Origin of the sequence: Mycobacterium sp. E183, assembly GCF_001667735.1 — a bacterium.
In the GTDB taxonomy this organism is placed as follows: domain Bacteria; phylum Actinomycetota; class Actinomycetes; order Mycobacteriales; family Mycobacteriaceae; genus Mycobacterium.
Map to the genome: position 1 here is coordinate 1 of NZ_LZJN01000077.1, position 92,095 is coordinate 92,095.

Genomic DNA, 92,095 nt, shown 5'->3' on the forward strand with positions numbered 1-92,095 from the left:
TCGCCCCGCAGGTCCCGCGCGACTACGACCCCGGCTACACCGCGGCGTTCGAGCAGCAGCTCGCCGAGCACGCCGGCGAACTGGCGGCCGTCATCGTCGAACCGGTGGTGCAGGGCGCCGGCGGGATGCGCTTCCACGACCCCCGCTACCTGCGCGACCTGCGCGAGCTGTGCCGGCGGCACGACGTGCTGCTGATCTTCGACGAGATCGCCACCGGCTTCGGCCGCACCGGCGAGCTGTTCGCGGCCAACCACGCCGGGGTGAGCCCAGACATCATGTGCGTGGGCAAGGCTCTGACCGGCGGCTACGTCACCCTGGCCGCCACGCTGTGCAGCACCGACATCGCGCACACCATCAGCGCCGGCGAGGCCGGCGCGCTGATGCACGGGCCCACCTTCATGGCCAATGCGCTGGCCTGCGCGGTGTCGGTGGCCAGCGTCGAGCTGCTGCTAGACCAGGACTGGCGCGCGCGGGTCGGTGAGATCGCCGCCGGGCTGGCGGACGGGCTCGAGCCCGCCCGCGCGCTGCCCGGCGTCACCGACGTGCGGGTGTGCGGGGCGATCGGCGTCATCGAGTGCGCCCGCCCGGTCGACCTGGCCGTCGCCACCCCGGCGGCAATGGAGCGCGGCGTCTGGCTGCGCCCGTTCCGCAACCTGGTCTACGCGATGCCGCCCTACATCTGCCCGCCGGGCGAGATCGCCCAGATCACCTCGGCGATGGTCGAGGTCGCGCGCCTCGTTGGCTCTCGTAGTCTTTAGGGCGATGAAAACACCGATCGAGGTTTCCCCACTGGCCTGGCTGGAGGAGGTGGAGAAGCAGCGCCGCGAGGCGGGGCTGCGTCGCTCCTTGCGGCCCCGCCCGGCCGTCGCCACCGAGCTCGATCTGGCGTCCAACGACTATCTCGGCCTGTCCCAGCACCCCGACGTGATCGAGGGCGGCGTCGCCGCGCTGCGCATGTGGGGCGCCGGGGCCACCGGATCCCGGCTGGTCACCGGCGACACCGACCTGCATCAGCAATTCGAGTCCGAGCTCGCCGAGTACGTCGGCGCAACGGCGGCCCTGCTCTTCTCGTCCGGATACGCGGCCAACCTGGGCGCGGTCGTCGGCCTGTCGGGCCGGGGTTCGCTGCTGGTGTCCGACGCCCTCTCCCACGCGTCTTTGGTCGACGCCTGCCGGCTGTCGCGGGCCCGGGTGGTGGTGACGCCGCACCGCGACGTCGACGCCGTGGCGGCCGCCCTCGCCTCGCGCGACGAGGAGCGGGCCGTCGTGATCACCGAGTCGGTGTTCAGCGCCGACGGCGCGCTGGCGCCGCTGGGCGAGCTGCACGAGGCCTGTCGCCGGCAGGGCGCGCTGTTGATCGTCGACGAGGCCCACGGCCTGGGCGTGCGCGGTGGCGGGCGCGGGCTGCTGCACGAGCTCGGGCTGGCCGGCGCACCCGACGTGGTGGTGACCACGACGCTGTCGAAGGCGCTGGGCAGCCAGGGCGGCGTGGTGCTCGGACCGGCGGCGGTGCGGGCCCACCTGATCGACGCGGCGCGCACGTTCATCTTCGACACCGGCCTGGCGCCCGCCGCGGTGGGCGCCGCGCGCGCCGCGCTGGGCGTGCTGCGGGCCGAGCCGTGGCGGCCCGAGGCGGTGTTGCGGCACGCCCGCGCCCTCGCCGAGGCGTGCGACGTTCCCGACGCGCCCCACTCGGCGGTGGTGTCGGTGATCCTGGGCGACCCGGAGGTGGCGCTGGCCGCCGCGACCGCCTGCCTGGATGCCGGCGTGAAGGTGGGCTGCTTCCGGCCCCCGACGGTGCCCGCCGGGACGTCCCGGCTGCGGCTGACCGCGCGGGCGTCGCTGGACGCCGCCGAACTCGACATCGCCCGGCGGGTGCTGTCCGACGTCCTCGCCGTGACGCGCCCTTGACCGTCCTGGTCGTCACGGGCACGGGCACCGGGGTCGGCAAGACCGTCGTCACCGCCGCCCTGGCCTGCCAGGCCCGTCAGGCCGGCATCGACGTGGCGGTCTGCAAACCGGTCCAGACCGGCACCGACTCCGGCGACGACGACCTGGCCGAGGTCGCCCGGCTGTCCGGCGCGACCGAACTGGCCGCGCTCGCCCGCTACCCGCAACCGCTGGCGCCGGCCGCCGCGGCCGAGCTGGCCGGCGCGGCGCTGCCCACCGGCGACCAGGTGCTGCGGCTGATCACCGCCCTGGACCGCCCCGGGCGGCTGACGCTGGTGGAAGGGGCCGGCGGGCTGCTGGTCGAGCTCGCCGCCGCGGGGGTCACCCTGCGGGATCTGGCGGTGGCGCTGGGCGCCCCGGCGCTGGTCGCGGTCACCGCCGAGCTGGGCACCCTCAACCACACCGCGCTGACGCTGGAAGCGCTTGCCGCGCACAATGTTTCGTGTGCGGGGTTGGTCATCGGGAGCTGGCCGGCCAGCCCCGGGCCTGCGGAGACCTCGAACCGGGTCGCGCTGGACCGGCTGGGCCCGGTGCGGGCCGCGCTGCCCGCGGGCGCCGGGGCGATGGACGCCGCGCAGTTCGCGGACATGAGCGCGGCGGCGTTCGACCGCGACTGGGTCACCGCGCTGGTTCGCTGATGGTGCATTCCATCGAGCTGCTCTTCGACGGCGAGACCGAGGCCACGATCCGCGGGCTGTGGGACGCGCTGGCGGGCGCCGGGATTCCCAGCCAGGCCCCCGCCGGGCGACCGCACGTCACGCTCGCGGTGGCCGACCGCATCGCCGAGGAGGCCGACGCCGCGCTGCGGCCGCTCACCGGGCGGCTGCCGCTGGGCTGCGCCGTCGGCGCGTCGTTGCTGCTGGGGCGCTCCAATGCGATCCTGGCCCGGGTCGTCGTGCCGACGGCCGAATTGCTCGATTTCCACGCCGAGGTGCACCGGCTGTGCGGGAAGCACCTGGCCCCCGCGGCGGCGCCCACCAGCCTGCCGGGTCAGTGGACGCCCCACGTCACGCTGGCCCGACGTGTCGGCGGCCCGGCCCTGAGCCGCGCGCTGCGCATCGCTGGCCGGCTCACGCTGGTCGAGGGCAGCTTCGCCGCCCTGCGGCACTGGAACGGCGAGAAGAAGGTCGACTACCTGATCGGCTAGCCGCCGAACAGCAGGTACAGGCCGGTGAAGGTGTAGCCGACCATGACCAGCATCATCGTCAGCTGGCCGGTGAGCTGGTGGCCCCTGGGCAGCAGCCGCAGGGCCTTGTCGTGGGCCGCGACCACCGCGAGGATGTGGCCGGTCACCACGCACGCCACCTTGATCCCGGCCAGCACCGGCGGGTGGGTGGACAGCAGGTAGGCGACCTGCTGATGCGCCAGCCCCAGCACGTTCCAGCCGCGGCCGAAGGGGTCGGCCAGCGCGGACACCGCCTGCTGCCCGCGCTCGACGAGGTAGGTCAGGTAGTGGGCGAAGATGTAGCCCACCACGATCGGGATCAGGGAGTGCGCCAGCTGCCCGGGTAGGGCGCGGCGCCGCTCGCGGTCGACGCCGCCCGTCGCGCGGGCGGCGAGCGAAAACGTCACGGCCACAACCGAAATGAAGACTATGAGGCCCAGCGTCCGTAGCAGCGACGACGACGCCGCGGGCGCCAGGCCGATGCCGGGGGAGAGCCGATCGGCGAAGCCGCGCCACGTAGGCGACGACGAGAAACTGTCGAACGCCGTGGACCCGAGCAGCACCGCGAGCACCATGACCACGCCGGGGCGCACGGGCAGCGACGGCAGATGGTCGAGGGGGTTCCCGACGACGATGCGCCCGGTGTCGGGGTTGCGGCGAAACGGCGACAGGCGCGACACCGCCATGCTGTACACCCCGAACGGGTCGGCCCGGGCCAGCCAGCGCTGGCCGCACAACCAGGCGCCCGCCAGCATCGCCACGGCGTAGACGGCCAGCCACGCCCGCACCCACGGCAGCGACGCCGGGTTCGGGCTGGCCAGTTCCATCCAGACGAAGGCGAACAGGCCCAGCGCGGCGGGCCGGTAGCCCCAGCCGTCGGGATAGGCCAGCCGCGGTGAGTGCAGGCGCTCCGGCGTGCCGCGGCGCAGCAACAGATAGATCGTCCGCATCGGCGAAATCACCCGCCAGACCGGTCCGATCAGCAGCGACACCGCCACCAGCCCGACCCATAGCAGCACGTAGAACACGCCGAGCAGGGCGTTGGCCTCCGACCGCGGGCCCCACACCCCGGCCGCCACCGCCCAGGTCGCGAAGATCAGGCCGAGGGCGGCCGCCGTCCAGCGCGTCGCCCGCGCGTCGACGACGGCGGTCACCGCCGCCGGCAGCGGACGGCCCGGCTTGGCGGGATCGAACCGCGGCTTCCGCCACGCGAACGCGACCAGCGCGAAGGTGAACGTCAGCGCCCACGCCGCCCCGACCATCGCGTACATGTACGGCACCGGAAGGTCGCCGGATCCGCCGAGGCCGTGCGCGAGGACCGCGGTCGCGCCGCGGGCGCTCACGGTTGGACTTGGATGGTCGCGATCGTGCGGTCCAGATGGTGCAGCTCCACCTCGACGTTGCCGGGGACGTCGACGGCGAACTGGAAGGTTTGGTTGGGCGCCGCGGCGACCGGGAACTTGTGGTCGGGCGTCGAGTGGACGTGCAACTCGTCGGTGGCGTCACTGGTCACGTGCAGGGTGATCTGCTGGCGCACCTTGGCCTGCAGCGTGGCGTTGGTCGGGGTCACCTGTCCTTTGGCGATGGTGACGTCGACCGTCGGGCCGGCGGCAGGGGACTGGCTCTGCGAACCGCCGCACGCGATCAGCGCCCACGCCAAGGCCGCCACCCACGCCGCGGCCAGGGCGCTACGCATCCCCATCGGTCACGCCGCCTGGGGGGTGCCGGGCACGGTGTGCTTCTCCTCCTCGGGCCGCTTGGGCAGGGTGTCGTAGTTGTTGATCCGGCCGGCGCCCCAGGTCAGGGCGGTGATGACCATCAGCGTCAGGAACAGCACGACGATTCCGCCGGCGGTGAACAGCCAGGCCGGCGCGCTCTGGTCGCGCTCGCGCTGCAGGATCGTGACCTCCAGGACGAACGGCCGCGTACTCGTCGCGAGGGCGGGGACCTCGGGCGCCGGGATGGCGTCGTCGGCCGGCTCGTAGATCGGCACGGCCGTCATCGTGCGGCCGTCCTGGACCCGCAACAGCGTCTTCCAGTCACCCCACACCGGGACCGGCTGCGTGGACCGGTAGTGCCCCGGCCCGACCTTGGCGAGCTTGTCGATCATCAGGCCGCGGTCGTTCTGCATCCGCCCCTGCCAGGACAGGATCGTCAGCCAGTCCGGGTGGTCGCTGACCATGGTTGTCGGGGAGATCATCACATCGGCCGACACCATCCGCTGGCCTGCGGGGCTGGGCAGATCCGTCAGCGTGACCGTGGCGGTGTCCTTGCCCGGCACGAGGATGTGCAACCCGTTGGCCACCGCGCAACCGATCACGAGCACCGTCAGCGCGACGACGCCGATGGCGAGCCGGCGGCCCGGCAGGCGCTCGCCGGTGAGCACCATGCCGAACATCGCGCCGCACAACCCGGTCAGGACGGCCACCGGCACCGACATCGCCAGCGCCTCGCCCCACATGCTGGTCGGCCACGGGTAGTGGTAGACGGCCCCGATCCACAGCGATTCCAGCCAGAGCCCCACCGTGGCGACCCCGAGGCCCGAGACGGCGCCGAACACCAGCGGGCGCTTGATCAACGGCGTCAGCGCCACCAGCTCGACGATGAGGGCGGGACCCAGGTAGAGCGGGAACCAGTTGATCGGGGCGCCCAGGATGGGGCCGACGATCACCGCGACCGCGCCCCGCAGCGCGATGGCGAACACCGCCGCGATGATCGCGGCGCCGCGGCCCATCGTCAGGCGGGCGGCGACGGCGGCCAGTGCGGACGCCGCGGCGATCAGCATCGGCTGAAACACCAGCCGGAACTGCGGGACCCCGAAGTCGAACTCGATCTGGTAGACCGACAGGCCGATGAACAACCCGCCGAACGACAGGTACCGCAGGAACGAGATGAACGCGCCGTTGAATACCTCCCCGGCTTCGTGCGCCTCGCCCTCACGCTCCAGCATCAGCACCGAGAACAGCGAGAAACACGCCCCGCCGATCATCATCAAATGCGTTGGGCCCCAAAGGGTGACGTCTTGACCGAAGATCCGGTGCCAGATGTCGTCGAGCGGGAACCCGATCATCGCGTACATCCCGCAGCCGGCCATCAACAGTCCGCCGACCGGCGCATACCAGTTGCGCGTGATGCGCACCGCCGCGGGCCCCGGCTTGTCGAACGGCAGCACGACCGACACCGCGCCGCCGACGAAGATGCCGAACAGGCCGATGATGATGAAATAGTGCGCGGGGTTGGCCAACGGGCCGGGGTCGCGTCCGTTGCCGATGTGCCAGCTGACGTCCCAGATGAACCCGAACAGGGCGCAGATGATGAACGTCGTGAAGATCATGACCGGCAGCGCCACCCAGTTGGGCCGGTGGAACTTCTCGCCCAGCTTGTCGGCGACCCGGGTCAGCCACTGGATGCGATGGGTGCGATGGGCATAACCGATCCACAGCATGCCCGCGGCGATCACCACCGCCGCGACCGAGAGCCCGATCACCTGGTTGAGGCCGGCGCCGCGCGCCGGCGCCTCCGCAACGAAAACGAGTTCCGCCGATGTCATCGTCAAACCCTCCCAACAGCGCCCGACTGCCTGGCGAGCTGTGATCCAGCTCGCACGAAGCGGAATGCCCAAATCACGGGCCGGTCAATCACCGATTTTCGTCGTCGCGCTGCCCGGCGTCCTCGGACTCGTCGGGGGTCCGGCGGTCTTTGAGCGCGACGTAGAGGATCACGCCGACGACGATGATCGCCGGCAGGAACGCCGGGATCGCCAGCAGAATCATGTGGTGGGCCACATAGGTGACGTGTGGATCGGTCATGGTGGTGAGATACCCCGGGGGATGGCATGCACTGCGGCCGTTACCCTACTTTGAACACTTTTTATTGACAGCCGCCACGACCGTGGGGCAGGAGGCCGCGCGCGGCCAGCGACGATGCAGGGGAGTACTGGTGACTCAAGCGGCAACTCGACCGGCGACCGGCGCCAACGACGCGGACATTCTGGCGGTTGCCCGCGAACAGGTGCTCGAGCGCGGCGAGGGACTGGATCGCGAGCAGGTGTTGCGGGTGCTGCAGCTGCCGGACGACCGGCTCGACGACCTGCTGGAGCTGGCCCACGAGGTGCGAATGCGCTGGTGTGGCCCCGAGGTGGAGGTCGAGGGCATCATCAGCCTGAAGACCGGTGGCTGCCCCGAGGACTGCCATTTCTGTTCGCAGTCGGGGTTGTTCGCCTCGCCGGTGCGCAGCGCCCGGCTGGACATCCCGAGCCTGGTCGAGGCCGCCAAACAGACCGCCAAGTCCGGTGCCACCGAGTTCTGCATCGTGGCCGCCGTCCGCGGGCCCGACGAGCGGTTGATGACTCAGGTCGCGGCCGGCATCGAGGCGATCCGCAACGAGGTCGAGATCAACATCGCGTGCTCGCTGGGGATGCTGACCGCCGAGCAGGTCGATCAGCTGTCGCAGATGGGCGTGCACCGCTACAACCACAACCTCGAGACCGCCCGCTCGTTCTTCACCAACGTCGTGACCACCCACACCTGGGAGGAGCGCTGGCAGACCCTTTCGATGGTGCGCGACGCCGGCATGGAGGTGTGCTGCGGCGGCATCCTGGGCATGGGCGAGACGCTCGAGCAGCGCGCGGAGTTCGCCGCCGAGCTGGCCGAGCTGGGGCCCGACGAGGTCCCGCTGAACTTCCTCAACCCGCGGCCCGGCACGCCGTTCGGCGACCTGGAGGTGTTGCCGGTGGCCGAGGCGCTGAAGTCGGTGGCCGCCTTCCGGCTGGCCCTGCCGCGCGCGATGCTGCGGTTCGCCGGGGGGCGTGAGATCACCCTCGGTGACCTGGGCGCCAAGAAGGGCATCCTGGGCGGCATCAACGCCGTGATCGTCGGCAACTACCTGACCACGCTCGGCCGGCCGGCCGAAGCCGATCTGGAACTGCTCGACGATCTGCAGATGCCGATCAAGGCGCTCAACGCCACTTTGTAAGAGACTTGGAGACTGTGGTTCGGGATCTGGGCGCTCCGGTCAGCGCGGGCGTCTACAACGTCTACACGTTCCTGGGCTTTTAGCCGTGTTAGCTGCTTAAGTGACGTGACAAACCTGCTGGTCGTGGCTGTGAGCTGTGCAAGCCATTCAAGCTGGTGGAAGCTGTTCTGCGGACGCACTGCGGACGGAGCTACCGCATCACGCCGAAGTTAGGAGGGGGGTGCCGACCAGCGAATGGCAACCCGTGGACGAACTGTGTGAGCAGTGTCAGCAGCCCAAGTAGGGACAGGTGACCACAACCCCGAGCGCTAGTCCACCCGGTCGGTGCGCAACGACTGGCACACCCGTGCTTCACTTCCGAGTGCCCGTTGGGCCGGCTACGGCAATAGCAGCCAGCCCCGCCACCGGAGACCGTTGGTGGCGGGGCCGCTGGGAGAGGACATCAGGGTCGCATCGACGCTCGCGCCACGCAATTCACCCCTCCAGAATCAGTCGGTAGGCTCGACTCATGCCGTGGACAGTGATGGGACCGGGTGGTCCTTACCACGAAGAGGTCGAGCCCGAAGAGCTGGACGACGGGCGGCTTCACCTCTTCTCCGGTCCGACGCTTAACTCGGGCACGTGGCAAGTGTTCCCCGCTGGTGCCAATAGGCCGGAGATGCCTCGCGCGTCACTTCCGCCACGAAGGGATCGGCCCGAACGGAAGAACGCGGCCCGCGGTTGGGGTGAGGACAACCTCAAGTCCCCAAGGACGCGCGGGGGTCGCGCTTAAACCCACCCCCCGTGCCAACTGGAAGGCCCTTTTTTTCTATCTTCCTGTACGCGGTGCATCCCGAACTGCTGCGACCGGGTGATGATTGCCCGTTTAATTGCATCCTGGTTGACTCCGCGATGCCGCCACGCTTGCAACAGCTCGATTGTGTCCAGCAGCACCCGGCGGATCAGACCGATGCTGACCTGGACGTTCCCGACCGCTTCCTGAAACCGCTCGGCAGACATCTCCATCATCTCGGCGGTGAGTCTCATCTCCGGAGCTGCGCCCATGACGATTCCGCTCATCAGCGACATGTCTACGGCGTCGTTCACCGAGTTTCGCGGGGAGGGACGAGATCTCACCAAGTTGAACATTTCGGTCAGGGCCTTGGCCTGGACTGATGCTGCTTCTTCCGGGGTGCGCGGATTCGCGCGCAAAATCTCTTGGTCGATTGCGAAAAGGTGGTCAATCCAAAACGTGATGTCCTCCTGCCAACGATTCTGTCGCTCTTGACGTTTCGCGAACAGAAAGCCCAGGCCGACACCGCCAAGCGCCAGAAGGCCCCCGCCGACTGCCTGGATCAAGGTCATCCACAGCGTGAACCATTGGTCGGATGTCATGCCGCCGATCATCGCAACGGGTCGCGACAGCCGTCCGCAAAACACCGAACAATGGTTCCCCTACAGGCGTGTCCATCAACCGCGAGGAGGGCGCGAGCCAAACGATTCAGTCACCTCGGCTGCGTTGGGCTCTGCGGTCGTTGATGATTGTCAACGTTGCAAACAGCGCCAGCATGAGCACCGCCAAGATCACTAGGTGCGCGTGGCCAGTCGCTACCAGCACCGCTATCAATGCGGCCACCACGACGCCGGCCACGAGGTATGCCGTGACGCGGTAGTGCGGGCGCCAGCCGCCCCACAGCGCGAGCGCGAATGCGCCAGACAAGATCACGGCCACCAGAACCTCCACCATGTCACTTCCCCCCCGTCAGGCACTTCAAGAGGTTGCCCCCGGCGAGGACCGTGCCGAGACCACTGGCTCCCGCAACCACCAGTCCGGCGCCGGTTTCTGCGGTGAGCACCCCTGCACTGGTGACGACTACGCCGGAGGCAAATGTAGTTGTCCGTTGGATCCAGTCGTCGGTGCTGCAGTGGGTGCGGGCGTAGTCGATGTCGGCCACGTGCGCCTGCAGATCCGCAAGCTGACCCCTCAGATATGCCTGCCTAGGGTCGTTTTCAGGAAGCGACTGAACGAACTGCTGCAAATTGTCCACCAGTCCCTGGCCTGTCAGTTTGGCCGGATTACCACCGAGCAGCATCTGCTGCAGCGCGGGGCTCAAGCCAGCACCCGGCGGCGCTTTGCCATCGGGGGTGTCCCAGGGCGCAAACGGTGGAGGCTGGGAGCCGGGGTTCTGATCGAAGTCCACTAACTTGACTCCGCTGCCGTCATGGCCCGTTGAGAATACGACGTCATTCAGACCAGCGGTAGCGGCGGTGAGCTGGCCCGCGACCTTGCCGTCTGCGGCTTCAAGTTGTGCAGCGCGCGACCAAATTTCGGTGGCCAATTGTTCGGCTTGGGCTTGCCCTGCGGCTTGTTCTGCGGCGCTGCCGCCGTGGTCGTGGTACGAGACCGAAAGGTCTTCTCCGACATCGAATCCGGCGTGTTGGGCGTCTTCGATCGCGTGCAACGCCTGTTGCTTTGCGGAGCTTATGTCGCTCGCGCCGCTGCGGGCGATGCCGGCGGCTTTCCGTAGTTGGTCGGCTTTGCCCGTGACGACGGATAGATCGGCGCCGGTGCGTTGCCGCAATGCGTCGCCCCCGGCGCCGTGCCACGCGATCGACTGGGACTGGTTGCGCATGGTCAAGAAGCTGTCTTCCCAACGGTCGGCGGTCTGCGTCCAATAGCTCGCCGCGTCGGTTAGGTGCTGGGTGGACCATGACCGGATTTGGGACAGGGTGACGGCCACCTACACCACCCGAACCTGCGTTATGCCAGACATGTCGACGGCGTTCTTCGCTTCTTGGCTGGCATAGTGCGCGCCGGCTGTGGTGATCCCAGTCGCGGTCTGCTGAGTTCGCGCAGCGAGTGCTGCGCCAGCGGCGCCGATCATCGCGTCGATGGCGCTGACTGCTGCCGTGGTCGGTTGGAATGGCGGGCCTGGGGGCGGTGGCCCGGTCGCGGTGAGCTGAGCACCGAGCCCTTGCCACTGCGCCGCCGTTGCGGCGAGTTGCTCCAGGGGGACCTGCAGGCCGTCCGATCCCATCCTGCGATTTTAGGGCGGGCACCAGGCGGAACGCTATTCACCTGGTTAGGGGCAGAGGTCCTGCTGTGCGTAGGTCACCAGCGTGCCGGCTTCCGCATTGCTCGCTTGGTAGCCGCCGTGGGCCAGATGATCGATCAGCCAATTACGTGCGTCGTCATGGGTTGCGCCACCCCGTAGTTTGGCGCAGACGTCGTTCCCGACAGCGATGAGGCCCGAGTCCGGTATCTGCGGATGCGCCATGCCCGGCGCGTGAAGATCGGCCAGATATTGGTTGACATCGGCGTGGGCCGTGGGCGCCTGCATTGCTGATATCGCCACCGCAGCGGCGAAAACTCTGGACGATGTGCCGACGAGCTTCCTCACGTCACCGATCATGGTCCATCAGGCTAGTGGAGGAGAGGGATCGCCGTTATAGGAGTCGCACCGTCGCGGAGACTGATTGCGACGGAGGCGGCGTTGGCGAGGAGTCCAGGGTTCGCGACAAGCGGACATTCCCCCACCGCCAAAAGCGGGGAGCCGACCTGTGTGACGAACGGCCTAACAGGGGTGACTTCCGTCTCTACCGGAGGGCTTCGGTCAGATGGTCGCATGCCCTATGGGTCTTGCCATAGGAGCGACCTTTGCCGGGTACACCATACTCGGGCAGGTGGGTGCCGGAGGGATGGGCGAGGTCTACCTCGCACAGCACCCTCGACTACCGCGCAGCGAAGCGCTAAAGGTCTTGCGCAAGGACGTATCTGCTGAGGACGGCTACCGCCAACGATTCCTCAGAGAGGCAGACCTCGCGGCGGCGCTATGGCATCCGAACATCGTGCGCGTCAACGACCGAGGCGAGTTCGACGGACAGTTGTGGATCACGATGGACTTCGTTGACGGAACCGACGCAGCCACGCTGTTGAGGGACCGCTATCCGGTCGGCATGCCAGCAGATGACGTCGTCAAGATAATCGCAGCGATCGCCAGCGCGCTCGACTACGCGCATCAGCACGAATTACTCCACCGCGATGTTAAGCCGGCGAACATCTTCCTGACCAAGCCCCAGGATGGCGACCAGCGAATCCTTCTGGGCGATTTCGGAATCGCCCGAAACATCGGTGAGATCAGCGGCTTGACAGCCACGAACATGACTGTGGGCACTCTTTCCTATGCCGCACCAGAACAGTTAATGGGCGAACCGATCGACGGACGTGCGGATCAGTACGCACTAGCGGCCACCGCATACCACCTGCTGACGGGATCACCGCTGTTTCCTCAACCTAACCCGGCAGCTGTAATCAGCCACCACCTAACCGCGCCACCGCCGCCACTAGCGGACATGCGCCCGGCGCTCGCGCCGTTCGACCCGGTGCTTGCCGTAGCACTCGCAAAGGATCCTGCCGATCGATTTGCCCGGTGTACGGATTTCGCCCGCGCCCTCGCAGAGGCCGCGCAGTCAGCCGGCCACGTGACCGCCTCTGCGCCAACGGTGTCGGCACATCAGGTAGACGGATCGCCGAGAAGCTCAGCGGTGCCATCAGCTAAGCCTGGCGTCGGCCGGCAGAAGCGACGCAGGCAGGATCGCATCCTCCTCGCGGCGGCGACGGCGGCGGTTGCGATCATCACTATCGGCGCCGTCGGCTATATGTATTGGTCCAAGCCTCACGCACGTGTGGCCGCCGGAGCGCCGAAACCCACGCCCTCGACCGCGCCAGCCGCAAGTCGCCCTGCCTTCGACGGCACCTATCGGGTCGACTATGACTATTCGAAGCAAACCCAAAATGGCCTCTCCAGTCCTCTAACTCGCAGCGACAACACCAGTTGGTGGGCATTTCGTTCATCGTGCACTTCTACTGGATGCGTTGCCACAGCGGCGAAGTTGGACAACATCAACCATCAAGTACCGATGACACCCGCCACTACGGACGTTCTGCACTTCGCTGATAAGCACTGGGAGGACAGCACGCCTCTGCAGCAGCAAGTGCAGCATGACCAGTGCTTGAGTGCGGATGGAAAAGTCACAGCTGGCGCGGAGACGGCAATGATGGCGTGGATGTTCGAACCGCAGCTGGACGGCACTTTCAAGGGCATTCTTACGATCACTGTCTTAACGAATGAATGCGGTTTTGAAGGAACCGTCATCCAGACTCCCCTCGTGGCAACGCGTTTGGGTGATGTTCCACCCGGTGTCACCGTGGCGGATCCTGCAACGGTCATCCCTTCTACGCCGGATGGCATCCCGCCCCGGGTATTTGGCGGTCCGGTACTCGACGGCGCCTTTCGTCTCGACTATGACAACGCACACCAGACGATCAACGGCTTCCCGGTTTCCAATCCTTTCCCGAACCGGTCGGTCTGGTGGGCGTTTCATTCCGTGTGCACGGTGACGGCGTGCGTGGCCACTGGGGGCGAGCTGGCCGACACTAACCACCAGGAGCCCGCCGGTGTTTCCACCGTTCTTCGTTTCGTTGACCATCACTGGCAGGAGCCGGAATCCCTCCAACCACCGAAGCAGTGCACTGGAAGAAACGGCGCAGAAATTGGGACAGTTAGTTTCTTATTGGAGCCCCAGCCTGACGGCACCCTACGGGGGTTCGGAACCAGCACGGTTTTAACCAACGAATGCGGCAATCAGGGGAAGGTCTGGCGGTCGCCCGTCGTAGCGACGCGGATGGGCGATGTGCCGCCAAGCGTTAAGTTGGCCGATCCAGCGTTGTTTGTGGCCCCGCCTGCACCAACAGCGCCGCCTCGCAATGCGGGTGGGTGACCATCTGTTGGGAAAGATATATCGGCGTGTCGCCGGAATTTTCGTCAAACGGCGGATCGCAGCAGTCAGCCCCGCACCGGACACCGTGGCGCGGGGCTGACCGGGAGACTCGCACCATGCGAACGGCTGCGCAATTGACCCCATTCGTGTCCGTGCCAGCCACGAAAGCTCCTCTAGGTCGGCCGGCGTTTGAGCTTTGCGTCGCACTGCTCGCAGGCGAATACCGACTTGCTTTCTGGAACCGTCTGGACATGTTGGCACTTGTGGCATCGAACCTTGGTGGTCTTCCCACGAGGAACCATCAGCGCCTCGGGTCCGGGGATGAAGCGATGGCCACAGTGCTTACAGACCCTGGCTGCGGCGAGGACCGTTTCAGCGCAGTCTGGGCAATTCTTGGTTGGCGCTCGGACTGCCGGCGAGGTGTCTGGGGCGATCGGCGCGCTGCTGTTCACCGGGCGTGGTGGCAAGTCTGCCCATTCTCTGCCGTTCCAGAATCGCTGGCTGCCGCTTCCGTCAGGGTCGGGGTACCAGCCAGATGGCGGGAGAGCGGGAGCTTGAGTGCGCAGGAAAAGTTCGATGATGACACCGATTACGCCGAGCAAGCCACCTAGTAGGAGGCCTTCGGTCCAGTGACGATTTTTCGAATTTGCGATTGCCGCCCCGATGACCGCACAGAACAGCCACAGCAAGATTGCGGTTTGCAGATTCACTCGCACCCCTCGTTGGCAAGCGTACGACGGCAACTGGTTTCCGCCGCAAGGCAATTGGGAGCGTATGCGGTTGCCGGGTTACTCACATCGCAAACTGTGAAAATTTCTCGGCGGCGGCGCCGCCTTGCGCCGGGTCGCGTCCGGGGAGCCCCGCTTACGGATAACCCTTCGCGATGAGTGACCGCTTGGCCGCTTCGCAACCATACAAATAGTCTGGAGATACGATCAGCACTCCGCCGGGATGTTCGTAGCGGCTCACATCCCTCACCAAATAGGTCTGACAGAGTGACCCATTCTGGTTGGTTTGAAGCGAATTCGGGTCATTGCGGAGTGTCACATTGGTCCCGTGCTGGGTGACGTCGTCGTACAAGGCGACATAACCCAGCTTGCAACTCATTTCTGAATTTGGCTGCCCGAGGAGATTGCTCGCTTGGCACGCTTGCAACGCCGGCTCTGCATGTGCACGGGGGGTTGGAAATAGCAGGACCACTCCGATAAGCACGACTAAGCCACACAGCTCAGTCACCTCAGCCACAGATGACTCACATGGGCGAGAAGCTTGTCTCCTGTTCCGGTCGGCCCTCCGTGTTGTTGTCGCTGCGGCGGCACCGCTATTTGCCGACATCACTCGTCGGTGACCGGAATCGAACGGAAATGCTTAATGTGTTCCTCAAGTACGGTGGCCGGGTCGGTGCCAGGGCCGATCAACTCTGCCATCTCGCGGAGCAGCGTGCGGGTGAGCTGTTCGAATCCTGCGAGCAGGCCGTCGGTGCTGTATTCGGTTTCATAGTGGCGGATGCGTGCTTCTACTGCTCGGCGCTCGCCGAGTTCCTTCAGTCCTACGGTCTCGTAATGTGCCCTGACGATGTCGATGGCGGCGAGGACGTGGTCCCGAAGATGGCTTGGCCACGGGCGGCCGGTTGGGTCATTGCTCACGGCGCCAATCGTTCTTCACCACCCAGTGCGGCGCCGCTGGAAACAGGTGTTTTGTCAGGTATCTCCAAGGAATCCGGCGCCGTCCAGGAGCCGGCATTCCCTCTCCCAGCGCTGGTGCGTTGGTTGTGGCGCCGCACTCGCAGCAGCTCCACGCCGTGTGTGACCGCCGCGCCGACCGCAGCCGCATGGTTGGTAACCGACCAAGACCTCGCCGCCGCTGAGCTAGTGGCCTGTGGGGAGCGCCACGGCGGGAGAAGTCATCCACTGGTTGTCGGCGTTGAGGAATAGGAGCCGACGGCGGTGGAGACGATTTCAATGCGCCCGGCCGTGAAAGCCAAGCCCCTGTGCGACTGGTGCGCCGTTTGAGGATGATCAGTTTGGCATCAGTGGCCGTTATCTTGGGTCCAGATAAAACTGGATTTGCATGGTTTCCAGTGGCCCCCCTCGTTGACAAACCACCAGTCTTCGGTTTCCCCACCGTGAGACGTTGTGACGACGACTGCCGCGGAGGCCTCGTCACCAGCGCCACCGATGCGACTCACCGAGGTTTGGATGCGACCGTACCAGCCGATTTGCTTACTCAATATTGTCGCATCGGGTGCCCTGCCAGAACACCACAGCGATCTGATCGCCGTGACATCGGATCTGTTCCAGTTGTCGGTGAATGTTTGTACCACCGAGCTGATGTCAGCCTCGGCAGGGAAATTTCCGGCGGGAAATGGCCTGCGGGCGTATGGCCCGCCAGACGGCTGGGAGAGCGACGAATCGGCGTTGTTCCCTTGATGGTGGTCGCTGGAGGTCACCCAACTCCACCCTCCCCAAAGGACAGCGGCTGCGACGACTCCCACGACAATGAGCTTTCCGGCTGGGAAACCGGTGCTGCTGTCGACGACCGGTGTTACTCTTCCGCTGAAATTTGTACCGCAGCGAGGGCAAAACGTGGTGGAGCTCAGCTTGCAATTGCTGCATTTGAAAGATCGAGGTACCCACACACCGTAACGCGTGCTCTCGTCCTCAAACAGAACCTTCGCCTCGCCGCAGTTGCTGCAGGGGAATACTTCTGAAGAGATTGCGTGCCCGAAGCGCGGGCAAACCGCTGTCCACTTGCTGAATGACATGCGCGTTGTTCCTCGCAACACTCTGGGCCTGGGGGCTATGGCCGGTAACGTGCTAGGCGGAGCCTAACGGCCAGACGATTCGCACCGCTACCGATCTGCAAAAAGCGTTCTGAAGCCAAAACCCTTCTTAGTGGCTCCAGTAACCAGAGAAGGTCTAAACCAAGGCGGCAAGTGGTTGCTGCCGTAGTCTTTCTCCCGCGCCCGATCCGTGGCCTGATCCTGGTTGATCTTCTCGGCGGCGCGGTCGTCCCACCGCTGGTGGCGTTTGGAAATCTTCTCGTTGTATTCGGTGGCGTTGGTCACCGGGACGGAGATCACCGCCGGGCGAACAAGGAAACACCGCGAGGGTCATCGGCGAGTAGATCACCGGGGCCCGCCATTTGAATAATGGTGGGCGCCTTTTGTGTGTTTGACCTGCGCGGAATTTTTGTGGAAACGCCAGCGGACTGGCAATAATTTAGGCCAGTGCATTAGACAATCCACAGCCCTGTGAGTAACACGCCGGAATTAGATCTTCACTTCGTAATGGTAATGGCGTGGTTATCTACGACCATGTCCATCGCAAAAGGAAGCCCCAGAGCCTTCGCCCGGTCCGAGGTAGCCGTCAAAACCCGACTCCTCGGCGCGGATCACCCCGAAGTTGCCGAGGCCAGACAGAAGTATCGAGCCGTCAAGCTCATGGAGCACATCCAAAATGTGCTCCCGACATTGAGCCGGGAGCAGATCGAAAATATTACATCTCTTCTGCAGAAAGAGGACCAGGTCCTGAAATGAAAACTCGCCCGGCGGGGATACCGGGCGAGCGCCAAAGTGAAGTTTCTACACGCTTCACAAACGATCGCATCACCGGTTTCCCAGCCCTCAAATCATCGGCGCTGCATAACGACATCGAGTCCACGCAGCCGCCCCAAGACTTCGCCGCCGAACAGGCAGTGCTGGGCGGCATGCTGCTGAGCAAAGCCGCCATCGCCGACGTCGCGGAGCGGCTGCAGTCCGATGACTTCTACCGGCCCGCGCACCAGAACGTCTACGACGCGATCCTGGAGCTCGACGGCCGCGGTGAGCCCGCCGACGCAGTCACGGTGGCCGCGGAACTGGACCGCCGAGGCACGCTGCGCCGGACCGGCGGCGCGCCCTATCTCCACACCCTCATCTCGACCGTGCCCACCGCCGCCAACGCGGGCTACTACGCCGGCATCGTCGCCGAGAAGGCTCTGCTGCGCCGGTTGGTGGAGGCCGGGACGCGGGTGGTGCAGTACGGCTACGCAGGCGCCGAGGGCGCCGACGTCGCCGAGGTCGTCAACCGTGCGCAAGCCGAAATCCAAACGCTCGGGGACGGCCCCCGCGCAAAGTCTGGGGAGTTCCGGCTTGACGGCAAGAATCCGCCGGGCTGGCACGGGAGGCCCGGCGGGGCGTTCATCTTCGATCGCCCCGAAGGCATCCCGGCTTTGTGGGGCGAAGGCGATCAGGTGGTGTGGGCCAAGTCTGAGTCACTGATGATCGTCGCCCACCCCGGAGTCGGCAAGACCACTATGGCTGGGCTGGTACTGCGCGCCCAGCTCGGCCTGAGTGACGAAAAGGTGCTCGGCCTGCCGGTGCCCGAGGCGGAGTGCGACAAGATCCTCTACTTGGCGATGGACCGGCCCGCGCAGATAGCCCGATCCATGGCCAGGCAGTTCTCGGCTGACTACCGCGACGTTATCGATAAGCGCCTCATCATCCGCGATGGTCCACCGCCAGCCGACATGGCGAGGAACCCGGGGCTGCTGACCAAGATGGCCGAGTTCTACGGGGCCGGCATTGTCTACATCGACTCCTTGAAAGACGCCGCCCTCGGCTTGTCCGACGATGAGGTGTCGACCGGCTACAACAGCGCGCGCCAACATCTCCTCCACAACGGCGGCCAACTCCTGGAACTGCACCACCCGCGAAAATCCTGGGACGGCAACACCGACCCCACCCTCAACGACGTCTACGGCGGCATGTGGATCACCGCCGGCGCAGGGTCGGTCCTCATGGTGGGCGGCGTGGCCGGTGACCCGTTGGTGCGCGTCTTCCACCTCAAGCAGCCCGGCGCCGAAATCATGCCGTTCGATGTGGAGATCGACGAGTCGACCGGCGAGATGCGGGTCAACCACGACCAGACGGTCGATCCGTTGGCGCTCGCGCGTGAGGCCGGGCCGGAAGGGCTATCGGCGGCGACGCTCGCCAAGGCGATGTTCGGCCCGAAAGCCACGCCAGCTCAGGTTAAGAAGGCGTCCCGAATCCTCGCCCGGAAAGAGAAGGCCGGGCTGCTTACAAGCCAGGACGGTCAACGCGGCGGTGTCGGTGGCAGCCAGGCGAGGGTGTGGTTCGCGACATGAAACCGATGCTTTGTACCGTCCTTTGTAGCAAAGACGTTTTCAAAGACGCACTTTTTTTGAGCGAAGCAAAGACGCACCCAAAGACAGGCAAAGACGGTGCGACGAAAACCGCAGGTAGGAGCAAAGACGCACCCAAAGACGGTCCAAAGACGCACGGAGGTGGGGGGAGCAAAGACGTTTTCCCCCCTTCTTAAGAAGGGGGAAAACCGTCTTTGCCCCCTCCGCAGCCTCCAAAAGGCTCTGCCCGACAGAGCTAGTAGGCCGCTCACAGCTGCCTGAGAGCACCGGCGCGCTCGTGCTGTGTGTGTTCCCCACACGCCCCCACAACGTCGACCCCGCCGACCACGACCTGATCGAACAGTGGACACGAATGCCGCTGATCTTGTTGGGAGCGTTCCGATGAGAGACATGAAATGCACCGCATGCGAGCCCCGCCGCCTGTGCGGAAAGTGTTGGGAACGGCGGCAACGGATTATCGCTGACCGCGTCGCCCAGCTGGGGCAGAAGCGATGAGCCGCGCCGCCGCGTGGGAGCGCTGCCAGGTCCAAGGCTGCCGCGAGCCGCACAACGGCACCTCTGCGAGTTACATTGGGCACGGCACTTCGAGGACGGCCTGTGTCTGGTCGCCGGGTGCAAGACCCGCCCACGACACTTCCTCGACCTCGTCTGTTTGCGCCACGTCACCACGTGGCGCAAACCACCGGCGGCCAACGTCGCACCAGTCGCGTCGGCAGACCACGGGACGGCCAGCACGACCGGCGACGGCGCCCCGACCGCGACCGTGGCGAAACAAGGCCGCCCGCCCCAGCGGCGCCGATGCCGCATTGACGGCTGCGAACGACCCCATTACGGCCACGGCATGTGCCAGATGCACCTGCAACGCCAGCGCAAACATGGAGACCCCTCGATCGTCGAGGTGCTCCCCAACGGGGAAGTCATCCGCGAGAAACCAGGCCACCGACGGGTCGATACCAGCGAATCCCACGAAAATCCGCCGGATTTCGGCAGCGGGGGAGCGCCATGATCGCCGCCGAAGACACATGCGCCGTCGACGGGTGCGACCAACCGAGCGACGGCGCCGGCCTCTGCGAAACCCACTGGCGCCGTTGGGCGGCCCGCAAATGCCTCATATGCGAACGGCATCCGATCCACGGCCACGGGCTGTGCATGAAGCACTGGACACGCTGGCGCGACCACGGAACCCTCGAACCCCGGCCACGCCCCACCCGCGGGCGATGTGGCGCCGACACATGCACTAGCTCCCACTACGCCCACGGGCTGTGCTTCACCCATTACCAACGGCAGCGGCGGGCAGCCGCCAGAGCCGCCCAACGCAAAGCCCAACTGCGTCAACACCAAACGGAGGAATCCTGATGGCACTCACATCAGACGACTTAGTGCGGCTTGAGGATCTCAAGACGGCAGCCCAGAACTGTGTCGACCCGATCAGCGAACCCGTCGTCAAAGCGATCGGCGAAGAAATCCAAGCCGTCATCACCCGCGCGGAACTGCCGTAAACAGTGATAGCGGACGCTACGGCGTCGCAGTAGGATTCAGAATTTCGTCCAGCGAATAAGCGTGAGCGCGGATGTCGCCGCTAGCGGTGATCGACGCCTCGCAGCCGTACGCCTGGTAGCCCACGTAGCCCCCGAAACTGTTCTTCGCGTTGACCATTCCGCCCGCGGAGTACAGCTTGTCCCCGTTCTCCGGGTGGAACGTCACCTTGGGTGGCTCGTCGTAATGGGTGACCAGCCAGGCCCTCCAGTCGTCGCCGAACTTCGCGCTATCGGGGTCCTTCAGGTCTTGCTTGATAGCTTCTTGGCAAGTGTGGATGACACCTTGCTCGATCTCTCGTTCGCTGTATCTGGGTGTGGTGGTAGTCGTGGTGGCGCCCCATGCCGTGCTGCTTGACGACGTGCTGCTCGACTTGCTTGATCCACTGTTCTCGCCCGCGGAGCCGCAGGCCCTGCCAATGATGACCAATAGAACGATGAGGCCGGTCACCGCCAGGATCGCTTTCGTCGGCGAGGTCCCCGTTTTCGCAGGCGCCGGCGGTCGTAAGGGCGGCGCGAACTGACCCCAATTCGCGCCGTCGAAATACCTCTGCACGCCGGATCCTTCTGGATCGGGATACCAACCCGGCGCCGGTTTCGGCGGCGGTGGCCCAGACGACATCGTTCCCCCTCGTCACTGACGGCGAGATCAACTATCGGTGACGCTACCAGCGGAGATGCCCGCTCATCGGCGGTTTCGATGACTCTGCCAAGTGCGGTATGGGCGGGAACGCCACCGTCGGGACTTGTGCGGCTCGATGCTCTTGCCAGGCCAGCCGTCGCCGGGCTGGTTGCTAGTGCGCGGCTACGAGCGCGCGGCCTTCGTCTCCGCAGCCAGCGACGAAATCAGCGGGGGAGTCCACTCGGCTGATCTTGCCGCTCTTCAAATCGCTGTTCAGCACTCGCTGGCAGTATTGTCCCCAATCTGTGCTAGGGCTCAGTTGGACGTGGTACTGCTGAACCTGCTCGTCAATCGCCTGCTTACCTTGCCCATAAGATGGCGAATCAGGATCGGCCGCCGCGACAGGCGCGAACACGAAGGCGGCGGCACTCGCAAGCGCTGCCAAACCGAATCCGGGACGGTAACTCACGGTGAAAATCGTACCCCTTTCCCGCAGTTCGATGTTTTGTGCAAGCTGTGAGCTGCTTCAGAAAGTCCATGATCCGGCTGGTTGAAGCACGAACCCTCGGTTGAGTTGTGGGTCGATGCAGGCGGTGAGGCGGTCAGTGCCCACGAGGCAGGTGATGTCTGCTTTGGTGATCTTTTGGCCGACGTTGAGTAGCGGCGAGGTGATGATCGGGCACCCGGTGCCCTTCTGGAAGGTATAGGGGCCGAGGTCGGTCGGAAGCAATGTCGGCGATCCCACCGCCGAGCAGCCATCGCCGCCCACCGGGGCGTTCTCAGGCAACCCCGGAAGTGGTCCGTCACAGCTTGCGCTCACGTGATCACCCGGCTTGGCCGGATTGGGCAGGATGCATTGCAGTCCGTCGGGGGCGGCGAAATAGGCGGCGCCGCCCGCGCGGGCGGCCGAGGTATAGGGGCCGGGATCGACAGCTTGAAAAGCGTTGAGGTCGGGAAACTTTGGCGGTGCCGCCGTAGCGACGCCGGGAGTTGAGCGAGAACACCCGATCCCCAATACCGCGATGGCCACGGTTAAAGCCGCTATGGCCGCTCTGCTTAACACGCTGTCTCGCCTCCCTAATGTTGGACGCCGAAGCTGGTTGTCCAGGTATTCGGGTCATAGATCGGCCCTGGTGGCCACGTACTCACCCGCAGCTGCACCGTTTCGAGCCCCGTAGCTGGGTTAAGGGATGTGCCGATCACCGTCGGGCCGTAGACAGTTGGCAGTTGGTTCGGCGCGATTAATGTTTGGGGTGTGGCCCCCATCAGTCCTTGCGGGGTGGCCGCGGTGATGGCTTGCACCGGCCCGCCGTTGGTGGCGCCGACGAGCATGAATCCGCCGCCTTGCAGCGAAACGACTTGGCTTTCACGGTCGCCGGGCAGGCTGACATTGCCCACCCGCTGTAAGGAGTTGACCCACGCATTGGGTTTGGCCGGGTCGATCGGGCCCGACACCCACAGGCCGCGGTTGGTGTCGCCAACTTTGTTGCTGGTGTTCCCGATGATCACCATTTGTTTAGTAGCCGGGGCATAGACGCCGCTTGCTTGGTAAATGCCGGGGAGGTCACCGACTTTGACCGGATGGCTGGGGTCGGTGTAATCCCACACGCTGCCGTTGGTCGCGTACTCGTTGACCCCATCCTGGACGCTGCCGTCTGGGTGGCTGAAAAACGCGTACCTGTGGCCGTCAGGCCCGAGCGCTGTCCCGGTCGGCAAAGGCCGGGTGCCCGGCGGCCCCTGCGCCAATTCCGAAGCGGGACTGCGCGGGAAGCCATCTCTCGGATCACCGCCGAACGTGGGACCTTGCCCGTCCTGGAACTGATCCTGCAGGTCGTACGTATTTTGCTCGTGCTGGGGCGGCCCAGCGGGGCCGGTGATCCGGGGATCGGGAGCAGGGCCTTGCCCATCACCGAAACCGGCCGGCTTGAACTCGCCGACCAGCTGCGCGTCCTGCGGAGTCAGGTTTCCGTTGGCCTGCGCCTGACGCAGCGACCTCGTATACACATCACGGATCGAGTTCATCTGATTCAACGCGTCTCGGGTGTCATCGTCGGCGTCGGCGTGCGCGTCCCGGATCAAAGCCTCCAACTGGGCGCAACTTTTTGGGTCGAGTGGCCCTTGCAGATCCTTCTTCGCCGCGCCGATGAGCTTGTCCAGCAGCCGCAGCTGCCGCTCCAAAAGCGCAATCTCGGCGGCGCCCTCCTTCTGCGCCGCTGCCAACATGCCGGCGATGTTCTCCAAATCCCAACCGATCTTCGGCAGTTGCTCCGTCTGCAGGCCAAGGGTTTTCGTAAGCCGCTGAACCTCTGCGGAGCCGTTGATCGGATGATCGCCGTCCTGGTGATTCCAGGCCGCGTCGAAACGCTTACGGGCTTGCTCGAACGAATGCTCGGCCTCCGCGGAGCATCGGCCCGCGGCATGGAAGGCCTCCGCGAGCTGAGAAATCTGATACGGGCTGCCCGCTTGGAAGCTTTGGTTGACCGCCCACGGATCACCCCCGGCGGCACCGACAAGCTCCGTCAAGCTCAGATTCTCAAATTGCATCGCACCGTAAGCGGCTGTCACCAATCAACATCGCCGCCCCCTTCAGACTGGTGATTACACTAACCGCGCCTCCTCAAGCGTCAATTCAGCGATCCAAGGCGTATGTGCCGCTAGTACGTGACCGCGCGGGCCATAGCTCCTGCTGCGATCTGGGCCGGAGTCAGCCGTTCGACGCCCGACCTTGACGAGCGCGTCGCTTGCTGCGCAACCGGGTCAGGGCGAGGGCCTGAATGGAGACTTGCATTGCAACGATGAATGCGCTTCCGGCGACGCCAAACACGATGCCCTGCCAAAAGCTCTTTCCCGTATCGCTGTCGACAACGCTTTGATCTATGCCGTAGACCGGAGCTGGCAAAGAAATATCTTCTGCCGGAAGGTCGTAGAACCATGAGACGACGTCTTCGCTCGGAGCGATGCTGTCGTCCGAACGCTGGGGAGGGCTCCCATCAAGTTTTTCTTGGCCGGCATCCGGGCGCTGATTCCAGTTCAATCGCTCGGCGCGATGAAATGTAACCACGGTTCTTACACGAAGGGGGAACCTTAACTGGTGTTCTCGCGACTCTGGCCACCAGTAGCCGTCGGTAGTAAGGAGTTGAGGCTGACGAACTTTGGCACGACCGCCGGCGACGCCGAACGCCAATCCCTTTATTCCGGTGAAGTCGACCGTAATGCCGAACCCTTTTGCCCCGACGGGCAAGACGCCTTCAACAGTTCTGAAGCGGTTCGGCGTCCAGTCGATCGCGACGTTCGGATAGGGGCCAATGTCACCGCACTTAAGCGTGTCGGGGACAGATTGACAGCCCACGGACTTCGCCCCATCCGGAACTGCGACCGCCACCCTGACCTGCGTCGGTTCCTTCACTGGCCCTAAAAACTCAACCCACACACGCGTGCGGATCGTGCCCTTCGCCGGCTGGTCCGGCAAGCTCGGATGATCTGATTCGTAGGAGGGTGGGTCCGCGATGCCATCGAGCGGCATGTCGTGAGACTCCTCCCACTCAATGGAACGGGTACGGACGACTTGCCTATCGCTCCTTACCGTTTCCGGCGCGATTATTACGGGCTGCCCGGGCAACTGCACTTCGGATTGATCAGAAGGGCCGTGGCTTGCCCCGTACAAGGCCAACGTCAGGCACACTGCGGATAACGCAGCTATTTCCAGTACCTTCGGCCACAGCCGCTCACGCGTCGGCCGCTCCGGACACTGCACGATGACCACGGGTTCTCGCGATGCATTTCGTCCGACCCGATGCAAAAGAAGTAGCGCCGCCAACGACTCAAGGACGCTCAGTGTCCTTCTCCCCACCCCGCCCACCGAGGCATTATCACTTGTGAGCTGGCGCCTTGCGTGCGAAAGTCGGAACTTGTCCCGCCGACTTTTGCGGCAACAGCAGCTTCTACTCCAGGCTGGAAAGTCCGAATCGCCGCTGAGACCTTGATGCCCCGGGTCTGTGTAGAAGGCCGAATCCGGAGGACGGTCAGGAGCTTCTCGTGGAGGCGCAATTGCTTAGGATGTAAATAGCTCGGGGTCAGCCATGATTGCGGCCGGGGGCGCTGGTCCAACTCGTGTGGCGACGAACGGCACTTCGGTGGTTCTTCCTTCCTGCCCACACTCGTTGCTGATGACCTTGAGCCCCCAAGTGCCGCGCAGGGAGCCATCGGGTTGTGACGTCAACGTTTTGGTGTATCGGTTCGTCGGGTATTGCTCTGGGCCGGTGACACCGTTGCGGGTCACTGTGCACGTCGGGATCAGGAGTTCGGACGGGGCAGACTGCCACTGCCCGTTAGAGAAGTGAAGGACGTCAGAGACGCTCAGGGGAACGCTTATGTTGTTTTCGTCGAGCTGGGTGGCTGTGGCGACGCAACCAGTTGCTCCGCAGAACGATCGAAAGGCCCACCAGTCAGGGCGCCAGGGCTGGTCGGCGGGGGTGATCACGCCGTTAATTTTTTGATTAGCGCTATCGAAGTCATAGCGGTATAGGCCCTCAAGCGTGGGACCCTGCGCGGACGGCGCCGCCGGTGGTGGCGGCGAGAGCGAGCGCGGGTCGGCGACCTGGACGCCAGGGGAGACGTCGCCGGTGCGGGCGATGGCGACGGGTGCCTGTTTAACGGAACCTTGCATATAACACTCGTTGGTGAGCACGGTATTGGTCCACACTCCACGCAGCGAACCGTCCGGTTGTGGGCGCCAAGCCCACACGTTGGCTTCAGTGTCAGTGCCCGGGACTTTCTTGCCGTTGTTAATTCCACACTGCTCGTATTGCTGGCTCTCTCTGATCGGCAGTGAGAGCCATTGGCCGTCGAGGTAATGCAGCTCGACTGTGGCGCCGCTTTTGTCGGCGAGTGAGTGGTTGTTGAAGTCGAGCTTGGTGCCTGCAGCGCTGCACCCCGTCGATGTGCACACCGATCGAAATGCCCACCAGCTGCTGTCGATGCTGGCGGTCGGCGGCTGGCCAGGGGTCGGCGCCTGGGCGGGGGGCGCGGAAGCACTGGGGGCGCTGGGAGGAGGGCTTGGGGCGTCGGATTTTGGCGGCGCCGGTGCGCCGTTGAGCGTCTGCAGCTGCCAGCTGTAAGAGAGCTTGTACGTGCCATCGAGAATTGGCGGCGGCGCGGCCCGCGAGGGTCCCGGCGAGTGAGCGCCATGGGGCGTGTAGACGGCAAATGCTGCGACCGCAATGAGCGCGATCGCAACCCCTAAAGCCGCCCATCGCAACTTGTGGCGCCTCGGCATCCGACACGTCCGCGAGGAATCGACTCCGGTGGCCGGACCTCGGTCGCCCACCGACGCAGCGATAGTCCGTGCCGCTGCCGGCTGCTGATATGTGGCGGCGACGGCCTGGAACGCATCAGCGAAAGCCGAGCACGACTCGAATCGGGCGTCGGGAAGCTTCGATAAGGCGCGTTGAAGTATGGGGTCTAGGGCGGCCAAGTCGGGACGGTCGGGGCGATTGCAGGCATGGAGTAGGGCGCCCCAAGACTTTGATTATTGACTGACCTGGCGCGCGGTCACGTGTACCTTGCGCGCGCAGCCGCGAAGCTCAACGTCGCACACTTCCCACGCCAGCATGGATCTCTACGAGGCGGTGTGACCCGTTGGTAGGCCGGCCTTCGAACTGCGCCGACTGAGCCATTGATACGACTCAGCCGGGAGACTGGCGAGGTAAATGTTCGCCCTGGGCCAGGTCGTCCAGCCTGGCCGCGTTGAGAAAGTTCTCCCGCAGCGAACAAAGTTAGTTGCAATCTAACTTTTTGATGGAGTAAGGTGCGGAGAAATGCTCCATAGACAGTGAGATGGGACCTTGCAATGTGCCCCTTGGTAGACCTCGACCCCGACATCTTCGAGTACCTGCAGTCTCGGGCCAAGGCGTTCATCGACACGCCGAGCACGGTGCTGCGTCGCGAACTCGGCCTTCCCGACCCGCGTACGGCGTCGGTCGAAACACTGGCTTCCAACCCTCCGCTGACCCGCGCAATCTCAAACGGAACCCCGCCCAAGGCACAGAAAAGACAGAAAAAGCAGATCGTCGCGCGTAAGCGGACCCGAGCCGCCGCCGGGACACTTCTACCCGAAGACAGGTACCGCATCCCGTTGTTGCGTGCGCTGGTTGATGCCGGTGGGCAAGCGCCCTTTCGCGATGTCGCGGCGACCGTCCACCACCAACTCAAAGATGAGCTAAAGCCAGCCGACTTCGAGACGTTGGACTCCGGCGTGGAGCGGTGGCTCAACCGACTGCAATTTGTGCGTCTGGATCTCGTCAAGCGCGGCCTTCTAGAGGACGACATGCCACGAGGAGTCTGGGCCATCTCGGCAGCAGGGCGCAAGGCACTCGAAGAGGGTCACGTAAGCAGTGAGTAAGCGGAGCATCAAAGTGCCGGTAGCGGCGCCGGCTGTAAATTCCACGCAGAGGTCCAGGATCAGCAGCGAGCCGGTTACAAATTCAGAGGTGTTCTTGTGGGCGCTGTTCGAGTTGGGTGGCGACGAAGACTTCGTTGATGTTGAAGCGGTATATATCCGGGCATTCCAGCTCGCGCCCCTGCGATTGAGTTGGCGCACAAGGGAAGACCTGCCCGATCTAAAGAAGTGTTCCAAAGCTCTCCGGGATGCCGAAGCACGTAGACCTCCACTGCTGGTCAAGCGCGGCTCCGAAATGCGCCGGCTGACCGCCGAAGGACAGAAGTGGATCGAGGACAACTTCGACCGACTGGCTGACTCGTTGCGTTCGGACCAGAAGGTGCAAGCAACGCGGATGCGCGCACCTGCCCGGCTCATCACTGACGCCCTGCGAAGTTCGGCCCACAAGACTTGGGCGGAAAGCGGCGCGATAACCGACGAAAAGTGGCGGATCGCCGAGATGCTTCGGTGCTCTCCTGATAGCTCGCGCCAGATCTTTCGTGAACGTCTGGAAACGTTGCGCGCCGCCGCGTACGCCGCTGGGCGTGACGATGCCTTGAAGTTTCTGGACGCGCTACAACAAGAACGACCGGAGTGGTTTTAGGAGAGGTTGTATGGGCAAGAACCGGGTTATATACGGAGACCGGGCGTTCAATCAGGACGCCCAGGCGGCGATGAAGAGCGATATCGTCCGGGCTCTCATCGAGCTCATCACCAACGCTGACGATGCCTACGGACCAACCGCTGGAGGAAAGATCCGCGTGGAGGTTGAGCACCGACGGAAGTCGCCCTGGAAAGTCATTGTGCGCGACCGGGCCACCGGCATGCGAATGGACAAGATGCGCAAGGTATTCGGGCAACTCGGGGGCCGGACTTCTGGGTTTGAGTCTGGACACGCAGTGCGTGGCAACCTCGGCCGCGGCGCCAAAGATGTAGCAGCCTTCGGGCCAGTAACGTTCGAGAGCATATGCGAGAACTACTACTCGGAAATGGTGCTCGAAACCGATGGTACATACGACGATCCAGTGGAACGCCGCGTAACCGACGAGGATCGTAAACGGCTTGGTATACCCAGGGGCTCCGGCACCGTCGTGACGATCACTGTGGATTCGAGATTCACGTGCCCCCAACACGGCACGCTCGTCGACAAACTTTCGCGGCACTACCAACTGAGAGACATCAACTCAGATCCCCGGCGGGAACTGACACTCGTTGACCTCAACAGCGGTGACTCGGAAGCTATCCGCTACGGGCTTCCTTCGCTGGTCGAAGAGGTCGCCTGCGACGTCGCCGTACCAGGGTATGATGCCGTTGCCTCGCTTAGGATTTGGCGCCTGCCGGAACGAGCGGAGAATGCTAGTAATGATCCTCTGCGCCCGGAAGGCATCCTGATCAAGGGCAACCGGGCGGTCTATGAGAACACGTTGTTCTCTTTTGAATCGAACATCCATGGACACTGGTTCACCGGGTCACTTACATGCCCAATGATCGACGAATTGGCACGGTCCTACGACGACCGTGAAAGCAGGGATCAGCAACATACTGCTGAAAATCCGACGCCGATCATCACCAGAACCCGGGATGGGTTGGAACATGAGCACCCGTTTTACAAGTCTCTAGTAGAGTGCGTCGAGCCGCACTTGGCTCGCCTCGTAAAGGCCGAAGAGAAAAAGGCGAAAGAGACACCCGCAAACGAAAGCGCCCGGCTGCGAAAAGCATTCGATTCTCTCGGGCGGGACCTAGCCCAGCTGGTTGATGCCGACTTGCGCGAAGTCGACGAAGACGGGTTGGGGGGTGGGCCGGGAAGCGGCGGGTCCGAGCCTATCCGCATAATCCCCGAAAACCCGGTGCTGTATATCGGCGAAGATAAGACTTTGTCGGTAGTGGTGATGAAATCGGTTGGCGCCAACGAGTTCAGCGTCGAGGTCGATCCCGAAGGAGTCGTCCAAATCCTGGACACAAATCCCTTTGAGCTGAGGCAGCATCCCCGTCGTGATGACTGCCTGATCGGCCAGATACACATTCGGCCGCTAATTGAGGACGAGGAGACTTACCTCACTGTAACTTGCGGCGAAAGCGAAGCTGTCACTACCGTTTACGTCCGCCCGGAACGTGAGACTCCTGATCCGGTTCCTCCGTCCACGCTGGAGTTCGCAAAGAAAAGATATCAGCTTGCGCACATGCGCCGCCGTAATCTTGTCTTGCGCGCTCCAACGGAAATAATCAACCGTGCCGGCTCAAGTCGAGCCAGGGTGACATCCTCGGACCAGGGAGTGGTCGTTCTCGGCGCCGACGTAGAGCTTGACTTCGACGAAGAGCAACTGTGTTTCGTGGGGCGGGTCATGGTTGACCCCCGCGTGCTCGGCGCCAACGCTATTCTGACAGCGTCGCTTGGGGACGAAGTCGCCACCTGCGAAGTTGCCGTGAGGGAGCGGGAGGGAGGCGGTCCTTCACTGCAAATCAGAATTGTTGACGAAGTTGCAGGCCGCTACCGGGCCTACATGGATCGTGCTGATGACGTAACGGTAATCAAGATTCTCGGCGGCCACCCAGCGATTCGGCGGTACATCGGTCCCGGACCCGATTTCCCGAACCAAGACGACCCGGCAGCGCGGTCTGTTATTGCAGAGATTATCGCGGAGCAGGCAGCGCGCCTCGTGATGGAGAAGAAGCACAAGACGGCAGGCGAACTAGATGGCGCCGCGTTCTACGCCGACCACTTCTTTTACCTGGACAAGTACCTAGTTCGGTGTCATAAGGACCTCGTTGGCGACGTAGGCAACGGGGCGGCGAGAACTGCGGACCGCGCGATCTGATCGTCGCCCCGGTTAGCCGTTTCTAGACCTAGCAACGAGCGCCGACAAGCTGAGTGCCACCAGGCCCGACAGCGATTCTGGGCGCATAACCCCACGCCGGAGTCGTAGGGTGGAGGGGTCGTAGATCTAGGGAACGGCGGGTCTTTCTATCGGCATGCCGGAGGGACTGGTCGGCATCCACCTGAGCTATCCGCGCCAGTCACCGGCATGTCGATACCTCGTTACCGTTGCGTCGATCGTGAAAACTGTTGGCAGTCAAGAGTCCTAGAGGCTTCATTCGTCCTCAGTCACGCAAAACCGTCTGGCTACGCTGCGGCGGTGGTATTGGTCGCAGCCGCACGCAATCTCTATCATTGTTCATTCCGTGAGCGGGAAGCCAAATACGGTCGGATGCCAAGAGATGCAGTGGTGTGGCGGCTCCACCCCATGTCGGGGTCGAAGTAGAGTACTTCTTGTCCGGTTGTAACGATTAGCGCGTCGATCTCTGGAGGAAGGCGCAGCGGTGTCGGGATCGGGACGCCTGTGGTCTCGGACAGTGTGCGCAGCATGGCGGCCGCCGGACCGTCCATGCTCGCCACGAGGACGACTACACGCTTTCGCTTCTCATTAGCCAAGGACTTCCGAGCGTTCATCGAGTAACCCGAGTTGAGCCAGCTCTGAAGAAACTTGACGACATCGTCTTCGAGGTACGTCGTACGCGAGTGGCCGTGCGCCACAGAGAAGAAGATGCCGGGCCTCATGCCGGCAGCATTCGGTATCACGTTGCAGTGCGCTCCGGAACCCAACAGCCTTTTGATCTGGGGCCAGATGCGGTCGTCGCCGAATGCATCCGTGGCGCCACGTGCCTCTAAGTCAGCGAGCAGGGGAGTCAACGATTCGAGAAGTGAATCTGCACTCGGGGTCCAGGTCTTGCCATTGAAGACTCGATAGCGTCAGAGACATCGGCAAAGACCAGCCAGGTCTGGGTCAGTCCTTCGATTGGTCGGTGAGGGTACTCGCGGTGGGCGACATGGGCGGCGAAGAACTTTTGGAGCGCCGGGCTAGTCAGCTCTTTGACTTCCAGCGCGTGGCGCGAAGAGCGGAAATCGGGCTTGACTCCTGGGGTTTCCTGCTCGCACACGCGGATGAAATCTTCGTCTCCCAGGACCGCAGCAGCCGCGTCGCGGGCCTGTCGCTCGATCTCGTCGGACTTGCAGGCTGGATGTCCACAGCCCGTTTCCCGAGGATTGCGTGCGCTGTCACACATCTCAGCCGCCGCACGCTTCGACACCTGGCGGACAACCTGTGGGGCCATCACCTTCGTATGTGGCGAGGGAGATGGCAGTTGCGCAGTAAGCGATGGAGCGGCCGGTCTGTTGGGCGCAAATTTGTTGGTCGATCGGGGGTCCGCTGTTAGCCGAGCCGAGGGGGACAGGGTAGGGAACCGTCTCTGCGATGCGGGACCAGACATGGCCGTCGGTGTACTGGATGCGGGCGCAGTACACCGTCGCGCCGTCGGCGTCGACTGTTGGTGTGCTGTGTGGCCGGCAGCTGGACCCTACAACCGCCACTGGTAGTGAATGAGCGACTGAGGTCGTCGGCGCCGCAGCTGTTGTGGTGCTCGGGGAAGTCGTTATGGCGGATGAAGTCGGGGCCGGAAGCGTTGTCGTGGTCGAGAGTGCCGGAGCTGGAGCGGCGACAGGGGCCGAGGGCTGCTGGGCGGAGCGCTGCCGCCAGATTCGGTCCAGGATGACGCCGCTTAACAGTGCGAGCACCAGGATTGCAAGAACAAGCGCGGTGATCCGAATCGATTGTTGCTGTAGTGGTTTGACAGTTGCAGGACGCTTAACCGAGTCGTCTTTTGCTGACGGCATCAGCGCGGGTTTCGTAGGTGCAGAGTCATTCGCGGGCAGATCGGTGATCCCCACAATGTTGGCGCCGGCTAGTGCTCGAGCCATGTCTTGGCATCGCGCGAAGCGGGCGTGCAGATCTTTCGACAGCGCGCGTTGTAACGGCGCATCCAAAGAAGCTAGCCGTGGGTCGACGTCCGAAAGCAGGGGCGGGGCTGCATTGAGTTGGCGGCTAATAACCACGGCGGGGTTGGAGTGCTGAAACAGTTGCCGTCCGGTCAACAAGTGATAGGTGGTAGCCGCTAGGGCGTATTGGTCGGTGCGCCCATCGAGTTTTTCACCCATGAGCTGTTCTGGCGCGGCGTAGGCAACGGTGCCAACAGTCATATTGGTGGCGGTCAGACCGCTAATGTCTTCGACACTGCGTGCGATGCCGAAGTCGGCCAGCAGGGTTCGCTGCTCATCCTGGTCGTCATCGAGGTGGGTGAGCATGATGTTTCCCGGCTTGACGTCACGGTGGAGGAGGCCTTGTCTGTGGGCGTAGTCCAGCGCGCTAGCTATGGCGGTGACGATCCGTACGACCTGATTAATGGGCATTCCGTCCGGGTAACGGTTGGCGAGAAGTTGAGCCGCGTCGAGACCGTTGACGTAGTCCATCGAGATCCACAGTTGGCCGTCGCATTCACCGCGGTCGTGGACACTGACTATGTGCGGATGCCACAGTCTTGAGGCGAGGTCGGCCTCGCGATTGAAGCGGGCGCGGTAGTCGTGATCGGCGGAAACGTCGGCCGGCAACACCTTGAGGGCGTCACGGCGCGGGAGGCGGGGATGCTGAGCAAGATAGACCTCACCCATGCCCCCCGAACCCAGTAGTCGCAGGATCGTGTAGCCAGCGAAAACGGTCCCGCTCACCAACGGCAAGCTTCCAACCCCTCGCATGATCAAGTTCTGAATCCGTGACGTGTCCCGACACGCCGAGTCGGAGTCTATGCGGGTGCGCTTTACCACTACCACGAGTTGCGAAAATTCCCGCCTGGCCCGCGTACCTACGCCGGGCTGGTGACGTTGAGACCGATACCGGTTACTACTCGGAGGCGGCTTCTATCCTTTCTCACTTCCCCGCATCGGGGCAGTAGGTTTTGGTGGCTGCCGAGTAAAACCAGAAGAGTTCCGGCACCTGTACATCCGCAGAATCCTCGTACCACTTGCGCGTCCGCTGCCCGCTCGACAACTCATGGCAGATGTCATGCCCCTCAGCGATTGCCTGCTGGTCGGTCATAGTGAGTAGCGGGCTAGGCCTATGCCCGCCCACCAACTTCAGAAATTGCTCATCCTTTTGGGCGCCTGTCAGCGGCGGCCCCGGTAGCGACGACGGGCACGCCGACGCGCCGAACACAATGAACTGCGCAATCAGCACCGACATTGTTGGCCTTATTAGCATTGCGCCCTCGTTCTTGCTGCGTTCGTTTCCCTCCGTTGCGGCGATCGGGCTTCGGCGGGGGTTCTCATTTGTCCGATGGTCCGGATGGGTCTGCCGTCTGAAAAGGGCATATGGTCACCTTCCCGCCGATTCAGGAGCGGCAGGGACCTTAAGGCCGGCGCAGTCTTTCTCGCCGAAGCAGAGTTCTCCGGCGCAGCGTTGTCCGTCATGGACCAATTTCGGGCCCGCGGCGATAACCTCCGCTGATCTTCGGCAGTGCGGGATGCCCCTAGCCGATCGCCGACAGAGTGTCGCTGCTGCTGTTAGTGAGCTGGACGACTACCACACCTCGTCGGGTTCCGACGGCGATATGATCGTCGGCCATGAAGGCCAGCGAGGTGATCCATTCGCCCGTGTCAATGCTCTGAATCTGGTCACCGTCCCGCGACCAAACCCGAACCCAGCCGTCCGCGCCGCCTGACAAGAGCACGGGTGCGCCTTGGCGTTTCCCGACCGCGAGCGCGGCCAACCCGCGATGCTCGCCTTGCACCGCATGCGCGGCATCCAGACACCACAGCCCCCATCGACCATTCGAGTCACCAACGGCGAGTAGCCCCTGTCGGCCAGCGATCGCTCCAAGGTCGGCAGGGGAATCCACGCGCAACTCTTCGCCAATGCCGGTGGCGTCTAGCGGCCATACCGTGAGCCCGAGAGAAGTGTGGGCAACGATTAGTAGGTAATCATCCTTTTCAACGACGGCCAGATCTAGTTTCTTGTCGGCGTAACCGTGAACAACGAGCTCCCAGTGCAACATGTCATTAGTCGGCAGCCCACGCGCGGCCCGTGCCCTGTCGGCGGCAACCATGCTTGAGTCCTGTGTCGGGATCTCTTCGCCCGTCATAAGGTCCCACAGACGCACTCCATAGAAAGGCCGGCCCTCATCGAAGCCAAGCTGGACAGCCGTCGCCGCTACGGTCCGGCCATCTTGTTCGCCCACAGCCATGGCGTGGAGAGGAGCCGCTACATCGACCAGCGCCGGCCAGCGTTCTGCTGACTCGGCGTCGAATGCCTCGACAATCCCGTCGCGATATCCGACCGCGAAGTGAGGTCTTCCGGCCAGTATGCAGTTGGCCATTGCTTCGATCGGCTCGCGGCGTACCACCAAGGGTGGTTCCAAGGCCTCGCCTGAGCGCCAGAGCCACCGGTGGACCGACCCGTCAGAGGTCAGCACGGCGAGAACCTCAGAGGCGGATGCGATGGCTTCGACGTAGTGAACCTTTTGTCGCTCGGCAAGGTGGGAAATATCAGCGTGTGGGGACGAGGCCGCGAGGAGATCGTAGAGGTCCCACACGCGCAAAGTCCTGCCTCCGCTTAGGAGGATCACTCGCTCGTTCAGGACAACGGGACCCGCCCAGTGACCGGCGAACTCTATTTCAACGTAAGGACCGAGTGTTAGGGCAGGAACTGGTGTGAGGTTAATCGTGAGTGGCTCAAGGGTTTCGAAAAGAAGAGCTATTTCAGGCTCATCGCCTTCCCGCAACACTAGCAAATCGGAGAGCCACCCACTGTCTCTAGCGCCGACCAGCTTAACGGTCCCGTCTGCAGCAACCAGTTTGACCGCGAAACCCGAGCCTTTCTGAAACACCACGATGCAGCCGAGCGGGCTGCTCACCGCCTTGAGAAAGTTGGAAACTGAAGTTTTAGTCTCGACCTCGGCGTGCAAACTGAGTCCCGGTAGCGCCCACGCCCGTACTGGCTGCGTGTCGTGATCGCGGTAACCATTTTCGAACGTGTCCCCGGCGGATATAAGAAGCGACGTGCCGTCCAACACCGCTGCAGCCAAGTCGGTTACCCGCGCATGCGCCCTCGGCTCTTTGGCCAGGGCCTTGAGCGCCGGAAGCTGCCAGAGCACAACGGCACCGTCATCATCACCAGTGGCCGCCATCGACCCCCGGCCCACGATGACGGCGGCCCGCACCGCGCGACTGTGCTCGGACAAGTTGTGTGCCAAAATTTCCAGGTTAGGTAGTTCATGGAGACTGACCATTCCGTCGTCATGCCCCGCTAAAAGCATTGCGCGCCTGGCGACATGTCCGACAGCCACGCTATGAACGTTTCCTGGATGAGCCGCCAACCGGCGCCCCGAACCGATGTCCCACACCTCGATGCCGAAATCGCCTCCGGCTATAGCGAGGGCGCCCTGTTCGGTCGCCAGAGCAGTGAGGGCTCTCGCGGCGGATGGCAGCTCGCCGACTACACGGCTTGCGTTAGCGGGCCGCCACCATGCCCAAAGCGGTCGCCACGACGCGCTTGCTGCGAGAGCGCCCGCACGGAACGCAAGTTCGTCGGCACCGGATTGCAGCGCCGCGAGCGCCAGCTGCTTGGCTTTTTCATCGGGATTTCCAGACTGCAAGTGCTGCAGACACCGCAGAACCGCCGCCGCGTTGGCGCCCCGGCGCTGGATACCGCCCAGAGTGGCGGCCAGATATACGGGGTCGGCGGTCAGGATGATGTCTGCGCGGGTAAGCAGCTCATCCAGCATCCTGCCTGCCGCCGCGTGGTCGGCGAGGTGACGCCTCACGTACGTTTCGGGCTCGATTATGTCCCGGGCAGTCTCGGCTCGCGGAATTAGTGCTTCCAACCCGATGGCGGTTGCGCGGTGGGTTGTTGACGCGTCTGACGGGAGGTTTTCCAGTAGCGCAGTACGCACCGCTTCATGAAAAGGACGATAGACAGTGGCCCCGGTGTCATCGAGTTCTCGTATGAGGTAGCCACTAATGCGGTGCCCGAGTATCGCCGCGATATCCGCATCTCCGTAGGTTTTTCCCTCTTGACCCAGGGCCGTCGCGACCGTCGGCCAGACTCGCTGCCATGGCAATCCACGGCCGAACGACATCGCGGGCGCTCCCATCACAGCAAGTACTCGGGCGTGATCGGCGCTGTCGGGGAACGACCGTTGGAGCTCGGCCCTAATGACTTCCGCTAGTCCGTTGCCTACCCGCCGGCGCCATTCGGGATCGTGAGGATCCTGGATTGTGTCCCTGGAGGCTAGCTCGACGGCGACCACCCGTCCTAGAACAAACGACGTACCGCATAGATCAGCCAGGACTTCGGCTGTAGCCTGCGAAATCTCGCGGTTTGCAGCGTACGGCGAGGGTTTCTCGCTTCCAGACCGAGCAAGCAACTCGTCAATGTACTTGACGAGATCGCTCCTGTCCCAGAACGGGTAAGCGTCCGCACGTAATACCGATGCATGCAAGAGGCTGGCCGCAGAATCGGCGAGTGACACGTAGTCAACGCCTGGTTCACCGGAGGACCGGACGCCGAGAATGAGGTTGAGCTTTGTTCCGGCTCGAGTCACTAGGGGAAGGAGCGCTTTGGAAACTAGATCGTGGGGGTTCCGCGCCTCATCAACTGCATCGATCACGATGCAGGTCGGATTGTCAGAGTCTGTGAGAGTCTCTACAACTTCGTCAAGCTGTGCATCCTGACGTTGGGTAGGCAACTCCCACTGTTGATTTCGAGCCGGGTCGGATGGACACAACGCACCGTGCATCTGGTCGACGATCTGCCAGGAATCCCGGCCTGTCGCAAGTATGGCAACGTCCACGGCACCAACACCGGGACGGAATTCTCCTGGCAAATCGCCGATCTCGTTCGCATGGGCGCCAACGAATACGGGGTCAGACAGGGTCACCAACCTGCTAAGTACTGCGGACTTGCCGCAGCCGGCGTTGCCGGTGACCATCGTGACTGCGCCAACAGTGCTTCGGGTCGCCCTCACAAGCTCTGTCATCAGGCGCTCTCTCCCGCTGAAGAGCCATCCAGACTCGGCGCTGGTCTGAAGGCCGCGACTGCGTGGTTCCCAATGCGAGACGAGATCCTCCATACGGATGGCTAAGTCCCGGCGGCTTGATTCTGTCTCGACTGGAAGGTTGGACGCTGCGTCATACCTCGGGTTGGGTAAGCATGGGGACGGCGCGTCGGCGGGCAATGCGGTGAAGAGAACTACCGGCTGGTTTCTCTTACGAAGCTCCGTGCGCAGTAGCCGAAGTAGTTCCCAGGGGTTGAAATAGGGTTGTATGTCAGAACCATTTGCAGGGCTTTCCAGAAAAGCCTTCAAAGAATTTGCCAAAACTCCTAAAAACGCCTCCTTCGTTGGAGAGGTTGTCGCGAAGCCAAGCCAACCGTCTTTCAAGTCTTTGTCGAGACGGAACATGTCGCCAGTGATCGCGCCTGCGTAACAGGTATCGATGACGATTAACGCATGATCAACCTGAGTTTCGCGTATAAGACCGATCAGATTTTTCGTTTCGATCATTGTTGAGTTTTTCTTATCCTTCACGCTGCCGCGCAGCGCAAGCCAATGCGAGCCATCGATAACTTCGCCGTGGCCGACGACATATACAACAAGCACATCGCCAGCGGTGATCCGGTTTGTATCTACAAAATCATCGATGACGGTTCTCCTAGTTGGAGACTTCGCAAGCAACGGGTCTAGTAAGTCAAATCGCCGGTCGTCAAGCGCCTCGGCGGTGAGCCAGTTCGTCCAAACACTGGCACTATTCTCAACCGGTAAGTTGTTCCATTCGGAGCCCTCACCATAGTCACCGCTGGCAATGACAATCAGGTACCGGTTGCGGACGTCGAACCGATCTTCAGTCACGTTGACCCACGAGACGTCGCTTTCGCGATCACTTCGCCGGCGACGGGCTTATTGAGGTAGCGCTCGATCGAATGAGGTTCATCTCCGTTACCAACCGTCCAATCCTCCACCGCCGGCCAGAGTCGGTGCAGTGGACCGGCTCCCGCGACAGGGTCGGCAGGATCGAAGATGTTGGTCCATCGAACAACACCTGGTGCGTCAGTATCAGTCGCTATCTCAAGTTTTTTCCGCAGCCGTTTCACGACCGTCTTGATGCCGAGCGGAGAACCCACGGTGACCAAATTCGGCATGTGAAGCGAGTGAACAGCAATCGTTTCATAGGCAACCACCGAGCCTAAGGAATGCCCAAGGAGAACCTTGGTCTCCGGGGTGATCGCCCGTAGGACCTCTGCCTGCACTGCGTGCGCCAATTCGTCATCGTCGAGATAACGCTTCACTTGAACAAGCTGGGAGACAAACATCAGGACAAGTCCTGCGTCTATCCTCGTTTCCAGGAATCTCACGACCGGCTGAAGCAGCTTTGGCACCGCTCCGAAACCCATGGGCTCGCCTCGCTCGGGAAGGGCCGCAGCAGTCTCGGCAGCTGCCTCAGATAAAAATTCCGCGTCACTGCCTGTCATATTGCTCGCCAAGCTCTCGAAAGACGCCACCTTCGCAGACCCCATGGCTCGGCGACCTGACTCTGCCTCCGTCAGAAACAGATTGCCGTAGAACGCGAGTTTGAAAGACGGAACCCGAGGAGGAACCTCAGACTTCCGTCCCCAGATCTCGATCCCATTCTTGAGCCATGGCTTCCAATCCGGGCTGTTCGGCCCACGCTGTTCGTTGCCAATCCCGTGTACCCCGACAACCTCAGCCATCGCTTCCTCCAGACAAACCACGCCGCGGACCTAAGTGCCCAATTGCCAAGTTGACCACAGATAGCCGGCGGAAAGAATAGCGTCCATGCCGGAGGCAGAAAAGGCCGCACGGACCCGTCAGGGCACATATCGAACACGTCGGCGCGTACCGGGGCGGCTAAGCACAGAGAAGCTGCTAGCGCACCGTCGGCGTGGGTCCGGAAAGTGGCGACCAGGCTTGGTGCCGCGGTCGATCAACGCGATCGTCGCGGCCCACGTGCAGCGACCCTCACGGCTGCTGATTCGTAACCCAGGCAGTGTCGTCCCTCCCAAGATCGCGCGATTCGACGTCCGAGTCGGTGCTTGGACCGACCACCGGGCCGGGTGTCACGACGATGATGTCGCGGATCTCGCCTTCGGCCGGCGCGATCTGGTCACCCGATGTTGATGTAGGGCTGGTCGTGGCCGTCGATCGGCGAATCGTTCGGCGCCCAAGCGTTTTTAACGATCAAGATGCGTGAGAACGCGTCGTGGGGGGAGCTGCTCATCCGTTGTTATCTCCTAGACGTTGCGGCGGCCGGGCATCATGCGGTCGTGGAATGCGTTGTACGCGGCTGATTCGCTGGCCAGCGCGGCGAACGCGGCACTAACCGACAACGATTCGGTCTTGTTCTTGCCCGCGGCGCGGTCCTCCAAGAGTGCGGCCACCCCGGGCGCCACAGGCCGCTGACGCTTCTCCGCGAGCGGGCGCCGCTCATGGGTCTGCGTGATGCATGAGTGGTATAGCGTGCGGCAATCGTCGGAGCAGTAAAAGACCGCGGAGTCCTTGGCGTCGAAGTTACGTCGGCACCCGTCGCACTTGTGAATCATTGGGGTTCTCCTTACGCCTCGCCGCCGAGGAGCGACGCATGGTGGCCTGGGGATGAGCCAGCTTTTGCGGACCTCGACGGCGCCGCGGTCAGGTCACCGGCGCCGACGAGGTCATAGAGACGTGAACGGCTGATGCTCAGCTGGTACAGGGCCTCTTGTACCGAGACGAGCAGCCGTTGGGGACTGTCGTGGGCCTCCATTCGCGTCTTCCTCTGTCCGGTGATGTGTGTCCAGACATCAGAACAACAGGGGTTTGCCGTGCAACATCTGCATCGACACTCGGAGACGTCGGCCGCAGAACGGCAAACATGCTGCCGTAGTGGTTAATTCAGGCTGGACATGCCAGCCTGCTGTGAAGTGCTCTGCGCTGCAGGTTATTCGCTGCACGCACCAGCGAGAACTGTGTACAGTAACGGCAAATCCAGTGGAAGTGGAGAAGGTAGGTGGCCAGCCTGGGCGTTGGGGGGACCCGGGCCGGTCACCCGAGATAACAACCTGCGGCGGATTCATCGCCACATAGAGCCTGCGCTCAGGATGGGGCGCTGGCGTCCCGGACGACCGTCAGCGTGATCTTCTGGTTCATCGGGACCATGGTCCCCGCCGGTGGGGTCATGGCCGTGATCTTCCAGGAGTAGGAATCGCGGGCGGGGTCATTCATTGCGTCGTGGCCATCGGGCGCGGTCGCCGTGATGTTGTCGAAGCACTGCAGGATCGAGTCGTTGCTCAGGTGGGCCAGCGAGTAGCCCACGGTCGCGGGAAGCGGCATCGGCCAGTGCATCGACTTGCACATCTCGTCTCCGGTGGTGGCGCGAGCCGTTGGCGCCGAAGACATCATCACGGTAATCACCGCAAGAGCCGCGACCCTCATCGGTTTCCTTTCTCCGCGTTACCGCGCGACCGCCCAAGAAGGCGGTTCGACCGCCAATTCCCCGATCTTCCATGCGCAGCCCCGCCTCGCGCTACCCTCCCTGACTACCGGAAGCGCAGCATGGGGGGAGAGATGCCGCAGCGGACGAATGACTTCCAGACGATGGTCACGTTGATCACCACTTTGCTGCGCAAGGATCCGACCGTCGTTGTCACACCGTCGGCGATGCTGCCCGAGAAGATCACCGGCGCCCTGCGCGAGGTTGATATCTGCGTCGAAAGCGATGCGACAGGGCACAAAGTAGTCGTCGGGATCGAATGCCGAGCGTGGAAGGACCCGCAGTCGGTCGAGTGGGTTGAGGCCATGCGCGGGAAGCACCAGCACCTTCCCACCGACGTTCTCGTCCTCGTGTCAAAGAGCGGCTTTACGAAGAACGCGTTAAAGCTGGCGGAGTTCTACGGCATCAAGGCGATTACCCCCGGCGAGATGACCCCGGAGTTCGTGGGCAAAGTCGTCGGCGCCCTCAGCACCGGCTGGATCAAGGTAACGAGCGCCACTCCGCAGGGGATGCGGGTGTGGGCGCAGCGGCCCGACGGGGGCGTTGATGTTGTCGAGGCCTTCGACGAGACAGGGGCGTTGGGCATTCATGCGCCTGACGGGTCGCTGCTGTTCGATGCGAACGAGCTGATCAGGCGCACGATGCCCACTTTCGGCATGAGCAACCCCCAGTTCCGCGAAGCGATCGGCAACGCCCCGCCCGGAGAGCTGTCCTTTGAGTTCACCTTGGACGACCCGAGGCAGCTGGAGGATGGCCAGCACTATTTTCTGCTCTACAACGGGGCGCCCGTGGCGATAACCAAGCTGGCGATTCGGGGGATTCTGACGCTCGAAATTGCCGAGGCGCCCCTGACGCATGCGAGCTACGACGGCACCAATTTTTCGGCAGGTAAGGCGGTGTTCACCGATAAGGTGCTGCACGTCGTCGTCACCGAAACCGAGGAAGGCGTCACCCAGGTCGCCATGCACAGCGAGCCGGCCAATTAAAACTGCCGCCGGGACGCCGGATTTTTTCCTACTAGTCAGGGCGGGGGAGTCCAGCCAGGCCTTCGCCAGCAATCCGACGCTCCGACGCGGACTAACACCACGTCGCCAACCTGGATCTCCTGCTGCCCCGCCACGAGCTTATCGGCCAGGCCCTCGATCTCAGGCAGGTCGTCCTCGTACTCCTTGTGCCATGACGTCGCCGTCGCCGCGTCTGGTCGAACTTCACCAGGTGGCGGTTTGTGGCCGGGCAGATACTCGGATGCCAACGCGTCGCTGGCCTCTTCCTCTGTTGGGGGACGCCCCAACGCTTCCTGCAGTATCGGCCAATCGGTTTGGCTGGCGCGGACGTAGCGCATCACGCGGTCGACGTCGACCGACTCCTCCGGGCCTTCGACGACGCGGGCCGACATGTATGGCCCGGCGTAGGCGTAGTTTCCGAGGTGTTCGGGTTCGATGTCGACGTGGTTGTTGCCCTCGTAGCTTCCCGCCTCGTCGTCAGTGGTGATGTCGATTTGGTTGACCGTCCCACCTCGCCTCACCGCTGCGCGAGCGTGCCCGGCTTCGTGGTAAGCGGTGACCTCGCGCGCCATCACACCACGAGAATACCGGTCGTGTACGAGATGGTGGTCCGGCGCAGGCGCCGCTCCTCCGCGTTCATCGGGATCGTGACGGCCCTTTGCATTCCGTTCTCCCGGCACAAAGAGGTTAAGTCCGGGCGGTGAGTTTGACGCCGGCCAGGCCTCGCCTCCTTTACTCCTCGCCGTCGAGGCGGATGCGCCGGGCACGCCAAACTTCAGTCCCGGTGGCGGGAATCGCGTCCTCTAACGAAGCCAACACGATCAGCTGCCGGCCGATCGAACCCGCCGTGGCCGCCGACAACCTCAGCTCGAAGAACTGGCCGGGCCGAGCGACTGCTTCACGCCGGATACGGATTTCGTTACGGCGCCGCGATACCTTGACCCGGCCGCCCGCGCTGTCCCGGATTCCCGGATGCTGCATCATGCTCCGACCCGTATTCCCGGGGATCGGTGTCATTAGGCGTCGAGGCCTTGCGCGGCGAGGAATGCGACAACGTCGGAGCGTTTCCAGACGAGGCGGCGACCAATCTTTGCGGCGGGCAGTTTTCCTTCGTAATGCCAGAAGCGCCAGGTGGATTCGGGCAGGCGGTACTCGCGCTCTAGGTCGCTGGCGAACAACAGGTCAGCCACGCCTCACTTCCTCAATTAGGTAAGGTTGCTTATGTAGGTAGTGTGGCTGGCGTGGTTGTGTAAGTCAAGCAATCTGGGTAAAGTTCCTAATGTGGGTAGAACTCGGATTGTCAGCAACCAGTTTGGTGAGCGACTGCAGGCTGAGCGTGAGCGGCGCGGCTGGTCGCAAACCGCTATGGCGGAAAAACTTCGCGCACACGGGTTTTCCTGCCATCCGACGACTGTGGCCAAGCTGGAAGCCAACGAGCGGACGCTAGCGGCAGAAGAACTCGGCGCCTATGCCGATGTGTTTGGTTGCAGTGTCGACGCGTTGATGGGGCGGCGTGCAAGGCCGGCGGCCGACCGCGCCCTCGCGCTGCAGCGGCTCACCGAATCAACCATCGACGCTCATCAGTCGGTGCGCACGTCGGTGCGCCACCTCACCCAAGCACTAGGCGAGGTCGCAGAGGCGGACCGGGACGGCAAGCTCACCGATCTGGTGGCTGCCGTACAGACCGTATGTGGCGCCCTGGACAGCGTGGGCCAACAGTTTCCGCGGGTCGAGGGCCTGATCGCGGAAGCAGGCGGTGGGTCCGACACCTGGTGGGTGCAACCAGCGGACCCTAAACGGGCCGCCGAAGTCCGTCGCAAAGTGGCGCAGAAAGGGCAGAGGAAGGCATGACGACGCGTAGGACCCGCAGCGGAGTAGAGGATCGGTGGACGAAAACCGTCCGCGTGGACGGCAAGGCACAGACGGTGCCGTCCGCCAGCGCTGGCAAGGGTAAGCGGTACCGCGCACGCTACGTCGATGAGCGCGGGCGCGAACACGCGAAGGGATTCGACACCAAACGCGCCGCCCGGCTGTGGCTGGACAGTCAGGTGAGCACCATCGTCACCGGCACTCACGTTGCACCGCGTGACGCCGTCCTTACGGTGGCGCAGTGGTGCGAGCAGTGGATCAAGGGCTACGAGATCAACCGGCCCAACACCGTCCGTAACGCGCGTTTCCATGTCGCCTTGATCAATATGGCCTTCGGTGACCGGCTGCTTACCTCGATTCGGCCCAGCGAGGTCAAAAGCTGGGTAGCGCGGCTGCAGGCCGATGACATGTCGGCGTCATACGTCTACGCGGTGCACAGCCGGTTACGGCAGATCCTCGCCGACGCCGTCCACGACGGCGTTCTCGGCCGTAATCCGTGTAGTCGGCGGACATCGCCACCAAGAGGTAAACAGAAGTGCTACGTGGCAACCAGCGAGCAAGTCTGGGCGTTGCACGATGAAATGCCTGAGCACCTACAGGCCGCGGTGTTGCTCGGCGCCTTTGCCGGGTTGCGGATCGGTGAGGCGTGCGGGCTGCGGGTCACCGATGTCGATTTCACTCGTGGTGTGGTCCATCCGCGGTTGCAGTACGGCGATGCTCCGCTCAAAACAGACGGCAGCGTCGCGCCCATCCCGGTTCCACACGAACTCACGCTGATACTGTCGGCCGCTGTGGCGCGACACCCTTCGGACTGGATGGTTCCCCGGTCTATCAATGGCGGGGATAAAGCGTGCTCGCCGAACACGGTCGAGGACGCGATACGGGTAGCGCGCGCCAAGGTGCCGGGATTACCGGAGAAGTTTTGTTTCCATGATCTGCGCCACTATTTCGCTTCCCTGTTGATCGCCTCAGGAGCGGATATCAAGACGGTGCAGGCGCGGCTACGTCACGCCACCGCAGCCACCACACTGGACGTGTACGGGCACTTATGGCCGGACGCCGACGAGTCCACCAGGACAGCGGTGGGCGCAGCAATCGCCGCTCGGCGCAAAACTACTGCGGACGCACTGCGGACGGGCGGCGCTGGTGCCCGGAAAACCGTAGGTCAGGAGGTTAGCTGATGAGCGAACCGGTCTACAACGTCTACACCGGCGAGTTGGGGGGCACCGCGGTGCCGACAGCGGCGCAGTTGGGTCTGGAGCCGCCCCGGTTCTGCGCGGAATGCGGACGCCGGATGGTGGTGCAGGTCCGCCCCGACGGCTGGCGGGCGCGGTGCTCGCGGCACGGACAGGTCGACTCGGTCGACCTGGAGGCCCAGCGATGACCGAGCACGCGCACACCCCGGGAAGGTCACGGGCGCGCCGTATCGGCATCGCCGTCCTGACGCCGGTGGCGGCGGGTGTGCTGGTCGGCGCCCTGTGGGCGTGGATCGCCCCGCCGATCCACGCCGTGGTGGCCCTCACGCGCGCCGGTGAACGGGTCCACGACTATCTCGGCAACGAGTCGCAGCACTTCTTCGACGCGCCCTGCCTGATGCTGGGCCTGCTCACCGTGTCGGCGGTGGTGGCGCCGGCGCTGGCGTGGCAATGGCGCGCGCGCCGGGGGCCGGGCATGGTCGTCGCCTTGGCGACCGGCCTGGTTGCCGCGGCCGCGGTCGCGGCCGCCATCGGGGCGGCGCTTGTCCGAATCAGGTACGGAGCGTTGAACTTCGACGCGGTGCCGCTGCCCAAGGGCCCGTCCGTGGCCTACGTCATCCAGGCGCCCCCGGTCTTCTTCGCAAGCGATCCGCTGCGGATCGCGCTGACGCTGCTGTGGCCCGCCGCGATCGCCGCACTGGTCTATGCGGTGCTCGCGGCCGCCGACGCCCGCGACGATCTGGGGGCTACCCCGCCGCCCGACCGGCCTTCCGATGCGCTCCCGGTGGGAGCGGGCAGCGCCCCGGAAGCGCCCGGGTCATAGCGGGCGGCGGTGAATCCTGCGGCCGAGGATGACCTTGGCCGCGATCTTGGTGAGCCGCGCCATGCCGACGTAGGTCATCGGGTGGAACATCGTCGGCCAGGTGGTCCGGATCAGGTGCTCGGTCAGCGGCCGGCCGTCGAACCGGTCGGTGAGCCAGCGCAGCGTCATCGGCGCCGAGAGCGGATGCAGCAGCATGTGCTCGTTGAACGCGTCCCGGTGGTAGGTCACCTGGGCGCCGCCGGCCGAATAGGCGTCGGCGAGCACGTCGATGTCGTGCACGTCGATGAGGTAGTCGTGGACGGCCTGCACGATCAACACCGGCGGTGTCGGCACCGCGACACCCAGCTTGATGTTCTCGAACACGTGCGTGACCTCGGGCGTCGACAGGATGGCATCGAGCGGCTCGTCGAGGTAGTCGCCCATGTTCTTGCCGGCCATCTTCACGACCGCCTCCACCGTGGTCATCTTCTCCAGCGACTCGAGCAGGGCACGCCCCTCCTCGTTGCTGTGCTCCTTGATCACCCGGTCCAGCTCGGGGTAGATGTGGGCGAGGGCCGCCACCACCAGCGCAGGCAGGCCCGACAGGAAACTGCCGTTGAGCCGGCGGAAGGTGTTGCCGAGGTCGCCGACGGGCGATCCCAGCACCGCGCCGACGATGTTGAGTTCGGGCGCGTACTCGGCGCACACCTCGGCCGCCCAGGCGCTGGCCAGCCCGCCGCCGGAGTACCCCCACAGCCCGATCGGCGCCGAGGGCGAGAGCCCGAGGCGTTCCGCGCCCAGGGCGGCCCGAATGCCGTCCAGGACGCGATAGCCGGGTTCGTAGGGGGCGCCCCACAGGCCCCGCAGCCCCTCGTGGTCGGGCACGGACACGGCCCAGCCCTCGGCGACGGCCGCGGTGATCAGGAACAGTTCGAGCTGGCCGATCGAGCCGAGGGCCTTCGCCCGGCGCCGCAGCGCGTACGACGGGAAGCAGCGGGACGACACGGCGTCGATCGCGCACTGGTACGACAGCAGCGGGCACGGACGTTCCGGGGCCAGCTCGGCAGGGACGATCACGGTGGTCGCGGCGGCCTCGGGCTCGCCGTTCATGTCCATGGTCCGGTAGAGCAGCTGGGTGGCCTTGACGGGCTGCGGGATCAGCCCGAGAAAAGCCAGCTCGACGTCGCGCGAGCGCAGGACGGTGCCGGGTTCGGCGTGTTGGAAGCCGAGGGGCGGCTGGTAGAACGGGTCGTCCGAGGGCAGCAGCGGTCGCACCTTGCGCTGCAATTCCTCGTGCGGCGGCCGGGCGATCCACTCCGCCCCGCGCGTGCCTGCCAGATTGCCGAGCTCAGCCATTGAGGCTCCCTTCTAGGCCATCCGGCATTCTCGCGCACGAACGGCAGGTAACCAAAACGTAATCGCCGCACTGTGAGCGACTTCTTGGGTGGGCGATCCAGGTCATGCACGTCACTGGTACCCGGTTTGCGGCTGCGTCACCCGACGACGCTTCCCGTCAGCCTATCCGGGACGGCGTTCGGCGGCGTCAAACTGACCCGGCGGTCGCAGCGCGGCGAATTCGTCGGTGACGCGCAACTGAGAATCGGTGAAGTGGTACAGGGCCGCCGGCCGCCCGCCGCTGCGGCCGGACTGGGCGATGGTGCCGGTCTGGCTGATCACGCCGCGGCGGACCAGCACCCGTTGCAGGTTGGTCGCGTCGACCTGGTAACCCAGCGCGGCGCCGTAGATGTCGCGAAGCGTGGAGAGCGCGAATTCCCTTGGCGCCAAGGCGAATCCGAGGTTGGTGTAGGACAACTTGGCGATCAGCCGGGCGTGGGCGTGTGTCACCATCGGTCCGTGGTCGAAGGCCATCGGCGGCAGGCTGCTCACCGGGTGCCAACGGGTGTCCGGTGGCAGTTCCGGAGTGGCGGGGGAGGGCACCAGCCCCAGGAAGGTCGACGCGATGACGCGGGCGCCCGGCACCCGGTTGGGGTCGGAAAACACCGCCAGCTGCTCCAGGTGCGCCAGTTCCTTGAGGTCCACCTTCTCGGCCAGCTGTCGCAGGACGGAGGTGGTCATGTCCTCGTCGGTGCGCAGCCGCCCGCCGGGCAGCGACCAGGCGCCCCGCTGCGGATCCTTGGCGCGCTGCCACAACAGCACGTTCAGCTGCGGTTTCTCTGTTCGCGGCCCGTTGGTTACCCGGCGAACTTGAAACACCACCGCAAGCACCTCGTGTTCAGTGCTAGTATGGCCCATGTTTTCGATTATAAGTCGAAAACCTCCCGGGCTGAAAGGGGCCGCCGTGACGGTTATCAATCGCATGGACACGCTCGCTGAAGACATGATGGCCGACCTCACGAATTCGCCCGCCGGCTACGCCGGTGTCGAGGGAGACGAGCAATGGGCCGCCGAAATCCGCCGCCTGGCCAAGCTGCGCGGCGCCACCGTGCTCGCCCACAACTACCAGCTGCCCGCCATCCAGGACGTCGCCGACCACGTCGGCGATTCGCTGGCGCTCTCGCGGATCGCTGCCGAGGCTCCCGAGGACACCATCGTGTTCTGCGGCGTGCACTTCATGGCCGAGACCGCCAAGATCCTGAGCCCCGAGAAGACCGTACTCATCCCGGACCAGCGGGCCGGCTGCTCGCTGGCGGATTCCATCACCCCGGACGAACTGCGCGCCTGGAAGGACGAGCACCCCGGCGCCGTCGTCGTCTCCTACGTCAACACCACCGCAGCGGTGAAGGCGCTCACCGACATCTGCTGCACCTCGTCCAACGCCGTCGACGTGGTCGCATCCATCGACCCCGACCGCGAGGTGCTGTTCTGCCCGGACCAGTTCCTGGGTGCGCACGTCCGCCGGGTAACCGGCCGCACCAACCTGCACGTGTGGGCCGGTGAGTGCCACGTGCACGCCGGCATCAACGGCGACGAGCTCTCCGAGCAGGCCCGTGCGAACCCCGAGGCCGAGCTCTACGTGCACCCCGAATGCGGTTGCGCCACTTCGGCGTTGTACCTCGCGGGCGAGGGCGCCTTCCCGGCGGACCGGGTCAAGATCCTGTCCACCGGCGGCATGCTCGACGCGGCGCATCAAACGCACGCCCGCAAGGTGCTGGTCGCCACCGAGGTCGGCATGCTGCACCAATTGCGCCGGGCCGCACCGCAAGTCGACTTCCGCGCGGTCAACGACCGGGCCTCGTGCAAGTACATGAAGATGATCACGCCGGCGGCGCTGCTGCGCTGCCTGGTCGACGGGGCCGACGAAGTCGACGTCGACCCGGAGATCGCGGCGGCCGGCCGCCGCAGCGTGCAGCGAATGATCGAGATCGGCCAGCCGGGCGGTGGTGAATGATCGTCCGCCCGGCCTGGACGCACAGCGCTGACGTCGTCGTCATCGGCACCGGTGTCGCGGGATTGGCCGCGGCGCTGGCCGCCCACCGCGCCGGCCGCAGCGTCGTCGTGCTGAGCAAGGCCGACCAGGCGCGCGGGGTGACCGCGACCCACTACGCCCAGGGCGGCATCGCCGTGGTCCTGCCCGACAACGACGATTCCGTCGAGGCCCATGTCGCCGACACCGTGACCGCGGGCGCCGGCCTGTGCGATCCCGACGCGGTGACCTCGATCGTCGCCGACGGCTATCGTGCGGTGTCCGAATTGGTCGGCGCCGGAGCGCGATTCGACGAGGCGACGCCCGGCCGCTGGGACGTCACGCGCGAGGGCGGGCACTCCCGGCGGCGGATCGTGCACGCCGGCGGCGACGCCACCGGTGCCGAGGTGCAGCGAGCGCTCGACCACGCCGCCCGGCTGCTGGACATCCGCACCGGTCACGTCGGCCTGCGCGTGCTGCACGACGGAGCCGCGGTGACCGGCGTCTCCGTCGGCAACCCGGACGGCTACGGCATCATCCACGCGCCGGCGGTCATCCTGGCCTCCGGCGGGCTCGGGCACCTCTACGGCGCGACGACCAATCCGGACGGCTCCACCGGCGACGGCATCGCGCTGGCGTTGTGGGCCGGTGTCGCGGTCAGCGACCTGGAGTTCATCCAGTTCCACCCCACGATGCTGTACGCCGGCGCGGCAGGCGGCCGGCGGCCGCTGGTCACCGAGGCCATCCGCGGTGAGGGCGCCATACTGGTTGACCGGCAAGGCAATTCGGTCACCGCCGGCGTCCACCCGATGGGTGACCTGGCGCCGCGGGACGTCGTCGCCGCGGCCATCGACACGCGGCTGAAGGCCACCGGCGACCCGTGCGTCTTCCTCGACGCCCGCGGCATCGCCGGTTTCGCGGCCCGCTTCCCCACGGTGACCGCCGCGTGCCGGGCCGCCGGCATCGACCCCGTCCGCCAACCCATCCCGGTCGTGCCGGGGGCGCATTACAGCTGCGGCGGCGTCGTCACCGACGTGCACGGGCAGACCGAACTCCCGGGCCTGTTCGCCGCCGGCGAGGTGGCGCGCACCGGCATGCACGGGGCCAACCGGCTGGCGTCCAACAGCCTGCTGGAAGGCCTGGTGGTGGGGGGCCGAGCCGGCAGGGCCGCGGCCGCGCACGCGACGGCGGCGGGCCGCACCCGCGCGGTCGCACCCGAGCCCAGCGCCCACACCGCGCCCGAGCGCGCCGAACTGCAGGCCACGATGAGCCGCGACGCTTCGGTGGTGCGCGACGCCGCCGGGCTGACGCGGCTGTCGGACGCGCTGGCGGGTGCGCCGGCGCGCGTCATCGCCGGCCGCCGCGATTTCGAGGACGTGGCGCTGGCCGTCGCCGCCCGCGCGGTGACCGCGGCGGCCCTGGCCCGCAACGAGAGCCGGGGCTGCCATCACCGCGCGGAATACCCGGACCCCGCACCCGAACAGGGCCGCAGCAGCGTGCTGCGGCTGGCCGACGACCGGAACTCGGTACTGGTGGAGGCGCTGGCGGCGGTGGGCTGATGATGCTTCCCGACGAACGGAGTGCCGCACAGGACATCATTCGGCGCGCGCTGGAAGAGGACCTGCGCTACGGGCCCGACGTCACCACGCTCGCGACCGTGCCCGCCGGCGCGGTGGCCACGGCGTCGATGGTGCCCCGGCAGCCCGGCGTGATCGCGGGCGTGGAGGTCGCCCTGCTGGTCCTCGACGCCGTCCTCGCCGGCGGCTACGAGGTGGTGCACGCCGTCGAGGACGGCGCTCGGCTGCAGCCCGGCGAGCCGGTGCTGACCGTGCGCGCCGATACCCGCGGCCTGCTGACCGCCGAGCGGACCATGCTGAACCTGGTCTGTCACCTGTCGGGCATCGCCACCACGACGGCGGCGTGGGTCGAGGCCGTGGACGGCACCAAGGCCAAGATCCGCGACACCCGCAAGACGTTGCCGGGCCTGCGCGCGCTGCAGAAATACGCGGTGCGGGCCGGCGGGGGTGTCAACCACCGGCTGGGGCTGGGGGACGCGGCGCTCATCAAAGACAACCATGTGGTGGCCGCGGGATCGGTGGTCGGCGCGCTGCGGGCGGTGCGCGACGCCGCGCCCGACCTGCCGTGCGAGGTCGAGGTGGACTCCCTCGAACAGCTCGACGAGGTGCTCGCCGAAAAGCCCGAACTGGTGCTGCTGGACAACTTCCCGGTATGGCAGACGCAGATGGCCGTGCAGCGGCGCGACGCGCGCGCCCCCGCGGTGCTGCTCGAATCGTCCGGCGGGCTCAGCCTTCAGAACGCCGCCACGTACGCAGCGACCGGGGTGGACTACCTGGCCGTCGGCGCGCTGACACACTCGGTGCGCGCGCTCGACATCGGCCTGGACATGTAGGACTTACCGGCCGGTCATCCCCGCGCCAACGCGTCGGCGGCCGAGCGTGCCGAAAGAGCTTCGAGCACAGCACATTCCGCTTCATACACGGCGGCCTCGGCGAAATCGATGGTATCGAGCGCGTAGCCGATGGCCATGTTGGCGTAGGCGTCCATCTCCTTGGCTTCGTGCTGGGCATTCTTCTCGGCCAGGTCTTTGCGGATCTTGGCGACGTGAGACTTCCATTTCTCGGCGATTTCCCGCCAGTGCTTCGACGCGTCATCGTCAGCGGCTGAGGCCCGGTCTTGCAAATGGTCGGCGGCTTGGTCTGCCCTGTCGCGGGCGTGGGCCGCGTCCGCCTGGACCTGTTCACGGGCCTGCTGCGCCGCGGCACGCACCTTGTCGTTGGCCTCCCTGGCGGCGGTGGAGATTTTTTCGAACCGGGCGGTCAGGTCGTTGTCGGCCATGGGGAGATCCCTTCTGCTCAAGGGGTTGGTTGTGCACCTGTCATCGTCTCGCCGCGCCGCGCGCCGCCGTAGGGTCCTAAGTCCTTGCTCGCGAACGGATTTGACACCGGTGTCACAGTCTTCACATCCGCATCGTCAGCAGCGTCCGCGCGGCGGGCTTGGCGGCTTCCAGCGCGCCCGCGTCACCGGAGATCCGGGACAGGATCAGTGCGCCCTCGATCAGCGAGATCACCGCCAGCGCAACCTGTTCGGCCTTTGCCTCGGACCAGCCGTCGGAGCGCAGCCGCTGCTCGACCGCCGCGCACCAGCCCCTGAAGGCACGCGCCGACGCCTCGCGCACCAGTGGGCTCGCGTGCACCGACTCGGTCGCGATCGGTTCGATCGGGCAGCCGTCGCGCCGGTCGCCGGCCAACCCGGCCGCCAGCAGGTCGATCCAGCGGTCGACGATGTCGGCCGCGGGCCGGCCGGTCGCCAGGAATCGGCGCAGCAGCTGCTCGATGCCGGTGCCTTCGGCTTCGACGACCGCCGCGGCCAGTTGCTGCTTGCCCCGGGGGAAGTGGTGATACAGCGAACCGGGTTTGACGCCGGCCTCGTCGAGGATCTGGTTCAGCCCGGTCGCCGCGTAGCCCTGGCGGCGAAACAGCGTGGCGGCCGTCTCGACCAACGCGGCGCGGCTGCGGTCGGGTCTCGGCATGCTATTGACTTTACTTGAGTGATCACTCAAGAATGCAGAGATGAGGCAGCTGACGTACGAGGAAGCCGGGCGCTACGCGTGGCGCGAGGTGCCCGAACCGCAGATCACCGCGCCCGGGCAGGCGCTGGTGCGGCCGCTGGCGGTGGCGTGTTGCGACCTCGACGTCGCGGTGTGCAACGGGCGGCTGCCGTTGCCGCCGGGGTATGCGGTCGGGCACGAAGGGCTGGCCGAGGTCGTCGCCGTGGGCGACGACGTCACGGGCGTCCGGGTGGGCGACCGCGTCGTGGTGCCGTTTCAGATCAACTGCGGCGATTGCCGCGAATGCCGCCGCGGCGTGACCGGCTCGTGCAGCGCGGTGCCGTTCATGGCGGCCTACGGGATGGCGCCGATCGCCGGCCTGGACGGCGGCGGGTTCATGTCGGACCTGGTGCTGGTTCCGTACGCCGATGCGATGCTCATCCCGTTTCCGGACGCCGTCGACCCGGTTTCGATCGCGTCCCTGTCGGACAACATTCCCGACGGCTGGCGCACCGTCGGGCCGTTCGCTGCGGAGCTGGACACGCTCGATCCCGTCGATCGCCGCGTCCTGGTCCTCGGACGGCTGTCGATCGGCCTGTATTCCGCCGCGATCGCCGCGGCGCTCGGGGCCCACGTCGACTACGTCGACACCGACCCGCAGCGGCTGGCCGCCGCCGAGAAGCTCGGCGCGGTGGTCCATGATGCCGCCAAACCCGACAAGTCGTGGGGCGCTTACCCGGTCACCGTGCACACCACCAGCGATGCGACCCTGCTGGCGGCGACGCTGCGCGCCACCTGGCCGGACGGCGTGTGCACCGACACCGGGATCTACCCCGAATACAAAGTCGAGATGCCGTTGCTGCCGATGTACTCACGCGGCGTGCGGTTCGTCACCGGCCGCGTCAGCGCGCGCACGGTGATCCCGCGGGTGCTCGACCTGCTCGCGGGCGGCCTGGACGTGTCGCCGGCGGTCGACCGCGTCGTCGCGTGGGAAGACGCCCCCTCGGCCTGGCCGACGATGACCGGAAAGACCGTCTTCACCCGCGCGTAGCGCCGTCGGGCGTGCATTCCGGGCGTCGGGCGTGCGCCCAGGGCGGGCCCCGGCCGCGTGTCGCCGCCATGAGCGCACGCGCAAAGCCGTGCGCGCACGCCAGAAGCTGTCAACGCAAGAAAAAGCCGCGAACGCCGCCGCAACAGCGCGCCCGGGTCTCAGGCGATGTCGCCGACGAACACGCCGATCCGGCGCAGCTGCATCCGGGCCATCCGCGGCAGCCGTTCGGCGTCGGGACCCTCGGTGCCGGCCGGCAGGATGCGCGGGTTGGTGATGTGCACCACGCGGTTGCGGCCGAACTGAACGTCGGCCTCACCGGCCGCCAGCACGTTCTTGACCCAGTTCGTCTTGCCGTGGCCGAGCGCGATCGCCAGCACGTTGCCCTTGCGGTACGGGGTGATGATCGTCTCGTACGGGGTGCCGGAGGTGCGGCCGCGATGCTTGATGGTCGCGGTCCCGGGCAGAAAGCGGGCGATCGGCTTGACCGCGGGATTGAAATACTTGATCTGGAAGCGCTCGAACCAGGGCGGGAACACCATCGGGACGCCTGGAGCGTTATTGGGGTGATCCTTCGCGGACATGACGGCTCCCTGAGTCGTGTGGGCCTTTCACGGGCACTGTACCGGTCGGATAACAACTTGAGCTGCTCTGGGACAATGGAGGCAATGAGTACCGCTTCAGCACCCGTGATGGCCCGCATCGACCTGCGGGGCGTCGAACTGACGGCTGCCCGATTGCGGTCCGCGCTGCCACGCGGGGGCGCCGACGTGGAGAGCGTCGTGCCCAAGGTGCGGCCGATCGTGCAGGACGTGGCCGAGCGTGGCGCCGAGGCGGCGCTCGAGTACGGGGCGTCGTTCGACGGGGTGCGGCCCGCGGCCGTCCGGGTGCCCGGGGCCGCGCTGGAGGCGGCGCTGGCCGGCCTGGATCCCGACGTCGTCGAGGCCCTGCGGGTGATGATCGAACGCGCCCGCGCCGTGCACGCAGACCAGCGCCGCGCCGACGTCACGACCACCCTGGGCCCGGGCGCGACGGTCACCGAGCGGTGGGTCCCCGTCGAGCGGGTCGGCCTGTACGTGCCGGGCGGCAACGCGGTCTACCCGTCGAGCGTGGTGATGAACGTGGTGCCGGCGCAGACCGCCGGTGTCGGCTCGCTGGTGGTGGCCAGCCCGCCGCAGGCTCGCTACGACGGACTGCCGCACCCGACGATCCTCGCGGCCGCGCGCCTGCTCGGGGTCGACGAGGTGTGGGCCGTCGGCGGCGCGCAGGCGGTCGCGCTGCTGGCCTACGGCGGAACCGATATGGACGGCTCTGACCTCGCGCCGGTCGACATGATCACCGGGCCCGGCAACATCTACGTCACCGCCGCCAAGCGGCTGTGCCGCTCCCGGGTGGGCATCGACGCCGAGGCCGGGCCCACCGAGATCGCCATCCTCGCCGACCACACCGCCGACCCGACCCACGTGGCCGCCGACCTGATCAGCCAGGCCGAACACGACGAGATGGCGGGCAGCGTGCTGGTCACGCCCAGCGAGGACCTGGCCGCCGCGACCGCCGCCGAGGTGGCCGCGCAGCTGCGCACGACGGTGCACCGCGACCGGGTGGCCGCCGCGCTCGGTGGCCGCCAGTCGGCGATCATCCTGGTCGACGACCTGGACGCCGCCGTCCGGGTGGTCAACGCCTACGCCGCCGAGCACCTGGAGATCCAGACCGCCGACGCCCCGGCGGTGGCCGCCCGAATCCGTTCGGCCGGAGCCATTTTCGTGGGCCCCTACTCGCCGGTGAGCCTCGGCGACTACTGCGCCGGATCCAACCACGTGCTGCCGACCGCGGGCTCGGCCCGGCACTCCAGCGGACTGTCCGTTCAGACCTTCCTGCGGGGCATCCACGTGGTCGACTACACCGAGGCCGCGCTCAAGGACGTCTCCGGGCACGTGGTCACGTTGGCCAAGGCCGAAGACCTGCCGGCGCACGGCGAGGCGATCCGGCGGAGGTTCGAGCGATGACCGAACCGCGGGAGCCGACGCTCGACGACCTACCCCTGCGCGAGGACCTGCGTGGCAAATCGCCTTACGGCGCACCGCAATTGGCCGTCCCGGTGCGGCTGAACACCAACGAGAACCCGCACCCGCCCAGCCCGGCGCTGGTGGACGACGTGGTGCGGTCGGTGGCCGAGGCGGCCGCCGACCTGCATCGTTATCCCGATCGCGACGCGTCCGCCCTGCGCCGCGATCTGGCCGGCTACCTCACCATCCAGACCGGTGTGCCCGTCGGGCCCGAAAACGTCTGGGCGGCAAACGGATCCAACGAGATCCTGCAGCAGCTGCTGCAAGCGTTCGGCGGGCCGGGGCGCACCGCGATCGGGTTCGTCCCGTCCTACTCGATGCACCCGATCATCTCCGACGCCACCCGCACCGAGTGGCTGGAGGGCGTCCGCGCCGACGACTTCAGCCTCGACGTCGACGCGGCCGTGGCCGCGGTGACCGACCGCCGGCCTGACGTGGTGTTCATCGCGAGCCCCAACAACCCGTCCGGGCAGAGCGTTTCGCTGCCGGATCTGCGGCGCCTGCTCGACGCGGTGCCGGGCATCTTGATCGTCGACGAGGCCTACGGCGAGTTCTCCTCCGAGCCCAGCGCCGTCGGGCTGGTGCGCGAATATCCGACCAAGCTCGTCGTCACGCGCACCATGAGCAAGGCGTTCGCCTTCGCCGGCGGGCGGCTCGGCTACCTGGTCGCCACCCCCGCGGTGATCGACGCGATGCTGCTGGTTCGGTTGCCGTATCACCTCTCGTCCGTCACCCAGGCCGCGGCCCGCGCCGCGCTGCGCCACGCCGACGACACCCTGGGAAGTGTCGCCACGCTGATCGCCGAACGCGAACGCGTCACGAAAGCGTTGAGCGGCATGGGTTTTCGGGTGATTCCCAGCGACGCGAATTTCGTGCTGTTCGGGCAGTTCGCCGACGCCCCGGCCGCCTGGCGGCGCTACCTGGACGCCGGCGTGTTGATCCGCGACGTCGGGATTCCCGGCTACCTGCGCGCCACGACCGGGCTGGCCGAGGAGAACGACGCCTTCCTGCGGGCCAGCGCCCAGATCGCCGCCACCGAACTGGCACCAGCCACCCCAGTAGGAGCCCCGTGACCACCATTGCGACCCGGCGCGCGCGTATAGAGCGCCGCACCAAGGAATCCGACATCGTCATCGAACTCGACCTCGACGGCAGCGGCCAGGTCCACGTCGACACCGGTGTGCCGTTCTACGACCACATGCTGACGGCACTGGGCAGCCACGCCAGCTTCGACCTGACCGTGCGCACCAAGGGCGACGTGGAGATCGAGGGGCACCACACCATCGAGGACACCGCGATCGCGCTCGGACAGGCGCTGGGGCAGGCCCTCGGCGACAAGCGGGGTATCCGCCGGTTCGGCGACGCCTTCATCCCGATGGACGAGACGCTGGCCCACGCCGTCGTCGACGTGTCGGGCCGGCCCTACTTCGTGCACACCGGCGAGCCGGATCACCTGCTGCACACCACCATCGCCGGCAGCTCGGTGCCGTACCACACGGTGATCAACCGGCACGTGTTCGAGTCGCTCGCCATGAACGCCCGCATCGCGCTGCACGTACGCGTCCTGTACGGGCGCGACCCGCACCACATCACCGAAGCGCAATTCAAGGCGGTGGCCCGCGCGTTGCGCCAGGCCGTAGAGCCCGACCCCAGGGTGTCGGACGTGCCGTCCACCAAAGGTGTTCTGTGACAAAACCATCCGTCGTCGTCCTGGATTACGGCTCGGGCAACCTACGGTCGGCCCAGCGCGCGCTGCAGCGGGCGGGCGCGTCGGTCGAGGTGACCGCCGACGCCGACGCCGCGGCCGCCGCCGACGGGCTGGTGGTGCCCGGTGTCGGGGCCTTCGAGGCCTGCATGACCGGCCTGCGCAGGGTCAAGGGCGACCGCATCATCGCCGACCGGGTCGCCGCCGGGCATCCGGTGCTGGGGGTCTGCGTGGGCATGCAGATCTTGTTCGCCAGCGGCGTCGAATTCGGCGTCCAGACAACGGGTTGCGGCCAGTGGCCCGGGGAGGTCACCCGGCTGGACGCGCCGGTGATCCCGCACATGGGCTGGAACGTGGTCGACGCCGGGGGAGGGACGACCCTGTTCAAGGGGCTGGACGCGGACACCCGTTTCTACTTCGTGCACTCCTACGCCGCGCAGCGCTGGGAGGGCTCGCCCGAGGCCGTGCTGACCTGGGCCACCCACCGGGTGCCCTTCCTGGCCGCCGTCGAGCAAGGACCGCTGTCGGCCACCCAGTTTCACCCGGAAAAGAGTGGGGACGCGGGTGCGGCCGTGCTGCGCAACTGGATTGATGCTCTGTGAAGAACGGCTCGGGAGGGAATGTGTTGATCTTGTTGCCCGCGGTCGACGTGGTCGAGGGCCGCGCCGTGCGACTGGTGCAGGGCAAGGCGGGCAGTGAAACCGAGTACGGCTCGGCACTGGACGCGGCGCTGGGCTGGCAGCGTGACGGCGCGGAGTGGATCCACCTGGTCGACCTGGACGCGGCGTTCGGGCGCGGCTCCAACCGCGAACTGCTGGCCGAGGTGGTCGGCAAGCTCGACGTGCGGGTGGAGCTGTCCGGCGGCATTCGCGACGACGATTCGCTGGCCGCCGCGCTGGCCACCGGCTGCGCCCGGGTGAACCTGGGCACGGCGGCCCTGGAGAACCCCCAGTGGTGCGCGCGCGCGATCGCCGAGCACGGCGAGAAGGTCGCGGTCGGGCTGGACGTCCAGACCGTCGACGGGCAGCAACGGCTGCGCGGACGCGGCTGGGAGACCGACGGCGGCGACCTGTGGGAGGTCCTGGAACGCCTTGACGGCGAAGGCTGTTCGCGGTTCGTCGTCACCGACGTCACCAAGGACGGCACGCTGGGCGGCCCCAACCTCGACCTGCTGGCCGCCGTCGCCGGCCGCACCGACGCCCCGGTGATCGCCTCCGGCGGCGTGTCGAGCCTGGACGACCTGCGCGCGATCGCGACGCTGACCGACCGCGGGGTCGAGGGCGCGATCGTGGGCAAGGCCCTCTACGCCGGGCGGTTCACGCTGCCACAGGCCCTGGCCGCGGTAGCGGGGTAGCGCCGTGGCGGACCTGGACGCGTTGGTACGGACGGCCTCGGCGATCCTCGACGACGCCACCGAGCCGTTCCTGGCCGGCCACCGCGCCGATTCGGCGGTCCAGAAGAAGGGCAACGACTTCGCCACCGACGTCGACCTCGCGATCGAGCGGCAGGTGGTCGGCGCGCTGGAAGAGTCGACCGGCATCGGTGTGCACGGCGAGGAGTACGGCGGCGCCGACGTCGACTCGGAGTGGGTGTGGGTGCTGGACCCCGTCGACGGCACGTTCAACTATGCGGCAGGGTCGCCGATGGCGGGGATCCTGCTCGGCCTGCTGCACCACGGCGACCCGGTGGCGGGCCTGACCTGGCTGCCCTTCGTCGACCAGCGCTACACCGCGGTGGTCGGCGGTCCGCTGATGAAAAACGCTGTTGCGCAACCACCCCTGGCCGATATCGACCTGGCCGACGCCCTGATCGGTGCCGGCTCGTTCAGCGCCGACGCGCGGGGCCGGTTCCCGGGGCGGTATCGCATCGCCGTGCTGGAGAACCTGAGCCGGGTCTCGTCGCGGTTGCGCATGCACGGCTCCACCGGACTCGACCTCGCCTACGTCGCCGACGGGGTTCTCGGCGGCTCGATCAGTTTCGGCGGCCACGTGTGGGACCACGCCGCCGGGGTGGCGTTGGTGCGGGCGGCGGGCGGCGTCGTCACCGACGTCCACGGCGAACCGTGGACGCCCGCGTCGGATTCCGCGCTGGCCGCCGGGCCCCGCGCCCACGCCGAGATACTCGAGGTGTTGCGCAGCACCGGCCGGCCGGAGGACTTCTGAGATGTCTTCCGGTAATGGGCTTGCGGTGCGGGTGATTCCGTGCCTGGACGTCGACGCCGGGCGGGTGGTCAAGGGGGTCAACTTCGAAAACCTGCGCGACGCGGGCGATCCCGTCGAACTCGCCGCCGCCTACGACGCCGAAGGCGCCGACGAGCTCACCTTTCTCGACGTCACCGCCTCCTCGTCGGGTCGGGCCACGATGCTGGACGTGGTGCGCCGCACGGCCGAGCAGGTCTTCATCCCGCTGACCGTCGGCGGCGGCGTGCGCACGGTGGCCGACGTCGACGTCTTGCTGCGTGCCGGGGCCGACAAGGTTTCGATCAACACCGCCGCGATCGCCCGCCCCGACCTGTTGGAAGAAATGGCAAGGCAATTCGGTTCGCAATGCATCGTGCTGTCGGTCGACGCCCGCACGGTGCCCCCGGAGTCGGTGCCGACGCCGTCGGGCTGGGAGGTCACCACGCACGGCGGACGCCGCGGGACGGGGATCGACGCCGTCGAGTGGGCTTCGCGCGGCGCCGATCTGGGCGTCGGGGAGATCCTGCTGAACTCGATGGACGCCGACGGTACCAAGGCCGGGTTCGACCTGCCGATGCTGCGGGCGGTGCGCTCGGCGGTCACGGTGCCGGTGATCGCCAGCGGGGGTGCCGGGGCGGCCGAACACTTCGCGCCCGCCGTCGCCGCCGGTGCCGATGCGGTGCTGGCGGCCAGCGTCTTTCACTTCCGCGAGCTGACCATCGGCCAGGTGAAGGCCGCCATGGCCGCGGAAGGGATCACGGTGCGATGACGCTCGACCCGCAGATCGCCGCGCGGCTGAAGCGCAACGCCGAAGGCCTGATCGCCGCCGTCGCGCAGGAGCGCGGCACCGGGGACGTGCTGATGGTCGCCTGGATGGACGACGCGGCGCTGGCCCGCACCCTGGAAACCCGTGAGGCGACCTATTTTTCGCGGTCGCGCGGCGAGCAGTGGGTCAAGGGCGCGACGTCCGGCCACACCCAATACGTGTACTCGGTGCGGCTGGACTGCGACGGGGACACCGTGCTGCTGACGGTCGACCAGGTGGGCGGCGCCTGCCACACCGGCGACCACAGCTGCTTCGACGCCGACCTGCTGCTGCAACCGGAGTCGTAGGTTGATGCCCGGGCGGCGCGCCCCGGGTTGCTAAATCGCGGTGCGACGCTGCGCCCGGGCGGCGGCCAGGAAGTCGATCCAAGACACCACGTCGGAGTGCTGCCTGAGCAGGGTGCGTCGCTGGCGTTCCGTCATGCCGCCCCAAACGCCCCACTCGACCCGGTTGTCGAGCGCGTCGGCGCCGCACTCCAGGACCACTGGGCAGCGCCGGCAGATCGTCGCTGCCTTTCTCTGGGCGGCGCCGCGAACGAACAACCCGTCTGGGTCGCCGGTGCGGCAGAGCGCCTTGGAAACCCAGGCGTCGCGATCCTCGGTTCTCGCACTGCGGAGATGGTTTGGAATCGGACCATTGGTGCCACTTTCGGCGGTGATATGGATAGCAAACACCGCTCCCCCTTTTGCTCCGGCCGCGCTGAGAGCTCAGCGTTCGGATATGGCTGTATTGACTTCCGTCCGGCCGAGCCCGTGTGAAGCCGAGGCGAATGTTGCGACCGTATGAAACCCCGTCGCGCAAACGTAGGGGCTTTGGTCGCGGACGTCCGAGGACTTTCGGCTCAGGGTGTCGGGCATCGTCGTCGCACGGGCCGGGGGATCGGGACCGAGGTCCGAAGTCGCCGCGTCGCGAGCCGTGGATGAGAATGGCGGGCGATGTTGAGTCGGGTGTCGTGGACCGCGGTCGTGCCGCTGCTAGCCGTCGCCGTGCTGGCCGTGATCTGGGGCGAGAAGCTGGGCCCGATGCTGGTCGCGCTGGTGGCGGCGTTGCTCATCGGCTCCGTGCTGGCGGCGGTGCACCACGCGGAGGTTGTCGCGGCCCGGGCCGGTGAGCCGTTCGGCTCGCTGATCCTGGCGGCCGCGGTGACGGTGATCGAGGTGGCGCTCATCGTCTCGCTGATGGCGTCCGGGGGCAACGAGGCCGCGACGCTGGCCAGGGACACCGTCTTCGCCGCGGCGATGATCACCACCAACGGCATCGCGGGGCTGTCGCTGCTGCTCGGCTCCCGGCGCTACGGGGTGACGCTCTTCAACGCCGAGGGCAGCGGCGCCGCGTTGGCCACGGTCACCACGCTGGCGACGCTGAGCCTGGTGCTGCCGTCGTTCACCACCAGCCAGGTGGGCCGCGAATTCTCGCCGGGCCAGCTGGCGTTCGCGGCGGTCGCGTCGTTGCTGGTGTACCTGGTCTTCGTCTTCACGCAGACGGTGCGGCACCGCGACTTCTTCCTGCCGGTCGCGCAGAAGGGCCAGAAGAAGCGGCTCTTCGAGGACGAGAGCCATGCCGAGCCGCCGAGCCGCGGCGCCGCGCTGGGGAGCCTGGGGCTGCTGTTGGTCGCCCTCGTCGCGGTGGTCGGGCTGGCCGAGGAGGAGTCGCCGGCCGTCGAGCACGCGGTGACCGCGGTCGGCTTCCCGCAGTCGTTCGTCGGCGTGGTGATCGCCACGCTGGTGTTGCTGCCGGAGACCCTGGCGGCCGCGCGGGCCGCGCGGCAGGGCCGGATCCAGACCAGCCTGAACTTGGCGTACGGCTCGGCGATGGCCAGCATCGGGCTCACGATCCCGGTGATCGCGCTGGCGTCGATCTGGCTCAAGGGACCGCTGGTGCTCGGGCTGGGACCCATCCAGCTGGTGCTGCTGGCGCTGACCGTCGTGATCAGCATGCTGACGGTCGTTCCCGGGCGCGCCACCCGGCTGCAGGGCGAGCTGCATCTGGTGCTGCTCGCCGCCTACGTGTTCCTGGCGGTCAGCCCGTAGCCGCTGACCGGCCGCGCAGTGTCTCCAACGCCTTGTCGGCATGGGTGTCCATGCTGAACTCGCTCGAAATCACGTTGAGCACCGTGCGATCGGTGTCGATGACGAAGGTGGTTCGCTTGACCGGCATCAGCTTGCCGAGCAGGCCGCGCTTGACGCCGAACTGCGTGGCGACCGTGCCCTCGGTGTCCGACAGCAGCGGGTAGTCGAACTTCTGCATGTCGGCGAACTTGGCCTGCTTCTGCACCGGATCGGCGCTGATGCCCACCCGATTGGCGCCCACGGCCGCGAATTCCGCGGCCAGGTCCCGGAAGTGACAGGCCTCCTTGGTGCAGCCGGGCGTCATCGCGGCGGGGTAGAAGAACAGCACCACCGGCCCCCCGGACAGCAGCTCGCTGAGCCTGCGCGGCGCGCCCGTCTGATCGGGAAGTTCGAAGTCCTCGACCGTGTCACCAGTTTTCATGCCGCGAGCGTAACGCCACGGCGAGTTTTGGCCCCAGGGAAGCGCAGCCGACGCTACGCACGCGAGCCCCGGCGGCCCATCTGGGAGGATGGTTCGGTGCACGCCCACCTCGCCGAGACGACCTCACGAGAGGACTTTCGCCTGCTGGCGGCCGAGCACCGCGTGGTTCCCGTGACCCGCAAGGTGCTGGCCGACAGCGAGACACCACTGTCGGCCTACCGCAAACTGGCCGCCAATCGCCCCGGCACGTTCCTGCTGGAATCGGCCGAGCACGGCCGATCCTGGTCGCGCTGGTCCTTCATCGGTGCCGGTGCGCCGTCGGCGCTGACCGTCCGCGACGGCGAGGCGGTGTGGTTGGGCGCCGTGCCGCAGGACGCGCCCACCGGCGGCGACCCGCTGCACGCGCTGCGGGCCACGTGCGAGCTGCTGGCCACCGGCGCGCTGCCCGGGCTGCCGCCGCTGTCCGGCGGCATGGTCGGTCTGTTCGCCTACGACATGGTGCGGCGGCTGGAGCGGTTACCCGAGCTGGCGGTCGACGACCTGCACCTGCCGGACATGTTGCTGCTGCTGGCCACCGACGTGGCCGCGGTCGACCACCACGAGGGCACCATCACGCTGATCGCCAACGCGGTGAACTGGAACGGCACCGACGAGCGCGTCGACCAGGCCTACGACGACGCGGTCGCCCGGCTGGACGTGATGACCGCGGCGCTGGGTCAGCCGCTGCCGTCCACGGTCGCCACGTTCGACAGGCCCGAGCCACGGTATCGTTCGCAGCGCAGCGTCGAGGAATACGGCAAGATCGTCGACTACCTCGTCGAGCAGATCGCCGCCGGCGAGGCGTTCCAGGTTGTCCCCTCCCAGCGCTTCGAGATGGACACCGACGTCGATCCGATCGACGTGTACCGGATGCTGCGGGTCACCAATCCGAGCCCCTACATGTACCTGCTGCACGTCCCGGATGGCAGTGGCGGAACGGACTTTTCGGTCGTCGGCTCCAGCCCCGAGGCGCTGGTCACCGTGCACGACGGCTGGGCGACGACGCATCCGATCGCCGGAACCCGGTGGCGCGGGCAGACCGACGAAGAGGACCAGCTGCTGGAAAAGGAACTGCTCGCCGACGAGAAGGAGCGCGCCGAGCACCTGATGCTGGTCGACCTGGGGCGCAACGACCTTGGCCGCGTGTGCGCGCCGGGCACCGTGCGCGTCGAGGACTACAGCCACATCGAGCGCTACAGCCACGTCATGCACCTGGTGTCGACGGTGACCGGGATGCTCGCCGAGGGGCGGACCGCCCTGGACGCCGTGACGGCGTGCTTTCCGGCCGGCACGCTCTCGGGCGCGCCGAAGGTGCGGGCCATGGAGCTGATCGAAGAGGTGGAGAAGACGCGGCGCGGGCTCTACGGCGGTGTGGTCGGTTACCTCGACTTCGCCGGCAACGCCGATTTCGCGATCGCGATCCGGACCGCGTTGATGCGTGACGGCACGGCCTATGTTCAGGCCGGCGGCGGGGTGGTGGCCGACTCCAACGGCCCGTACGAGTACACCGAGGCCTCGAACAAGGCGCGCGCGGTGCTCAACGCGATCGCCGCCGCCGAGACCCTCACCGCCCCGGATGCCGACCACCATGGCTGAGGCGCCGCGGCGTGCGCGGCTGTCCGTCGGGGTGGCGCAGGCGTTGCTGGTGCTGTCCGCCGCGGCGTTATGGGCGGCGTCGCGGCTGCCGTGGGTGGTGATCCGGTCGTTCGACGGGCTGAGCCCGCCCCGCGAGGTGACGCTGTCCGGCGCGTCGTGGTCGACGGCGCTGCTGCCGTTGGCGGTGCTCATGCTGGCGACGGCCGTGGCGGCGATCGCGGTGCGCGGCTGGCCGCTGCGGGTGCTGGCGGGGCTACTGGCGCTGGCGAGCCTGGCGGTCGGATATCTCGGGGTCAGCCTGTGGGCCCTGCCGGACGTCGCCGTGCGCGGGGCCGACCTGGCGCATGTCGCCGTGATGTCGCTGGTGGGCAGCGAGCGGCGCTACCTCGGCGCGGGCATCGCAGTGGCCGCCGCCGCATGCACCCTTGTCGCGGCCGTCCTGTTGCTGCGGTCGGCCGGCGACGCCGGCGCGACCCGGTTGAGCGCGGAAAAGTACGCCGCGCCCGCGACGCGCCGCTCAAATGCGCTCCGCGACGACGCCGATGGCGCGATGCTGGAGAAGCCGGAGACGCCGGAAATGTCGGAGCGGATGATCTGGGACGCGCTTGACGAGGGCTGTGACCCGACGCGGGACCCGACCGATCGGCCGCGCGACTCGGACACCGAGGGTCGGTGACGGGCCGCGAGCCGAGGGCCGCTACCCTTCATTCACGTCGTCGCAATCGGCTCAGGGTTGTCAGGTTGGCCGCGGGGTGACGATGGGTAACGGCGCGAAGGGAAGCAACAGGCATGAGTCCGGCTACCGTGCTTGACTCCATCCTCGAGGGAGTCCGGGCCGACGTTGCGGCGCGCGAAGCCCTCATCAGCCTTTCCGAAATCAAAGCCGCCGCTGCCGCCGCGCCGCCGCCGCGCGATGTGATGGCCGCCCTGCGCGAGCCCGGCATCGGTGTCATCGCCGAGGTCAAGCGCGCCAGTCCGTCGGCGGGTTCCCTGGCGACCATTGCCGATCCGGCGAAGCTGGCCCGCGCGTACGAGGACGGTGGTGCCCGGATCATCAGCGTCTTGACCGAGGAGCGGCGCTTTCACGGATCGCTCGACGACCTGGACGCGGTTCGCGCGGCCGTCTCGATCCCGGTCTTGCGCAAAGACTTTGTCGTGCAGCCGTATCAGATCCACGAAGCCCGCGCGCACGGCGCCGACATGCTGCTGCTCATCGTTGCCGCGCTCGACCAGTCGGCGTTGGTGTCGATGTTGGACCGCACCGAATCACTCGGCATGACGGCCCTCGTCGAGGTGCACACCGAGGAGGAGGCCGACCGGGCGCTGAAGGCCGGGGCCAACGTAATCGGTGTCAACGCACGCGATCTCGCGACGCTGGAGGTCGACCGGGATTGCTTCGCGCGCATCGCTCCCGGGCTGCCGAGCAACGTGATCAGGATCGCCGAGTCCGGGGTCCGCGGCACCGGCGACCTGTTGGCGTACGCCGGAGCGGGTGCGGACGCCGTCTTGGTCGGCGAGGGTCTGGTCAAAAGCGGTGACCCGCGCGCCGCGGTCGCCGACCTGGTCACCGCGGGGACCCACCCGTCTTGTCCGAAACCGTCTCGCTAGTCGTCAAGTCACTTGAAGAGTCCCGGCGCTGAAACGTTGAACCTCATGAGCCGTCCCCGCGTAGAGCCTTGGTGATGGTCAATCTGTCCCGCCCGGACCTTCCCCTTCCGAGTGCAGCCGTCGCCGAACCCACCAGCCACGAACCCGATGCTGGTGGCCATTTCGGCGTGTATGGCGGCCGCTACGTGGCCGAGGCGTTGATGGCGGTGATCGAAGAGGTCACCGCCGCCTACGAGAAGGAACGCATCAACCCCGATTTCCTGGACACCCTGGACGACTTGCAGGCCAACTACGCCGGCCGGCCTTCGCCGCTGTACGAGGCCACCCGGCTGTCCGAGCATGCCGGATCGGCGCGCATCTTCCTAAAGCGAGAAGACTTGAACCACACCGGTTCTCACAAGATCAACAACGTCCTCGGTCAGGCGCTGCTGGCCAAGAGGATGGGCAAGAACCGGGTCATCGCCGAGACCGGGGCCGGGCAGCACGGCGTCGCCACGGCCACCGCGTGCGCCCTGCTGGGCCTGGAGTGCGTCATCTACATGGGCGCCGTGGACACCGCGCGCCAGGCGCTCAACGTGGCACGGATGCGACTGCTGGGCGCCGAGGTGGTGTCGGTGGAGAGCGGATCCAAGACGCTCAAAGACGCCATCAACGAGGCGTTCCGTGACTGGGTGACCAACGCCGACAACACCTACTACTGCTTCGGCACCGCCGCCGGGCCGCATCCTTTCCCCGCGATGGTGCGCGATTTCCAGCGGATCATCGGGTTGGAGGCGCGCGTGCAGATCCAGGCCCAGGCGGGCCGGTTGCCCGACGCCGTCGTGGCCTGCGTCGGCGGTGGATCCAACGCCATCGGCATCTTCCACCCGTTCATCGACGATCCGGGGGTGCGCCTGGTGGGCTTCGAGGCGGCCGGGGACGGCGTCGAGACCGGAAGGCACGCCGCGACTTTCGCCGGCGGTTCGCCGGGGGCCTTCCAGGGGTCGTTCTCCTACCTGCTGCAGGACGAGGACGGCCAGACCATCGAATCCCATTCGATCTCAGCGGGTCTCGACTATCCGGGCGTGGGCCCCGAGCACGCGTACCTCAAGGAGATCGGGCGCGCGGAATATCGGCCGATCACCGACGCGGAGGCGATGGACGCATTCGCGCTGCTGTGCCGCTCCGAGGGCATCATCCCGGCCATCGAATCGGCCCACGCGGTCGCCGGCGCGGTCAAGCTGGGCCTCGAATTGGGGCAGGGCTCGATCATCGTGGTGAACCTGTCGGGCCGCGGTGACAAGGATGTCGAGACCGCCGCGAAATGGTTCGGCCTGATGGGGCCCGGCGAGCGATGAGCGTTCAGCAGAGGCATGCCAGCAGGCTGGGGCCGGTCTTCGACATGTGCCGCCAGGAGAATCGCGCGGCCCTGATCGGCTACCTGCCCACCGGCTATCCAGATGTGCCGGGCTCGGTGGACGGAATGCTCGCCCTGGTCGAATCCGGTTGCGACATCATCGAAGTCGGCGTGCCCTACTCGGACCCCGGCATGGACGGGCCGACCATCGCCCGCGCCACCGAGGCCGCGCTGCAGGGCGGGGTGCGGGTCCGGGACACGCTTGCCGCGGTCGAGGCGATCAGTGCGGCCGGCGGCCGCGCGGTGGTGATGACCTATTGGAATCCCGTGGTGCGCTACGGGGTCGACGCGTTCGCGCGTGACCTCGCGGCGGCCGGCGGGCACGGCTTGATCACTCCTGACCTCATCCCCGACGAAGCCGGGCAGTGGCTGACGGCAGCTGAGGAGCATCGGTTGGACCGCATTTTTCTTGTCGCGCCGTCGTCGACGCCGGAACGGTTGGCCATGACCGTCGACGCGTCACGCGGATTCGTCTACGCCGCTTCCACGATGGGCGTCACCGGGGCGCGTGACGCGGTGTCGCAGGCCGCGCCCGAGTTGGTGCAGCGCGTGAAGGCGGTGTCGGACATACCCGTCGGCGTCGGCCTCGGGGTGCGGTCGCGCGAGCAGGCCGCCCAAATCGGCAGCTACGCCGACGGCGTGATCGTCGGTTCGGCGCTGGTGTCGGCGCTCGGTGCGGGTGGCCTGCCCGCGCTGCGGGAACTGACCGAGGAACTGGCCGCCGGCGTCCGGCAGAAGGCGTCCGCCCGATGACGACGTTGCCGACGTACTTTCCCAGCCCGCCGCAGGGTGTCTGGCACCTTGGGCCCCTGCCCATTCGCGCGTACGCGCTGTTCATCATCACCGGGATCGTGGTGGCGCTGTTGATCGGCGACCGCCGCTGGGAGGCCCGCGGCGGACAGCGCGGCGTCATCTATGACATCGCGTTGTGGGTGGTGCCGTTCGGGCTGGTGGGCGGGCGGCTCTATCACCTGGCCACCGACTGGCGGACCTATTGGGGGCCGGGCGGCGCCGGGTTGGGTGCCGCGGTGCGCATTTGGGACGGCGGGCTGGGCATCTGGGGCGCGGTGGCGCTCGGCTGTGTGGGCGGGTGGATCGGGTGCCGGCGGCACGGCATTCCGCTGCCCGCCTTCGCCGACGCGGTGGCCCCGGGACTCGTCCTGGCGCAGGCCATCGGCCGGCTGGGCAACTATTTCAACCAGGAGCTCTACGGCCGCGAAACCACCCTGCCGTGGGGTCTGGAGATCTTCTACCGCCGCGACCCATCGGGATACGTCGACCCGCATTCGCTGGACGGTGTCTCGACGGGTCAGGTGGCACTCGTCGTGCAGCCGACCTTTCTGTACGAATTGATTTGGAACGTCCTGGTTTTCGCCATCTTGATCTACGCGGACCGGCGATTCGCGCTGGGCCACGGGCGACTGTTCGCGCTGTATGTGGCCAGCTACTGCATCGGGCGGTTCGGCGTCGAGCTGCTCCGCGACGACACCGCCACCCATATCGCGGGCATCCGGATCAATTCGTTCACATCGACTTTCGTGTTCATCGGGGCCGTGGTGTACATCATGGTGGCGCCGAAGGGACGGGAGGCCCCCGAGAGCCTGCGCGGCAAGGAGGCCGAGGAATCGGTGGCAGAGGAGCCGGCGGACGAGCTTGCGACCGTCGCCGCCGGGTCGTCGACGGCGGCGGGCGCGGCGGGCACCGAATCCGCCGACGCCGCGGAAACGGACAAGGACGACGCAGCCGACGAGGCCGACGAGCCGGAAACCGCGGAGGCCGAGACGGTCAGTGCCGAGGCGGCGGAGCCCGGGGAAGCCGAAGCCGAAGAGTCCGAGGCTGAAACCGAAGAGGTCGACGAAGAAGAGCCCCAAGCCGAAAAGGCCGAAGAGGCCGACGAAGAAGAACCCGAAGAGGCGGAAGAGCCCGAAGCCGAAGACGCCGAAGAGGCGGAAGAGCCCGAAGCCGAAGAGCCCGAAGCCGAAGAGCCCGAAGCCGAGGAACCCGAAGCCGCCGAACCCGAGCCAAAGCCGGCACAGGACTCGGCCGAACCGGCCTCGGCCGCCGAGCCGTACACGACGCCACGCAGCCGCTGGAGGCTGCGAAGGAATCGGCCGTCGAACCGCTAGCGGCCGGCTCGGTCTGGCATGCTGAGAACGTGACGCAACCGCATTCCGCCGGCCAAGCGGTGGAACGGCGTCACGGCCCGGGCCGTTACGTCGCCGCCGGCACCGCCGCACTGCTCGGCGGCGCGTTGGGCTACGTCGGGCTGGTCGACCCGCACAACACGAATTCGTTGTATCCGCAATGCCCCTTCAAGTGGCTCACCGGGTGGAACTGCCCGTTCTGCGGGGGCCTGCGGATGACCCACGACCTGTTGCACGGCCACCTGGCCGCCGCCGTCAACGACAATGTTTTCCTGCTGGTCGGCATCCCGATGCTGGCCGGATGGTTACTGGTTCGCCGTGGCCGCGGCAAAGCCGCGCTGTCGACGGCGGCCTGGCTGACCATGGTGCTGGCCGTCATCGCGTGGACGGTGGTGCGTAACCTGCCCGGCTTCCCGCTGTTTCCGGCGATTCAGAGTGGGTAGCCGCTCGCGGCGCGACAACCCGTTAAGTCGGACCGTGGGGGGCCCACGCGACTATGCTGGGTCGGCGTGAGTAGACGCGGAAAGATCGTCTGCACCCTTGGCCCTGCGACAAATTCGGACGAGCTGATTCTGGCGCTGGTCGAGGCGGGAATGGACGTCGCCCGCTTGAACTTCAGCCACGGCGACTACTCCGACCACAAGGCCGCCTACGAGCGGGTGCGGGCCGCTTCCGACACCACCGGCCGCGCGGTCGGTGTGCTCGCCGACCTCCAGGGGCCGAAGATCCGGCTGGGCCGTTTCGCCACCGGGTCCACGTATTGGGCCGACGGCGAAACCGTGTGCATCACCGTCGCGGACTGCGAGGGCACCCACGACCGCGTGTCGACCACCTACAAGAGGCTGGCGGCGGACGCCGCGGTCGGTGACCGGGTGCTGGTCGACGACGGCAACATCGGACTGGTCGTTGCAGGCATCGATGGCGACGACGTGATCTGCACCGTCACCGAGGGTGGCCCGGTCAGCAACAACAAGGGCATGTCACTGCCGGGGATGAATGTGACCGCTCCGGCCTTGTCGGAGAAGGACATCGAGGATCTCACGTTCGCATTGGATCTCGGTGTGGACCTTGTCGCTCTGTCCTTCGTGCGCTCGCCGTCCGACGTCGAGCTGGTGCACGAGGTGATGGACCGGGTCGGGCGGCGGGTGCCGGTGATCGCCAAGCTGGAAAAGCCGGAAGCCGTCGACAATCTGGAAGCGATCGTGCTGGCCTTCGACGCCATCATGGTGGCCCGCGGTGACCTCGGCGTCGAGCTGCCGCTGGAAGAGGTGCCGCTGGTGCAGAAGCGGGCCATCCAGATGGCCCGGGAGAACGCCAAACCCGTCATCGTGGCGACCCAGATGCTCGACTCCATGATCGAGAACTCCCGGCCGACGCGCGCCGAGGCCTCCGACGTCGCCAACGCCGTGCTCGACGGCGCCGACGCGGTGATGCTGTCTGGCGAGACGTCGGTGGGAAAGTACCCGCTGGCGGCCGTGCGGACCATGGCGCGGATCATCTGCGCCGTCGAGGACAACTCCACCGCCGCCCCGCCGCTGACGCACGTGCCGCGCACCAAGCGCGGGGTGATCTCCTACGCCGCCCGCGACATCGGCGAGCGCCTGGACGCCAAGGCGCTGGTTGCCTTCACCCAGTCCGGCGACACCGTCAAGCGGCTGGCGCGCCTGCACACCCCGCTGCCGCTGCTTGCGTTCACGGCGTGGCCCGAGGTCCGCAGCCAACTCGCCATGACCTGGGGCACCGAGACGTTCATCGTCCCGATGATGACGTCCACCGACGGCATGATCCGTCAGGTCGACAAGTCACTGCTGGAACTGGGTCGCTACAAGCGCGGTGACCTGGTGGTGATCGTGGCCGGCGCGCCACCTGGCACAGTAGGGTCGACAAACCTCATCCATGTGCACCGCATCGGGGAGGACGACGTCTAGCCCGACGACGATGCGGTCCGCCTAGCGGACTGAGGAGGAGTCGGGCAATGAAGCCAGCCCGACGACGATGCGGTCCGCCTAGCGGACTGAGGAAAAGTCGGGCGATGAAGCCAGCCCGACGACGATGCGGTCCGCCTAGCGGACTGAGGAAAAGTCGGGCGATGAAGCCAGCCCGTCCGGGCGGGCCATCGAGCCAAGGAGAGGCCGCGATCAGCACCGATTCCGATTTCAAGGAACTGCTTGCGACCCTCGACCTCACCCGGGTCGCCGACGACCGTTTCGTCGGGTCTCATCCCACCAAGAACCCGATGCGCACGTTCGGGGGCCAGCTGATGGCCCAGTCGTTCGTCGCGAGCAGCCGCACCCTGGTCCGGGGGGACCTGCCGCCCAGCGCGCTGTCCGTGCACTTCGTCAACGGGGGCGACACCGCCAAGGACATCGAATTCCACGTCACGCGGCTGCGCGACGAGCGGCGCTTCGCCAATCGGCGCGTGGACGCCGTGCAGGACGGCGTGCTGCTGTCCTCCGCGATGATCTCCTACATGTCCGGCGGCCCGGGCCTCGAGCACGGTGTGGACCCGCCGCAGGTCGGCGAGCCCGAAACGCAGCCGCCGATCAGCGAGCTGCTGCGCGGCTACGAGGAAACCGTTCCGCACTTCGTCAACGCCCTGCAGCCGATCGAGTGGCGCTACACCAACGACCCGGCGTGGGTGATGCGGCAGAAGGGCGATCGGTTGCCGCACAACCGGGTCTGGATGAAGGCCGGCGGCAAACTGCCGGACGACCCGGTCCTGCACACCGCGACCATGGTGTACTCGTCGGACACCACGGTGCTGGACTCGGTGATCACCAGGCATGGGCTGTCCTGGGGGTTCGACCGCATCTTCGCAGCCTCCGCCAACCATTCGGTGTGGTTTCACCGGCAGGTCAACTTCGACGACTGGGTGTTGTATGCGACGTCGTCGCCGGTGGCCGCGGATTCGCGCGGGCTCGGCACCGGCCATTTCTTCGACCGCTCCGGGCAGCTGCTCGCCACGGTGGTGCAAGAAGGGGTGCTGAAATACTTTCCGCCCACCCGCCGATAGACCGGGTGAATACCCGCAGGACATCGCCATGATTTGGGCCCGTCAGGGCCCGGACCGGGCGTAAGTTCATAGCAGCCGGGTATTCGGTGCAGTGGCGGCAGACAGCCGCCCAGCTGGAATGACAGCGCATCGGGAGGTGAGTGTGAGCGGGCCGTTGGTCGACGCCTCAGCGAAGGCTCGCGGGCGGGAACGCGTGGTCGTCTCGGTCGATTCGCGGGCCGCCCGGCTGATCGGGGCCCTGGCGCTGTTGAGTGCCACCTGCTGGTTGGCCGAGATCCTCGTTCGCCACCATCACCAGCCCGCGTGGCACTACACGGATCGGCTGGCCTGGTCGCTGACGGTGCTGGTGGCGGTGGCGTGGATCGCGCGCGGCATCTTCCTGGGCCGTCCCGTGACGGCCCTGCACGCCGCCGCGGCCGCCGGGTTCGTGCTGGCCGGCCTGGGGCTGCACGTGCTGTCCTTCGATCTGCTCGGCGACCTGGTGATCGCCGGTTCCGGCGTGATCCTGATGTGGCCGACGGCGTCGCACCCGCGTCCCGGGGATCTGCCCCGGATCTGGGGGTTGATCCAGGCCACCAAAGACGACCCGCTGGCGCCGTTCGCGATGCAGACCGGCAAGAGCTACCACTTCACCGCCGACGGGGGCGCGGCGCTGGCCTACCGGACGCGCCTGGGCATCGCGGTGGTCGGCGGCGACCCGATCGGCGACGAGTCTCGATTCCCCGAACTGGTCGCCGACTTCGCCGCCATGTGCCACGCCCACGGATGGCGGATCGCGGTCGTGGGTTGCAGCGAGCGGAGGCTGGGATTGTGGAGCGACGCCGCGCTGCTCGGACAGTCGTTGCGCGCCGTGCCGATCGGTCGCGACGTGGTCGTCGACGTAGCCACTTTCGACATGGTGGGCCGCAAGTTCCGCAACCTGCGCCAGGCGGTGAAGCGCTCGCACAACTGCGGCATCACCACCGAGATCGTCTCCGAACAGGAGCTCACCAGTGAGCAACTGGCCGAGCTGACCGAGGTGGTGCGGGCGTCGAGCAAGGCGGCACACACCGAACGCGGGTTCCACATGAACCTCGACGGCGTGCTGGAGGGACGCTTCCCCGGCATCCAGCTGATCCTCGCCCGGGACGCCTCGGGCACCGTGCAGGGCTTCCACCGGTATGCGACGGCCGGCGGCGGCAGCGACATCACCCTCGACGTGCCGTGGCGCAGGCGCGGGGCCCCCAACGGCATCGACGAGCGGCTCAGCATCGACATGATCATGGCCGGCAAAGAGATTGGCGCACAACGGCTTTCTCTTGCCTTCGCGGCGTTCCCGGAGATCTTCGACGAGAAGAACCGCAGCCGCGCCCAGCGCGTTTTCTATCGGCTGATCCACGTCCTCGACCCATTGATCGCGCTGGAGTCGCTCTACCGGTACGTGCGTAAGTTCCACGCGCTCGACGCCCGGCGCTACGCCCTGGTGTCGATGACCCAGATCGTCACGCTGTTGATCGTCTTACTGTCGCTGGAGTTCATGCCGCGCCGGCGACATCTCTGAGGGCGTCCACGCGCAGTTCGCCACACCCGATGCCGTCGGGTAGGTGGTGGGTGGCCACCACCACGGTGCGGCCGGCGGCCACCAGCTCAGAATCCGGTCCGAGCAGGTCACGCAGGATCGATTGGGCGTCGGCCGCGTCCAGGTGCTCGGTGGGCTCGTCGAGCAACAGAATCCGGGCGGGTGAGAGCACGGCGCGCGCCAGCAGCAGCCGCCTGCGCTGACCGCCCGAAAGCGCCTGCGCCCCACCGGTCAGCACCGTCGACAGGCCGTCGGGCAGACCCGCGAGCCACGCGCCAAGCCCGACCGCATCCAGGGCGGCCGCCAGTTCGTCGTCCCGGCAGTCGCCCCGGGCGACCAGCAGGTTGTCTCGGACGGTGGTGGCGAACACGTGCGCGTCCTCAGCGAAAAAGCCGACCGCGCGCCGTAATTCCCCTTCCTCGAACTCTAAGAGGTCGGTGCCGCCGAGCGTCAGCCGTCCCTGCAGCGGGGGGAGCAGCCCGGCGAGCGTCATCAACAGCGTGGTCTTGCCGGAGCCGCTGGCGCCGGTAACGGCCAGCCGGGCACCCGGGGGCAGGTCGAGTGTGATGCGGTTCGAGCGGGTGGCCTCGGTGTGGCCGGAGTGAATGTCGGCCGACAATACTGCGGTCGGCTCGGGCGGGGCCGCCGCCGTGGGGTTTTCGGGTTGCGCGTGATCGGTCGCCGTCAGGTCGAGCAGCCGGCGCGCGGCGATGCGCGACCGCGTCAGCTGGACCGCGGCGGCCGGCAACGGTGTCATCGCCTCGAAGGCGGAGAGCGGCAACAACATCAGGACGGCCAGGGTGGTGGGCGCGACCGACGGCGCCAACCCGATGCCGGCCACCACGGCGCCGAGCACGCTGACCCCGATCGCGGCGGTGGGCACGGCCTCGGGGAAGGCGGCCGGCCTGGCCGCGGCATCGAGCGCGGCGCCCCACGCCCGTTGACGGCGTTGGGATTCGGCGATGACGCGGGGGAGCACGCCGGCCACGCGAAGCTCGGGCGCGTGCTCGAGGGCGACCATCGCCGAGGTGTCCCGCTCGGAATGATGCTGCCGGGCAACGCTTTCCTGCCGGGCCGCGGCCCTGGCCGCAAACCGCGGCGCGACGAAGCCGGTAAGCAGCAGGCAGATCGCCAGGACCGCCCCCGCCTGCGGCGAGATGGCCGCCACCACGGCGGTCGCCGCCAGCCCCAGCACTGCGGCGACCCCGATCGGCACCACGGCACGCACCAGCACGTTGGCCAGTTCGTCGACGTCGGAGCCCACGCGTGCCACCAGCTCGCCGCTGTGCAGTCGGACCGCGGCCGCCGCGGGCCCGCGGGCCAGCCGATCGTAGATCCGCGCCCGGGCGGTGCCGGCGGCCCGCAGCGCGGCGTCGTGGGTGACCAAACGCTCGCAGTAGTGCAACACGGCCCGCGAGATGGCGAACGCGCGCACCGCGACGGCCGCGACCGAGAGGTCCAGCACCGGCGGCATCTGCCAGGCCCGCGTGATCAGCCAGGCCGAGACACCGGCCAGCGCCAGCGCGCTGCCCAGCGACAGCACGCCCAGCGCGATCGCCGCCACGATGCGGGCGAGCCTCGGGCGCAGCAGCGGCGCGGCCGCCCGGAGCGGATCAGACTGCGGCATAACGCGCCCCACTGTCGGCGGCCACCTCCACCACCCGGTCACCGATGGCCAGCACCGGCTCGCGGTGCCCGACGACCACGACGGTCGCACCGGCGCGGGCACGCTCCACGATGGCCCGCAGCACGCGTCGCTCGGCGCGGGCGTCCAGGTGCGCGGTGGGCTCGTCGAGCAATAGCACCGGCGCGGCCGACCCGAGCGCCCGGGCGAGGCCGAGCCGTTGCCGCTGCCCCAGCGAAAGGCCGACGCCGCCGCGGCCCAGCACGGTACCCAGCCCCTCCGGCAGGTCGGCCAACACCGCATCGAAACCCGAAGCCGCGCAGGCCGTCTCCAGGTCGTCCAGCTCGCCGAACAGCATCAGATTGTCCCGCACCGTGCCCGGGACGAGCGCCGGGCGTTGCGGCAGCCAGGACAACTGCCGCCACCATGCGGCCGGCTCCAGGTCGGCGACGTCGATGCCGGCCACCGTCACGCGGCCCGACGTCGGTGCGGTGATCCCGGTGATCGCCTGCAGCGCCGTGCTTTTGCCGGCGCCGTTGCGTCCGGTCAGTACCGTCACCGCGCCCGGCTCGATGAGCGCGGTGAGGTCGCGCGGCGCCTGACCGTCGCGCCCCGCGACGCTGAGCCCGTCGAGTCGGATCCCCGCCCCGCGGGCGGTGACGGTCCGATCCCCGGTCCGCGGGGGAGTCGGCTCGCCGATGAGGGCGAAGGCCTTGTCGGCGGCGGTCCTGCCGTCTTGGGCGGCATGGAATTCGACACCGATTCGGCGCAGCGGCCAGTAGACGTCGGGCGCCAGCAACAGCACCGTGAGGCCGGTCGCCAACGTCATCTCACCGAACACCAGCCGCAGTCCGATCCCCACCGCGATCAGCGCCACGCCCAGTGTCGCCAGCAATTCCAGCACCAGTGCCGACAAGAAGGCGATCCGGAGCGTGGCCATGGCCGAGCGGCGATGCGCCGCAGCGAGTTCGGCGATGCGCCGTTCGGGTCCGCGGGCGCGGCCCAGCGCCCGCAGCGTGGGGATGCCGGCGATGAGATCGAGCAGCCGCCCCTGCAGCGTCGTCATGGCGGCCAGGGCGGCCGCCGACCGGTCGGCGGTGGCCAGGCCGATCAGCACCATGAATACGGGTATGAGCGGCAAGGTGATCGCCACGATCGCCGCCGATTTCAGGTCGTACAGCGCGACGACGGCGACGGTCGCCGGGGTCAGGATCCCGGCGAGCACGAGTGTGGGCAGATATCCGGTGAAGTAGGGACGCAGGCCGTCGAGACCCCGCGTGACCACCACGGCGGCGGCGTCCCGTTGGGCGGCGAGTTCACCGGGCTGCCGGGCGGTTACCGCCGTCAGCACCTGACCGGACAGGTCGGCGATGACCGCGCTGGCGCCGCGCTGGCCCAACCGGGCCTGCAGCCACTGTGCCAGCGTGCGAAGCGTCCACAGCAGCACGAGAATCGACAGCGGTCCCATCCAGGCGTGCAGGCCGCGCGCCGAGTGATCGCCGACGGCGCGGGCGACGACGTTCGCCAGCACGATCGCCGAGCCGATCGCGCACCCGGAGATCACCACGCCGCAGCAGATGGTCGCGGTCAGGTAGCGGCGCAGCGCGATCGATGCCCGCCACAGTCGCGGGTCCAACGGGCCCCGCGCTCTCGAACCGGGTGGCGAGTCGGTCGCGCTCAGGACACCCGCCTCGCCAGGCCGATGGACGGCGGGATCCGATCCGCCGAGATTCGTTGCCGGAACACCCAATACGTCCACGCCTGGTACACCACCGTCAGCGGAGCCATGAAGGCCGTCACCCACGTCATGACCTTGAGGGTGTAGGGCGTCGACGAGGCGTTGTAGATGGTCAGGCTCCACTGCTTGTTCAGGGTCGAGGGCACCAGGTTCGGGTAGAGCGCGCCGAACAGCAGGATCACCACCGACAGGATGACCGTCGCGGTGCAGGCGAACGCCCAGCCGTCGGACAGGCGCCGCCAAACCAGCAGCACCGCCGCCAGCTGCGCCACCACCGCCACCGCGAGCACCAGCCAGGTCCAGTTCTTGCCATGGGCGAGTTGCGTCCAGATCCCAAACGCCGCAACCAGTCCGGTCACCGGAAGCGACAACCACACCGCCAGCCGGTGGGCGTCGTCGCGGATGGCGCCGGAAGTCTTCAGTGAGATGAACACCGCGCCGTAGAACAGGAACAGCCCGGCGGTGGCCAAGCCGCCCAGCAGCGTATAGGCGTTCAGCACGTCCGTGATCGACAGGTGGACCTGGCCGTCGGCGTCCACCGGCAGGCCGCGGACCAGGATGGCGAAGGCCACCCCCCACAGGATCGCCGGCAGCCAGGACCCGGCCGCGATGCCGAAATCGGCCCAGCCCCGCCACCTCGTGTCGTCGATCTTGCCGCGCCATTCGATCGCCACGGCCCGCAAAATCATGCCGAACAGGATGGCCAGCAGCGGCAGGTACAGCGTCGAGAACACCGTGGCGTACCAGCCCGGGAAGGCGGCGAACATCGCTGCGCCGCCGACGATCAGCCAGACCTCGTTGCCGTCCCAGATCGGGCCGATGGTGTTGAGCGCGGTGCGTCGGATCGGCTCGGGCTCACCGATGCCGACGCGCGCGAGCGGTTCCATCAGCATGCCCACGCCGAAGTCGAAGCCCTCCAGAACGAAGAAGCCGAGGAACAGCAATCCGATTATGCCGAACCACAATTGCTGCAGTCCCATCGGTCAGCTCCCTTCCTGAGTGCCTGGATCCAGGGCTAGTACGCGAACGAAAGCGGGGCCACCTCGTCGTCGCCGGGCGCCGGCGGGGGAGCCGGCTCGGCGTCGTGCTCCCGCGGCCCTTCGGTGATGTAGCGCTTGAGCAGGAAGAACCAGATGACCGCAAGCACCGCATAGACCAGGGTGAAGGTCACCAGCGACGTGATGACCATGCCGGGCACATGGTTGGACACGGCCTCGTGGACGGTGAACCGAACCTGTTGGTCGCCGGTCGGATTCGGGGCGACGATCCAGGGTTGCCGGCCCATTTCGGTGAACACCCACCCGGAGATGTTCGCCAGGAACGGCGTGGGAATCGTCAGCAGCGCCAGCCAGGAGAACCAGCGTTGGTTGGGCACCCGGCCGCCGCGGGTGAGCCACAGCGCCGCGAGCGCGAACAGGATGGGCACCGCCAGGAAACCGATCATCGCGCGGAACGACCAGTAGGTGACGAACAGGTTGGGCCGGTAGTCATTCGGGCCGAATCGCTGTTCGAAGTCCTGCTGGATATTGCGGACGCCCTGCAACGTCACGCCGCTGGTCCGGCCCTCGGCGAGGAACGGCAGCACGTAGGGAACCTCGATCACCCGGGTGACGCTGTCGCAGTTGTTGTGCGTGCCGACGGTGAGGATCGAGAAGTCCGGGTCGGTTTCGGTGCCGCACAACGATTCCGCCGACGCCATCTTCATCGGTTGCTGAACGAACATCAGCTTGCCCTGGCGGTCGCCAGTGAAGAACAGGCCGACGGCGGCGAGCAGCACCACCCAGCAGCCCAGGATGACCGCGGGCCGAAACATGGTGCGCGCGTTCGATTCGGCGGCGGGGGTGGCGGTTTCCGGGCGGCGGGACCGGACCAGGAACCACGCGCCGACGGCCGCGACGAACGTCGCCGCGGTCAGCAACGAGCCGGTCACCGTGTGGGTAAACGCCCACCGCGCAGTGTTATTGCCCAGCAGCGCGGTGATGCTGTCCAGCTCGGCCCGGTGCGTGGCCGGGTTGTAGTGCGCGCCGACCGGATGTTGCATGAACGAGTTCGCCACGATGATGAAGAACGCGGACACGTTGACGCCGATCGCGACGATCCAGATGCAGGCCAGATGGACCAGTCTCGGCAGGCGGCCCCAGCCGAAGATCCACAACCCGATGAAGGTGGACTCGAAGAAGAACGCGAACAACCCCTCCATGGCCAGGGGCGCGCCGAAGATGTCGCCGACGAACCGCGAATACTCCGACCAGTTCATCCCGAATTGGAACTCCTGAACGATCCCCGTCGCCACGCCGATGGCGAAGTTGATCAGGAACAACTTGCCGAAGAACTTGGTGAGGCGGTACCACGCGACGTTGTCGGTGACCACCCACACCGTCTGCATGACAGCGAGCAGCGGCGCCAGGCCGATCGTGAGCGGCACGAAGATGAAGTGGTAGACGGTCGTGATACCGAACTGCCACCGTGAAATATCGACGACATTCATCTGTCATCTCCCGAAACAGCGGAGCCGTGGGCACGGCTACTACGAAGTGTAGTAGAAGGGTCAGGGCCGGCGCTAGCGAGAGCCGCCGTCATGAGGTCAGTGTCTTGGAAGCCTTGCGGATGCCGAAGGACGAGACGATCTCGAAGACGCCGATGACGACGAACCACACCCCGACCACGAGCGCCAGCGTGACAATCGATTCGAGCGGCGACGCCAGCACGACAATGCCCGCAAGCAGGCTGATCACCCCGATGAAGATCGACCATCCCCGCCCCGGAAGCAGCGGGTCCTGGATCGCCGACACCGTCGTGCCGACGCCGCGGAAGATGAATCCGATGCCAATCCAGATGGCCAGCAACAGGATTGCGTAACCCTGACCGAAATGGCGAAAAGCCAACAGCGCCAAGATGAGTGACGCGGCGCCGCTGATGAAAAGCAGAATCCGGCTGCCCGCCGAGACGTGCAGGGTGAACGCGAAGAACACCTGGGCGACGCCGCTGATCAACAGATAGATTCCGAAGGCGACCGCGGCGACCAGGATCGTCTTTCCCGGCCACGCCAACACCAACACGCCGAGCGCCAGCGACAGGATTCCCGATAACAGGGCCGATTTCCACAGATGCGGCAACAGACTTGGAGCAGGGGGAGGTCCGGGTGTGGTTTGCATGGCCGCAGTGTGACACAAACGCCGCCCCTGGTATAGGGCACTTCGGCTACACGTGGGCGGTGCGCGAATCCGCGGCCAGCAGGTCGCTGTTTTCCTCGCCGGATTCGCCGGCCGCCTTGCGCCCGATCAGATACCAGGTGCGCATGACGCCTTTGCCTTTGACGTCGATGTGGCCGCGCTCCTGCAAGACGAACTCATCCTTGAGACGCTCGTACATGGCTTCGGGCACCTGAATTCGGCCGACCGAGTCGGTGGTCTCCATCCGAGACGCGACGTTGACGGCGTCCCCCCACACGTCATAAAAGAAGCGGCGAGAACCCACGACGCCGGCGACCACGGGCCCGCACGCCATGCCCACCCGCAGCGGGACCTCGTTGCCGTGCGGATCCTTCAGTCCGGCGGCGGCGTTGGCCATGTCGAGGGCGAAGTCCGCGAGCGCCTGCGCGTGATCGGGGCGGGCGCGCGGCACCCCGCTGACCACCATGTAGGAGTCCCCGCTGACTTTGATCTTCTCGAGCCCGTGCTTGTCCACCAGCGCGTCGAAGGCGCCGTAGAGGCGGTCGAGGAAGCGCACCAGGTCGGCCGGGGCCGTGGCACTGGCCCGTTCGGTGAATCCGACGATGTCGGCGAACAGGACGGAGGCAACGTCGTACTTGTCGGCGATGACGCTGCGGTCCGGCTCCTTGAGCCGCTCGGCGATGCTGGCCGGCAGCATGTTGGCCAGCAGCGCTTCGGAGCGCTCGTACTGGGCCTCCATCACGGCCTCGGCGCGGGCGGTGTCGCGCAGGGCGAACCACACCGTCACGACGACCATCACAACGCTCGAGATCGCGGTGATGACGAAACCGGCCGACTGGGCCCACGCGGGCTGCAAGCCGGTGTCGCGGGGGATCAGGAACTCGACGGCGATGATCAGGCCCGCGGCGACGGCCGCCAGTGCGGACGCCAAGACGATGTGCTCGATTCCCAGCAGGAGCACGACGATGCAGGCGCCGACCAGGAAGAAGAACTGAGCGCCCGACCCGGTGCCGACGTCGACGCAGCTGGCGAAGACCGACACGTAGGCCGCGCCCAAAAACGTGAGCGGGGCGACGAGTTCGCCGAAGCGCTGCAGCCACGGGACCATCGCGAAGACCATGGCGCCGAGGACGTTGATCGAGCTCACCTGCCACAGCCAGGATCCGCCCAGGATCTGCACCAGGACGAAGCTCACGCTCACCAAAACGGCCAGCCATGCGGTGATGGTCAGGATCCGGGCGCGGCGCGCGGCGCTGGCGACGTAGTGCTGGTTGCGGTCGCGGGTCTGCGCCCGCACCGCGGCCACGCAGTCCGGGCGTCTCGGCTCGCCAACTGACATCGGTGGGGCACCGCACTTCCTAGCCGCCACGTTCAAACTGTAACCCGCTGAGCTCGGGTTTGTCGGCCCGTCGGCCGGCGAATTGGGGCTCGGGCGCCGCACCGGGTGCCGACCGATGGGTGGCGTCAGCATGACCGGAAAAAAATTGTAAAAAGAATTTTCCGGCTGGAGGGTTTTACAAAATTTTCTGGCGTGTTATTAAACATATGTCGGGCTGTGATGTGGGTCATATGTTCCTCTAATGCGGGGGTGCGGGATGGCAAGTCTGCGCAGCAGGATTGGGATCGCGCTAATGCTTGCGTGCACCGCTGCGGCAACTCCCGCATGCGGGGTGGGGTGCGGCGGCGCGGCCTCGCTGTTGCGGGTGGCCACCGACTCCATGCAGAATGATCCGATGCAGGTCAACGTGGTGCACTCCGAGGAACAGGTGTGCATCAGCCGCTAACGCGGCGGCCACTCCGTACCGGCGCCCGGCTCGCCCGAGGTCGCTGAGCGGCGCCCACGCGAGGGGTCGATGGGGGCCGTTGTTAATTATGTTTCGGCGGGGTGAGCCGCCGGTTAGCAAAAATAATATGAATTCAACATGAGCCCCCGCGCCGCCGTTGAACGCAATGTCCACACTAAATTGTGCGCGGTATTCAATTCGGCCTTATTCCATACCTTTGGCACGCATTTCGCGCGTTTCCCAAGCCGGAGGCTTGCTGCCCGCCGCGGAGGCGCAACATCGGTATCGGAGAAGCCCACATCGGCCCCGAGCGGTTTGCCACGAGGCGCGGGACGCTCGCTTGCGGGCCGGTGACTGCGCGCCGCCCGGGCGGCCGGTCCGTAGGCATGGCCGGACCCGGGGCCAACGAGAGGTGTGACGACCATGCTCACCGGGAAACCCTCACGGCGTGTGCGTGGTATAGGACGGTGGAGGGGTCAGGCCATGATGCTGCGCCGAATGTTGGCTGGCGCGCTGCTGGTGTTGGTTGTCGCCGGCTACGTCGCCGCGGCCCGGCCAACGCGCGCCGCGCGGCGCTACGACGCTGACGGCCCCGTGGCCGCGGCGTGTGTCCTGCATCAGGTCAGAGATCCGCAGTACCAGCGCTTGGAAGTGTCGCCCGAGTCGGGTCAGCTCGAGGAGTGTTATCGCGGCCAATCGTGGACGGGGCGTCCCACCGTGGATGTGTGGGCGGCGGTCATGACCACGGTGGTCGTGACCGCGCTCGCCGTGATGGTGAGCCTGCTGCACGTGGTGACCGCGAACGATCGGCGCGACCGCGGCAGGCAACGCCATACGACGTGAGGCGCACGCAGGGGCCACCCGCCGCCCTGCGGTTCGTGGTGCCCTCGGTGGGATTCGAACCCACACTGGACGGGTTTTGAGTCCGTTTCCTCTGCCAGTTGGGATACGAGGGCTTACCCGGCCTCATACGTTAGAGGCAGCCTCCCACCATAAAGGATTTGGTGCCGGGCCCCGTCTCACCGCCCCCGAGGTCGCTGGTTCGAGGCGTTCACGACACAATGTCCGTCATGACAGGCCCCACGACCGACACCGACGCCGCTGTGCCGCGCCGGGTCCTGATCGCCGAGGACGAAGCGCTCATCCGACTGGACCTCGCCGAGATGCTGCGAGAGGAGGGTTACGAGATCGTCGGGGAGGCCGGCGACGGCCAGGAAGCCGTCGAGTTGGCCGAGCGCCATCGGCCCGACCTGGTGATCATGGACGTCAAGATGCCGCGCCGCGACGGGATCGACGCGGCGTCGGAGATCGCCAGCAAGCGCATCGCCCCGATCGTGGTCCTGACCGCATTCAGCCAGCGGGACTTGGTCGAACGCGCCCGCGACGCCGGCGCGATGGCCTACCTGGTCAAGCCCTTCACGATCAGCGACCTGATTCCGGCCATCGAGCTGGCCGTGAGCCGCTTCGCCGAAATCAGTGAGCTGGAGCGCGAAGTTGCGACGCTGTCCGAGCGGCTGGAGACCCGCAAGCTCGTCGAGCGCGCCAAGGGGCTACTGCAGACCAAGCAGGGCATGACCGAGCCCGAGGCGTTCAAGTGGATTCAGCGCGCCGCGATGGACCGGCGGACCACCATGAAGCGGGTCGCCGAAGTCGTCCTGGAAACGCTGGACACCGACGACGAGTAGCGCCAGGCCGTCGAGCGTGCGCTCAGGGCGACGACATGCCGAATGAGGCCGCCGCCGTTGCACATTCGCCGTCGATGCGCCGTCAGCGCGCGACGATCACCGAGGAGCCGTGGCCGAACAGGCCCTGGTTCGCGGTGATGCCCACCGTCGCGTTCTCCACCTGCCGGCCGGTCGCCTGACCGCGCAGCTGCCAAGTCAGCTCGCAGACCTGGGCGATGGCCTGCGCGGGGATGGCCTCGCCGAAGCAGGCCAGGCCGCCCGAGGGGTTGACCGGGACCTTGCCGCCGATCGTCGTGGCGCCGCTGCGCAACAGCGCCTCGGCCTCACCCTTGGGGCAGAGCCCGAGGTGCTCGTACCAGTCGAGCTCGAGCGCGGTCGACAGGTCGTAGACCTCGGCCAGGCTGACGTCCTCGGGCCCGATGCCCGCCTCAGCGTAGGCCGCATCGAGGATCTGATCCTTGAACACCCGGTCCGGCGCGGGCACGGCAGCGGTGGAATCCGTTGCGATGTCGGGCAATTCGGGTAGGTGTTGGGGGTAACGCGGGGTGACCGTGCTGACGGCGCGTACCGAAGGGACGCCGTCGAGCGAGCCGAGGTGCTTGCGGGCGAACTCGGCGCTGGCCACGATCAGGGCCGCTGCGCCGTCGGAGGTGGCGCAGATGTCGAGCTGCCGCAGCGGGTCGGCCACCACCGGGCTGGCGAACACGTCGTCGGCCGAAGCCTCCTTGCGGTAGCGGGCATTCGGGTTCTGCAGGCCGTGGCGGGAGTTCTTGACCTTCACTTGGGCGAAGTCCTCGGCCGTCGCGCCGTAGAGGTCCATCCGCCGGCGGGCCAGCAGCGCAAAGTACACCGGGTTCATCGCGCCGATCAGGTGGAACCGCTGCCAGTCCGGGTCGTTCTTGCGTTCCCCGCCGACCGGGGCGAACGCGCCCTTGGGCGTGGTGTCGGCGCCGATGACCAGCGCGACGTCGCAGAAGCCGGCCAGGATCTGGGCGCGCGCACTCTGCAGTGCCTGCGAGCCGCTGGCGCACGCGGCGTAGCTCGAGCTGACCGGGACACCGTTCCAGCCGAGCTTCTGGGCGAACGTCGACCCCGCGATGAAGCCCGGGTAACCGTTGCGGATGGTGTCCGCGCCGGCGACCAACTGGATCTGCCGCCAGTCCAGGCCGGCTTCGGCCAGCGCGGCCCTGGCGGCGACGACCCCGTATTCGGTGAAGTCGCGGCCCCACTTGCCCCAGGGGTGCATGCCGGCGCCCAGGATGTAGAGCGGTTCAGGGCTCATGAGGCGATCCTCCACGCGTGCACGATGCGCTGCACGCCGTCGTCGTCGGTGAACAGCGGCATCGTGGTCAGCTCCATCTCCATGCCGACCTTCAAATCGGCGGCCAGCGTGCCCTCGACCACCTTGCCCAGCACGATCAGCCCTTCCTCAGCCAGCTCCACGGCGGCAATGGCGAAGGGCTCGAAGGGATCCGGGGCGGGGTAGGGCGGCGGCGGCGGATACCGGTTCTCCGTGTAGCTCCACAACTTGCCCCGCGTCGACAACGCGACGGCCTCCAGCGTGTCGCTGGCGCAGCCGGGGTTGGGGCAGTTGTTCTCCCGGGGCGGGAAGACGTAGGTGCCGCACTCCGGGCATTTGCCGCCGATCAGGTGCGGGTGGCCGCCTTCGTCGGTGGCGAACCATCCGTCGATCGCGGGCTCTTGGCTGGTGACCTCTGACACTCGGCCAGACTACCCAGGCCCAACACAAAACTGAAACGTGTTGCAGTTCTGCGGCAGCGCCTGGCTCGTCGGTCGGGGTGCCTAGAGTGATAGCCGTGCCCGCTCCGCCCGCTCAGAAGACCGAGGAACAAACCAAGCCGACACTGATGTTGCTCGACGGCAATTCGCTGGCGTTTCGGGCGTTCTACGCGCTGCCCGCCGAGAACTTCAAGACCCGCGGCGGCCTGACCACCAACGCGGTCTACGGCTTCACGGCGATGCTGATCAACCTGCTGCGCGACGAGGCCCCCACGCACGTCGCCGCGGCGTTCGACGTGTCCCGTCAGACGTTCCGCTCCGAGCGGTACCCCGAATACAAGGCGAACCGCTCGTCGACGCCCGACGAGTTTCACGGCCAGATCGACATCACCAAGGAAGTGCTGAACGCGCTGGGCATCACCGTGCTGGCCGAGCCCGGGTTCGAGGCCGACGACCTGATCGCGACGCTGGCCACCCAGGCCGAGAACGAGGGCTTCCGCGTCCTGGTGGTCACCGGCGACCGGGACTCCCTGCAGCTGGTCAGCGACGACGTGACCGTGCTCTACCCGCGCAAGGGCGTCAGCGAGCTCACCCGGTTCACGCCGGAGGCGGTCGTCGAAAAATACGGGTTGACCCCCACGCAATACCCGGACTTCGCGGCCCTGCGTGGCGATCCCAGCGACAACCTGCCCGGCATCCCGGGCGTGGGGGAGAAGACCGCGTCCAAGTGGATCGCCGAATACGGCTCGCTGCAGGGGCTGGTGGACAACGTCGAATCGGTGCGCGGCAAGGTCGGCGACGCGCTGCGGGCCAACCTCGCCGGCGTGATCCGCAACCGCGAGCTCACCGACCTGGTCAAGGACGTGCCGCTGGCGCAGACCCCGGACACGCTGCGCATGCTGCCGTGGGATCGCGACCAGATTCACCGCCTGTTCGACGACTTGGAGTTCCGGGTCTTGCGCGACCGGCTGTTCGACACGCTGGCCGCCGTCGAGCCCGAGGTCGACGCGGGATTCGACGTGCGCGGCGGGGCGCTGCAGCCCGGCGAGCTGGCCGTGTGGCTGGCCGAGCACAGCTCGGGCAAGCGGTTCGGCCTGGCGGTCGTCGGCACCCACTTGGCCTACGACGCCGACGCCACCGCGCTGGCCATCGTGTCCGCCGATGGCGAGGGCCGCTACATCGACACCTCCGCCCTGGATCCCGACGACGAGGCGGCGCTGGCGTCCTGGCTGGCCGATCCGGGTCCGCCCAAGGCGCTGCACGAGGCAAAGCTGGCGATGCACGACCTCGCCGGCCGGGGCTGGACGCTGGCCGGCGTGACCTCCGATACCGCGCTGGCCGCCTACCTGGTGCGTCCCGGGCAGCGCAGCTTCTCCCTCGAGGACCTGTCCCTGCGCTACCTGCGTCGCGAGCTGCGCGCGGAAACCGCTGAGCAGCAACAGCTTTCGCTGCTCGACGATCCCGAGGGGACGGACGACCAGGCGGTGCAGACCCTGATCCTGCGGGCCGTGGCGGTGCTGGACCTGGCCGACGCGCTCGACGAGGAGCTGGCCCGCATCAACTCCACGTCGCTGTTGGGCGGCATGGAACTGCCGGTGCAGCGGGTGCTGGCCGGGATGGAACACACCGGCATCGCAGTCGATTTGGATCTGCTGGGCGACCTGCAGAGCGATTTCGCCCACCAGATCCGCGACGCCGCCGAAGCGGCCTACGCGGTGATCGGCAAGCAGATCAACCTGGGTTCGCCGAAGCAGTTACAGGCGGTGCTCTTCGACGAGCTGGAGATGCCGAAGACCAAGCGCACCAAGACGGGCTACACCACCGACGCCGACGCCCTGCAGTCACTGTTCGACAAGACCGGACACCCGTTCCTGCAACACCTTCTGACGCACCGCGACGCCACCCGCCTGAAGGTGACGGTGGACGGGTTGCTGAATTCGGTGGCCTCCGACGGGCGCATCCACACGACGTTCAACCAGACCATCGCGGCGACGGGCCGGCTGTCGTCGACCGAGCCGAACCTGCAGAACATTCCGATCCGCACCGAAGCCGGCCGGCGGATCCGGGACGCGTTCGTGGTGGGCGACGGCTACAGCGAGCTGATGACCGCCGACTACAGCCAGATCGAGATGCGGATCATGGCGCACCTCTCGCGGGACGAGGGCCTCATCGAGGCCTTCAACACGGGGGAGGACCTGCATTCGTTCGTCGCCTCGCGGGCGTTCGGGGTGCCGATCGAGGAGGTCACCTCCGAGCTGCGCCGCCGGGTCAAGGCGATGTCGTACGGGCTTGCCTACGGGTTGAGCGCGTATGGGCTGTCGCAGCAGCTGAAGATCTCCACCGAGGAGGCCAAGGAGCAGATGGACGCCTACTTCGCCCGGTTCGGCGGCGTGCGCGACTATCTGATGAACGTCGTGGAGCAGGCCCGCAAGGACGGTTACACCTCGACGGTGCTGGGCCGCCGCCGGTACCTGCCCGAGCTGGACAGCAGCAACCGCCAGGTGCGGGAGGCCGCCGAGCGGGCCGCGCTGAACGCCCCTATCCAGGGCAGCGCCGCAGACATCATCAAGGTGGCGATGATCGAGGTCGACAGGGCGATCAAAGAGGCCGGGCTGAAGTCCCGCATGCTGCTGCAGGTGCACGACGAACTCCTGTTCGAAATCGCGCCCGGCGAGCGGGAGAAGGTCGAGGCCCTGGCCCGCGAGAAGATGGGCGGCGCCTATCCGCTCGACGTGCCCCTGGAGGTTTCGGTGGGTTACGGCCGCTCGTGGGACGCGGCCGCGCATTAGCGAAATCGCGGCCCCGGAATTTCGCCGACACGACATGTTCTGGTCAGAAACGCACAGGCTGGGGCGCCCGGGTTTGGCCAGCGTGTACGCAGTCGAGTAGCCTAAACAGGTAAATCCCAGATTTGTCCCTACGACCCAACCTGTCCGGAGCAACCCACCACATGCCGAGTCCCACCGTCACCTCGCCCCAAGTAGCCGTCAACGACATCGGTTCCAGCGAGGACTTTCTTGCCGCAATAGACAAAACGATCAAGTACTTCAACGATGGCGACATCGTCGAGGGGACGATCGTCAAAGTGGACCGGGACGAGGTGCTCCTCGACATCGGCTACAAGACCGAGGGCGTCATCCCCGCCCGCGAGCTCTCGATCAAGCACGATGTCGACCCCAGTGAGGTCGTTTCCGTCGGTGACGAGGTCGAGGCCCTGGTCCTCACCAAGGAGGACAAAGAGGGCCGCCTGATCCTGTCCAAGAAGCGCGCGCAATACGAGCGCGCCTGGGGCACCATCGAGGCGCTCAAGGAGAAGGACGAGGCCGTCAAGGGCACCGTCATCGAGGTGGTCAAGGGTGGCCTGATCCTCGACATCGGCCTGCGCGGCTTCCTGCCCGCGTCGCTGGTCGAGATGCGCCGGGTCCGCGATCTGCAGCCGTACATCGGCAAGGAGATCGAGGCCAAGATCATCGAGCTGGACAAGAACCGCAACAACGTGGTGCTCTCGCGCCGGGCGTGGCTGGAGCAGACCCAGTCGGAGGTGCGCAGCGAGTTCCTCAACCAGCTGCAGAAGGGCGCCATCCGCAAGGGTGTCGTCTCCTCCATCGTCAACTTCGGCGCCTTCGTCGACCTCGGCGGGGTGGACGGCCTGGTGCACGTCTCCGAGTTGTCCTGGAAGCACATCGACCACCCGTCCGAGGTCGTCCAGGTGGGCGACGAGGTCACCGTCGAGGTGCTCGACGTCGACATGGACCGCGAGCGGGTTTCGTTGTCGCTCAAGGCCACTCAGGAAGACCCGTGGCGGCACTTCGCCCGCACGCACGCCATCGGCCAGATCGTGCCCGGCAAGGTCACCAAGCTGGTTCCGTTCGGCGCGTTCGTCCGCGTCGAGGAGGGCATCGAGGGCCTGGTGCACATCTCCGAGCTGGCCGAGCGCCACGTCGAGGTGCCCGACCAGGTGGTCGCCGTCGGCGACGACGCCATGGTCAAGGTCATCGACATCGACCTGGAGCGGCGCCGGATCTCGTTGTCGCTCAAGCAGGCCAACGAGGACTACACCGAAGAGTTCGACCCGGCGAAGTACGGCATGGCCGACAGCTACGACGAGCAGGGCAATTACATCTTCCCCGAGGGCTTCGACGCCGACACCAACGAATGGCTCGAGGGCTTCGAGAAGCAGCGCGCCGAGTGGGAGGCCCGCTACGCCGAGGCCGAGCGCCGGCACAAGATGCACACCGCGCAGATGGAGAAGTTCGCCGCGGCCGAGGCCGCTGGGCACGGTGCCGAGCAGTCGTCGGGCAACGGCGCGCCGTCGGAGAAGGCGGCCGGCGGCTCGCTGGCCAGCGACGCCCAATTGGCCGCTCTGCGGGAGAAGCTCGCCGGCAACGCCTGATTAGCGTTCAGGCATGCTGCGCATCGGGTTGACCGGCGGCATCGGCGCCGGCAAGTCGGCCCTGTCGGGCACCTTCGCGAAGTGCGGTGCGGTCATCGTCGACGGCGACGTCATCGCGCGCGAGGTGGTCGAGCCGGGCACCGAGGGCCTGGCGGCGCTGGTCGAGGCGTTCGGTGACGACATCCTGCTACCCGACGGATCGCTGGATCGTCCCGCGTTGGCCGCCAAGGCCTTCGCCGACGACGAGGCGCGGCAAAGGCTGAACGGCATCGTCCACCCGCTGGTCGGCAAGCGACGCGCCGAGATCATCGCCTCGGTGCCCGCGGATTCGGTTGTGGTCGAGGACATTCCGCTGCTGGTGGAATCGGGAATGGCGCCGTTGTTCCCACTCGTCGTCATCGTGTACGCCGACGTCGAGGTGCGGCTGCGACGGCTGGTCGACCAGCGCGGCATGCCCGAATCCGACGCCCGCGCGAGGATCGCCGCGCAGGCCAGTGACGAGCAGCGCCGCGCCGTCGCCGACGTCTGGGTGGACAACTCCGGCAGCCCGGACGAGCTGGTGCAGCGGGCCCACGACGTGTGGAACAACCGGATACTGCCGTTCGCGCACAACCTGAGTCGGCGCGAGGCCGCGCGGGCGGCGGCGCGGTTGGTGCCGCCCGACCCGGCCTGGCCGGATCAGGCCCGCCGCATCGTCAACCGGCTGAAGACCGCGTGCGGCCACCGGGCGATCCGGGTGGACCACATCGGTTCGACCGCCGTGCCGGATCTGCCCGCCAAGGACGTGATCGACGTGCAGATCACCGTCGAATCCTTGGCGCTCGCCGACGAACTCGCCGAACCGTTGTTGTCGGTGGGTTATCCGCGCCTGGAACACATCACCCAAGACGCCGCCAAGAACGATGCCCGCAGCACCGCGCCCGGATTCGACCACAGCAACGACGCCGCGCTGTGGCACAAGCGGATTCATGCATCGGCGGATCCGGGGCGGCCGACCAACGTACACATCCGCGTGGCGGGCTGGCCCAATCAGCAATTCGCGCTGCTCTTCGTCGACTGGCTCAACGCCAATGCCGATGTGCGCGAGCAGTATTCGCGGGTCAAACGGGACGCCGCGGCGAGCGCCGATGGCGATATCGTGCGCTACATCACCGCCAAAGAACCGTGGTTTCGTGACGCCTACCGGCAGGCCTGGGAATGGGCCGACGCGACTGACTGGAAGCCCTGAGCCACCATGCCGTTCGTCGACGACTTGATCGGTGAGGTGCGCCCTCACTCCGACCTCGCCGAGGATCTCGACACGTCCGTCCTCGGCGCCGACCACGTCACGCGCCCGCAGGTCCGCCACGGAGCCGCGCACCCCATCCGGATGGGTGTCGATCGTGCTGGTGCGTCGCCGTACGCCCGGCAGCGACTGTGGCCCGCCGTCCACGAAGGGCCGCCGCGGGCCGAGGATGTCGTCGACGAACGGCATGGTGGCTCAGGGCTTCCAGTCAGTCGCGTCGGCCCATTCCCAGGCCTGCCGGTAGGCGT

Annotated in this window: 90 protein-coding genes, 1 tRNA gene and 3 pseudogenes; 48 read left to right on the forward strand and 46 right to left on the reverse strand. The window is 66.6% G+C overall.

What is annotated here, in order from left to right; genetic code table 11:
- The 4 genes from A5691_RS07215 to A5691_RS07230 all read left to right on the forward strand — a co-directional run.
- Positions 1 to 758: aminotransferase class III-fold pyridoxal phosphate-dependent enzyme (locus A5691_RS07215; RefSeq protein WP_156675760.1), on the forward strand; the 758-nt coding region annotated here is incomplete at its 5' end.
- A gap of 4 nt (positions 759 to 762) precedes the next feature.
- Positions 763 to 1,911, forward strand: a complete 1,149-nt coding sequence (locus A5691_RS07220) for an 8-amino-7-oxononanoate synthase (protein ID WP_068019239.1) — start codon at positions 763 to 765, stop codon at positions 1,909 to 1,911.
- On the forward strand, positions 1,908 to 2,588 hold the full coding sequence (gene bioD / locus A5691_RS07225; RefSeq protein ID WP_067748071.1) for a dethiobiotin synthase: 681 nt from the start codon (positions 1,908 to 1,910) through the stop codon (positions 2,586 to 2,588). Before A5691_RS07220 ends, bioD begins: the two co-directional genes overlap by 4 nt.
- Complete coding sequence (locus A5691_RS07230) at positions 2,588 to 3,097, forward strand: 2'-5' RNA ligase family protein (protein WP_067748069.1); 510 nt, start codon at positions 2,588 to 2,590, stop codon at positions 3,095 to 3,097. Before bioD ends, A5691_RS07230 begins: the two co-directional genes overlap by 1 nt.
- Here the strand turns inward: A5691_RS07230 and A5691_RS07235 are convergent.
- The 4 genes from A5691_RS07235 to A5691_RS28285 form a co-directional block, all read right to left on the reverse strand.
- The gene (locus tag A5691_RS07235) at positions 3,094 to 4,386 is read right to left on the reverse strand and encodes a hypothetical protein (RefSeq protein WP_369827172.1); all 1,293 of its coding nucleotides are present in this window, start codon (positions 4,384 to 4,386) and stop codon (positions 3,094 to 3,096) included. The two genes, A5691_RS07230 and A5691_RS07235, sit on opposite strands and share 4 nt — an antisense overlap.
- A 68-nt stretch (positions 4,387 to 4,454) precedes the next feature.
- The gene (locus tag A5691_RS07240; protein ID WP_067748065.1) at positions 4,455 to 4,817 is read right to left on the reverse strand and encodes a hypothetical protein; all 363 of its coding nucleotides are present in this window, start codon (positions 4,815 to 4,817) and stop codon (positions 4,455 to 4,457) included.
- A 3-nt stretch (positions 4,818 to 4,820) separates the two neighbouring features.
- A complete protein-coding gene (locus tag A5691_RS07245) occupies positions 4,821 to 6,665 on the reverse strand; it encodes a hypothetical protein (protein ID WP_067887981.1) in 1,845 nt (614 codons plus the stop codon).
- Between the two features lie 88 nt (positions 6,666 to 6,753).
- Complete coding sequence (locus A5691_RS28285; RefSeq protein WP_197498966.1) at positions 6,754 to 6,924, reverse strand: hypothetical protein; 171 nt, start codon at positions 6,922 to 6,924, stop codon at positions 6,754 to 6,756.
- Positions 6,925 to 7,054: 130 nt separating this feature from the next.
- On the opposite strand from A5691_RS28285, the gene bioB reads away from it, so the two are divergent.
- A complete protein-coding gene (gene bioB / locus A5691_RS07250; RefSeq protein ID WP_067748062.1) occupies positions 7,055 to 8,089 on the forward strand; it encodes a biotin synthase BioB in 1,035 nt (344 codons plus the stop codon).
- Between the two features lie 768 nt (positions 8,090 to 8,857).
- Here bioB and A5691_RS07255 read toward each other — a convergent pair.
- The 5 genes from A5691_RS07255 to A5691_RS07275 form a co-directional block, all read right to left on the reverse strand.
- Positions 8,858 to 9,463: a hypothetical protein gene (locus A5691_RS07255; protein ID WP_156675759.1), complete on the reverse strand. Its 606-nt coding sequence runs from the start codon at positions 9,461 to 9,463 to the stop codon at positions 8,858 to 8,860.
- 106 nt (positions 9,464 to 9,569) lie between these two features.
- Positions 9,570 to 9,815, reverse strand: a complete 246-nt coding sequence (locus A5691_RS07260; protein ID WP_068019230.1) for a hypothetical protein — start codon at positions 9,813 to 9,815, stop codon at positions 9,570 to 9,572.
- A 1-nt stretch (position 9,816) separates the two neighbouring features.
- Complete coding sequence (locus A5691_RS07265) at positions 9,817 to 10,809, reverse strand: hypothetical protein (protein ID WP_068019227.1); 993 nt, start codon at positions 10,807 to 10,809, stop codon at positions 9,817 to 9,819.
- The gene (locus tag A5691_RS07270) at positions 10,810 to 11,106 is read right to left on the reverse strand and encodes a hypothetical protein (RefSeq protein ID WP_068019224.1); all 297 of its coding nucleotides are present in this window, start codon (positions 11,104 to 11,106) and stop codon (positions 10,810 to 10,812) included.
- Positions 11,107 to 11,151: 45 nt separating this feature from the next.
- The gene (locus A5691_RS07275) at positions 11,152 to 11,481 is read right to left on the reverse strand and encodes a DUF732 domain-containing protein (protein WP_082950180.1); all 330 of its coding nucleotides are present in this window, start codon (positions 11,479 to 11,481) and stop codon (positions 11,152 to 11,154) included.
- A gap of 220 nt (positions 11,482 to 11,701) precedes the next feature.
- On the opposite strand from A5691_RS07275, the pseudogene A5691_RS28555 reads away from it, so the two are divergent.
- A pseudogene (locus A5691_RS28555) lies at positions 11,702 to 12,527 on the forward strand (serine/threonine-protein kinase); the annotation flags it as partial.
- Between the two features lie 1,495 nt (positions 12,528 to 14,022).
- On the opposite strand, the gene A5691_RS29090 reads toward A5691_RS28555, so the two are convergent.
- The 4 genes from A5691_RS29090 to A5691_RS27875 form a co-directional block, all read right to left on the reverse strand.
- Complete coding sequence (locus tag A5691_RS29090) at positions 14,023 to 14,565, reverse strand: zinc ribbon domain-containing protein (protein ID WP_369830454.1); 543 nt, start codon at positions 14,563 to 14,565, stop codon at positions 14,023 to 14,025.
- Positions 14,566 to 15,183: 618 nt separating this feature from the next.
- On the reverse strand, positions 15,184 to 15,495 hold the full coding sequence (locus tag A5691_RS07285; RefSeq protein ID WP_068019220.1) for a hypothetical protein: 312 nt from the start codon (positions 15,493 to 15,495) through the stop codon (positions 15,184 to 15,186).
- A 383-nt stretch (positions 15,496 to 15,878) separates the two neighbouring features.
- Positions 15,879 to 16,298: a hypothetical protein gene (locus A5691_RS27870; RefSeq protein ID WP_156675756.1), complete on the reverse strand. Its 420-nt coding sequence runs from the start codon at positions 16,296 to 16,298 to the stop codon at positions 15,879 to 15,881.
- Positions 16,299 to 16,700: 402 nt separating this feature from the next.
- Positions 16,701 to 16,916 (reverse strand): hypothetical protein, encoded by a 216-nt coding sequence (locus tag A5691_RS27875; RefSeq protein ID WP_156675755.1) that lies wholly within the window; start codon positions 16,914 to 16,916, stop codon positions 16,701 to 16,703.
- Positions 16,917 to 17,165: 249 nt separating this feature from the next.
- On the opposite strand from A5691_RS27875, the gene A5691_RS07290 reads away from it, so the two are divergent.
- The 4 genes and pseudogenes from A5691_RS07290 (at position 17,166) to A5691_RS27880 (ending at position 20,493) form a co-directional block, all read left to right on the forward strand.
- Positions 17,166 to 17,387: a hypothetical protein gene (locus A5691_RS07290; RefSeq protein ID WP_156734773.1), complete on the forward strand. Its 222-nt coding sequence runs from the start codon at positions 17,166 to 17,168 to the stop codon at positions 17,385 to 17,387.
- Positions 17,388 to 17,455: 68 nt separating this feature from the next.
- Positions 17,456 to 17,942, forward strand: a pseudogene (locus A5691_RS29095) (DnaB-like helicase N-terminal domain-containing protein); the annotation flags it as partial.
- 155 nt (positions 17,943 to 18,097) lie between these two features.
- Positions 18,098 to 18,976, forward strand: a pseudogene (locus A5691_RS29100) (AAA family ATPase); the annotation flags it as partial.
- Positions 18,977 to 20,349: 1,373 nt separating this feature from the next.
- A complete protein-coding gene (locus A5691_RS27880; RefSeq protein ID WP_156675753.1) occupies positions 20,350 to 20,493 on the forward strand; it encodes a hypothetical protein in 144 nt (47 codons plus the stop codon).
- Positions 20,494 to 20,509: 16 nt separating this feature from the next.
- On the opposite strand, the gene A5691_RS27155 is transcribed toward A5691_RS27880, so the two are convergent.
- The 6 genes from A5691_RS27155 to A5691_RS27890 form a co-directional block, all read right to left on the reverse strand.
- Positions 20,510 to 21,151 (reverse strand): DUF2510 domain-containing protein, encoded by a 642-nt coding sequence (locus A5691_RS27155; protein ID WP_082950184.1) that lies wholly within the window; start codon positions 21,149 to 21,151, stop codon positions 20,510 to 20,512.
- 172 nt (positions 21,152 to 21,323) lie between these two features.
- Positions 21,324 to 21,620 carry a hypothetical protein gene (locus tag A5691_RS27160; RefSeq protein WP_231981047.1) on the reverse strand — a complete coding sequence of 99 codons (297 nt, stop codon included), beginning with the start codon at positions 21,618 to 21,620 and terminating at the stop codon, positions 21,324 to 21,326.
- Positions 21,621 to 21,677: 57 nt separating this feature from the next.
- Positions 21,678 to 22,181, reverse strand: a complete 504-nt coding sequence (locus tag A5691_RS07310) for a hypothetical protein (protein ID WP_231981046.1) — start codon at positions 22,179 to 22,181, stop codon at positions 21,678 to 21,680.
- 47 nt (positions 22,182 to 22,228) lie between these two features.
- Entirely contained in the window at positions 22,229 to 23,695 is a 1,467-nt protein-coding gene (locus tag A5691_RS07315) for a hypothetical protein (RefSeq protein ID WP_068019209.1), read from the reverse strand.
- A 160-nt stretch (positions 23,696 to 23,855) separates the two neighbouring features.
- Positions 23,856 to 24,674, reverse strand: coding sequence for a hypothetical protein (locus tag A5691_RS27885; protein ID WP_156675752.1), 819 nt, complete (start codon positions 24,672 to 24,674; stop codon positions 23,856 to 23,858).
- A 528-nt stretch (positions 24,675 to 25,202) separates the two neighbouring features.
- Positions 25,203 to 26,099 carry a hypothetical protein gene (locus A5691_RS27890; RefSeq protein WP_156675751.1) on the reverse strand — a complete coding sequence of 299 codons (897 nt, stop codon included), beginning with the start codon at positions 26,097 to 26,099 and terminating at the stop codon, positions 25,203 to 25,205.
- 909 nt (positions 26,100 to 27,008) lie between these two features.
- Between A5691_RS27890 and A5691_RS07325 the strand changes: the two genes are divergently transcribed.
- From A5691_RS07325 to A5691_RS07335, 3 genes are all read left to right on the forward strand, one after another.
- On the forward strand, positions 27,009 to 27,551 hold the full coding sequence (locus tag A5691_RS07325; RefSeq protein WP_197694468.1) for a winged helix-turn-helix domain-containing protein: 543 nt from the start codon (positions 27,009 to 27,011) through the stop codon (positions 27,549 to 27,551).
- Positions 27,552 to 27,639: 88 nt separating this feature from the next.
- The gene (locus A5691_RS07330; protein ID WP_068019201.1) at positions 27,640 to 28,191 is read left to right on the forward strand and encodes a hypothetical protein; all 552 of its coding nucleotides are present in this window, start codon (positions 27,640 to 27,642) and stop codon (positions 28,189 to 28,191) included.
- A 10-nt stretch (positions 28,192 to 28,201) separates the two neighbouring features.
- Positions 28,202 to 30,403 (forward strand): ATP-binding protein, encoded by a 2,202-nt coding sequence (locus A5691_RS07335; RefSeq protein ID WP_068019198.1) that lies wholly within the window; start codon positions 28,202 to 28,204, stop codon positions 30,401 to 30,403.
- 350 nt (positions 30,404 to 30,753) lie between these two features.
- Here the strand turns inward: A5691_RS07335 and A5691_RS07340 are convergent, their stop codons facing one another.
- The 8 genes from A5691_RS07340 to A5691_RS07375 all read right to left on the reverse strand — a co-directional run bounded on the left by A5691_RS07340 (position 30,754) and on the right by A5691_RS07375 (position 40,859).
- Entirely contained in the window at positions 30,754 to 31,143 is a 390-nt protein-coding gene (locus A5691_RS07340) for a hypothetical protein (RefSeq protein WP_068019195.1), read from the reverse strand.
- A 128-nt stretch (positions 31,144 to 31,271) separates the two neighbouring features.
- Positions 31,272 to 31,649: a hypothetical protein gene (locus A5691_RS27895; RefSeq protein WP_156675749.1), complete on the reverse strand. Its 378-nt coding sequence runs from the start codon at positions 31,647 to 31,649 to the stop codon at positions 31,272 to 31,274.
- A 1-nt stretch (position 31,650) separates the two neighbouring features.
- Positions 31,651 to 33,153: a serine/threonine-protein kinase gene (locus A5691_RS27165; protein WP_082950190.1), complete on the reverse strand. Its 1,503-nt coding sequence runs from the start codon at positions 33,151 to 33,153 to the stop codon at positions 31,651 to 31,653.
- Positions 33,154 to 33,343: 190 nt separating this feature from the next.
- Positions 33,344 to 33,655: a DUF732 domain-containing protein gene (locus tag A5691_RS07350; protein WP_068019189.1), complete on the reverse strand. Its 312-nt coding sequence runs from the start codon at positions 33,653 to 33,655 to the stop codon at positions 33,344 to 33,346.
- A 286-nt stretch (positions 33,656 to 33,941) separates the two neighbouring features.
- The gene (locus A5691_RS27900; protein WP_156675748.1) at positions 33,942 to 38,318 is read right to left on the reverse strand and encodes a hypothetical protein; all 4,377 of its coding nucleotides are present in this window, start codon (positions 38,316 to 38,318) and stop codon (positions 33,942 to 33,944) included.
- Positions 38,315 to 39,178 (reverse strand): hypothetical protein, encoded by an 864-nt coding sequence (locus tag A5691_RS07360; RefSeq protein WP_156675747.1) that lies wholly within the window; start codon positions 39,176 to 39,178, stop codon positions 38,315 to 38,317. Before A5691_RS07360 ends, A5691_RS27900 begins: the two co-directional genes overlap by 4 nt.
- A 540-nt stretch (positions 39,179 to 39,718) precedes the next feature.
- On the reverse strand, positions 39,719 to 40,027 hold the full coding sequence (locus tag A5691_RS07370; RefSeq protein ID WP_068019179.1) for a hypothetical protein: 309 nt from the start codon (positions 40,025 to 40,027) through the stop codon (positions 39,719 to 39,721).
- A 529-nt stretch (positions 40,028 to 40,556) separates the two neighbouring features.
- Entirely contained in the window at positions 40,557 to 40,859 is a 303-nt protein-coding gene (locus A5691_RS07375; protein ID WP_156734774.1) for a PASTA domain-containing protein, read from the reverse strand.
- Between the two features lie 168 nt (positions 40,860 to 41,027).
- On the opposite strand from A5691_RS07375, the gene A5691_RS07380 reads away from it, so the two are divergent.
- On the forward strand, positions 41,028 to 41,939 hold the full coding sequence (locus A5691_RS07380; RefSeq protein ID WP_068266514.1) for a restriction endonuclease: 912 nt from the start codon (positions 41,028 to 41,030) through the stop codon (positions 41,937 to 41,939).
- Between the two features lie 35 nt (positions 41,940 to 41,974).
- On the opposite strand, the gene A5691_RS07385 is transcribed toward A5691_RS07380, so the two are convergent.
- The 3 genes from A5691_RS07385 to A5691_RS27170 form a co-directional block, all read right to left on the reverse strand.
- Positions 41,975 to 42,532, reverse strand: coding sequence for a hypothetical protein (locus tag A5691_RS07385; RefSeq protein WP_156675745.1), 558 nt, complete (start codon positions 42,530 to 42,532; stop codon positions 41,975 to 41,977).
- Between the two features lie 157 nt (positions 42,533 to 42,689).
- Entirely contained in the window at positions 42,690 to 42,941 is a 252-nt protein-coding gene (locus tag A5691_RS07390; protein ID WP_068019162.1) for a hypothetical protein, read from the reverse strand.
- 32 nt (positions 42,942 to 42,973) lie between these two features.
- Positions 42,974 to 43,147, reverse strand: coding sequence for a helix-turn-helix domain-containing protein (locus A5691_RS27170; RefSeq protein ID WP_082950186.1), 174 nt, complete (start codon positions 43,145 to 43,147; stop codon positions 42,974 to 42,976).
- Between the two features lie 91 nt (positions 43,148 to 43,238).
- On the opposite strand from A5691_RS27170, the gene A5691_RS07395 reads away from it, so the two are divergent.
- Genes A5691_RS07395 through A5691_RS07410 form a run of 4 tightly spaced genes read left to right on the forward strand, consistent with a single transcriptional unit; the run spans position 43,239 to position 45,845 of the window.
- A complete protein-coding gene (locus tag A5691_RS07395; protein ID WP_197694467.1) occupies positions 43,239 to 43,808 on the forward strand; it encodes a helix-turn-helix domain-containing protein in 570 nt (189 codons plus the stop codon).
- A gap of 53 nt (positions 43,809 to 43,861) precedes the next feature.
- Complete coding sequence (locus tag A5691_RS07400; RefSeq protein ID WP_369827167.1) at positions 43,862 to 45,007, forward strand: tyrosine-type recombinase/integrase; 1,146 nt, start codon at positions 43,862 to 43,864, stop codon at positions 45,005 to 45,007.
- Entirely contained in the window at positions 45,007 to 45,210 is a 204-nt protein-coding gene (locus A5691_RS07405) for a hypothetical protein (RefSeq protein ID WP_068019153.1), read from the forward strand. Before A5691_RS07400 ends, A5691_RS07405 begins: the two co-directional genes overlap by 1 nt.
- Positions 45,207 to 45,845: a DUF2567 domain-containing protein gene (locus tag A5691_RS07410; protein WP_067778362.1), complete on the forward strand. Its 639-nt coding sequence runs from the start codon at positions 45,207 to 45,209 to the stop codon at positions 45,843 to 45,845. Before A5691_RS07405 ends, A5691_RS07410 begins: the two co-directional genes overlap by 4 nt.
- On the opposite strand, the gene A5691_RS07415 is transcribed toward A5691_RS07410, so the two are convergent.
- The gene (locus A5691_RS07415; protein ID WP_067748058.1) at positions 45,840 to 47,180 is read right to left on the reverse strand and encodes a lipase family protein; all 1,341 of its coding nucleotides are present in this window, start codon (positions 47,178 to 47,180) and stop codon (positions 45,840 to 45,842) included. The two genes, A5691_RS07410 and A5691_RS07415, sit on opposite strands and share 6 nt — an antisense overlap.
- Positions 47,181 to 47,342: 162 nt before the next feature.
- Entirely contained in the window at positions 47,343 to 48,077 is a 735-nt protein-coding gene (locus A5691_RS07420; protein ID WP_067748056.1) for an NUDIX domain-containing protein, read from the reverse strand.
- Positions 48,078 to 48,123: 46 nt separating this feature from the next.
- On the opposite strand from A5691_RS07420, the gene nadA reads away from it, so the two are divergent.
- Genes nadA through nadC form a run of 3 tightly spaced genes read left to right on the forward strand, consistent with a single transcriptional unit; the run spans position 48,124 to position 51,598 of the window.
- On the forward strand, positions 48,124 to 49,173 hold the full coding sequence (gene nadA / locus A5691_RS07425) for a quinolinate synthase NadA (protein ID WP_067748054.1): 1,050 nt from the start codon (positions 48,124 to 48,126) through the stop codon (positions 49,171 to 49,173).
- A complete protein-coding gene (locus tag A5691_RS07430) occupies positions 49,170 to 50,747 on the forward strand; it encodes an L-aspartate oxidase (RefSeq protein WP_068019150.1) in 1,578 nt (525 codons plus the stop codon). Before nadA ends, A5691_RS07430 begins: the two co-directional genes overlap by 4 nt.
- Complete coding sequence (gene nadC / locus A5691_RS07435; RefSeq protein ID WP_067748050.1) at positions 50,747 to 51,598, forward strand: carboxylating nicotinate-nucleotide diphosphorylase; 852 nt, start codon at positions 50,747 to 50,749, stop codon at positions 51,596 to 51,598. The genes A5691_RS07430 and nadC overlap by 1 nt, the downstream gene beginning before the upstream one ends.
- Before the next feature lie 14 nt (positions 51,599 to 51,612).
- On the opposite strand, the gene A5691_RS07440 is transcribed toward nadC, so the two are convergent.
- Positions 51,613 to 52,044: a hypothetical protein gene (locus tag A5691_RS07440; RefSeq protein WP_067748048.1), complete on the reverse strand. Its 432-nt coding sequence runs from the start codon at positions 52,042 to 52,044 to the stop codon at positions 51,613 to 51,615.
- Between the two features lie 121 nt (positions 52,045 to 52,165).
- Positions 52,166 to 52,738: a TetR/AcrR family transcriptional regulator gene (locus A5691_RS07445; RefSeq protein ID WP_067785147.1), complete on the reverse strand. Its 573-nt coding sequence runs from the start codon at positions 52,736 to 52,738 to the stop codon at positions 52,166 to 52,168.
- A 40-nt stretch (positions 52,739 to 52,778) separates the two neighbouring features.
- Here A5691_RS07445 and A5691_RS07450 point away from each other — a divergent pair, with 40 nt between their 5' ends.
- Complete coding sequence (locus tag A5691_RS07450) at positions 52,779 to 53,807, forward strand: alcohol dehydrogenase catalytic domain-containing protein (protein ID WP_067785143.1); 1,029 nt, start codon at positions 52,779 to 52,781, stop codon at positions 53,805 to 53,807.
- A gap of 158 nt (positions 53,808 to 53,965) precedes the next feature.
- Here the strand turns inward: A5691_RS07450 and A5691_RS07455 are convergent, their stop codons facing one another.
- Positions 53,966 to 54,388, reverse strand: coding sequence for a nitroreductase family deazaflavin-dependent oxidoreductase (locus A5691_RS07455; protein ID WP_055404207.1), 423 nt, complete (start codon positions 54,386 to 54,388; stop codon positions 53,966 to 53,968).
- Between the two features lie 105 nt (positions 54,389 to 54,493).
- Between A5691_RS07455 and hisD the strand changes: the two genes are divergently transcribed.
- Genes hisD through hisI form a run of 8 tightly spaced genes read left to right on the forward strand, consistent with a single transcriptional unit; the run spans position 54,494 to position 60,868 of the window.
- Positions 54,494 to 55,810: a histidinol dehydrogenase gene (hisD, locus tag A5691_RS07460; RefSeq protein WP_156669879.1), complete on the forward strand. Its 1,317-nt coding sequence runs from the start codon at positions 54,494 to 54,496 to the stop codon at positions 55,808 to 55,810.
- Positions 55,807 to 56,943 (forward strand): histidinol-phosphate transaminase, encoded by a 1,137-nt coding sequence (locus A5691_RS07465; protein ID WP_067748038.1) that lies wholly within the window; start codon positions 55,807 to 55,809, stop codon positions 56,941 to 56,943. Before hisD ends, A5691_RS07465 begins: the two co-directional genes overlap by 4 nt.
- Positions 56,940 to 57,560 (forward strand): imidazoleglycerol-phosphate dehydratase HisB, encoded by a 621-nt coding sequence (gene hisB, locus A5691_RS07470; RefSeq protein WP_067748036.1) that lies wholly within the window; start codon positions 56,940 to 56,942, stop codon positions 57,558 to 57,560. Before A5691_RS07465 ends, hisB begins: the two co-directional genes overlap by 4 nt.
- Positions 57,557 to 58,177: an imidazole glycerol phosphate synthase subunit HisH gene (hisH, locus tag A5691_RS07475; RefSeq protein ID WP_067748034.1), complete on the forward strand. Its 621-nt coding sequence runs from the start codon at positions 57,557 to 57,559 to the stop codon at positions 58,175 to 58,177. Before hisB ends, hisH begins: the two co-directional genes overlap by 4 nt.
- A 20-nt stretch (positions 58,178 to 58,197) precedes the next feature.
- On the forward strand, positions 58,198 to 58,929 hold the full coding sequence (gene priA, locus A5691_RS07480) for a bifunctional 1-(5-phosphoribosyl)-5-((5-phosphoribosylamino)methylideneamino)imidazole-4-carboxamide isomerase/phosphoribosylanthranilate isomerase PriA (RefSeq protein WP_067748032.1): 732 nt from the start codon (positions 58,198 to 58,200) through the stop codon (positions 58,927 to 58,929).
- Positions 58,930 to 58,933: 4 nt separating this feature from the next.
- Positions 58,934 to 59,737, forward strand: a complete 804-nt coding sequence (locus A5691_RS07485) for an inositol monophosphatase (protein ID WP_067748030.1) — start codon at positions 58,934 to 58,936, stop codon at positions 59,735 to 59,737.
- 1 nt (position 59,738) lies between these two features.
- Entirely contained in the window at positions 59,739 to 60,524 is a 786-nt protein-coding gene (hisF, locus tag A5691_RS07490; RefSeq protein WP_067748028.1) for an imidazole glycerol phosphate synthase subunit HisF, read from the forward strand.
- Entirely contained in the window at positions 60,521 to 60,868 is a 348-nt protein-coding gene (gene hisI, locus A5691_RS07495; RefSeq protein WP_068019140.1) for a phosphoribosyl-AMP cyclohydrolase, read from the forward strand. The genes hisF and hisI overlap by 4 nt, the downstream gene beginning before the upstream one ends.
- Before the next feature lie 30 nt (positions 60,869 to 60,898).
- Here hisI and A5691_RS07500 read toward each other — a convergent pair whose 3' ends face one another.
- Positions 60,899 to 61,240, reverse strand: a complete 342-nt coding sequence (locus A5691_RS07500; protein WP_067748075.1) for a WhiB family transcriptional regulator — start codon at positions 61,238 to 61,240, stop codon at positions 60,899 to 60,901.
- A gap of 276 nt (positions 61,241 to 61,516) precedes the next feature.
- On the opposite strand from A5691_RS07500, the gene A5691_RS07505 reads away from it, so the two are divergent.
- Complete coding sequence (locus A5691_RS07505) at positions 61,517 to 62,611, forward strand: calcium:proton antiporter (RefSeq protein ID WP_067748024.1); 1,095 nt, start codon at positions 61,517 to 61,519, stop codon at positions 62,609 to 62,611.
- Here the strand turns inward: A5691_RS07505 and A5691_RS07510 are convergent.
- Complete coding sequence (locus A5691_RS07510; protein WP_067748022.1) at positions 62,601 to 63,071, reverse strand: peroxiredoxin; 471 nt, start codon at positions 63,069 to 63,071, stop codon at positions 62,601 to 62,603. The genes A5691_RS07505 and A5691_RS07510 overlap by 11 nt on opposite strands.
- A gap of 96 nt (positions 63,072 to 63,167) precedes the next feature.
- Between A5691_RS07510 and A5691_RS07515 the strand changes: the two genes are divergently transcribed.
- From A5691_RS07515 to A5691_RS07560, 10 genes are all read left to right on the forward strand, one after another.
- Positions 63,168 to 64,706 (forward strand): anthranilate synthase component I, encoded by a 1,539-nt coding sequence (locus A5691_RS07515; RefSeq protein WP_067785128.1) that lies wholly within the window; start codon positions 63,168 to 63,170, stop codon positions 64,704 to 64,706.
- Positions 64,699 to 65,382, forward strand: a complete 684-nt coding sequence (locus A5691_RS07520; RefSeq protein WP_082950191.1) for a TIGR02234 family membrane protein — start codon at positions 64,699 to 64,701, stop codon at positions 65,380 to 65,382. The genes A5691_RS07515 and A5691_RS07520 overlap by 8 nt, the downstream gene beginning before the upstream one ends.
- Before the next feature lie 113 nt (positions 65,383 to 65,495).
- Positions 65,496 to 66,314 (forward strand): indole-3-glycerol phosphate synthase TrpC, encoded by an 819-nt coding sequence (gene trpC / locus A5691_RS07525; protein WP_055404126.1) that lies wholly within the window; start codon positions 65,496 to 65,498, stop codon positions 66,312 to 66,314.
- 74 nt (positions 66,315 to 66,388) lie between these two features.
- Complete coding sequence (trpB, locus tag A5691_RS07530) at positions 66,389 to 67,651, forward strand: tryptophan synthase subunit beta (protein WP_067748015.1); 1,263 nt, start codon at positions 66,389 to 66,391, stop codon at positions 67,649 to 67,651.
- Positions 67,648 to 68,463: a tryptophan synthase subunit alpha gene (gene trpA, locus A5691_RS07535; RefSeq protein WP_068018510.1), complete on the forward strand. Its 816-nt coding sequence runs from the start codon at positions 67,648 to 67,650 to the stop codon at positions 68,461 to 68,463. The genes trpB and trpA overlap by 4 nt, the downstream gene beginning before the upstream one ends.
- The gene (locus A5691_RS07540) at positions 68,460 to 69,836 is read left to right on the forward strand and encodes a prolipoprotein diacylglyceryl transferase (RefSeq protein ID WP_068266517.1); all 1,377 of its coding nucleotides are present in this window, start codon (positions 68,460 to 68,462) and stop codon (positions 69,834 to 69,836) included. Before trpA ends, A5691_RS07540 begins: the two co-directional genes overlap by 4 nt.
- 29 nt (positions 69,837 to 69,865) lie before the next feature.
- On the forward strand, positions 69,866 to 70,297 hold the full coding sequence (locus tag A5691_RS07545; RefSeq protein ID WP_067752438.1) for a DUF2752 domain-containing protein: 432 nt from the start codon (positions 69,866 to 69,868) through the stop codon (positions 70,295 to 70,297).
- Between the two features lie 66 nt (positions 70,298 to 70,363).
- Positions 70,364 to 71,782, forward strand: coding sequence for a pyruvate kinase (gene pyk, locus A5691_RS07550; RefSeq protein WP_067752435.1), 1,419 nt, complete (start codon positions 70,364 to 70,366; stop codon positions 71,780 to 71,782).
- Positions 71,783 to 71,943: 161 nt separating this feature from the next.
- A complete protein-coding gene (locus tag A5691_RS07555; RefSeq protein WP_067783754.1) occupies positions 71,944 to 72,867 on the forward strand; it encodes an acyl-CoA thioesterase II in 924 nt (307 codons plus the stop codon).
- A gap of 142 nt (positions 72,868 to 73,009) precedes the next feature.
- Positions 73,010 to 74,407 carry a bifunctional lysylphosphatidylglycerol flippase/synthetase MprF gene (locus A5691_RS07560; RefSeq protein WP_067783768.1) on the forward strand — a complete coding sequence of 466 codons (1,398 nt, stop codon included), beginning with the start codon at positions 73,010 to 73,012 and terminating at the stop codon, positions 74,405 to 74,407.
- Here A5691_RS07560 and cydC read toward each other — a convergent pair.
- The 6 genes from cydC to A5691_RS07590 all read right to left on the reverse strand — a co-directional run bounded on the left by cydC (position 74,382) and on the right by A5691_RS07590 (position 82,329).
- Entirely contained in the window at positions 74,382 to 76,052 is a 1,671-nt protein-coding gene (gene cydC, locus A5691_RS07565; RefSeq protein WP_068015535.1) for a thiol reductant ABC exporter subunit CydC, read from the reverse strand. The two genes, A5691_RS07560 and cydC, sit on opposite strands and share 26 nt — an antisense overlap.
- Positions 76,039 to 77,652 (reverse strand): thiol reductant ABC exporter subunit CydD, encoded by a 1,614-nt coding sequence (gene cydD / locus A5691_RS07570; RefSeq protein ID WP_067783765.1) that lies wholly within the window; start codon positions 77,650 to 77,652, stop codon positions 76,039 to 76,041. Before cydD ends, cydC begins: the two co-directional genes overlap by 14 nt.
- 74 nt (positions 77,653 to 77,726) lie before the next feature.
- Positions 77,727 to 78,767, reverse strand: coding sequence for a cytochrome d ubiquinol oxidase subunit II (cydB, locus tag A5691_RS07575; RefSeq protein WP_067783759.1), 1,041 nt, complete (start codon positions 78,765 to 78,767; stop codon positions 77,727 to 77,729).
- Between the two features lie 35 nt (positions 78,768 to 78,802).
- Entirely contained in the window at positions 78,803 to 80,275 is a 1,473-nt protein-coding gene (locus A5691_RS07580; protein ID WP_067752419.1) for a cytochrome ubiquinol oxidase subunit I, read from the reverse strand.
- An 88-nt stretch (positions 80,276 to 80,363) separates the two neighbouring features.
- Positions 80,364 to 80,960 carry an HdeD family acid-resistance protein gene (locus A5691_RS07585; protein ID WP_156675539.1) on the reverse strand — a complete coding sequence of 199 codons (597 nt, stop codon included), beginning with the start codon at positions 80,958 to 80,960 and terminating at the stop codon, positions 80,364 to 80,366.
- A 28-nt stretch (positions 80,961 to 80,988) separates the two neighbouring features.
- On the reverse strand, positions 80,989 to 82,329 hold the full coding sequence (locus A5691_RS07590) for an adenylate/guanylate cyclase domain-containing protein (protein ID WP_067783148.1): 1,341 nt from the start codon (positions 82,327 to 82,329) through the stop codon (positions 80,989 to 80,991).
- A gap of 262 nt (positions 82,330 to 82,591) precedes the next feature.
- Between A5691_RS07590 and A5691_RS27905 the strand changes: the two genes are divergently transcribed.
- Positions 82,592 to 82,744: a hypothetical protein gene (locus A5691_RS27905; protein ID WP_156670042.1), complete on the forward strand. Its 153-nt coding sequence runs from the start codon at positions 82,592 to 82,594 to the stop codon at positions 82,742 to 82,744.
- A gap of 483 nt (positions 82,745 to 83,227) precedes the next feature.
- Positions 83,228 to 83,587 (forward strand): hypothetical protein, encoded by a 360-nt coding sequence (locus tag A5691_RS07595; RefSeq protein ID WP_068015537.1) that lies wholly within the window; start codon positions 83,228 to 83,230, stop codon positions 83,585 to 83,587.
- A 36-nt stretch (positions 83,588 to 83,623) separates the two neighbouring features.
- Here A5691_RS07595 and A5691_RS07600 read toward each other — a convergent pair.
- A tRNA-Leu gene (locus A5691_RS07600) sits at positions 83,624 to 83,700 on the reverse strand.
- Positions 83,701 to 83,814: 114 nt separating this feature from the next.
- On the opposite strand from A5691_RS07600, the gene A5691_RS07605 reads away from it, so the two are divergent.
- Entirely contained in the window at positions 83,815 to 84,429 is a 615-nt protein-coding gene (locus A5691_RS07605; RefSeq protein WP_197498707.1) for an ANTAR domain-containing response regulator, read from the forward strand.
- Between the two features lie 82 nt (positions 84,430 to 84,511).
- On the opposite strand, the gene A5691_RS07610 is transcribed toward A5691_RS07605, so the two are convergent.
- Both A5691_RS07610 and A5691_RS07615 read right to left on the reverse strand, forming a co-directional pair.
- Entirely contained in the window at positions 84,512 to 85,711 is a 1,200-nt protein-coding gene (locus A5691_RS07610; RefSeq protein ID WP_067752413.1) for a lipid-transfer protein, read from the reverse strand.
- Entirely contained in the window at positions 85,708 to 86,151 is a 444-nt protein-coding gene (locus A5691_RS07615; RefSeq protein WP_067887736.1) for a Zn-ribbon domain-containing OB-fold protein, read from the reverse strand. Before A5691_RS07615 ends, A5691_RS07610 begins: the two co-directional genes overlap by 4 nt.
- Before the next feature lie 146 nt (positions 86,152 to 86,297).
- On the opposite strand from A5691_RS07615, the gene polA reads away from it, so the two are divergent.
- The 4 genes from polA to A5691_RS28560 all read left to right on the forward strand — a co-directional run.
- Positions 86,298 to 88,958 (forward strand): DNA polymerase I, encoded by a 2,661-nt coding sequence (gene polA, locus A5691_RS07620; RefSeq protein WP_197504959.1) that lies wholly within the window; start codon positions 86,298 to 86,300, stop codon positions 88,956 to 88,958.
- Between the two features lie 161 nt (positions 88,959 to 89,119).
- The gene (rpsA, locus tag A5691_RS07625; RefSeq protein ID WP_067752406.1) at positions 89,120 to 90,562 is read left to right on the forward strand and encodes a 30S ribosomal protein S1; all 1,443 of its coding nucleotides are present in this window, start codon (positions 89,120 to 89,122) and stop codon (positions 90,560 to 90,562) included.
- A 13-nt stretch (positions 90,563 to 90,575) separates the two neighbouring features.
- Entirely contained in the window at positions 90,576 to 91,790 is a 1,215-nt protein-coding gene (gene coaE / locus A5691_RS07630; RefSeq protein ID WP_068015540.1) for a dephospho-CoA kinase, read from the forward strand.
- A gap of 6 nt (positions 91,791 to 91,796) precedes the next feature.
- On the forward strand, positions 91,797 to 92,095 hold a 299-nt coding region (locus tag A5691_RS28560), incomplete at its 3' end, for a hypothetical protein (protein WP_231975322.1).

Bases quoted from the DNA above. Each gene is read 5' to 3' on its own strand.
- A5691_RS07380 (WP_068266514.1), top strand. From the start codon at position 41,028: ATGCCGCAGCGGACGAATGACTTCCAGACGATGGTCACGTTGATCACC.
- A5691_RS27880 (WP_156675753.1), top strand. From the start codon at position 20,350: ATGGCACTCACATCAGACGACTTAGTGCGGCTTGAGGATCTCAAGACG.
- A5691_RS07605 (WP_197498707.1), top strand. From the start codon at position 83,815: ATGACAGGCCCCACGACCGACACCGACGCCGCTGTGCCGCGCCGGGTC.
- A5691_RS27895 (WP_156675749.1), bottom strand. From the start codon at position 31,649: ATGTGTGACAGCGCACGCAATCCTCGGGAAACGGGCTGTGGACATCCA.
- A5691_RS07450 (WP_067785143.1), top strand. From the start codon at position 52,779: ATGAGGCAGCTGACGTACGAGGAAGCCGGGCGCTACGCGTGGCGCGAG.
- A5691_RS07610 (WP_067752413.1), bottom strand. From the start codon at position 85,711: ATGAGCCCTGAACCGCTCTACATCCTGGGCGCCGGCATGCACCCCTGG.
- trpB (WP_067748015.1), top strand. From the start codon at position 66,389: ATGGTCAATCTGTCCCGCCCGGACCTTCCCCTTCCGAGTGCAGCCGTC.
- A5691_RS07505 (WP_067748024.1), top strand. From the start codon at position 61,517: ATGTTGAGTCGGGTGTCGTGGACCGCGGTCGTGCCGCTGCTAGCCGTC.
- A5691_RS07235 (WP_369827172.1), bottom strand. From the start codon at position 4,386: ATGTACGCGATGGTCGGGGCGGCGTGGGCGCTGACGTTCACCTTCGCG.
- A5691_RS07415 (WP_067748058.1), bottom strand. From the start codon at position 47,180: ATGGCTGAGCTCGGCAATCTGGCAGGCACGCGCGGGGCGGAGTGGATC.
- A5691_RS07405 (WP_068019153.1), top strand. From the start codon at position 45,007: ATGAGCGAACCGGTCTACAACGTCTACACCGGCGAGTTGGGGGGCACC.
- A5691_RS07230 (WP_067748069.1), top strand. From the start codon at position 2,588: ATGGTGCATTCCATCGAGCTGCTCTTCGACGGCGAGACCGAGGCCACG.
- A5691_RS28285 (WP_197498966.1), bottom strand. From the start codon at position 6,924: ATGACCGATCCACACGTCACCTATGTGGCCCACCACATGATTCTGCTG.
- A5691_RS27905 (WP_156670042.1), top strand. From the start codon at position 82,592: ATGCTTGCGTGCACCGCTGCGGCAACTCCCGCATGCGGGGTGGGGTGC.
- A5691_RS07290 (WP_156734773.1), top strand. From the start codon at position 17,166: ATGTCCATCGCAAAAGGAAGCCCCAGAGCCTTCGCCCGGTCCGAGGTA.
- A5691_RS07540 (WP_068266517.1), top strand. From the start codon at position 68,460: ATGACGACGTTGCCGACGTACTTTCCCAGCCCGCCGCAGGGTGTCTGG.
- A5691_RS07510 (WP_067748022.1), bottom strand. From the start codon at position 63,071: ATGAAAACTGGTGACACGGTCGAGGACTTCGAACTTCCCGATCAGACG.
- A5691_RS07275 (WP_082950180.1), bottom strand. From the start codon at position 11,481: ATGATCGGTGACGTGAGGAAGCTCGTCGGCACATCGTCCAGAGTTTTC.
- polA (WP_197504959.1), top strand. From the start codon at position 86,298: ATGTTGCTCGACGGCAATTCGCTGGCGTTTCGGGCGTTCTACGCGCTG.
- A5691_RS07520 (WP_082950191.1), top strand. From the start codon at position 64,699: ATGGCTGAGGCGCCGCGGCGTGCGCGGCTGTCCGTCGGGGTGGCGCAG.
- A5691_RS07410 (WP_067778362.1), top strand. From the start codon at position 45,207: ATGACCGAGCACGCGCACACCCCGGGAAGGTCACGGGCGCGCCGTATC.
- A5691_RS07555 (WP_067783754.1), top strand. From the start codon at position 71,944: ATGAAGCCAGCCCGTCCGGGCGGGCCATCGAGCCAAGGAGAGGCCGCG.
- A5691_RS07390 (WP_068019162.1), bottom strand. From the start codon at position 42,941: ATGATGCAGCATCCGGGAATCCGGGACAGCGCGGGCGGCCGGGTCAAG.
- cydB (WP_067783759.1), bottom strand. From the start codon at position 78,767: ATGGGACTGCAGCAATTGTGGTTCGGCATAATCGGATTGCTGTTCCTC.
- A5691_RS07455 (WP_055404207.1), bottom strand. From the start codon at position 54,388: ATGTCCGCGAAGGATCACCCCAATAACGCTCCAGGCGTCCCGATGGTG.
- A5691_RS07255 (WP_156675759.1), bottom strand. From the start codon at position 9,463: ATGACATCCGACCAATGGTTCACGCTGTGGATGACCTTGATCCAGGCA.
- A5691_RS07580 (WP_067752419.1), bottom strand. From the start codon at position 80,275: ATGAATGTCGTCGATATTTCACGGTGGCAGTTCGGTATCACGACCGTC.
- A5691_RS07440 (WP_067748048.1), bottom strand. From the start codon at position 52,044: ATGGCCGACAACGACCTGACCGCCCGGTTCGAAAAAATCTCCACCGCC.
- hisI (WP_068019140.1), top strand. From the start codon at position 60,521: ATGACGCTCGACCCGCAGATCGCCGCGCGGCTGAAGCGCAACGCCGAA.
- A5691_RS07270 (WP_068019224.1), bottom strand. From the start codon at position 11,106: ATGGGATCGGACGGCCTGCAGGTCCCCCTGGAGCAACTCGCCGCAACG.
- A5691_RS07595 (WP_068015537.1), top strand. From the start codon at position 83,228: ATGATGCTGCGCCGAATGTTGGCTGGCGCGCTGCTGGTGTTGGTTGTC.
- A5691_RS27885 (WP_156675752.1), bottom strand. From the start codon at position 24,674: ATGCCGCTCGATGGCATCGCGGACCCACCCTCCTACGAATCAGATCAT.
- A5691_RS07245 (WP_067887981.1), bottom strand. From the start codon at position 6,665: ATGACATCGGCGGAACTCGTTTTCGTTGCGGAGGCGCCGGCGCGCGGC.
- A5691_RS07240 (WP_067748065.1), bottom strand. From the start codon at position 4,817: ATGGGGATGCGTAGCGCCCTGGCCGCGGCGTGGGTGGCGGCCTTGGCG.
- cydC (WP_068015535.1), bottom strand. From the start codon at position 76,052: ATGCCGCAGTCTGATCCGCTCCGGGCGGCCGCGCCGCTGCTGCGCCCG.
- A5691_RS07360 (WP_156675747.1), bottom strand. From the start codon at position 39,178: ATGGCTGAGGTTGTCGGGGTACACGGGATTGGCAACGAACAGCGTGGG.
- A5691_RS27155 (WP_082950184.1), bottom strand. From the start codon at position 21,151: ATGTCGTCTGGGCCACCGCCGCCGAAACCGGCGCCGGGTTGGTATCCC.
- trpC (WP_055404126.1), top strand. From the start codon at position 65,496: ATGAGTCCGGCTACCGTGCTTGACTCCATCCTCGAGGGAGTCCGGGCC.
- A5691_RS07335 (WP_068019198.1), top strand. From the start codon at position 28,202: ATGGGCAAGAACCGGGTTATATACGGAGACCGGGCGTTCAATCAGGAC.
- A5691_RS07430 (WP_068019150.1), top strand. From the start codon at position 49,170: ATGATCGTCCGCCCGGCCTGGACGCACAGCGCTGACGTCGTCGTCATC.
- A5691_RS07350 (WP_068019189.1), bottom strand. From the start codon at position 33,655: ATGTCGGTGCTGATTGCGCAGTTCATTGTGTTCGGCGCGTCGGCGTGC.
- A5691_RS07465 (WP_067748038.1), top strand. From the start codon at position 55,807: ATGACCGAACCGCGGGAGCCGACGCTCGACGACCTACCCCTGCGCGAG.
- coaE (WP_068015540.1), top strand. From the start codon at position 90,576: ATGCTGCGCATCGGGTTGACCGGCGGCATCGGCGCCGGCAAGTCGGCC.
- rpsA (WP_067752406.1), top strand. From the start codon at position 89,120: ATGCCGAGTCCCACCGTCACCTCGCCCCAAGTAGCCGTCAACGACATC.
- A5691_RS07315 (WP_068019209.1), bottom strand. From the start codon at position 23,695: ATGCAATTTGAGAATCTGAGCTTGACGGAGCTTGTCGGTGCCGCCGGG.
- A5691_RS07260 (WP_068019230.1), bottom strand. From the start codon at position 9,815: ATGGTGGAGGTTCTGGTGGCCGTGATCTTGTCTGGCGCATTCGCGCTC.
- nadC (WP_067748050.1), top strand. From the start codon at position 50,747: ATGATGCTTCCCGACGAACGGAGTGCCGCACAGGACATCATTCGGCGC.
- A5691_RS07375 (WP_156734774.1), bottom strand. From the start codon at position 40,859: ATGTCTTCGGCGCCAACGGCTCGCGCCACCACCGGAGACGAGATGTGC.
- hisF (WP_067748028.1), top strand. From the start codon at position 59,739: ATGTCTTCCGGTAATGGGCTTGCGGTGCGGGTGATTCCGTGCCTGGAC.
- A5691_RS07370 (WP_068019179.1), bottom strand. From the start codon at position 40,027: ATGATTCACAAGTGCGACGGGTGCCGACGTAACTTCGACGCCAAGGAC.
- A5691_RS07340 (WP_068019195.1), bottom strand. From the start codon at position 31,143: ATGAGGCCCGGCATCTTCTTCTCTGTGGCGCACGGCCACTCGCGTACG.
- A5691_RS07420 (WP_067748056.1), bottom strand. From the start codon at position 48,077: ATGGGCCATACTAGCACTGAACACGAGGTGCTTGCGGTGGTGTTTCAA.
- A5691_RS07445 (WP_067785147.1), bottom strand. From the start codon at position 52,738: ATGCCGAGACCCGACCGCAGCCGCGCCGCGTTGGTCGAGACGGCCGCC.
- trpA (WP_068018510.1), top strand. From the start codon at position 67,648: ATGAGCGTTCAGCAGAGGCATGCCAGCAGGCTGGGGCCGGTCTTCGAC.
- A5691_RS07220 (WP_068019239.1), top strand. From the start codon at position 763: ATGAAAACACCGATCGAGGTTTCCCCACTGGCCTGGCTGGAGGAGGTG.